This is a genomic window from Geodermatophilus aquaeductus (assembly GCF_900182545.1).
Classification (GTDB): Bacteria; Actinomycetota; Actinomycetes; order Mycobacteriales; family Geodermatophilaceae; genus Geodermatophilus; species Geodermatophilus aquaeductus.
The window spans coordinates 1-115,343 of record NZ_FXTJ01000008.1; the positions used below are offsets into that span (position 1 = coordinate 1).

104 protein-coding genes (1 of these 104 running past the window's edge) are annotated in these 115,343 nt (G+C 74.7%); 70 read left to right on the plus strand and 34 right to left on the minus strand.

The features are described from left to right. The first annotated feature begins 225 nt into the window (after positions 1–225). The 21 genes from FN207_RS18190 to FN207_RS18290 all read left to right on the plus strand — a co-directional run bounded on the left by FN207_RS18190 (position 226) and on the right by FN207_RS18290 (position 19,409). Positions 226–486 (plus strand): hypothetical protein, encoded by a 261-nt coding sequence (locus FN207_RS18190; protein ID WP_142459879.1) that lies wholly within the window; start codon positions 226–228, stop codon positions 484–486. A 63-nt stretch (positions 487–549) separates the two neighbouring features. After that, the gene (locus FN207_RS18195) at positions 550–858 is read left to right on the plus strand and encodes a DUF6191 domain-containing protein (protein ID WP_142459880.1); all 309 of its coding nucleotides are present in this window, start codon (positions 550–552) and stop codon (positions 856–858) included. Beyond that, entirely contained in the window at positions 855–1,307 is a 453-nt protein-coding gene (locus FN207_RS18200) for a helix-turn-helix domain-containing protein (RefSeq protein WP_142459881.1), read from the plus strand. The genes FN207_RS18195 and FN207_RS18200 overlap by 4 nt, the downstream gene beginning before the upstream one ends. A 10-nt stretch (positions 1,308–1,317) precedes the next feature. Then, entirely contained in the window at positions 1,318–1,740 is a 423-nt protein-coding gene (locus FN207_RS18205) for a VOC family protein (RefSeq protein WP_142459882.1), read from the plus strand. Between the two features lie 110 nt (positions 1,741–1,850). Then, positions 1,851–2,831, plus strand: a complete 981-nt coding sequence (locus FN207_RS18210) for a Bug family tripartite tricarboxylate transporter substrate binding protein (RefSeq protein ID WP_142459883.1) — start codon at positions 1,851–1,853, stop codon at positions 2,829–2,831. 2 nt (positions 2,832–2,833) lie between these two features. Next, positions 2,834–3,412 carry a tripartite tricarboxylate transporter TctB family protein gene (locus FN207_RS18215; RefSeq protein ID WP_221888275.1) on the plus strand — a complete coding sequence of 193 codons (579 nt, stop codon included), beginning with the start codon at positions 2,834–2,836 and terminating at the stop codon, positions 3,410–3,412. Continuing rightward, positions 3,412–4,980 (plus strand): tripartite tricarboxylate transporter permease, encoded by a 1,569-nt coding sequence (locus tag FN207_RS18220; protein ID WP_142459885.1) that lies wholly within the window; start codon positions 3,412–3,414, stop codon positions 4,978–4,980. The genes FN207_RS18215 and FN207_RS18220 overlap by 1 nt, the downstream gene beginning before the upstream one ends. Beyond that, positions 4,977–5,390 (plus strand): universal stress protein, encoded by a 414-nt coding sequence (locus FN207_RS18225; RefSeq protein WP_246066162.1) that lies wholly within the window; start codon positions 4,977–4,979, stop codon positions 5,388–5,390. Before FN207_RS18220 ends, FN207_RS18225 begins: the two co-directional genes overlap by 4 nt. Positions 5,391–5,478: 88 nt before the next feature. Beyond that, positions 5,479–5,760 carry a hypothetical protein gene (locus FN207_RS18230; protein WP_110907310.1) on the plus strand — a complete coding sequence of 94 codons (282 nt, stop codon included), beginning with the start codon at positions 5,479–5,481 and terminating at the stop codon, positions 5,758–5,760. Between the two features lie 78 nt (positions 5,761–5,838). Further along, complete coding sequence (locus FN207_RS18235; RefSeq protein WP_142459886.1) at positions 5,839–6,747, plus strand: alpha/beta fold hydrolase; 909 nt, start codon at positions 5,839–5,841, stop codon at positions 6,745–6,747. Positions 6,748–6,803: 56 nt separating this feature from the next. Then, complete coding sequence (gene uvrC / locus FN207_RS18240; protein ID WP_142459887.1) at positions 6,804–8,819, plus strand: excinuclease ABC subunit UvrC; 2,016 nt, start codon at positions 6,804–6,806, stop codon at positions 8,817–8,819. After that, on the plus strand, positions 8,816–9,799 hold the full coding sequence (gene rapZ / locus FN207_RS18245) for an RNase adapter RapZ (RefSeq protein ID WP_142459888.1): 984 nt from the start codon (positions 8,816–8,818) through the stop codon (positions 9,797–9,799). Before uvrC ends, rapZ begins: the two co-directional genes overlap by 4 nt. A 41-nt stretch (positions 9,800–9,840) precedes the next feature. Continuing rightward, positions 9,841–10,773: a gluconeogenesis factor YvcK family protein gene (locus FN207_RS18250; protein ID WP_246066163.1), complete on the plus strand. Its 933-nt coding sequence runs from the start codon at positions 9,841–9,843 to the stop codon at positions 10,771–10,773. 112 nt (positions 10,774–10,885) lie between these two features. After that, the gene (gene whiA / locus FN207_RS18255) at positions 10,886–11,860 is read left to right on the plus strand and encodes a DNA-binding protein WhiA (RefSeq protein ID WP_425283686.1); all 975 of its coding nucleotides are present in this window, start codon (positions 10,886–10,888) and stop codon (positions 11,858–11,860) included. Positions 11,861–12,038: 178 nt separating this feature from the next. Beyond that, positions 12,039–13,712 (plus strand): histidine kinase N-terminal 7TM domain-containing diguanylate cyclase, encoded by a 1,674-nt coding sequence (locus FN207_RS18260; RefSeq protein ID WP_142459890.1) that lies wholly within the window; start codon positions 12,039–12,041, stop codon positions 13,710–13,712. 112 nt (positions 13,713–13,824) lie between these two features. Then, positions 13,825–14,832 carry a type I glyceraldehyde-3-phosphate dehydrogenase gene (gene gap, locus FN207_RS18265; protein ID WP_142459891.1) on the plus strand — a complete coding sequence of 336 codons (1,008 nt, stop codon included), beginning with the start codon at positions 13,825–13,827 and terminating at the stop codon, positions 14,830–14,832. Beyond that, positions 14,832–16,025, plus strand: a complete 1,194-nt coding sequence (locus FN207_RS18270; protein ID WP_142459892.1) for a phosphoglycerate kinase — start codon at positions 14,832–14,834, stop codon at positions 16,023–16,025. The genes gap and FN207_RS18270 overlap by 1 nt, the downstream gene beginning before the upstream one ends. Before the next feature lie 10 nt (positions 16,026–16,035). Then, the gene (gene tpiA / locus FN207_RS18275) at positions 16,036–16,848 is read left to right on the plus strand and encodes a triose-phosphate isomerase (protein WP_142459893.1); all 813 of its coding nucleotides are present in this window, start codon (positions 16,036–16,038) and stop codon (positions 16,846–16,848) included. Positions 16,849–16,876: 28 nt separating this feature from the next. Continuing rightward, positions 16,877–18,685, plus strand: coding sequence for an ABC transporter substrate-binding protein (locus FN207_RS18280; RefSeq protein WP_246066164.1), 1,809 nt, complete (start codon positions 16,877–16,879; stop codon positions 18,683–18,685). A gap of 35 nt (positions 18,686–18,720) precedes the next feature. Next, the gene (gene secG, locus FN207_RS18285; protein WP_110907318.1) at positions 18,721–18,954 is read left to right on the plus strand and encodes a preprotein translocase subunit SecG; all 234 of its coding nucleotides are present in this window, start codon (positions 18,721–18,723) and stop codon (positions 18,952–18,954) included. Positions 18,955–19,067: 113 nt separating this feature from the next. Then, positions 19,068–19,409: an RNA polymerase-binding protein RbpA gene (locus FN207_RS18290; RefSeq protein WP_142459894.1), complete on the plus strand. Its 342-nt coding sequence runs from the start codon at positions 19,068–19,070 to the stop codon at positions 19,407–19,409. A 62-nt stretch (positions 19,410–19,471) separates the two neighbouring features. Here FN207_RS18290 and pgl read toward each other — a convergent pair whose 3' ends face one another. From pgl to tkt, 5 genes are all read right to left on the minus strand, one after another. After that, positions 19,472–20,287 (minus strand): 6-phosphogluconolactonase, encoded by an 816-nt coding sequence (pgl, locus tag FN207_RS18295; RefSeq protein ID WP_142459895.1) that lies wholly within the window; start codon positions 20,285–20,287, stop codon positions 19,472–19,474. Further along, the gene (locus FN207_RS18300; RefSeq protein ID WP_142459896.1) at positions 20,284–21,465 is read right to left on the minus strand and encodes a glucose-6-phosphate dehydrogenase assembly protein OpcA; all 1,182 of its coding nucleotides are present in this window, start codon (positions 21,463–21,465) and stop codon (positions 20,284–20,286) included. Before FN207_RS18300 ends, pgl begins: the two co-directional genes overlap by 4 nt. A 31-nt stretch (positions 21,466–21,496) precedes the next feature. Next, a complete protein-coding gene (gene zwf / locus FN207_RS18305; RefSeq protein ID WP_142459897.1) occupies positions 21,497–23,014 on the minus strand; it encodes a glucose-6-phosphate dehydrogenase in 1,518 nt (505 codons plus the stop codon). A 115-nt stretch (positions 23,015–23,129) separates the two neighbouring features. Then, positions 23,130–24,233, minus strand: a complete 1,104-nt coding sequence (gene tal, locus FN207_RS18310) for a transaldolase (RefSeq protein WP_142459898.1) — start codon at positions 24,231–24,233, stop codon at positions 23,130–23,132. Positions 24,234–24,266: 33 nt separating this feature from the next. Beyond that, entirely contained in the window at positions 24,267–26,492 is a 2,226-nt protein-coding gene (gene tkt, locus FN207_RS18315) for a transketolase (RefSeq protein ID WP_142459899.1), read from the minus strand. Between the two features lie 344 nt (positions 26,493–26,836). Between tkt and FN207_RS18320 the strand changes: the two genes are divergently transcribed. Together FN207_RS18320 and FN207_RS18325 are read left to right on the plus strand one after the other, a co-directional pair. Next, positions 26,837–27,751 carry a heme o synthase gene (locus FN207_RS18320; protein WP_142460072.1) on the plus strand — a complete coding sequence of 305 codons (915 nt, stop codon included), beginning with the start codon at positions 26,837–26,839 and terminating at the stop codon, positions 27,749–27,751. A 431-nt stretch (positions 27,752–28,182) separates the two neighbouring features. Beyond that, the gene (locus tag FN207_RS18325) at positions 28,183–29,184 is read left to right on the plus strand and encodes a ScyD/ScyE family protein (RefSeq protein WP_142459900.1); all 1,002 of its coding nucleotides are present in this window, start codon (positions 28,183–28,185) and stop codon (positions 29,182–29,184) included. Between the two features lie 101 nt (positions 29,185–29,285). On the opposite strand, the gene FN207_RS18330 is transcribed toward FN207_RS18325, so the two are convergent. After that, positions 29,286–30,227 (minus strand): COX15/CtaA family protein, encoded by a 942-nt coding sequence (locus FN207_RS18330; protein ID WP_246066167.1) that lies wholly within the window; start codon positions 30,225–30,227, stop codon positions 29,286–29,288. Positions 30,228–30,443: 216 nt separating this feature from the next. Here FN207_RS18330 and FN207_RS18335 point away from each other — a divergent pair, with 216 nt between their 5' ends. The 10 genes from FN207_RS18335 (at position 30,444) to FN207_RS18380 (ending at position 40,691) form a co-directional block, all read left to right on the plus strand. Beyond that, positions 30,444–32,978: an ATP-dependent Clp protease ATP-binding subunit gene (locus FN207_RS18335; RefSeq protein WP_142459901.1), complete on the plus strand. Its 2,535-nt coding sequence runs from the start codon at positions 30,444–30,446 to the stop codon at positions 32,976–32,978. Positions 32,979–33,086: 108 nt separating this feature from the next. Beyond that, positions 33,087–33,908, plus strand: a complete 822-nt coding sequence (locus FN207_RS18340; RefSeq protein ID WP_185938416.1) for a helix-turn-helix transcriptional regulator — start codon at positions 33,087–33,089, stop codon at positions 33,906–33,908. Further along, a complete protein-coding gene (gene sufB / locus FN207_RS18345) occupies positions 33,905–35,347 on the plus strand; it encodes a Fe-S cluster assembly protein SufB (protein ID WP_142459903.1) in 1,443 nt (480 codons plus the stop codon). The genes FN207_RS18340 and sufB overlap by 4 nt, the downstream gene beginning before the upstream one ends. Next, the gene (gene sufD / locus FN207_RS18350) at positions 35,347–36,681 is read left to right on the plus strand and encodes a Fe-S cluster assembly protein SufD (protein ID WP_142459904.1); all 1,335 of its coding nucleotides are present in this window, start codon (positions 35,347–35,349) and stop codon (positions 36,679–36,681) included. The genes sufB and sufD overlap by 1 nt, the downstream gene beginning before the upstream one ends. Positions 36,682–36,684: 3 nt before the next feature. Then, a complete protein-coding gene (locus FN207_RS18355) occupies positions 36,685–37,038 on the plus strand; it encodes a non-heme iron oxygenase ferredoxin subunit (protein ID WP_142459905.1) in 354 nt (117 codons plus the stop codon). Positions 37,039–37,053: 15 nt separating this feature from the next. Beyond that, positions 37,054–37,839, plus strand: coding sequence for a Fe-S cluster assembly ATPase SufC (gene sufC / locus FN207_RS18360; protein WP_110907330.1), 786 nt, complete (start codon positions 37,054–37,056; stop codon positions 37,837–37,839). After that, on the plus strand, positions 37,836–39,161 hold the full coding sequence (locus tag FN207_RS18365) for a cysteine desulfurase (RefSeq protein ID WP_142459906.1): 1,326 nt from the start codon (positions 37,836–37,838) through the stop codon (positions 39,159–39,161). The genes sufC and FN207_RS18365 overlap by 4 nt, the downstream gene beginning before the upstream one ends. Beyond that, on the plus strand, positions 39,161–39,628 hold the full coding sequence (gene sufU, locus FN207_RS18370) for a Fe-S cluster assembly sulfur transfer protein SufU (protein ID WP_110907332.1): 468 nt from the start codon (positions 39,161–39,163) through the stop codon (positions 39,626–39,628). Before FN207_RS18365 ends, sufU begins: the two co-directional genes overlap by 1 nt. Beyond that, positions 39,625–39,999, plus strand: a complete 375-nt coding sequence (locus tag FN207_RS18375; RefSeq protein WP_142459907.1) for a metal-sulfur cluster assembly factor — start codon at positions 39,625–39,627, stop codon at positions 39,997–39,999. The genes sufU and FN207_RS18375 overlap by 4 nt, the downstream gene beginning before the upstream one ends. A gap of 128 nt (positions 40,000–40,127) precedes the next feature. Next, a complete protein-coding gene (locus tag FN207_RS18380; RefSeq protein WP_221888276.1) occupies positions 40,128–40,691 on the plus strand; it encodes a GNAT family N-acetyltransferase in 564 nt (187 codons plus the stop codon). Positions 40,692–40,709: 18 nt separating this feature from the next. On the opposite strand, the gene FN207_RS18385 is transcribed toward FN207_RS18380, so the two are convergent. Together FN207_RS18385 and FN207_RS18390 are read right to left on the minus strand one after the other, a co-directional pair. Next, positions 40,710–42,551 carry an SCO7613 C-terminal domain-containing membrane protein gene (locus FN207_RS18385; RefSeq protein ID WP_142459908.1) on the minus strand — a complete coding sequence of 614 codons (1,842 nt, stop codon included), beginning with the start codon at positions 42,549–42,551 and terminating at the stop codon, positions 40,710–40,712. Between the two features lie 44 nt (positions 42,552–42,595). After that, positions 42,596–44,704 (minus strand): SCO7613 C-terminal domain-containing membrane protein, encoded by a 2,109-nt coding sequence (locus tag FN207_RS18390; RefSeq protein WP_142459909.1) that lies wholly within the window; start codon positions 44,702–44,704, stop codon positions 42,596–42,598. Between the two features lie 131 nt (positions 44,705–44,835). Here FN207_RS18390 and FN207_RS18395 point away from each other — a divergent pair, with 131 nt between their 5' ends. From FN207_RS18395 to FN207_RS18420, 6 genes are all read left to right on the plus strand, one after another. Next, positions 44,836–46,437 (plus strand): ABC-F family ATP-binding cassette domain-containing protein, encoded by a 1,602-nt coding sequence (locus FN207_RS18395; protein WP_142459910.1) that lies wholly within the window; start codon positions 44,836–44,838, stop codon positions 46,435–46,437. 407 nt (positions 46,438–46,844) lie between these two features. Further along, entirely contained in the window at positions 46,845–47,072 is a 228-nt protein-coding gene (locus FN207_RS18400; protein WP_093578674.1) for a helix-turn-helix domain-containing protein, read from the plus strand. Further along, a complete protein-coding gene (locus tag FN207_RS18405; RefSeq protein ID WP_142459911.1) occupies positions 47,069–47,842 on the plus strand; it encodes an enoyl-CoA hydratase/isomerase family protein in 774 nt (257 codons plus the stop codon). The genes FN207_RS18400 and FN207_RS18405 overlap by 4 nt, the downstream gene beginning before the upstream one ends. Positions 47,843–47,934: 92 nt before the next feature. After that, on the plus strand, positions 47,935–49,827 hold the full coding sequence (locus tag FN207_RS18410; RefSeq protein ID WP_142459912.1) for an ABC transporter ATP-binding protein: 1,893 nt from the start codon (positions 47,935–47,937) through the stop codon (positions 49,825–49,827). 43 nt (positions 49,828–49,870) lie between these two features. Further along, on the plus strand, positions 49,871–50,338 hold the full coding sequence (locus tag FN207_RS18415) for an SgcJ/EcaC family oxidoreductase (protein ID WP_142459913.1): 468 nt from the start codon (positions 49,871–49,873) through the stop codon (positions 50,336–50,338). Next, entirely contained in the window at positions 50,335–51,153 is an 819-nt protein-coding gene (locus FN207_RS18420; protein ID WP_142459914.1) for a sulfurtransferase, read from the plus strand. The genes FN207_RS18415 and FN207_RS18420 overlap by 4 nt, the downstream gene beginning before the upstream one ends. 2 nt (positions 51,154–51,155) lie before the next feature. On the opposite strand, the gene FN207_RS18425 is transcribed toward FN207_RS18420, so the two are convergent. Beyond that, the gene (locus FN207_RS18425; protein WP_142459915.1) at positions 51,156–51,755 is read right to left on the minus strand and encodes a TetR/AcrR family transcriptional regulator; all 600 of its coding nucleotides are present in this window, start codon (positions 51,753–51,755) and stop codon (positions 51,156–51,158) included. Positions 51,756–51,851: 96 nt separating this feature from the next. Here FN207_RS18425 and FN207_RS18430 point away from each other — a divergent pair, with 96 nt between their 5' ends. Next, the gene (locus tag FN207_RS18430) at positions 51,852–53,351 is read left to right on the plus strand and encodes a DHA2 family efflux MFS transporter permease subunit (RefSeq protein ID WP_221888277.1); all 1,500 of its coding nucleotides are present in this window, start codon (positions 51,852–51,854) and stop codon (positions 53,349–53,351) included. 48 nt (positions 53,352–53,399) lie between these two features. On the opposite strand, the gene FN207_RS18435 is transcribed toward FN207_RS18430, so the two are convergent. The 3 genes from FN207_RS18435 to FN207_RS18445 are packed head-to-tail and all read right to left on the minus strand — an operon-like array spanning position 53,400 to position 57,699. Next, the gene (locus FN207_RS18435) at positions 53,400–54,095 is read right to left on the minus strand and encodes a sirohydrochlorin chelatase (RefSeq protein WP_142459916.1); all 696 of its coding nucleotides are present in this window, start codon (positions 54,093–54,095) and stop codon (positions 53,400–53,402) included. Then, complete coding sequence (locus FN207_RS18440; RefSeq protein WP_142459917.1) at positions 54,092–54,847, minus strand: SDR family oxidoreductase; 756 nt, start codon at positions 54,845–54,847, stop codon at positions 54,092–54,094. Before FN207_RS18440 ends, FN207_RS18435 begins: the two co-directional genes overlap by 4 nt. Further along, positions 54,847–57,699, minus strand: coding sequence for an aconitate hydratase (locus tag FN207_RS18445; protein ID WP_221888278.1), 2,853 nt, complete (start codon positions 57,697–57,699; stop codon positions 54,847–54,849). The genes FN207_RS18440 and FN207_RS18445 overlap by 1 nt, the downstream gene beginning before the upstream one ends. A gap of 231 nt (positions 57,700–57,930) precedes the next feature. Here FN207_RS18445 and FN207_RS18450 point away from each other — a divergent pair, with 231 nt between their 5' ends. The 8 genes from FN207_RS18450 to FN207_RS18485 all read left to right on the plus strand — a co-directional run bounded on the left by FN207_RS18450 (position 57,931) and on the right by FN207_RS18485 (position 66,315). Further along, entirely contained in the window at positions 57,931–58,689 is a 759-nt protein-coding gene (locus FN207_RS18450) for an SIR2 family NAD-dependent protein deacylase (protein ID WP_142459918.1), read from the plus strand. Then, on the plus strand, positions 58,686–59,012 hold the full coding sequence (locus FN207_RS18455; RefSeq protein WP_142459919.1) for a hypothetical protein: 327 nt from the start codon (positions 58,686–58,688) through the stop codon (positions 59,010–59,012). Before FN207_RS18450 ends, FN207_RS18455 begins: the two co-directional genes overlap by 4 nt. Continuing rightward, the gene (locus FN207_RS18460; protein WP_142459920.1) at positions 59,009–59,437 is read left to right on the plus strand and encodes a DUF1772 domain-containing protein; all 429 of its coding nucleotides are present in this window, start codon (positions 59,009–59,011) and stop codon (positions 59,435–59,437) included. The genes FN207_RS18455 and FN207_RS18460 overlap by 4 nt, the downstream gene beginning before the upstream one ends. A gap of 64 nt (positions 59,438–59,501) precedes the next feature. Next, on the plus strand, positions 59,502–61,040 hold the full coding sequence (locus FN207_RS18465; protein ID WP_142459921.1) for an AMP-binding protein: 1,539 nt from the start codon (positions 59,502–59,504) through the stop codon (positions 61,038–61,040). A gap of 145 nt (positions 61,041–61,185) precedes the next feature. Then, complete coding sequence (locus FN207_RS18470; RefSeq protein ID WP_246066168.1) at positions 61,186–62,577, plus strand: C40 family peptidase; 1,392 nt, start codon at positions 61,186–61,188, stop codon at positions 62,575–62,577. Positions 62,578–62,889: 312 nt separating this feature from the next. Continuing rightward, complete coding sequence (locus FN207_RS18475; protein ID WP_246066169.1) at positions 62,890–64,272, plus strand: AAA family ATPase; 1,383 nt, start codon at positions 62,890–62,892, stop codon at positions 64,270–64,272. Further along, positions 64,269–65,324 carry a DUF58 domain-containing protein gene (locus FN207_RS18480; RefSeq protein WP_246066170.1) on the plus strand — a complete coding sequence of 352 codons (1,056 nt, stop codon included), beginning with the start codon at positions 64,269–64,271 and terminating at the stop codon, positions 65,322–65,324. Before FN207_RS18475 ends, FN207_RS18480 begins: the two co-directional genes overlap by 4 nt. Before the next feature lie 31 nt (positions 65,325–65,355). Then, on the plus strand, positions 65,356–66,315 hold the full coding sequence (locus FN207_RS18485; RefSeq protein WP_142459922.1) for a VWA domain-containing protein: 960 nt from the start codon (positions 65,356–65,358) through the stop codon (positions 66,313–66,315). A 98-nt stretch (positions 66,316–66,413) separates the two neighbouring features. Here the strand turns inward: FN207_RS18485 and FN207_RS18490 are convergent, their stop codons facing one another. The 3 genes from FN207_RS18490 to FN207_RS18500 all read right to left on the minus strand — a co-directional run bounded on the left by FN207_RS18490 (position 66,414) and on the right by FN207_RS18500 (position 69,702). Beyond that, positions 66,414–67,895, minus strand: coding sequence for a glycosyltransferase family 2 protein (locus FN207_RS18490; RefSeq protein ID WP_142459923.1), 1,482 nt, complete (start codon positions 67,893–67,895; stop codon positions 66,414–66,416). After that, positions 67,892–68,545, minus strand: coding sequence for a hypothetical protein (locus FN207_RS18495; protein ID WP_142459924.1), 654 nt, complete (start codon positions 68,543–68,545; stop codon positions 67,892–67,894). The genes FN207_RS18490 and FN207_RS18495 overlap by 4 nt, the downstream gene beginning before the upstream one ends. Before the next feature lie 185 nt (positions 68,546–68,730). Continuing rightward, a complete protein-coding gene (locus FN207_RS18500; protein ID WP_142459925.1) occupies positions 68,731–69,702 on the minus strand; it encodes a quinone oxidoreductase family protein in 972 nt (323 codons plus the stop codon). Positions 69,703–69,817: 115 nt separating this feature from the next. Here FN207_RS18500 and FN207_RS18505 point away from each other — a divergent pair, with 115 nt between their 5' ends. Continuing rightward, a complete protein-coding gene (locus FN207_RS18505) occupies positions 69,818–70,957 on the plus strand; it encodes a TRAFAC clade GTPase domain-containing protein (RefSeq protein ID WP_142459926.1) in 1,140 nt (379 codons plus the stop codon). After that, the gene (locus FN207_RS18510) at positions 70,954–71,316 is read left to right on the plus strand and encodes a hypothetical protein (protein WP_142459927.1); all 363 of its coding nucleotides are present in this window, start codon (positions 70,954–70,956) and stop codon (positions 71,314–71,316) included. The genes FN207_RS18505 and FN207_RS18510 overlap by 4 nt, the downstream gene beginning before the upstream one ends. 51 nt (positions 71,317–71,367) lie before the next feature. On the opposite strand, the gene FN207_RS18515 is transcribed toward FN207_RS18510, so the two are convergent. The 5 genes from FN207_RS18515 to FN207_RS18535 all read right to left on the minus strand — a co-directional run bounded on the left by FN207_RS18515 (position 71,368) and on the right by FN207_RS18535 (position 75,919). Beyond that, positions 71,368–71,523 (minus strand): Zn-dependent oxidoreductase, encoded by a 156-nt coding sequence (locus FN207_RS18515; protein ID WP_142459928.1) that lies wholly within the window; start codon positions 71,521–71,523, stop codon positions 71,368–71,370. A 74-nt stretch (positions 71,524–71,597) separates the two neighbouring features. Continuing rightward, the gene (locus FN207_RS18520) at positions 71,598–73,217 is read right to left on the minus strand and encodes an acyl-CoA synthetase (protein ID WP_142459929.1); all 1,620 of its coding nucleotides are present in this window, start codon (positions 73,215–73,217) and stop codon (positions 71,598–71,600) included. 214 nt (positions 73,218–73,431) lie between these two features. Beyond that, positions 73,432–74,235 (minus strand): type 1 glutamine amidotransferase domain-containing protein, encoded by an 804-nt coding sequence (locus FN207_RS18525; protein ID WP_142459930.1) that lies wholly within the window; start codon positions 74,233–74,235, stop codon positions 73,432–73,434. 260 nt (positions 74,236–74,495) lie between these two features. Next, a complete protein-coding gene (gene msrA / locus FN207_RS18530; protein ID WP_110907357.1) occupies positions 74,496–75,011 on the minus strand; it encodes a peptide-methionine (S)-S-oxide reductase MsrA in 516 nt (171 codons plus the stop codon). An 83-nt stretch (positions 75,012–75,094) separates the two neighbouring features. After that, positions 75,095–75,919 (minus strand): alpha/beta fold hydrolase, encoded by an 825-nt coding sequence (locus FN207_RS18535; RefSeq protein ID WP_142459931.1) that lies wholly within the window; start codon positions 75,917–75,919, stop codon positions 75,095–75,097. Positions 75,920–76,285: 366 nt separating this feature from the next. Between FN207_RS18535 and FN207_RS18540 the strand changes: the two genes are divergently transcribed. Next, positions 76,286–76,558, plus strand: a complete 273-nt coding sequence (locus FN207_RS18540) for a hypothetical protein (protein WP_142459932.1) — start codon at positions 76,286–76,288, stop codon at positions 76,556–76,558. 106 nt (positions 76,559–76,664) lie between these two features. Here the strand turns inward: FN207_RS18540 and FN207_RS18545 are convergent, their stop codons facing one another. Further along, a complete protein-coding gene (locus FN207_RS18545; RefSeq protein WP_142459933.1) occupies positions 76,665–78,482 on the minus strand; it encodes a glycoside hydrolase family 15 protein in 1,818 nt (605 codons plus the stop codon). Positions 78,483–78,659: 177 nt separating this feature from the next. Between FN207_RS18545 and FN207_RS18550 the strand changes: the two genes are divergently transcribed. The 4 genes from FN207_RS18550 (at position 78,660) to FN207_RS18565 (ending at position 88,337) form a co-directional block, all read left to right on the plus strand. Then, positions 78,660–79,826: an MFS transporter gene (locus tag FN207_RS18550; protein WP_142459934.1), complete on the plus strand. Its 1,167-nt coding sequence runs from the start codon at positions 78,660–78,662 to the stop codon at positions 79,824–79,826. A 147-nt stretch (positions 79,827–79,973) separates the two neighbouring features. Further along, positions 79,974–80,789 carry a 3-oxoacyl-ACP reductase FabG gene (gene fabG, locus FN207_RS18555; protein ID WP_246066171.1) on the plus strand — a complete coding sequence of 272 codons (816 nt, stop codon included), beginning with the start codon at positions 79,974–79,976 and terminating at the stop codon, positions 80,787–80,789. 56 nt (positions 80,790–80,845) lie between these two features. Next, positions 80,846–86,356: an ATP-binding protein gene (locus FN207_RS18560; protein WP_142459936.1), complete on the plus strand. Its 5,511-nt coding sequence runs from the start codon at positions 80,846–80,848 to the stop codon at positions 86,354–86,356. A gap of 58 nt (positions 86,357–86,414) precedes the next feature. After that, positions 86,415–88,337 (plus strand): 3-oxoacyl-ACP synthase III family protein, encoded by a 1,923-nt coding sequence (locus FN207_RS18565; protein WP_246066172.1) that lies wholly within the window; start codon positions 86,415–86,417, stop codon positions 88,335–88,337. Positions 88,338–88,356: 19 nt separating this feature from the next. Here the strand turns inward: FN207_RS18565 and FN207_RS18570 are convergent, their stop codons facing one another. After that, positions 88,357–90,099, minus strand: coding sequence for a PHA/PHB synthase family protein (locus FN207_RS18570; protein WP_246066173.1), 1,743 nt, complete (start codon positions 90,097–90,099; stop codon positions 88,357–88,359). A gap of 111 nt (positions 90,100–90,210) precedes the next feature. Further along, entirely contained in the window at positions 90,211–91,701 is a 1,491-nt protein-coding gene (gene zwf / locus FN207_RS18575; protein WP_142459937.1) for a glucose-6-phosphate dehydrogenase, read from the minus strand. A gap of 64 nt (positions 91,702–91,765) precedes the next feature. Between zwf (FN207_RS18575) and FN207_RS18580 the strand changes: the two genes are divergently transcribed. Continuing rightward, positions 91,766–92,176, plus strand: a complete 411-nt coding sequence (locus FN207_RS18580) for an ester cyclase (protein ID WP_185938418.1) — start codon at positions 91,766–91,768, stop codon at positions 92,174–92,176. A gap of 94 nt (positions 92,177–92,270) precedes the next feature. Further along, entirely contained in the window at positions 92,271–92,846 is a 576-nt protein-coding gene (locus FN207_RS18585; RefSeq protein ID WP_142459939.1) for a dihydrofolate reductase family protein, read from the plus strand. On the opposite strand, the gene FN207_RS18590 is transcribed toward FN207_RS18585, so the two are convergent. The 4 genes from FN207_RS18590 to FN207_RS18605 are packed head-to-tail and all read right to left on the minus strand — an operon-like array spanning position 92,825 to position 96,578. Then, a complete protein-coding gene (locus FN207_RS18590; RefSeq protein ID WP_142459940.1) occupies positions 92,825–94,078 on the minus strand; it encodes an MFS transporter in 1,254 nt (417 codons plus the stop codon). The two genes, FN207_RS18585 and FN207_RS18590, sit on opposite strands and share 22 nt — an antisense overlap. Further along, positions 94,075–95,115 (minus strand): NAD(P)-dependent alcohol dehydrogenase, encoded by a 1,041-nt coding sequence (locus tag FN207_RS18595; RefSeq protein WP_142459941.1) that lies wholly within the window; start codon positions 95,113–95,115, stop codon positions 94,075–94,077. The genes FN207_RS18590 and FN207_RS18595 overlap by 4 nt, the downstream gene beginning before the upstream one ends. A gap of 19 nt (positions 95,116–95,134) precedes the next feature. Then, positions 95,135–95,545 (minus strand): (R)-mandelonitrile lyase, encoded by a 411-nt coding sequence (locus FN207_RS18600; protein ID WP_142459942.1) that lies wholly within the window; start codon positions 95,543–95,545, stop codon positions 95,135–95,137. Positions 95,546–95,555: 10 nt separating this feature from the next. Then, positions 95,556–96,578, minus strand: coding sequence for a zinc-dependent alcohol dehydrogenase family protein (locus FN207_RS18605; RefSeq protein ID WP_142459943.1), 1,023 nt, complete (start codon positions 96,576–96,578; stop codon positions 95,556–95,558). A 103-nt stretch (positions 96,579–96,681) separates the two neighbouring features. Between FN207_RS18605 and FN207_RS18610 the strand changes: the two genes are divergently transcribed. After that, positions 96,682–97,587: a helix-turn-helix transcriptional regulator gene (locus FN207_RS18610; protein WP_221888279.1), complete on the plus strand. Its 906-nt coding sequence runs from the start codon at positions 96,682–96,684 to the stop codon at positions 97,585–97,587. 39 nt (positions 97,588–97,626) lie between these two features. On the opposite strand, the gene FN207_RS18615 is transcribed toward FN207_RS18610, so the two are convergent. From FN207_RS18615 to FN207_RS18625, 3 genes are all read right to left on the minus strand, one after another. Beyond that, entirely contained in the window at positions 97,627–98,544 is a 918-nt protein-coding gene (locus FN207_RS18615) for a hypothetical protein (protein ID WP_142459945.1), read from the minus strand. A gap of 71 nt (positions 98,545–98,615) precedes the next feature. Then, on the minus strand, positions 98,616–99,692 hold the full coding sequence (locus tag FN207_RS18620) for a DUF2332 domain-containing protein (protein WP_185938419.1): 1,077 nt from the start codon (positions 99,690–99,692) through the stop codon (positions 98,616–98,618). A gap of 65 nt (positions 99,693–99,757) precedes the next feature. Continuing rightward, on the minus strand, positions 99,758–100,153 hold the full coding sequence (locus tag FN207_RS18625; protein WP_142459947.1) for a DUF4326 domain-containing protein: 396 nt from the start codon (positions 100,151–100,153) through the stop codon (positions 99,758–99,760). 167 nt (positions 100,154–100,320) lie between these two features. On the opposite strand from FN207_RS18625, the gene FN207_RS18630 reads away from it, so the two are divergent. Genes FN207_RS18630 through FN207_RS18645 form a run of 4 tightly spaced genes read left to right on the plus strand, consistent with a single transcriptional unit; the run spans position 100,321 to position 103,600 of the window. Further along, positions 100,321–101,466, plus strand: coding sequence for a 3-deoxy-7-phosphoheptulonate synthase (locus tag FN207_RS18630; protein WP_246066174.1), 1,146 nt, complete (start codon positions 100,321–100,323; stop codon positions 101,464–101,466). A 42-nt stretch (positions 101,467–101,508) separates the two neighbouring features. After that, positions 101,509–102,126 (plus strand): TetR/AcrR family transcriptional regulator, encoded by a 618-nt coding sequence (locus FN207_RS18635; RefSeq protein WP_246066175.1) that lies wholly within the window; start codon positions 101,509–101,511, stop codon positions 102,124–102,126. Further along, positions 102,123–102,332 (plus strand): ferredoxin, encoded by a 210-nt coding sequence (locus FN207_RS18640; RefSeq protein WP_142459949.1) that lies wholly within the window; start codon positions 102,123–102,125, stop codon positions 102,330–102,332. The genes FN207_RS18635 and FN207_RS18640 overlap by 4 nt, the downstream gene beginning before the upstream one ends. Continuing rightward, the gene (locus FN207_RS18645; RefSeq protein ID WP_142459950.1) at positions 102,329–103,600 is read left to right on the plus strand and encodes a cytochrome P450; all 1,272 of its coding nucleotides are present in this window, start codon (positions 102,329–102,331) and stop codon (positions 103,598–103,600) included. The genes FN207_RS18640 and FN207_RS18645 overlap by 4 nt, the downstream gene beginning before the upstream one ends. Before the next feature lie 39 nt (positions 103,601–103,639). Here FN207_RS18645 and FN207_RS18650 read toward each other — a convergent pair whose 3' ends face one another. Further along, on the minus strand, positions 103,640–104,515 hold the full coding sequence (locus FN207_RS18650) for an alpha/beta fold hydrolase (RefSeq protein WP_142459951.1): 876 nt from the start codon (positions 104,513–104,515) through the stop codon (positions 103,640–103,642). A 34-nt stretch (positions 104,516–104,549) separates the two neighbouring features. Here FN207_RS18650 and FN207_RS18655 point away from each other — a divergent pair, with 34 nt between their 5' ends. Continuing rightward, complete coding sequence (locus tag FN207_RS18655) at positions 104,550–106,460, plus strand: AfsR/SARP family transcriptional regulator (RefSeq protein ID WP_142459952.1); 1,911 nt, start codon at positions 104,550–104,552, stop codon at positions 106,458–106,460. 3 nt (positions 106,461–106,463) lie between these two features. On the opposite strand, the gene FN207_RS18660 is transcribed toward FN207_RS18655, so the two are convergent. Further along, the gene (locus FN207_RS18660) at positions 106,464–106,667 is read right to left on the minus strand and encodes a zinc-ribbon domain-containing protein (protein ID WP_142459953.1); all 204 of its coding nucleotides are present in this window, start codon (positions 106,665–106,667) and stop codon (positions 106,464–106,466) included. 87 nt (positions 106,668–106,754) lie between these two features. Between FN207_RS18660 and FN207_RS18665 the strand changes: the two genes are divergently transcribed. The 5 genes from FN207_RS18665 to FN207_RS18685 are packed head-to-tail and all read left to right on the plus strand — an operon-like array spanning position 106,755 to position 111,363. Beyond that, positions 106,755–107,735: a patatin-like phospholipase family protein gene (locus tag FN207_RS18665; protein ID WP_142459954.1), complete on the plus strand. Its 981-nt coding sequence runs from the start codon at positions 106,755–106,757 to the stop codon at positions 107,733–107,735. A 60-nt stretch (positions 107,736–107,795) separates the two neighbouring features. After that, positions 107,796–108,500 (plus strand): 3-oxoacyl-[acyl-carrier-protein] reductase, encoded by a 705-nt coding sequence (gene fabG, locus FN207_RS18670; protein ID WP_142459955.1) that lies wholly within the window; start codon positions 107,796–107,798, stop codon positions 108,498–108,500. After that, positions 108,500–109,273, plus strand: a complete 774-nt coding sequence (gene fabI / locus FN207_RS18675) for an enoyl-ACP reductase FabI (RefSeq protein ID WP_142459956.1) — start codon at positions 108,500–108,502, stop codon at positions 109,271–109,273. The genes fabG (FN207_RS18670) and fabI overlap by 1 nt, the downstream gene beginning before the upstream one ends. 53 nt (positions 109,274–109,326) lie before the next feature. Then, positions 109,327–110,472 carry a ferrochelatase gene (locus FN207_RS18680; protein ID WP_142459957.1) on the plus strand — a complete coding sequence of 382 codons (1,146 nt, stop codon included), beginning with the start codon at positions 109,327–109,329 and terminating at the stop codon, positions 110,470–110,472. Positions 110,473–110,511: 39 nt separating this feature from the next. Continuing rightward, positions 110,512–111,363, plus strand: a complete 852-nt coding sequence (locus tag FN207_RS18685; protein ID WP_142459958.1) for a class I SAM-dependent methyltransferase — start codon at positions 110,512–110,514, stop codon at positions 111,361–111,363. On the opposite strand, the gene FN207_RS18690 is transcribed toward FN207_RS18685, so the two are convergent. Beyond that, positions 111,360–112,004, minus strand: coding sequence for a hemerythrin domain-containing protein (locus FN207_RS18690; RefSeq protein ID WP_142459959.1), 645 nt, complete (start codon positions 112,002–112,004; stop codon positions 111,360–111,362). The genes FN207_RS18685 and FN207_RS18690 overlap by 4 nt on opposite strands. Positions 112,005–112,201: 197 nt before the next feature. Here FN207_RS18690 and FN207_RS18695 point away from each other — a divergent pair, with 197 nt between their 5' ends. Continuing rightward, positions 112,202–114,235 (plus strand): S8 family serine peptidase, encoded by a 2,034-nt coding sequence (locus FN207_RS18695; protein ID WP_142459960.1) that lies wholly within the window; start codon positions 112,202–112,204, stop codon positions 114,233–114,235. Between the two features lie 10 nt (positions 114,236–114,245). Here FN207_RS18695 and FN207_RS18700 read toward each other — a convergent pair whose 3' ends face one another. Further along, entirely contained in the window at positions 114,246–114,983 is a 738-nt protein-coding gene (locus FN207_RS18700; protein WP_142459961.1) for a hypothetical protein, read from the minus strand. A 56-nt stretch (positions 114,984–115,039) separates the two neighbouring features. Here FN207_RS18700 and FN207_RS18705 point away from each other — a divergent pair, with 56 nt between their 5' ends. Next, positions 115,040–115,343 carry the 5' portion of an NfeD family protein gene (locus tag FN207_RS18705; protein WP_142459962.1) on the plus strand. The gene runs 137 nt beyond the window's last position, so the window shows 304 of its 441 coding nt (coding positions 1–304); it begins with the start codon at positions 115,040–115,042; the stop codon falls past the right edge of the window.

The window sequence follows — 115,343 nt, forward strand, 5'->3', positions numbered from 1 at the left end:
CCCGGCGGGCCGTCTGACGGGAGATCTCCCGGTCGGCGGCCTGGACCTCGCCCAGCGGCCCGGACGACAACCCGACCGGCGGCACCGGGGCCGGAGCGGTCAACACGTCGTCCACGCAGTCGATCATACGTTCGAGTGCAACGTCGCACAAGCCGGTGACCTGCGAGAACAGGGACGGAGAGGGGCCGCTGATTGAGCAACAGTGATCCAGGGCACGCCCTCGACGTGACCCCGGACCGAACAGCCGGCGCGGTCGGCACCCTGCTCCTCTCCGGCCGGCCGCGCTCCTGCTGGCCCCGCCGCATGCACCCGGACGCGATCGCCGACGCCCTGCACGCCGTCGAGGCGCACCGCAACCCCGACGAGCTCACCGGCGAGCCGGAGGTGGCGCTGTGCGGCGTCATCGTCGCCGTCTCCGACGAGCCGTGGCCGGAGACGGACACCGGCGGCCTGTGCCCGAGGTGCCGCGACCTCACGGCGGCCTGAGGTCCCGCCGCACCCGTGCGGGCAGTACGCGATGCGATGCTGCACCCGGCGGGAGGAGGGTGCATGGGACCGGGGACGCTGGTCGCGCTGACGATCCCGGGGCTGGCGGTGCTGCTCGTCGGGCTGGCGCTGGTCGAGCGGGTGGCCTCCGGGCTGCGGCGGAGGAGCCCGTTGCACCGGCGGAGGCGCTACGCGGTGTCGGCCGCGGGAACCGACGTCCTGTCCGGCGCGCTCGAGCCCGGTCGGGTGGTCGACGCCGACGAGCGCAGCGTGAGCGAGGTCCTCCGCGAGGACGAGACCGACGGCGCGCCGCCACACAGCCGGGTGGACCTCGACGCCGGCGTCGCCCACCTGGTCCTGCCGCAGCGGTGAGCCGGGCCAGCGAGGACTCCAACCGCCGGATGCTGCGGGCCCGCGACGAGATGGACCGCTCCTACGCCGAGCCGCTCGACGTGCCGGCGCTGGCGCGCGTCGCCCACGTGTCCGAGGCGCACTTCATCCGCACCTTCCGCGCCACCTTCGGTGAGACGCCGCACCGGTACCTGCAGCGCCGCCGGGTGGAGAGGGCGATGTTCCTGCTGCGCAGCACCGACCGCACGGTCACCGACATCTGCATGGCCGTCGGGTTCTCCAGCCTCGGCACGTTCAGCCGGGTGTTCGCCGACGTCGTGGGGGAGCCGCCGAGCGTCTACCGGCGGCGCGGCCCGCTCGCGCCGGTGCCGAGCTGCTTCGGGATGCGCTGGCTGCGCCCCAGCGAGAAGGCGCGCCCCAGCGAGAGGTCAGCAGTTCCGGAGAAGCCCGGCGACCCCGCCCGCTCCTAGCGTTCTCCCCATGTTGACCTCCATCTCGATCACCTCCCTCTACGTGCTGGACCAGGACCAGGCGCTGGACTTCTACGTCGGCAAGCTGGGCTTCGAGGTCCAGACCGACCAGCAGTTCGGGCCGATGCGCTTCCTGACCGTCGCCCTCCCGTCCGACCCCGGCCACGCGGTGCTGCTGGAGCGGCCCGCGCCGCCGTCGGTGGGCCCGGAGGTCGCCGACCAGGTGCGCGAGCTCGTCACCAAGGGCGCCGGCGGTGGGCACCTGTTCCTCACCACCGACGACGCGCACAAGGCGCACGCGGAGCTCAAGGAGAAGGGCGTCGACCTGCCCGAGGAGCCGGTCGTTCAGCCCTACGGCATCGACTTCGGCCTCCGGGACCCGTTCGGCAACTCCGTGCGCATCGCCCAGATGACCCCGTCACCCACGTCCTGACCGCCCCGAGCGGCCGGACGGCGGTGTCGTCGTCCGGCCGTGGTTGGCCCCCGGTGCGGTGCGGGTCTAGCGTCCGGTGTGACGGTCGTCACGGCCGAGGGGAGCCGCAGGTGCCACTCAGCCGGAGGTCCTTCCTCGCCGGGGCGCTGGCCACGACCGCCGGCGTGCTGGCCGGGTGTGCCGGCACGGTGGTGCAGGCCGGCGACCTCTCGCGGCTGCGGCTCATGGCCCCGGCCAGCCCCGGCGGCGGCTGGGACACCACCGCCCGCGTCTTCCAGCGGGTCGTGCAGACCAGCGGCCTGGCCCGCAACGTGCAGGTCTTCAACGTCGAGGGCGCCGGCGGCACGATCGGCCTGGGCCAGCTCGCCCGGGAGACCGACGACGCGCTGCTGATGATGATGGGCCTGGTCATGGTGGGCGCCGTCGACACCAACGACTCCGCCACCCGCCTGGCCGACGTCACCCCGATCGCCCGGCTCATCGGCGAGACCGAGCTCATCGTGGCCCCGGCCGACGCGCCGTACTCCGACATCGCGGGTTTCGTCGAGGCCTGGGCGGCCGACCCGGCGGGCACCCCGATCGCCGGCGGCTCGGCCGGGGGCACCGACCAGATCCTGGCCGGGCTGCTCGCCCAGGCCGCGGGCATCGACCCCGGGCAGGTCAACTACATCGCCTACTCCGGCGGCGGCGAGTCGCTCGCGGCCCTGCTCGGCAACCAGGTCGCCGCCGGCATCTCGGGCACCGCCGACTACGGCGAGCAGGTCCGCACCGGCGACCTGGTGGGCCTGGCCGTGTCCACGGCGGAGCGCTCCGACCAGGTGCCCGACGTGCCGACGCTGGTCGAGTCCGGGTTCGACGTCGAGGTCGACAACTGGCGTGGGCTCATGGCCCGCCCGGGCATGTCCGACCAGGCGCGCGAGGACCTCACCGCGCTCGTCGTCGACGTCCACGACAGCGACGAGTGGGCCGAGGCGCTGGAGACGAACGGCTGGAGCGACCTGCTGCTGGCCGGCGAGGAGTACGGCGAGTTCCTCGTCGAGGAGGAGCAGCGGGTGCTGGCGATCCTGCGCGAGATCGGCCTGGTGCAGTGAGCGTGTCGCCCGACCCGGACGTCTCCACCCGGGACGCCACCGGGGCACACGCCTCGGCCGGCGGACGCCCGCCCGCGCCGCCGCGCACCGGCGTCAGCCGCGGCGAGCTGGCGATGACCGTGCTGCTCGGCGTCCTCGGCGTCTACCTGCTCCTCGACGCCGCCAACATCGCCATCCCGGGCTCGTCGAACACCATCGGCCCGCGCTTCTTCCCCTACCTCATCGGCGGCGTCGTGCTGGCCACCGCGCTGGCGCTGGGCTTCCGCGTGCTGCGGGGCGACCGCGGGCCCGCCGACGAGAGCGAGGACGTCGACCCCGACGCCCCGACGTCGTGGGTCGCCGTCGGGACCATCGCGGCCGCGTTCCTCGGGCAGGCGCTGCTCATCAACGTCGTCGGCTGGCCGCTGGCGGTCACGCTGATGTTCGCGGTGGTCGCCTGGTCCCTCGGCGCCCGCGGCGTGGTGCGGCCGCTCCTGGCCGGCGGCGTGCTGGCGGTCGTCGTGTGGATCGTCTTCGTCAAGGGCCTCGGCGTCGCCCTGCCCGGCGGCGTCCTCCTCGAGCTCGCCACGAGCTGGTTCTGATGGGCGCCCTGTCCGACCTCCTCGGCGGGTTCGCCGACGCGCTCACCCCGGTCAACCTGCTCTTCGCGCTGCTCGGCGTCGTCCTCGGGACCGCCGTCGGCGTGCTGCCGGGCATCGGCCCGGCCATGACCGTCGCGCTGCTGCTGCCGGTCACCTACACGCTCGAGCCGACGACGGCGTTCATCATGTTCGCCGGCATCTACTACGGCGGCATGTACGGCGGGTCGACGACGTCGATCCTGCTCAACACCCCCGGCGAGTCCAGCTCGATCATGACCGCGCTCGAGGGCAACCTGATGGCCAAGTCCGGCCGCGGGGCCGCGGCGCTGGCCACCGCGGCGATCGGCTCCTTCGTCGCCGGCACCATCGCCACCCTCCTCCTCGCGCTGGTCGCTCCGGTCGTCGTCGACCTGGCGATCGGCATCACGCCCGCCGACTACTTCGCCCTCGCCGTCCTGGCGTTCGTCGCGGTCGCCACCGTGCTGGGCGCCTCGCCGCTGCGCGGGCTGGCCTCCCTCGGGGTGGGCCTCTACCTCGGGCTGGTCGGCACCGACGTGCTCACCGGGCAGGAGCGGTTCACCGTCGGCGTCCCGCAGCTCTCCGACGGCATCGACGTCGTCGTGGTCGCCGTCGGGCTGTTCGCCGTGGGGGAGACGCTCTACGTCGCGTCCCGGCTGCGCCGCGGGCCCGTCGAGGTGATGGCGGCGTCCGGGTCGTACCTGACCCGCGCCGACCTGCGCCGGTCCTGGAAGCCCTGGCTGCGCGGCACCGCGCTCGGCTTCCCGCTCGGCGCGCTGCCGGCCGGCGGCGCGGAGATCCCGACGTTCCTGTCCTACGCGGCCGAGCGGAAGCTGACCAAGCACCCGGAGGAGTTCGGCCGGGGCGCCATCGAGGGCGTCGCCGGGCCGGAGGCGGCCAACAACGCGGCCGCCGCGGGCGTGCTCGTCCCGCTGCTCACGCTGGGCCTGCCCACCTCGGCCACCGCGGCGATCATCCTGGCCGCCTTCCAGGGCTACGGCATCCAGCCCGGCCCGACGCTGCTGTCCACCGAGTCGTCCCTGGTCTGGACGCTGATCGCCTCGCTGCTCATCGGCAACTTCATGCTGCTGGTGCTGAACCTGCCCCTGGCCGGGGTGTGGGTGAAGCTGCTGCGCATCCCGCGGCCCTACCTGTACGCGGGCATCCTGCTGTTCGCCTCGCTCGGCTGCTACGCCGTCAACGCCGACCCGCTCGACCTGGTCCTGCTGCTCGTCATCGGCCTGCTCGGCTTCGCGATGCGCCGCTACGGCTGGCCGGTGGCCCCGGCGGTCATCGGCCTCATCCTGGGCCCGGTGGCCGAGACCAACCTGCGGCGCGCGCTGGCCATCAGCAGCGGCGACCTCGGCGTGCTGGTCGACACCTGGTTCAGCCGCATCGTGCTCGCGCTGGCCGTCCTCGCACTGGTGCTGCCGGTGGTGCTCCGGGCGGTGCGGGGACGGCGGGCGACGCCGGAGGAACTGCAGGCAGGGGAGGGGTTGCGGCACCGGGAGACCGTCGGCGCCCCGCCCGCGGACGAGGAGGAACGGTGAGCCGGCAGCCGGTGGTCGTCGTCGGGCACGTGCCCACACCGCGCGGGCGGGCCGCCCTCGAGCACGGCGTGGAGGAGGCGCACCGCCGCGGCGCCCGGCTGGTGGTGGTCAACAGCAGCCGCGGCGACGCGCTGGTCGACGAGGAGTACCTGCAGGGCGACCCGCTGCGTCGGCTCCAGGACGAGCTGACCGTGTCCGGGCTGCCCTTCGAGCTGCGCCGCCCGATCGGCCGCGACGTCGCCGAGGAGCTCGCCGATGCCGTCTCCGAGACCGGCGCCGACCTGCTCGTCATCGGCCTGCGCCGGCGCTCCGCCGTGGGGAAGCTGCTCATGGGCAGCGCCGCCCAGCGGATCCTGCTGACCGTCGAGTGCCCGATCCTCACGGTGAAGGGCCCGCCCCGCCCCACTTGAGTCCGGGGCGTCACTGCGCTTATCGTCTCTGTGACGGACGTCACGCTCCCGGTTCGGCGTGGCGGGGTCCTCGATGGAGGAGACGCCCATGAGCGCGCTCACGCCCGACTGCGATCCCGACCTGTCCAACTGCGGATCACCGGTGACCGGCCCGCGGATCCGGTCGACCGTGGTCCTGGCCGCGCTCGTGACGGTGGCCGCCCTCACCGTCACCGGTGAGCTCGCCGTGCCCGGGGCCGTGGCGTTCCTCGCCGGCGGCGTCGGGCTGGTCGCGGCGCTCGTGCTCGGCGCGCGCACCGTCCGCCTGGGCCAGCGCGCCGTCGCCGCGGTGCACCTGCCCGCGCTGCACCGCTCGCACCCCGTGGGCTGAGCCCAGGGCCCGCGCTGCGGCGGGCTGGGCGGGACGGCAGGCTGACCTCCGACGACGACGTCCGAGGAGGCCAGCCCCATGACCGACCCCAGCTTCACGACCGCTGCCGACGGTGCCCGCCTGGCCGAGCGCCGCTGGGCGCCCGACGGCGAGGTGCGCGCGACGATCCAGCTGGTGCACGGGCTCTCGGAGCACGCCGGCCGCTACGGGCGCCTCGCCGCGGCCCTCACCGCCCGCGGGTTCGCCGTCGCCGCCCTCGACCAGCGCGGGCACGGGCTGACCGCGGAGTCCACCGGCGGCGGCCGCTTCGGCGACGGCGCCACGAGCGCGCACGTCCTCGACGACGTCCGCGACCTCGGGCAGCGCCTGGCCGACGAGCACCCCGGCGTCCCGCGGTTCCTGCTCGGCCACTCGCTGGGCTCGGCGGTGGCACTGGCCTCGGCCGAGCGCGACGGCGCCGGCCTCGCCGGGCTGGTGCTCTCCGGGCCGATCGGCGTCGCCCCGCACATGGCCGACGCCGTGCCGCAGCTGGAGGCCGCGGTCGCCGCCGGGGCGGGCGACCAGCCGATGGACGCCCTCAGCACCTTCAACACCGCCTTCGAGCCCGCCCGCACCCCGCACGACTGGCTCTCCCGCGACGAGGCCGAGGTCGACGCCTACGTCGCCGACCCGCTGTGCGGCGACGACGTCCCGCCCACGTACGGCTACGGCGCCGGGATGTTCGCCCTGGTCGCCGGCTGCGCGACGCCGGAGGCCGTGGCGGACCTGCCCGGCGGGCTGCCGGTGCTGCTGCTGTCCGGGCAGCGCGACCCGGTGGGCGGCGAGGACGCCGCGCAGGTGACGGCGCTCGCGGACCTCATGCGCGCCCGCGGCCTCGAGGTGGAGCAGCACGTGTACCCCGACGCCCGGCACGAGGTCTTCAACGAGACCAACCGCGACGAGGTGACCGCCGACCTGCTGTCGTGGCTGGAGGCACGCCTGCCCTGAATGACAGCAGTGGAGTTCCCCGGCAGATCGTCGGCGGTCCCACCTACTGTGGAGGGGTGCCCGACCCGTCCACGTACCGCCCGGCGGTCGGGAGCATCCCCGAGAGCCCGGGCGTCTACAAGTTCCGCGACCCCAACGGCCGGGTCGTCTACGTCGGCAAGGCCAAGAGCCTGCGCCAGCGGCTGAACAGCTACTTCGCCGACGTCGCCGGCCTGCACCCGCGCACCCGCCAGATGGTGACGACGGCGGCGAGCGTCGAGTGGACCGTCGTCGGCACCGAGGTCGAGGCCCTCCAGCTCGAGTACAACTGGATCAAGGAGTTCGACCCGCGGTTCAACGTCCGCTACCGCGACGACAAGAGCTACCCGAGCCTGGCGGTGACCCTCAACGAGGAGTACCCGCGGCTGCAGGTGATGCGCGGGCCGAAGAAGAAGGGCGTCCGCTACTTCGGCCCCTACGCCCACGCCTGGGCCATCCGCGAGACGCTCGACACGCTCACCCGCGTCTTCCCCGCCCGCACCTGCTCCAACGGCGTCTTCAAGCGCGCCGGGCAGATCGGCCGGCCCTGCCTGCTCGGCTACATCGGCAAGTGCGCCGCGCCGTGCGTCGGCCGGGTCAGCGCCGAGGAGCACCGGGCGATCGTCGACGACTTCTGCGACTTCATGGCCGGCCGCACCGACCTCATGGTCAGGCGGCTGGAGCGGGAGATGGCCGAGGCCGCCGAGGCGATGGAGTACGAGAAGGCCGCGCGGCTGCGCGACGACCTCGGGGCGCTCAAGCGGGCCATGGAGAAGCAGGCCGTCGTCCTCGGCGACGGCACCGACGCCGACGTCGTCGCCTTCGCCCAGGACGAGCTGGAGGCCGCCGTCCAGGTCTTCCACGTGCGCGGCGGCCGGGTCCGCGGCCAGCGCGGCTGGATCATCGACAAGGTCGAGGAGGTCACCACCGGCGAGCTGGTGGAGCAGTTCCTCCTGCAGGTCTACGGCGGCGTCGACGAGGCCACCGGCGCCACCGAGGCCGGCGAGGCGGTGCCCCGGGAGGTGCTCGTCCCCGAGCTCCCCGACGACGCCGACGTCTACGAGGAGCTGCTCAGCGAGCTGCGCGGCTCCCGGGTGTCGCTGCGCGTCCCGCAGCGCGGCGACAAGCGCAGCCTCATGGAGACCGTCGAGCGCAACGCCAAGGAGTCCTTCGCCCGGCACCGGGTCAAGCGCTCCAGCGACCTCACCGCGCGCTCGCTGGCGCTGTCGGAGCTGCAGGAGGCCCTCGAGCTGCCCGAGGCGCCGCTGCGCATCGAGTGCATCGACATCAGCCACGTACAGCAGACCAACGTCGTCGCCTCGATGGTCGTGTTCGAGGACGGCCTGGCGAAGAAGTCGGACTACCGGCGCTTCTCGGTGCACGAGGGCACCGACGACACCGCGGCCATGGCCGAGGTGGTCCGCCGCCGCTTCGCCCGCCACCTCAAGGAGGAGGCCGACCGGCGCGACGAGCAGGGCATCGCGGCCGAGGAGGGCCGGCCGCGCCGGTTCGCCTACCCGCCGAACCTGCTGGTCGTCGACGGCGGCGCCCCGCAGGTGGCCGCGGCGGCGCGCTCGCTGGACGAGCTCGGCGTCGTCGACGTCGCCGTCTGCGGGCTGGCCAAGCGCATGGAGGAGGTGTGGCTGCCGGGGGAGAGCGACCCGGTGATCCTGCCGCGCACCTCCGAGGCGCTGTACCTGCTGCAGCGGGTGCGCGACGAGGCGCACCGGTTCGCGATCACCTACCACCGGCAGAAGCGGTCGGTCAGCATGCTGGTCTCCCTGTTGGACGACGTCCCCGGTCTCGGGGAGACGCGGCGGAAGGCGCTGATGAAGCAGTTCGGGTCCCTCAAGCGGCTGCGGGCGGCCTCGGTCGAGGAGCTCATGGCCGTCCCCGGCATCGGCCGGCGGACCGCCGAGGCGGTGCTCGCAGCCGTCGCCGAGCCGGCGGCGGAGACGGCGGAGTCCACGACGGCCCCCAGCGGACCGGCCGAGCGGGGCACGCCCCGCGCCGCGGCCGGGGACACCGCCGAGGTCGGCCGGGTCGCCTCGTGAGCGAGGAGCAGCTGACCGGGGAGGGCACCGCCGCACCGACCGGGGAGACCGCCGCGCTCGAGGGCCAGGCGGGGCCGCAGGCCGACGTCCCGGCCGGGCTCGACGCCGCGAGCACCGAGACGCCGCCGGTCGAGGTCGTCGTCGTCACGGGCCTGTCCGGCGCGGGCAAGAACACCGCCGGGCGGGTGCTGGAGGACCTCGGCTGGTACGTCGTCGACAACCTGCCGCCGGCGCTGCTCACGCCGATGGTCGAGCTCGGCGCCCGCGGCGACGTCCGCCGGTTCGCCGCCGTCGTCGACGTCCGCAGCCGCGCGTTCACCAGCGACCTGCAGGAGGCCATCCGGGTGCTCGCCGAGGCCGGGCACAAGCCGCGGGTGGTCTTCGTGCACGCCCGCGACGAGGTGCTCGTGCGGCGCTACGAGTCCAACCGACGCGAGCACCCGCTGCAGGGCTCCGGCCGCATCCTCGACGGCATCACCGCCGAGCGGGCGCTGCTCACCGGCATCGCCGGCGAGGCCGACCTGTGGGTCGACACCAGCGACCTCAACGTGCACCAGCTGCGCGCGACCCTGGAGAACGCCTTCGCGCGGGAGGGCCGCACCCCGCCGCTGACGGCGACCGTGCTGAGCTTCGGCTTCAAGTACGGCTTGCCCCTGGACGCCGACCTCGTCGTCGACGCCCGGTTCCTGCCCAACCCGCACTGGCTGCCCGAGCTGCGCCCGCACACCGGGCAGGACCCCGACGTGCGCGACTACGTGCTGGGGCAGGAGGCCGCGCAGCCGTTCCTCGACCGCTACACCGAGGTGCTGCGGCTGCTGATCCCCGGCTACCGGCGCGAGGGCAAGCGCTACCTGACGCTCGCGGTCGGCTGCACCGGCGGCAAGCACCGCAGCGTCGCCATCGCCGAGGAGTTCGCCCGCCGGCTGGCCGCCGAGGGCATCGACACGGTCGCCCGCCACCGCGACCTGGGCCGCGAGTAGTGGGCGGCACGCCGGCACCCGGGGCGGGGACTCCGCCGCGGGTGGTCGCCCTCGGCGGCGGGCACGGCCTGGCCGCCGCGCTGGCCGCCTGGCGGCAGCTCACGTCCGAGCTGACCGCCGTCGTCACCGTCGCCGACGACGGTGGCTCCTCCGGGCGCATCCGCCGGGAGATGCCGGTGCTGCCGCCCGGCGACCTCCGGATGGCGCTGGCCGCGCTCGCCGGCGAGGACCCCGGCCGGCAGGAGATGGCGCGGCTGCTGCAGCACCGGCTCGGGGGAACGGGCGTCCTGGCCGGGCACCCGGTCGGCAACCTCGTCCTCACCGGGCTCGTGGAGCTGCACGGCGGCGACACCGTCCGCGCCCTCGACGCCGTCTGCGGGCTCGTCGGCGCCTGCGGCCGCGTGCTCCCGATGGCCGACGTGCCGCTGGACCTCGTCGCCCGCGTGGAGACCGTCGACCCCGACGACCCCGCCCGCACCCGCACCATCCGCGGGCAGGTCGCGATCGCCTCCACCCCGGGGCGGGTCCGCGACATCCTCGTCTCGCCGCCCGACCCGCCCGTGCACCCCGACGTGCTGGCCGCGATCGCCGCCGCCGACGTCGTCTCGCTCGGCCCGGGGTCCTGGTACACCTCCGTGCTGCCGCACCTGCTGGTGCCGCGGCTGCGCGCCGCGCTGGCCGCCACGAGCGCCCGCGTCGTCGTCGTGCTCAACCTGGAGCCGCAGCCGGGGGAGACGGACGGGTTCTCCCCGGAGGAGCACCTGCGGGTGCTGCAGGCGCACCTGGACGGAGTGGCGCTGCACACCGTGGTCGCGGATGCGGAATCGGTGGTTGACCGCTGTGGTCTCCTGTCAGCGGTGCGCGAGTGCGGCGCCGAGCTGGTCCTGGCTCCGGTCGCCGCGCCCGACGGCTCACCACGCCACGACCCCGCGCGGCTCTCCGCCGCGCTGGCGACGGTGGTCGGGGCGCGGTGAGGGGGAACGGTCCCAACCGGCGCACCGGCAACGGTGGTGCGCGGACGGTACGAGGGGGAGAGGTGACGCCGAGGATGGCGCCGCAGCAGAGCAGGGGGTGGTCGTCGTGGCGATGACCGCCATGGTCAAGGACGAGCTGTCCCGGGTGGAGTGCACGCGGACCTCCGAGCGGAAGGCCGAGGTCACCGCGCTGCTGCGCTTCTCCGGGGGCCTGCACATCGTGGGCGGCCGGGTCGTGATCGAGGCCGAGCTGGACACCGGCTCGGTCGCGCGCCGGCTGCGCCGGGACATCAGCGAGGTCTACGGCTACACCAGCGGGGTCAGCGTGCTCGCCGGCGGCAACATCCGCCGCGGCGTGCGCTACCTGGTCCGCATCGCCAAGCACGGCGAGGGCCTGGCCCGGCAGACCGGGCTGGTCGACCAGCGCGGCCGCCCGGTGCGCGGCTTGCCGCCGTCGGTGGTCTCCGGCAGCATCAACGACGCCGAGGCCGCCTGGCGGGGCGCCTTCCTCGCGCACGGCTCGCTCACCGAGCCCGGCCGGTCCTCCTCGCTGGAGGTGACCTGCCCCGGCCCCGAGGCGGCCATGGCGCTGGTCGGCGCGGCGCGCCGGCTCGGCATCGCCGCCAAGGCGCGCGAGGTCCGCGGCGCCGACCGCGTGGTCGTCCGCGACGGCGACGCGATCAGCGCGCTGCTCACCCGGATGGGCGCCCACGACGCGGTCCTGGCCTGGGAGGAGCGGCGCATGCGCCGCGAGGTCCGGGCCACGGCCAACCGGCTGGCCAACTTCGACGACGCCAACCTGCGCCGCTCGGCCCGCGCCGCGGTGGCGGCCAGCGCCCGGGTGGAGCGGGCGCTGGAGATCCTCGCCGGCGACGCCCCCGAGCACCTGCTGGTCGCCGGCCGGCTGCGCCTCGAGCACGGCCAGGCGTCGCTGGAGGAGCTCGGGCAGCGCGCCGACCCGCCGATGACGAAGGACGCCGTCGCCGGCCGCATACGGCGTCTCCTGGCGATGGCCGACAAGCGCGCCAAGGACCTCGGCATCCCCGACACCGAGTCCGTCGTCACCGACGACATGCTCGCCCAGTAGCGGCACCACACGAGAGGCCCCGCACCGGTACCGGTGCGGGGCCTCTCGGCTGTCCGGGGTCCTGCGTGTCCGGGTGTCTCACCCCGACGGGTCACCCGGCTCCAGAACGGACGCCGCCGGGCCGAATCTCCCGGCAGCGGCGGGCGAGCAGAGCGCGCCGGGATCTCGAGGAGCCGGGATGACGCCACTGCTGTGGGCGGTGGTCTTCGCCTGCGCGGGGCTGGTGGCGGTCTGCACCGGCGTCCTGGCCTGGCGACGGCGGCACCGCACACCCGCGGCCACCGCGCTCGCGGCCACGATGTCCGGCGTCGCCACCTGGTCGACGGCCGACGCGGTCGTCTACGCGGCCGGCAGCGAGCCGGTGCAGCGCGCCTACGTGCCGCTGCTCATGGCCGCCGTGGGACTGGTCGTGGTGGGCACCTGGGTGCTCGCCCGCACCGTCGCCGACCCCTCGTGGCGGATGACGCCCGTCGCCGCGGCCCTCCTGGCGATCGAACCGGTCCTGCTGGTCGTCACCGGCACCCTCCCGGCCACGCGCGACCTGGTGATCACGGACATGATGTCCGGCGCGGCCGGCGCCGAGTCGCGGGTGACCTTCGGACCGCTGTTCCTGGCCCACACCGCCTACTCGTACGCGCTGATCGGCGTGGCCTACGCGTTCCTGGTCCGCCGCTGGTTCCGTGCCGCCGGCGTCTTCCGCCGCCAGATCGGCATCCTGCTCGGCTCAGCCTGCCTGTCCACGGTGGGCAACGTGCTGTCCGTGAGCTCGCAGCTCGACGGGCACGGCACCGACCTGACGCCTCTGTTCTTCCTGCTCACCGGGCTCGTCGACTGCTGGGCGATCTTCCGCGGCGGCCTGCTCCGGCTGGTCCCGGTCGCCCGGGAACAGGTCGTCGACACCGTGCCCGACGCCGTGCTCGTCGTCGACCCCGACGGCGTCCTCATCGACGGCAACCCCGCCGCCACCCGGATGCTGCGGCGGCTGCGCCCCGAACTCGACGGCGACCTGGTCGGCCGTCCCCTCGCCGAGGTCGCCGGCGCCCGGGCGCTCGCGGTCCTCGGCACCACCGAGTACCGGGACGGCCACCGCGTCGCCGAGGTCCGGCCCGGCGTCTGGCTCGACGTGCGGGACTCCGCCGTCTCCGACCCGCGCGGCCGGGCGCTGGGGCGGATCCTCGTGGTCCGCGACGTCAGCGAGCAGCAGGAGCGCCAGGTCGCCGTCGAGCGGCTCAATCAGCAGCTGGCCGAGCAGGTCGAGGTCATCGAGCGGCTGCGCGCCGTCCTCGCCGAGGAGGCCGTCCGCGACCCGCTGACCGGGCTGCACAACCGCCGCCACCTCGACCGGGCACTGGAGGCCGACCTGGCCCGCCGCCCGCGCACCGGGCAGCTGTCGCTGCTCGTCGTCGACGTCGACCACTTCAAGGCCGTCAACGACCGCTTCGGCCACGCCGCCGGCGACCGCGTGCTCACCGCCGTCGCCGGCACCCTGACCGGCGCCGTCCGCGACGGCGACACCGCCGCGCGCCTCGGCGGCGAGGAGTTCGTGCTCGTCCTGCCCGGCGCCGGGCGCGAGCAGGCGCTGGACCGCGGGGAGCAGGTCCGCCGCGAGGTCGCCGCCGCCCGGCACGCCCTCGACGGCGAGACCGTCACCGTCACCGTCAGCGTCGGCGTCGCGGTCTGCCCGGCCGACGGCACCTCGGCCGCCGCGCTGCTCGAGGCCGCCGACCGCGCCCTGTACACGGCCAAGGCCACCGGCCGCGATCGCGTGGTCGCCGCCGAGCCGACTCCGCGCCCGGCCGTCCCCGCGCCGGCGACGCCGGGCGACCTGCAGGAGCTCGTCCCGGGGGTCTGACCTTCCCCCGGGACGCCCGTGGCCGCGGCCGATAGGGTCGTCGCCGATCGAGGCCGCGCGCCGCGCGGCCGACGGGGCGACGGGCGTCGCCGGGACACATGGAGGTCAGCTCGTGACCGTACGCGTGGGCATCAACGGGTTCGGCCGCATCGGCCGCAACTTCTGGCGGGCCGCCGCGGCCAGCGGCAAGGACATCGAGATCGTGGCGGTCAACGACCTGACCAGCCCCGAGGTCCTGGCCCACCTGCTCAAGTACGACAGCATCCTGGGCGTGCTCGGCGAGGACGTCGCCGCCTCCGACGGCGGCATCGACATCGCCGGGAAGACGATGAAGGTCCTGTCCGAGCGCGACCCGGCCGCGCTGCCGTGGGGCGACCTCGGCGTCGACGTCGTCGTGGAGTCCACCGGCTTCTTCACGAAGGCCGACGACGCCCGCAAGCACGTGGACAAGGGCGGCGCCAAGAAGGTCGTCATCTCCGCGCCGGCCACCGGCGACGACCTCACCATCGTCATGGGCGTCAACCACGACAAGTACGACGGCTCGCAGACGATCATCAGCAACGCGTCCTGCACCACGAACTGCCTGGCCCCGCTGGCCAAGGTGCTCAACGACGCCTTCGGCATCGAGCGCGGCTTGATGACGACGATCCACGCCTACACCGCCGACCAGAACCTGCAGGACGGCCCGCACAAGGACCTGCGCCGCGCCCGCGCCGCCGCGCTCAACATCGTCCCGACCTCGACCGGTGCCGCGAAGGCGATCGGCCTGGTGCTGCCGGAGCTGCAGGGCAAGCTCGACGGCTACGCCATGCGCGTCCCGGTCCCCACCGGCTCGGCCACCGACCTCACCGTCCAGCTGACCCGCGAGGCCTCGGCCGAGGACGTCGACGCCGCCTACCGCGCGGCCGCCGAGTCCGGCCCGCTGGCCGGGATCCTCACCTACACCTCGGCGCCGATCGTCTCCTCCGACATCGTCACCGACCCGGCCTCGTGCATCTACGACGCGAAGCTGACCAAGGTCTTCGGCCCGATGGTCAAGGTGCTCGGCTGGTACGACAACGAGTGGGGCTACTCCAACCGGCTGGTCGACTCCGTCGAGCTCGTCGGCGCCTCCCTCTGATGCGGTCCCTCGACGACCTGCTCGCCGAGGGGGTGTCGGGCCGGCGCGTGCTCCTGCGCGCCGACCTGAACGTCCCCCTCGACAAGCAGACCCGGGCGATCACCGACGACGGCCGGATCCGCGCCAGCCTGCCCACGCTGCAGGCGCTGCGCGAGGCCGGCGCCCGCGTCGTCGTCGCGGCGCACCTGGGCCGGCCCAAGGGCGCGCCCGACCCGCAGTACTCGCTGGCGCCGGTCGCCGCGCGGCTCGGCGAGCTGCTCGGCGTCGAGGTCCCGCTGGCCTCCGACGTCGCCGGGAACGACGCCCGCGCGCGGGCGTCGTCACTGCCCGACGGCGGGGTCCTGCTGCTGGAGAACGTCCGCTTCGAGGCCGCCGAGACGTCCAAGGACGACGCCGAGCGCGGAGAACTCGCCGACCGGCTGGCCGCGCTCGCCGACGTCTTCGTCGACGACGCGTTCGGCGCCGTGCACCGCAGGCACGCCTCGGTCTACGACGTCGCCGAACGGCTGCCGCACGTGGCCGGCCGGCTCGTGGCCACCGAGCTCGACGTCCTCACCCGGCTGACCCGCGACCCCGACCGTCCCTACGTCGTGGTGCTCGGCGGGTCGAAGGTCAGCGACAAGCTCGCCGTCATCGAGGCGCTGCTGCCCAAGGTCGACCGGCTGCTGGTCGGCGGGGGCATGTGCTTCACCTTCCTGGCCGCGCAGGGCCACGGCGTCGGGACGTCGCTGCTGGAGGCCGACCAGGTCGACACCTGCCGCCGGCTGCTGGCCGAGGCGGGGGAGCGGATCGTGCTGCCGCTCGACGTCGTCTGCGCGCCGGAGTTCAGCGCCGACACCGAGACCACCGTCGTCCCCGTCGACCAGATCCCCGACGGCCAGATGGGTCTCGACGTCGGCCCGCGCACGGTCGAGGCGTTCGGCGGCGAGCTGGCCGGTGCGCGCACGGTGTTCTGGAACGGCCCGATGGGCGTCTTCGAGCTGGCTCCCTTCCAGGCCGGCACCCGCGGCGTGGCCGAGGCCGTGGCCGCCGTCGACGGGCTGTCGGTGGTCGGCGGGGGCGACTCGGCCGCCGCGGTCCGCCAGCTCGGCCTCGACGAGGCCGCCTACGGGCACATCAGCACCGGCGGCGGCGCGTCGCTGGAGTACCTCGAGGGCCGGGAGCTGCCCGGCCTCGCGGTGCTGGCGGACTGAGGAGGCAGCGATGGCACGCACCCAGCCGCGCGCTCCGCGCACCGGCCGCCGGCCGCTGATCGCGGGCAACTGGAAGATGCACATGACGCACCTGGAGGCCATCGGCCTGGTGCAGAAGCTCGTCTTCAGCCTCACCGAGAAGGACCTCGACGAGGCCGAGGTCGTCGTCCTGCCGCCGTTCACCGCGCTGCGCAGCGTGCAGACGCTGGTGACCGGCGACAAGCTGCCCGTCGGCTACGGCGCGCAGGACCTGTCGGCGCACGACTCCGGTGCCTACACCGGTGAGGTCAGCGGCGCGATGCTCGCTGCTCTGGCCTGCGGTTTCGTCGTCGTCGGCCACTCCGAGCGGCGCGCGCTGCACGGCGAGGACGACGCCACGGTCGCGGCGAAGGTGCAGGCGGCCCTGCGCCACGGCCTCACGCCGATCCTGTGCGTCGGCGAGGGCCTCGACGTCCGCCGCGCGGGGAACCACGTCGCGCACTGCACCGACCAGCTCGACGCCGCGCTCGCGGGGCTGTCGGCCGAGCAGGTCGCCGGCATCATGCTCGCCTACGAGCCGGTCTGGGCGATCGGCACCGGCGAGGTGGCCACCCCCGAGGACGCCCAGGAGGTGTGCGGCGCACTCCGGTCGCGCCTCGACGGGCGTTTCGGACCGGAGACGGCCGGGGTGGTCCGTATCCTCTACGGCGGGTCGGTGAAGGCCGCCAGCACGGCCGGGATCCTGGCCGGGCCGGACGTCGACGGCGCACTCGTCGGGGGCGCGAGCCTCGACGCCGACGAGTTCGCGCAGATCTGTCGGATCGCCGCGGGGGGCACCAGCTAGCCGCCCGCGGCCGAACGGGGGTGGGTGGGTGGGCAGCACGCTGCAGCGACCCACCCGCTCCCGCTCCTCGCGCCTCCCCGCGTGGGTGACGGGCGCGCCGGGGCGCGTCCTCGGGCTCGTCCTCGTGGTCCTGCTCGTCGTCGCCGTGGCGGTCAGCTGCAGCGGCGGGGGCGACGGCGACTCGGGCGTCCCGGTGCTCGGCGACGGCCCCGACGCCGGCGTCGAGGGTGTCCGCGCCCCCTCCGACGAGGCCGGCGGCACGCTGCGCGTGGTGACCAGCGAGGTCGACAGCCTCGACCCGCAGCGGTCCTACCAGCCCGGCGTCTGGAACCTCATGCGGCTCTACACCCGCACCCTGGTCACCTACGCCAGCGAGCCCGGGCGCACCGGCGAGCTCGTGCCCGATCTCGCCACCGACACCGGCACCACCCCCGACAACGGGCTGACGTGGACGTTCACCCTCAAGGAGGGTGCGCTGTTCGAGGGCGGGGCGCCGATCACCTCCCGCGACGTCAAGTACGGCATCGAGCGGTCCTTCGCCTCCGACGTCGTCGTCGGCGGGCCCACCTACGTCGTGGACCTGCTCGACGACCCCGACAACCCCTACGCCGGGCCCTACCAGGACGAGGACCCGAACGAGCTGGGGCTGGCGGCGATCGAGACGCCCGACGACCGCACGATCACCTTCCGCCTGCGGTCGGCGCAGCCGGACTTCCCCTACGTGCTGGCGCTGCCCTCGAGCAGCCCGGTGCCCGCTGCCCACGACACCGGCGCCGCCTACGGCAGCGACCCGGTGTCCTCCGGCCCGTACGCGATCACCACGGTCGACGCCGCCACCGGCATCGTGCTCGACCGCAACCCGCAGTGGGACCAGGCGACCGACGAGGTCCGCACGGCGCTGCCCGACCGGATCGTCGTGCGCACCGGCCTGTCCAACCTCGAGCGCGACCAGGCGCTGCTGGCCGGGTCGGCCGACGTCGACATCTCCGGCACCGGACTGCACGCGGCGACGGAGTCCCGGCTCGCCGAGGGCGCCGGCGGGGACGTGCCGCTGGCCGACCGGGTCGACGACCTCACCACCGGCGCCGTGCGGCTGCTCGCGCTGCCCACCGACGTCGCGCCGATGACCAGCCCCGACTGCCGCGCCGCGGTGGCCGCCGCCATCGACCGCCGCGCCGTCCAGGAGACCGTGGGCGGTCCCGACGACGCCGTCCGGACCTCGCAGCTGTGGCCGCGGTCGCTGGACGGCGGGCCCGAGGACCCCGACCCCGGTCCCGACCCCGACGCCGCCCGGGCCGCGCTGGAGGCCTGCGGGCAGCCGGAGGGCTTCAGCACCGTGCTGGCCGTCCCCGACGCGGCGGCCAGCGTCGCCGTCGCGGAGGAGGTCCGCGACCAGCTCGCCGAGGTCGGGATCACCGTGGAGGTGCGACCGCTGCCGGCGGCCACCTTCTACGCCACCGACGTCGGCAGCCCGGACAACGTCGCCCGCAACGGCTTCGGCATCGTCCTGGCCACCTGGACCGCCGACTTCCCGACGCCGGGCTCGTTCCTCGTGCCGCTGGTGGACGGGCGCTCGATCAGCCTGGTCGGCAACACCGACTACGCGCGGCTGGGCGACCCGGCGATCTCCGCGCTGGTCGACACCGCCCGGGCGGCCGCCGACCCGGAGACCGCGCGCAGCGCCTGGCGGGACGTCGCGACGGCGGCCGGCGCCACCGGTGCCTACGTGCCGCTGGTGGAGACGCGCGTGCAGCTCCTGGCCGGGCAGCGGCTGCACAACGGGCTGGTCATGGAGCCCTACGCCGGCCACGACCTGGCCACCGCGGGCGTGCGCTGACCGGGACGTCCCGGCGCTCCGGTTAGGCTGGGCCCGTGTTCGAACTCGTCCTCAACGTGCTGCTGGTCCTCACCAGCGTGATGCTGGTGGTGCTGATCCTGCTGCACCGTGGCAAGGGCGGCGGCCTGTCCTCGATGTTCGGCGGCGCGGTCTCCTCGCAGCTGTCCGGGTCCTCCGTCGTCGAGAAGAACCTCAACCGGCTCACGGTGATCGTCGGCTTCGTCTGGGCGGTGTGCATCGTGACCCTGGGGATCCTGCTCAAGGTCTGACCCCCGCTTCCCGCAGGTCGGCGCGAAAACGTGATCGAGGGAACACCTCCCAGGCCATAGACTGCCCGGGCGGTGCGTCCTGCACCGCCAGGTCCGTCCACAAGGGGGCGCTCGTGGCTGGTGGCAACGCGATCCGGGGTACCCGGGTCGGCGCGGGTCCGATGGGAGAGGCCGAGCGCGGAGAAGCAGCGCCGCGGCACCGTGTCGGGTACTGGTGCAGCTCGGGGCACGAGACGCGGGTGGCCTTCGCCGCCGACGCGGAGGTCCCCGAGTCCTGGGACTGCCCGCGCTGCGGACTCCCGGCCGGGCAGGACGCGCAGGCCCCCCCGCCGGCCCCGCGGACCGAGCCCTACAAGACCCACCTCGCCTACGTGCGGGAGCGGCGCAGCGACGCCGACGGCGACGCGCTCCTCGAGGAGGCACTCGCCAAGCTCCGCGCACGCCGCGGCGCCTAGGACCCCCAGCTGACGGCCCCGGTGGCGGAGCGGTGCTCCGCCACCGGGGTTCCGACGTGCCCTCAGTCGGCTCCGGGCAGCCGGCTCGCCGCCGCGGCGTCGAGCAGCCAGCGGGTGGCGCGGCGGCCGCGGGCGCCGGCGGCCGGGATCTCGGTGCGGTCGGCACCGCCCAGTGCGCGGGCCACGGCCTCCGCCTTGCCCGCGCCCGACACCAGCAGCCAGACCTCCTCGGCGGCGGTGATCGCCGCGAAGCCGAGACTCACCCGCGTGGGCGGCGGCTTCGGGCAGTCGCGCACTGCGATCACCGTCCGCTCGTCGGTCGCGGCCGGCGAGTCCGGGAAGATCGAGGCCACGTGGCCCTCCGGGCCCATCCCCAGCAGCAGGACGTCGAGGCGGGGGAGCGGACCGTCGCCGGCGGCGTCGGACAGCGTGCCCGCGTACCAGTCCGCGGCCTCCTCCGGGGTGTCGAAGCCGGCGTCCGCGGCCGGGATCGCGTGCACCCGCCCCGGCGGGATCCCGACGCGGTCCAGCAGCGCCTCGCGGGCGCCCTTCTCGTTGCGCTCGTCGTCGTCGGCGGGCACGAAGCGCTCGTCGCCCCACCACACGTCCACGGCCGTCCAGTCGACGTCCTGGCCGGGCGCCGGCTCCTCGGCCAGCCCCGCGACGTGCCGCAGCACCGCCGTGCCGATGCCGCCGCCGGTGAGCACCACCGACGCCGTCCCGTGCACCGCCTGGGCGGCGGCCAGCCGGGCGACGAGCGCGGAGCCCACCGCCCGCGCCAGTAGGTCGGCGTCGGGCTCCACCACGACCTGCAGACCGGGGACGGCGACCGCCTCCGGCAGTGCCGCGACGATGCGGTCCCCGGGCGGCAGCGTCACCGGACCGCCTCGGACTCGGAGTCGGGCTCAGCGTCGGACGCGGACTCCGGCGCCGTCGGGTCGGGGGTGTCGTGCTCGCCGTGCTCGGCCACCTCGTCGGTGCCCTCGGAGTCCGGCGGCACCGTCGGGGCCTCGCCGTGCGGGCTGCCGGCGCCGACGTCGTCCGCGGCCCGCGCCGCACCCTTGGGCTCGGCCGGGTCGACCCAGACGTGCGCGCGCACCGGGGCACGGCCGACCAGGCCGCTGAGCCCGGTCGTGGCCTCCAGCGCCTCGGCGTAGGGCTCGTCGGGGTCCAGCCGGCGCAGCTCCTCGCCGAGCAGGTCGCCGAGCGGGCGGTCCGGCAGCGCCATGGTGGCGTCGGCCCGGTAGGGCTGGCTGATCACCGCGCCGCCACGGCGGTCGGCGTGCACCCGGACCTCCTCGTCCTGGTCCAGGGTCAGCAGCACCGAGTCGATGCCGGTGACGCCGGGGTGCCGGGTGGCCTGCACGACCTCGCTCGGGCTGCCGGTACGCGAGGCGATCCAGCCACTGAGCAGTTGCGCGGTGGCCGCGCCGGGGTCGCCCTCGATGCGCGCGCCGAGCACCCGGACGGCGTCGCCCCGGCGACCGGAGACGGAGTCCAGCGCGGAGGTGAGCGTGGCCCGCCAGCCGGTGGCGCGGGTCCAGGCGAGGTCGGTGTCGCCAGGGGCGTAGTCCTGGGCACGGGTGCGCAGCGCGACCATCTGGTCGGCCGCGGAGGTGCTGTCGGTGATCCGCCGGTCGGCGATGACGGCCAGCGCGTCGGTGGTGAGCTGCCGCGGCGGCTCGGTGTGCCACCAGGTGACCACCGGGGCGTCGGCGGCCAGCAGAGGGAGGACGACCGACTCGGCGTGCAGCGCCAGCCGCCCGTACATGCGCATCATGACCGCCTCGCCGGGGCCGAGCCGCCCGCCGATGGACACCTCGGCGTCCAGCCGGGGCACCGGTGCCTCGATCTGCCGACGGACGACGACGAGGATCCGGCAGGGGTGCTGCTCGGCGGCGACCGTCGCCGCCTCCTCGGCCTCGGCGACCCGGCCCTCGTCGGCGACGACGACCAGGGTGAGCGCGACGCCGGAGAGCACCGCCCCGCCGGTGCGCCGCTGGGCGGCGAGCTCCTTGACCACCGCAGAACCGGTGGTGTCCCACAGCGTCGTCACGGGGTCTCCTCTGCTCGGGTGGGCCGGCCGTTCACGGACGCCGCCACCGGCGCCCCTCGGCGGCCAGCATCTCGTCGGCGGCGCGCGGGCCCCACTCGCCGGCCCGGTACGGGTGCGGCGTGCTGCCGGACCAGAACTCCTCCAGCGGGTCGATGACCGCCCAGGACGCCTCGACCTCGGCGTTGCGCGGGAACAGCGTCGCGTCGCCCAGGAGGACGTCGAGCAGCAGTCGCTCGTAGGCCTCGGGGCTGGCCTCGGTGAATTGCTCGCCGTAGAGGAAGTCCATGGACACGTCCCGGACCTCCATGACGCTGCCGGGCACCTTCGACCCGAACTTGAGGGTGACCCCCTCGTCGGGCTGCACGCGCACGACCAGCTGGTTGTTGCCCAGCTCCTCGGTGTCGGTGTCGGCGAAGGGCAGGTGCGGCGCCCGCTTGAACACCAGCGCGATCTCGGTGACCCGGCGGGGCAGTCGCTTGCCGGTGCGCAGGTAGAACGGGACGCCGGCCCACCGCCGGGTCTCCACGCCGAGCCGGACGGCGGCGAAGGTCTCGGTGTCGGAGCCGGGGTCGACGCCCTCCTCCTGCCGGTAGCCCTTCGCGCGCTGGCCGGCCAGCCAGCCCTGCTCGTACTGCCCGCGGACGGCGAAGCGGCCCAGGTCCTCCGGCAGCGACACCGCGCGCAGCACCTTGAGCTTCTCGGTGCGGATCTCGTCGGCCGAGAACTCGACCGGCTCCTCCATCGCGGTGAGTGCCAGCAGCTGGAGCAGGTGGTTCTGCAGCACGTCGCGGGCCGCGCCGGTCTTCTCGTAGAAGCCCGCCCGCCCGCCGATGCCGACGTCCTCGGCCATGGTGATCTGCACCGAGTCGACGTGGTGGCCGTTCCACACCGGCTCGAACAGCTCGTTGGCGAACCGCAGCGCCATCAGGTTCTGGACGGTCTCCTTGCCCAGGTAGTGGTCGATGCGGAAGACGTCCTCGGCGCTGAACACCGAGTCGACCAGCTCGTTGAGCTCCCGGCTGGAGGCCAGATCGGTGCCGAAGGGCTTCTCGACGACGACCCGCCGCCACCGGTCGGGCGTGCTCTCGGCCATGCCGGTGCGCTGCATCTGCTTGAGCACGACCGGGAACATCGCCGGCGGGATCGACAGGTAGAACGCCGCATTGCCGCCGATGCCGTGGCTGCTCTCGAGGTCCGACAGCGCGTTGGCGAGCTCGTCGAAGGCGTTGTCGTCGTCGAAGGAGCCCTGGACGAACCGGACGTTGCTCGCCAGCCGCTCCCACACCTCCTCCCGCCACGGGGTGCGGGCGGCGTTGCGGGCCGCGTCCCGGGCCAGCTCGGCGAAGTCCTGGTCACCCCAGTCCCGCCGGGCGAAGCCCAGCAGCGCGAAGTTGGTCGGCAACAGCCCCCGGTTGGCCAGGTCGTAGACCGCCGGGAGCAGCTTCTTGCGGGCCAGGTCGCCGGTGATGCCGAAGACGACCAGGGCGCACGGCTCCGGGACCCGCGGCAACCGCCGGTCCCGGGGGTCGCGCAGGGGATTGGGGATCACAGGCCCTCCTCGTGGGGCCGGAGAGCGGACGCTCAGCCGAGGGAGTCGGGCACCCGGCCGGTGCCGGCGGACCGGTCGGCCGGGTGCGGGTGGAGCAGCGGGGTGGACTCCGGCGTCAGGCCTTGTCCTGGAGTTCGCCCTTGACCGAGTCGGTCAGCTCGTCCCACGAGTCGACGAACTTCTTGACGCCCTCGTCCTCGAGCACGCGGAAGACGTCGTCGAGGTCGACCCCGGCGTCGGCGATGGCCTTCATCGTGGCGGCGGCCTCGTCGTAGGTCTTCTGCACCGGGGTGCCGGGGGTGCCGTGGTCGGCGTAGGCCTTCAGGGTCTTCTCCGGCATCGTGTTGACGGTGCCGGGGGCGATCAGCTCGCTGACGTAGAGGGTGTCGGGGTAGGACGGGTCCTTGACGCCGGTCGAGGCCCACAGCGGCCGCTGGGGGTGGGCGCCCTTGGCCTCGAGCGCCTTCCAGCGGTCGGAGGAGAAGACCTCCTCGTAGGCCTGGTAGGCCAGCTGGGCGTTGGCCAGGGCGGCCTTGCCCTTGAGCTGGTCCGCGCCGACCTTCTCCAGCCGCTTGTCGATCTCGGTGTCCACGCGGGACACGAAGAACGAGGCGACCGAGGCGATCTGGGACAGGTCGGCGTCGGCGTCCTCGGCCACGCGCTGCTCCAGGCCGGAGAGGTAGGCGTCCATGACGGCGCGGTACCGCTCGAGGCTGAAGATCAGGGTGACGTTGACGCTGATCCCGCGGGCGATCGACGTCGTGATCGCCGGCAGGCCCGCCTCGGTGGCCGGGATCTTGATGAAGAGGTTCGGCCGGTCGACCAGCCACCACAGGTGGGCGGCCTCGGCGGCGGTCGCGTCGGTGTCGTGGGCCAGGCCCGGCGCCACCTCCAGCGACACGCGGCCGTCACCCGGCTGCCGCTCGGCGACCGGCGCGAGCAGGTCGCACGCGTCGCGCACGTCGGACGCGGTGATCGTCCGCAGCGCCTCCTCCACGCTCACCTTCCGCACCGCGAGGGCGTGCAGCTGGTCGTCGTAGGACTCCGACCCGCTGATCGCCGCGGCGAAGATCGTCGGGTTGGTGGTGACGCCGACGACCGAGTACTCGTCGACCAGCGACTGCAGGTTGCCGCTGCGGATGCGGTCGCGCGACAGGTCGTCGAGCCAGACGGCGACGCCCGCTCGCGACAGCTCGGCCAGCTTCTCGTTCTGTGCCATGGTTCTGCCTTCCGTTCGGACTGGGCCGGGGCCTCAGCGGTCGCCGGTCGGGTGGGGGAGGCCGCCGGTCGCCGCGACCGGGCCGGCCGGGACGGCAGTGCCGGAGCGGGCGGCCTCGAGGGACTCGCGGGCGGCGACGACGACGGCCTCGTCGGTGAGGCCGAACTCCTCGTACAGCACGGAGTACGCCGCGCTCGCGCCGTAGTGGGTCAGCCCGACGATGCGCCCGGCGTCGCCCACGAACTCGCGCCAGCCCATCGGCACGCCGGCCTCGACGCTGACGCGCGCGCGGACCGTGGGCGGCAGGACCTCGTCCTTGTAGGCCTGGTCCTGCTCGGCGAACCACTCGACGCAGGGCACCGAGACCACGCGGGCCGGGACGCCGTCGGCCTCGAGCCGCTCGCGGGCGGCCACGGCGATCTGCACCTCCGAGCCGGTGCCCAGCAGGATCACCTCGGGCTGCCCGTTCGAGGCGTCGGCCAGGACGTAGGCGCCGCGCGCGGTGCCCTCCGCCGAGCCCATCGCCGAGCGGTCGAACACCGGCAGGTTCTGCCGCGAGAGCAACAGGCCCGCCGGGCGGTCGTTGTGCTCGAGGATCGTCCGCCAGGCGACGGTCACCTCGTTGGCGTCGGCCGGGCGGACGACGTCGAGACCGGGGATGGCCCGCAGCGCGGCGAGGTGCTCGATCGGCTGGTGGGTGGGGCCGTCCTCACCCAGGCCGATCGAGTCGTGGGTCCACACGTAGGTGACCGGCAGCTGCATGAGCGCGGCCAGGCGCACGGCGCCGCGCATGTAGTCGGAGAACGTGAGGAACGTGCCGCCGTAGACGCGGGTGCCGCCGTGCAGCGCGATGCCGTTCATGACCGCGCCCATGGCGTGCTCGCGGACGCCGAAGTGCAGGGTGCGGCCGTAGGGCCCGCCGCTCCACATCTTCGTCTGGCGGTCGGCCGGCAGGAACGACGGCTCGCCCTCGACGGCGGTGTTGTTGCTCTCCGCGAGGTCGGCCGACCCGCCCCACAGCTCCGGCAGCGCCGGGTAGAGCGCGGCGAGCACCTTGCCCGAGGCCTTGCGGGTGGCCACGCCCTTGGGGTCGGCGTCGAAGGTCGGCAGGCCGTCGGCCCAGCCCTCGGGCAGCCGACGCTCGCGCATGCGGGCGAGCAGCGCGGCGCGCTCGGGCTGGTCGGACTCCCACGCGGAGAAGCGCTCCTGCCACTCCGCGTGGTCCTTCGCGCCCTTCTCCACCACCGAGCGGGCGTGGGCGATGACCTCGTCGTCGACCTCGAAGCTCTTCTCCGGGTCGAGGCCGAGGACCTCCTTGGTGGCGCGCACCTCGTCCTCGCCGAGCGCGGAGCCGTGGGCGGCGCCGGTGTTCTGCTTGTTCGGCGCGGGCCAGCCGATGATGGTCCGCAGCACGATGATCGAGGGGCGGCCGGTCTCGGCCTTGGCGGCGGCGAACGCGGCGTCGACGGCGGCCAGGTCCTCGCCGTCGTCGACGTGCTGCACGTGCCAGCCGTAGGCCTCGTAGCGCTTGCCGACGTCCTCGGTGAAGGCGACGTTCGTGTCGTCCTCGATGGAGATCCTGTTGTCGTCGTAGACGAGGACGAGGTTGCCCAGCTGCTGCGTGCCGGCCAGCGAGGAGGCCTCGCCGCTGACGCCCTCCTCCAGGTCGCCGTCGGAGGCGAAGGCCCAGATGGTGTGGTCGAAGAGGCTCTCGCCCTCGGGGGCGTCGGGGTCGAGCAGGCCGCGCTCGCGGCGGGCGGCCATGGCCATGCCGACGGCGTTGCCGACGCCCTGGCCGAGCGGGCCGGTCGTCGTCTCCACGCCGGGCGTGTGGTTGACCTCGGGGTGGCCCGGGGTCCTCGAGCCCCAGGTGCGCAGCGCCTGCAGGTCCTCGAGCTCCAGCCCGTAGCCGGAGAGGTAGAGCTGCACGTACAGCGTCAGGCTCGAGTGGCCCATGGACAGCACGAAGCGGTCGCGGGCCACCCAGTTCGGGTCCGTGGGGTCGTGCCGCAGCCACTTGTGGAACAGCAGGTACGCCGTCGGGGCCATGCTCATGGCCGTGCCGGGGTGGCCGTTGCCGACCTTCTGGACGGCGTCCATGGCCAGCACGCGGGCGGTGTCGATGGCCCGCCGGTCGAGGTCGCCGAAGCCGTCGGGCAGCGTCGGGTTCGGCTGGCGCGGCGAGCCGGTGGGCGAGTCGCTGGCGGCCTCGGCGGGGGCCTCGGACTCCGTGCTCTTCGTGTCGTTGGCCTGGGTCATGTCGGGCGGAACTCCTCGAGGTCGGCCGTGCGCGGCGCCGTCCGGGGGACCGGTGTCCCGTGCTCCCGGGCGGACGGGGGAGGTGCGGTGCGGTGGTGCGGCGGCGCAGTGGGTGCGGCTGCGTCCGGAGTCCCCATCGACCCGTGACCTCCGTCGTCGGCGACGGCCCTACCCGCAGTTCCCGCGGCGTCAACGTGATCAGACCCTAGTCATCCGGAGCGGTCGCCCGCGTGGCCGCGGGCTACAGTGGGGCCGTTGCATCCCCGGTTCGAAGGGACCCCCGTGCTGTCTCCGTGCCCGGTGGCTCCCTGCCGCGCGTGGACGCCCGCAGCCGAGGCGCTCCGGTGACGGCGCTCACCGAGCGGCCGGCCGTCTCCGCCCGCCGGCTGTCCGGCGTGGTGGGCGCCTACGTCGCGCTGACCAAGCCGAAGCTGGTCGAGCTGCTGCTGGTGACGACGCTGCCGGCGATGATGATGGCCGCCGACGGGTGGCCCTCCTGGCAGCTCGTGGGCGCCACGATGGTCGGCGGGATGTTCGCCGCCGGTGCGGCCAACACCTTCAACTGCTGGTACGACCGGGACATCGACCGGCTGATGTCGCGCACGCGCAACCGGCCGATCCCCGCCGGGGTGGTGTCCCCGCGGGCGGCGCTGGTCTTCGGGCTGGTCCTCACCGCGGCGTCGCTGGCGCTGCTGTGGGTGGCCACCACGCCGCTCGCCACGGCGCTGGCCGCGGTCGCGATCATCGCCTACTCCGTCGTCTACACGATGGTGCTCAAGCGGCGGACCCGGCACAACACGGTCTTCGGGGCGTTCCCCGGTGCGGCGCCGGTACTCATCGGGTGGGCGGCGGTGACCGGCTCGCTGGACTGGCCGGCACTGGCCTTCTTCGCCGTCGTCTTCTGCTGGCAGATGCCGCACTTCTGGGCGCTGGCCAGCCGCTACCGCGAGGACTACGCCCGCGCCGGCGTCCCCATGCTGTCCGTGGTGGCCGGCCCGGAGAGCGTCGGCCGGCAGTCCGTCGCGTGGGCGTGGGCCACGCTGGGGGCCACGCTGCTCATGGGGTCGGTCACCTCCGTCCTGAACTGGGCCTTCGCCATCGGCGGCGGGCTCCTCGGCGCCTGGTACGTGGCCGAGTCCCACCAGTGGCTGGCCCGCATCCGCAACGGCGTGCCCGACCGGCCCATGAAGCTCTTCTCGGTGTCGATCACGCACATGACGCTGCTGTCGATCGCCATCGCCATCGACGTCCTGGTCTGACCCTCCCGCTCCGCCGCGAGCCCGGACCCTCGTGGGTCCGGGCTCGCCGGCTTCTCCGGGGTACGGGCGCGTGCCGGGTGTCGACCTGTGGTCGTCTCGGGGCCCGGTGAGGGCGGCGCAGGTCGACGAGGTGCGCCGAGATGCGGCTGGACGTCGTTCCAGCCGCGGGGATGACCGCACCGGCGCGCATCTCGATGCGCCGAGAGGGACGGCTGCGGGGCGCCCCGGCGTCAGCGGGCGGCGGGCGTCTGTGCGCAGGTCCACCGTGACGGCCGGTGGCGCCGTGCCGGGATCCCTGGACGCGGCACGGAGAGGGACCCTGACCGGTCCGGCGGGGGAGTAGACCGGCCGTCCGGTCCGTGGCGGCCGGGCGGCGCCCTGCCGTCCCGGACGCGAGCGGCGGGGGACCGCGTCGAGGGAGGGGGAGGACCATGGGGACCACCGCACGGACGTCCTGCGCCGTCACCGCCGCACTGCTGCTCGCGCTGGCCACACCCGGCGCCGCCGGTGCTGCGCCACCGGCCGCCGGAGCTGAGCCGGAGCTCCTGGTCAAGGGGCTGGACGGCGGTTCGGGCAGCACGGTGGGGCCCGACGGTGCGCTGTACGTGCCCGAACCCGTCTCGGGTGAGGTCTCCCGGATCGACCCGAGGACCGGAGCGACGACGGTCGTCGCCTCGTGCCTGCCTCCGCAGGTGCTGGTGGGAGAGGCCGGCGGCGCCATGGACGTCGCCTTCCTCGGCTCGACGATGTACGCCCTCACCTCGTTGGTCAGCGCGGACGTCGGTGGCAGCGCCGTCACCGGCATCTTCCGTGTCGAGGACGACACCTGCGAGGTCGTCGCAGACATCGGCGCGTGGACGCTCGAGAACCCGCCGCCCCCGGACTTCGACTTCGTCGTGCCCACCGGTGTGCCGTACGCGATGGAGGCGTATCGGGGCGGGTTCCTCGTCACCGACGGGCACGCCAACCGTGTGCTGCAGGTCAGCCTGGACGGCCGGGTCCGCACGGTGCTGCAGTTCGGCAACGTCGTCCCGCTCGGGCTCGAGCTGGTGGGCCGCACGGTGTACCTCGCGCTGGCCGGCCCCGTCCCCCACCTGCCGGAGGACGGCCGGGTGCTGTCGTTCCGCGTGCGGTCGGCCGATCCCGAGCTCGTCGCCTCGGGCGGACGGTTGCTGGTCGACGTGGAGGTCGGCCGGCGCGCGCTGTACGCGCTCGCCCAGGGTGACTTCCCCGAGGGTGCACCGGAGGGGTCACCGGCCCTGCCGGACACCGGTCAGCTGCTGGTGGCGGACCGGGACGGCGGCTTCGACGTGGTCGCCGACGAACTGGACCGCCCGACGTCGATGGAGCTCGTCGACGGGAGCGCCTACGTGGTCACCTACGACGGCGAGGTCTGGCGGATCAGGGACCTGCCCGGCGGCCGGCACCGCTGACCCGGCCGGGCGCCGCCGGTCGGACCTGGCGGCGGGCTGGGAGCAGGTGGCTGCGTGCCGCGGAGGGCCGGGTCGGGCCACACGGCGGCCGGCGCCGCGGGTCAGCGGGTGGCGGGGACCGAGGTGGCGGGGGCGTCGAGGGGCTGCTCCGTGGCGGGACCGCGGACCGACCACACCAGCCGCGCGGTGGCCACGGTGATGAGCACCGCGCCGAGCATGTGCAGCAGCACCAGCACGACCGGCAGGTGCGTGAAGTACTGCACGAAGCCGATCACGCCCTGCAGCAGCTGGACGACGAGCAGGTCGCGGGCGGCCCGGCGCACCCGGCCGGGGGCGTCGGTGGCGTAGAGCGCCACGAGCAGCGCGACGGTCAGCCCGACGAGCAGGAAGACGACGTCGGCGTGCAGCTGGCTGACCGTCTCGGGGTCGAAGCCCATGCGGCCGCCGGAGGGCTGCCCGCTCTCGTCGAGGTCGCCGCTGTGCGGTCCGCTGCCGGTGACGATCGTGCCGAGGACGAGCACCACCGCGGTCACCGCGGCGATCCCGCCGGTCAGCAGCGCGAGCGGGCGGCGCACCAGCGGCTGGCCGACGCCGGGCTCGCGCGAGCGCAGCCACAGCACGGTGGAGACGGCGACCAGGACGGTCGAGACGAGGAAGTGGACGGCGACGGTCCACGGGTTCAGCCCGGTGAGCACGGTGACGCCGCCGATCGCGGCCTGCACCGGCACGCCGAGGAACGTCAGCACCGCCAGGGGCCGCAGGTCGCGCCGCGCCGATCGCCAGACCGCCACGAGGACGGCGATGGCCACCGCGGTGAGCACGAAGGTGAGCAGCCGGTTGCCGAACTCGATGAGGCCGTGGCCGGCCATCTCCGGCGTCGTCACGAAGCTGTCCTCGGTGCACCGCGGCCAGGTGGGGCAGCCCAGGCCCGATCCGGTCAGCCGGACGACGCCGCCGGTGACCACGATCGCGCCGTTGGCGACGACGTTGGCCAGCGCCAGGCGCGTGATGACGGCGGGGGAGAACACGGGCAGGACCGGCACGTCCCGATGCTAGCCGCGGCGGGGGCCCTCCCCGGTTCGCTCAGGGCGGATCACAGCGCGGAAGGAGCCGCCCCCGGGACGCGCTGTAGGGACCGCAGGCGGCCGACGCGCCGACCTGGTGTCGGGGAGGACTCCCGGGTACCGGAGCACCAGCGGGTGCCCTCCGGGAGACGACCGGAGCCCACCCGACGCACCCGACTTCCCTGGACGTGAGGAATGACCAGCCCCTTCTTCCCGGGCTCCTACGGGAGCCCGTTCGACGACTTCTTCGCCCGCTACCTGGGCGGCGAGCAGCGCGTGCCGCGGCAGCGCGTGGACATCACCCAGTTCCTGAGCCAGCAGGCCCGGGAGCTGGTCAACACCGCGGCCCGGCAGGCCGTCGGCAGCGGCAGCGCCGACCTCGACACCGAGCACCTGCTCTGGGCCATGACCGGCGACGAGTCGACCCGCAGCTTCCTGTCCCGCACCGGGCTCGACCCCGACCGGCTGCGCTCCGCGCTCGAGGAGCAGATGCGCCGCGGCGAGCCGCTGGACGAGGCGCCGTCGCTGACCCCCGCCGCCAAGCGGGCGCTGCTCGACGCCCACCGGGTCTCGCGTGCCCTCGGCTCCACCTACATCGGCCCCGAGCACCTGCTGTTCGCGCTCGCGCTCAACCCCGACTCGCCCGGCGGCCGGATCCTGCGGGAGCAGGGCGTCACCCCCGAGACGCTGCAGCAGGCGGCGGCCGGCGGCGGCGCGCCCGGCGGTGGCCGTCCCGGCGGCGCGGGCCAGCAGTCGACCACCCCCACCCTCGACGAGTTCGGCCGCGACCTGACCGAGATGGCCCGCAACGGCCAGATCGACCCGGTGATCGGCCGGGAGTCCGAGATCGAGCAGACCGTCGAGGTCCTCTCCCGGCGCCGCAAGAACAACCCGGTGCTCATCGGCGAGGCCGGCGTCGGCAAGACCGCGATCGTGGAGGGCATCGCCGCGCAGATCGTGGAGGGCGACGTGCCGGAGACGCTGCGCGGGCGGCGCCTCATCGAGCTCGACCTGACCGGCCTGGTCGCCGGGACGCGCTACCGCGGGGACTTCGAGGAGCGGCTGACCAAGGTGATGGACGAGATCCGGGAGCACTCCGATGAGGTGATCGTGTTCATCGACGAGCTGCACACCGTCGTCGGCGCGGGTGCCTCGGAGGGCTCGGGCGGGGCGGGCAACATGCTCAAGCCGGCGCTGGCCCGCGGCGAGCTGCACGTCATCGGCGCCACCACGCTGGAGGAGTACCGGCGCAACATCGAGAAGGACGCCGCGCTGGAGCGCCGGTTCCAGCCGATCCTGGTGGCCGAGCCCAGCGTGGAGGACACCGTGCAGATCCTGTGCGGGCTGCGCGACCGCTACGAGGCCCACCACCAGGTGCGCTTCACCGACGACGCCGTCCGCGCCGCGGTGGAGCTGTCGGATCGCTACATCACCGACCGGCACCTGCCGGACAAGGCGATCGACCTGATCGACCAGGCCGGGGCGCGGGTGCGCCGGCGGGTGAAGACCCCGCCGATGGACCTGCGCGGGCTGGAGCAGGAGGTCGAGCGGCTGCAGCGGGAGAAGGACCAGGCCGTGGCCGCCGAGCAGTACGAGCGCGCCTCGGAGCTGCGCGACCAGCTCGCCACCGCACAGCAGCGGCTGGAGGAGGCCCGCGGCGGCGGTGCCCAGCCGGGCGTGCCGGAGGTCGGCGTGGAGGACATCGCCGAGGTGGTCTCCCGGGCCACCGGCATCCCGGTCAGCCAGCTCACCCAGGAGGAGATGCAGCGGCTGCTGCAGTTGGAGGAGCGCCTGCACGAGCGGGTGGTCGGCCAGGACGACGCCGTCCGCGTGGTGTCCGAGGCCGTCCGCCGGTCCCGCGTGGGCCTGGGTGACCCCGACCGGCCGATCGGCAGCTTCCTGTTCCTCGGCCCCACCGGGGTGGGCAAGACCGAGCTGGCCCGCGCGCTGGCCGAGGCGCTGTTCGGCGACTCCGACCGGATGATCCGGCTGGACATGAGCGAGTTCCAGGAGCGGCACACCGTCAGCCGGCTGGTCGGCTCCCCGCCCGGCTACGTCGGCTACGAGGACGCCGGGCAGCTCACCGAGGCGGTGCGCCGCCGGCCCTACTCGGTGGTGCTGCTCGACGAGATCGAGAAGGCCCACCCCGACGTGTTCAACACGCTGCTGCAGGTGCTCGACGACGGCCGGCTCACCGACTCCCAGGGCCGCACCGTGGACTTCCGCAACACCGTGATCATCATGACCAGCAACCTGGGCTCGGAGCTGATCCAGGGCCGCAACACCCCGCTCGGCTTCGGCACCGGCGACGGCGCCGCGGCCGACGCCGGCCTGCGCGACCGGCTCATGCGGCGGCTGCGCGAGTCGTTCCGGCCCGAGTTCCTCAACCGGATCGACGAGATCGTCGTGTTCCAGCAGCTGGAGAGCGAGCAGCTGCAGCAGATCACCCGGCTGCTGCTCGACGAGACCCGCCGGCGGCTCGCGGCGCAGGACATCGCCGTGACCTTCACCGACGACGCCGTCGCCTGGATCGCCGAGCGCGGGTTCGAGCCGCAGTTCGGCGCCCGCCCGCTGCGCCGGGCGATCCAGCGGGAGGTCGACAACCCGCTGGCCAGGCTGCTGCTCGACGGCCGCGTCGGGGCCGGCCGGCACGTCGTCGTCGACGTCCGGGACGGCGCGCTCGACCTCAGGGTCGACGACGCCGCGGAGGCGCTGGCCGGACAGGCCTGACCTCTCCCCGTGATCCCCGTCACCCGGCCCCTGACCTGCGCGGTCAGGGGCCGGGTGACTTAGGGCGACCTTGCTTGCAGGCCTCCCGAAATAGGTCACAATCGTGTTGTGGAAAGCAGCGCGGGACAGGCGGGGACGGTGCGGGCCGACGACGTCCGCACCCGTGACCGCGTGACCGCGCTGCTGCTCGAGCACGGCCCGCAGACCGCCAGCGAGCTCGCCGGCCGGCTGGGCGTCAGCCCCGCCGCCGTCCGCCGCCACCTCGACGCCCTCGAGGCGCAGGGGCGGGTGGAGGAGCGCACCACCGCGGGCGCGCAGCGGGGGAGGGGCCGGCCCGCCCGGCACTTCCACCTCACCGACGCCGGCCGCTCCGGCTTCGCCCACGCCTACGACGACCTGGCGCTCACCGCGCTGCGCTATGTCGCGGCCTCCGGCGGTCCCGACGCCGTGCGCGCCGTCGCCCGGGCGCAGCTGGCCGGCCTCGAGCGGCGGGCGTCGGACGCGGTCGCCCGCACCAGCGGCGCCCCCGTCGAGCGGGCCCGGGCACTGGCCGAGGCGCTCACGGCCGAGGGCTACGCTGCCTCGGCCTCCGCGATCGCCAGCGGCGGGCAGCTCTGCCAGCACCACTGCCCCGTCGCGCACGTGGCGGCGGAGTTCCCGCAGCTGTGCGAGGCCGAGACGGCGGTGATCGGCCGGCTGGTGGGTACCCACGTCCAGCGGCTGGCGACGATCGCCCACGGCGACGGCGTCTGCACCACCCACATCCCGGGGCCGGCGCAGGCCGCCGACCGCGTCCGGGACCACATGCGCGCGGGGAACAGAACACCCTCCGCAGGCCCTGTACCAGGTGAGCGAGCAGCGCGGGTCCCGCGCACCGCACCGTCCACCAGCACCACCCCCACGAACGACCGGGAGAGGACGCCCGCATGACCAGCACCCAGCAGCCGGTGACCGGCACGCCGCTGACGCAGGACGAGCAGATCGACCAGCTCGGCCGCTACCAGTACGGCTGGGCCGACGCCGACGTGGCCGGGTCCTCCGCCCGCCGCGGTCTGTCCGAGGACGTCGTCCGCGACATCTCGGCGCGCAAGGACGAGCCCGAGTGGATGCTCGAGCGCCGCCTCAAGGCGCTCAAGCTCTTCGACCGCAAGCCCATGCCCGACTGGGGCTCGGACCTCTCCGGCATCGACTTCCAGAACATCAAGTACTTCGTGCGCTCCACCGAGGCCCAGGCCGCCTCGTGGGAGGACCTGCCCGACGACATCAAGAACACCTACGACAGGCTCGGCATCCCGGAGGCGGAGAAGCAGCGCCTGGTCGCCGGTGTCGCCGCGCAGTACGAGTCCGAGGTCGTCTACCACCAGATCCAGAAGGAGCTGGAGGACCAGGGCGTCGTCTTCCTCGACACCGACACCGCGCTCAAGGAGCACCCGGACCTGTTCCGCGAGTACTTCGGCTCGGTCATCCCCGCCGGCGACAACAAGTTCGCCGCGCTGAACACCTCGGTGTGGTCGGGTGGCTCGTTCATCTACGTGCCGAAGGGCGTGCACGTCGACATCCCGCTGCAGGCCTACTTCCGGATCAACACCGAGAACATGGGCCAGTTCGAGCGGACGCTCATCATCGTCGACGAGGGCGCCTACGTGCACTACGTCGAGGGCTGCACCGCGCCGATCTACAAGTCGGACTCGCTGCACTCCGCGGTCGTCGAGATCATCGTCAAGAAGAACGCGCGCTGCCGGTACACGACCATCCAGAACTGGTCGAACAACGTCTACAACCTGGTCACCAAGCGGGCGATCGCCCACGAGGGCGCGACCATGGAGTGGATCGACGGCAACCTCGGCTCCAAGGTCACCATGAAGTACCCGGCGGTCTGGATGACCGGGGAGCACGCCAAGGGCGAGGTCCTGTCCATCGCCTTCGCGGGCGAGGGCCAGCACCAGGACGCCGGCGCCAAGATGGTGCACGCCGCGCCGCACACCTCCTCGACCATCGTGTCGAAGTCGGTCGCCCGTGGCGGTGGCCGCACGTCCTACCGCGGCCTCGTGCAGATCGACGAGGGCGCGCACGGCTCGAAGTCGACGGTCAAGTGCGACGCGCTGCTCGTCGACGCGATCAGCCGGTCGGACACCTACCCCTACGTCGACGTCCGCGAGGACGACGTCGCCATGGGGCACGAGGCGACCGTCTCCCGCGTCAGCGAGGACCAGCTCTTCTACCTGATGAGCCGCGGCCTGTCCGAGGACGAGGCCATGGCCATGGTGGTCCGCGGGTTCGTCGAGCCGATCGCGCGCGAGCTGCCCATGGAGTACGCCCTCGAGCTCAACCGGCTCATCGAGCTGCAGATGGAAGGTGCCGTCGGCTGATGTCGGCAGAGAACGCCCCCAGCACCACCGGCCTCACCACCGAGTCGGCGACGCTCGCCGGCGAGCTGTTCGCCGACGGCGTCGGCGCGCAGGCGGGCCCGCCCACCACCCCGGCCGCCGGTACCGGCACGGCCGGGGAGGTCGGCCCGGGCGCCCACTCGCACGGCGGGCCGGCGCCGACCGGCTCGCCGGCCGAGCGGTTCACCTCGACCGACCCGGACGCCTTCGGCGTGCCCACCGGCCGCGAGGAGACCTGGCGCTTCACCCCGATGCGCCGGATCCGCCCGCTGCTCGACGGCGCAGCACCTTCGGGGACGGGGTCGGATGCCCACCTGACGTGGACGACCGACCTGCCCGAGGGCGCCGAGCTCGTCTCCGTCGACGCCGACGACCCGCTGCTCAAGGGCCTGCCCGAGCCGGTCGACCGGCTGGCCGCCCTCGCGCGGCAGCGCAGCGGCGGCGCCGCCGTCGTCCGGGTGGCGCCCGAGGCCCGGCTCGACCGCCCGGTCACGCTCGGCCTGGCCGGCACCGGCTCGGACGACGTCGTGTGGGGTCAGCTCGTCGTCGAGGTCGGGCGGTTCGCCGAGGCGACCGTCGTCCTCGACCACAGCGGCCTGGCCCGCTACGCCGGCGGCGTCACCGTGCTGATCGGTGACGGCGCGCAGGTGACCGTCGTGTCCGTCCAGGACTGGGCGCCCGGCGCGGTGCACGGCGGGCAGTTCGACGCCGTCGTCGGCCGCGACGCGAGCTACAAGCAGGTCGTGGTCACCCTCGGCGGCGACCTCGTCCGGCTGGTCAGCAACGTCCAGTACTCCGGCCCCGGCGGGTCGGCGGAGCTCTTCGGCGTCTACTTCTCCGACGAGACGCAGCACCAGGAGCACCGCCTCTGGGTCGACCACGCGGTGCCCAACTGCTCCAGCAACGTGCTCTACAAGGGCGCGCTGCAGGGCGAGGGCGCGCGCACGGTGTGGATCGGCGACGTCCGGATCCGCCCCGAGGCCACCGGGACCGACACCTACGAGCTCAACCGCAACCTGGTGCTCACCGACGGCGCCCGCGCCGACTCGGTGCCCAACCTGGAGATCGAGACCGGCGAGATCGTCGGCGCCGGCCACGCCAGCGCCACCGGCCGGTTCGACGACGAGCAGCTGTTCTACCTCTGCTCGCGCGGCATCGACGCCGAGACCGCCCGCCGCCTGGTCGTGCGCGGCTTCTTCGCCGACGTCGTCCAGCGCATCGGCATCGACGCGCTGCAGGACCGGCTGATGCGCACCATCGAGACGCGGCTGGGCGCGCTGCCGGGCCTCGACGAACAGCCGGTCGAGGTGGCCTGACCCATGGCCTTCGAGCGGGTCTGCGGCCTGTCGGAGGTCCCGGAGAACGGGGCCCTGCGGGTCGAGCTGTCCGACGTCGACATCGCCGTCGTCCGCTACGAGGGCGAGCTGTACGCCCTCCAGGACCTCTGCTCCCACGCCGAGGTCCCCCTGTCGGAGGGCGACGTCGAGACCTTCGACGGCGCCCCCACCATCGAGTGCTGGCTGCACGGGTCGTGCTTCGACCTGCGCACCGGCGAGCCCACCAACCTGCCGGCCACCGAGCCGGTCGACGTCTACCCCGTGCGACTGGAGGGGGAGGACGTGCTGGTCGACACCGAGAGCACCGGCCGCCTCCCGCTGGCGTCGGGCAACTGAGGAGCGAGAAGAGAAGTGTCGGTTCTGGAGATCCGCGACCTGCACGTCACGGTCGGCGAGGGCGACGACGCCAAGGAGATCCTCAAGGGCGTCGACCTGACCGTCCGGTCGGGTGAGACGCACGCGATCATGGGTCCCAACGGGTCGGGCAAGTCGACCCTGGCCTACTCGATCGCCGGGCACCCGAAGTACACGATCACCGGCGGCACGGTGACCCTCGACGGCGAGGACGTCCTCGCGATGACCGTCGACGAGCGCGCCCGCGCCGGCCTGTTCCTCGCCATGCAGTACCCGGTCGAGGTCCCCGGCGTCTCGGTGTCGAACTTCCTGCGCACCGCCGCCACCGCCGTCAAGGGCGAGGCGCCGAAGCTGCGCACGTGGGTCAAGGACGTCCGCGAGGAGATGACCGCGCTCGAGATGGACCCGGCGTTCGCCGAGCGCAACGTCAACGAGGGCTTCTCCGGCGGTGAGAAGAAGCGCCACGAGATCCTGCAGATGCGGCTGCTCAAGCCGAAGGTCGCGATCCTCGACGAGACCGACTCCGGCCTCGACGTCGACGCGCTGCGGGTCGTCTCCGAGGGCGTCAACCGCAGCCGCGCGGAGCTCACCGGCGACGACGCCATCGGCGTCCTGCTGATCACGCACTACACGCGGATCCTGCGCTACATCCAGCCCGACTTCGTGCACGTCTTCGTCAACGGCCGCGTGGTCGACGAGGGCGGCAAGGAGCTGGCCGACAAGCTCGAGGCCGAGGGCTACGCCGCGTACGTGAAGGACTCGAAGGAGACCGCGAAGGCATGACCCAGACCGCCTCGCGTCCCACGGGGACGCGGATCCCGCTGCCCCTGGACGTCGAGGCGATCCGGGCGGACTTCCCGATCCTGACGCGCACCGTGCGCGACGGGAAGCGGCTGGTCTACCTCGACTCCGGCGCCACCTCGCAGAAACCGCGCAGCGTCCTCGACGCCGAGCGCGACTTCTACGAGAACCACAACGCCGCCCCGCACCGCGGCGCCCACCAGCTCGCCGAGGAGGCCACCGGCCTCTACGAGGCGGCCCGGGCGCGGGTCGCCGGGTTCATCGGCGGCGCCGTCGAGGAGGTGGTGTTCACCCGCAACACCACCGACGCGATCAACACCGTCGCCTACGCGCTGTCCAACGCCGCCACGGCGAAGGAGCCGTCCTTCCGCCGGTACGCCGTCGGCCAGGGCGACGAGATCGTCGTGACCGAGATGGAGCACCACGCCAACCTGGTGCCCTGGCAGCAGCTGTGCGAGCGCACCGGGGCCACGCTGCGCTGGCTGGGCCTCACCGACGACGGCCGGCTGGACCTCTCCGACCTCGGCACCGTGGTCAACGAGCGCACCAAGCTGGTCGCGGTCACCCAGCAGTCGAACATCCTCGGCACGATCAACCCGCTGGGGCCGATCGTCGCCCGGGCCCGTGAGGTCGGCGCCTTGGTGCTGGTCGACGGCGCGCAGTCGGTGCCCCACCAGCCGGTCGACGTCGCCACCCTGGGCGCGGACTTCCTGGTGTTCTCCGGGCACAAGATGCTCGGGCCCACCGGCGTCGGCGTGCTGTGGGGCCGCTACGAGGTGCTCGACGCGCTGCCGCCGTTCCTCACCGGCGGCTCGATGATCGAGGTCGTGCGGATGGAGGGCAGCACCTTCATGCCGCCGCCGCAGCGCTTCGAGGCCGGCGTCCCGATGACCGCGCAGGTGGTCGGGCTCGGCGCCGCCGTCGAGTACCTGCAGGCCCTCGGCATGGACAGGGTGCAGGCGCACGAGGAGGCCCTCACCGGCTACGCCCTCGAGCAGCTGCAGGCGATCCCGGGCGTCACCGTCATCGGCCCGCCCGACACCGTCGCGCGCGGGGGAGCGGTGTCGTTCACCGTCGACGGCATCCACCCGCACGACGTCGGCCAGGTCCTCGACGACCTCGGCATCGCCGTGCGCGTGGGGCACCACTGCGCCTGGCCGGTGGTCCGGCGCTACGGCGTCCCGGCCACCACCCGGGCCACGTTCTACGTGCACACCGGCTACGACGACGTCGACGCGCTGGTGGAAGGTGTGCGGGCCGCGCAGCGTTTCTTCGGAGTGACGCCGGAGGAGGCAACCGCCTGATGCAGCTCGAGTCGATGTACCAGGACATCATCCTGGACCACTACCGCAACCCCCACGGCCGCGGCCTGCGCGACCCGTACGAGGCCGAGGTGCACCACGTCAACCCGACGTGCGGCGACGAGGTGACCCTGCGGGTGCACCTGGACGGCGACACGATCGCCGACGTCTCCTACGAGGGGATGGGCTGCTCGATCAGCCAGGCGTCGGTGTCGGCGATGTACGACCTCGTCATCGGGAAGTCGGTGACCGACGCGCTGGGCACCGGCGAGCACTTCGTGACGCTGATGCAGAGCAAGGGCGACGCCGCGGTGGCCGAGAAGCTCGAGGACGAGCTCGAGGACGCCGTCGCGTTCGCCGGGGTGTCGAAGTACCCCGCCCGGATCAAGTGCGCGCTGATGAGCTGGATGGCCCTCAAGGACGCCTCCGCCCGCGCCCTGGCAGCTGCTCCCACTGGAGGACAGGCATGAGCGAGACCACCGACCACGAGACCCCCGCCGAGCTGCCGGCCTACAAGTCGGCGCTGCTCGAGGACGTCGAGGAGGCCATGCGCGACGTCGTCGACCCCGAGCTGGGCGTCAACGTCGTCGACCTCGGCCTCGTCTACGGCATCGACGTCGACGACGACAACGTCGCGGTGCTCGACATGACGCTGACCTCCGCGGCGTGCCCGCTCACCGACGTCATCGAGGACCAGGCGCGCCAGGCCCTGACCGGCGGCCCCGGCCCCGGCCTGGTCGACGACATCCGGATCAACTGGGTCTGGATGCCGCCGTGGGGCCCGGACAAGATCACCGACGACGGGCGCGAGCAGCTGCGCGCGCTCGGCTTCCGGGTCTGAGAAAGGACCCGGCTGCCCCCCACGGCACGCTCCGCGCGCCGCGGGACCCCGCAGCCGCGCCGTTCCATCCCCTCACGGGCCTCCTCGACCGACTGGCCGCCGGGGACGACCCGCCGGCGGACTGCAGCGTGACCGTGCTGCCCGCGCCCTCCGGGGCGCGGGCAGTCGTCGTCGGGGGCAGTGCCTGGCACGTGGTGGCGGCCGACGTGGACCCCGCCTGGGTGGCCGCGCAGGTGGCGCCCGACCCGCTGGCGCTGCCGCTCGGGGCGCGCTTGCTCACCGCGCTCGCCGACCGGATCGGCGTGGAGCCCGGGGTGGTCGACGTCGTCCTCGTCGCCCCGCCGGTGGCCGCCGGTCCCGGTCTCGACCTGGTCCGGGCCGAGGTGGACCACCCGCGGGTCGCCCGGGCGCTGCTGCACCGCACCGACGTCCGGATCTGGACGACGCCGGACGGCTGCGGACTGCTGACCCTCGGCCGCGGCGTCGCGGGCCGCTGGGAGGTCAGCGTCGAGGTCGACCCGGCCGCCCGCGGACGGGGCCTGGGCACCGCGCTGGTCGCGGCCGCGCGGTCGCTGGTGCCCGATGGCGTGCCGCTGTGGGCGCAGGTGGCCCCGGCCAACACCGCCTCGCTGCGCGCCTTCCTCGGCGCGGGCTACCGGCCCGTGGGCGCCGAGTCGCTGTTCGGCGCCTGACGCCCCTCCGGCCGCACCTCAGCGCATCTCGGCCAGGCGTTCCCCGAACCCGGCGACCGGCCGCAGCTCCCGGCGGGCGCCCAGCACCAGCAGGCCGGTCCCGACGACGAGCGCGGCGACCAGCGGCAGCGGCAGCGCCTCGACCACCAGCCCGGCGGTGAGCACGACCGCCGTGGCCGCGCCGGTGAGCAGCGCCGCCCGGACCGCCGTGCGCGCGCCCAGGGCCATGGCCGCGGCCGCGGCGAGCAGCACGAGCACCGGGCGCAGCGCACCGGGCAGCAGCACCGCGGCCACCGTCGACGGCACCGCGGCGACGACCAGCCCCGGGCCCCACGCCGGCCAGGACGGCCCGTCGAGCAGCCGCGGTCCGGCCGCGACCAGCAGCGCGGCGGCGGCCGGCAGGCTCCACGCCTCGACCACCGTCGTCCCGGCCAGCGCGGCCATCGTCCACCCGGCCGCGCCGAGCTCCGCTCCGCCGGTCCGCCAGGCGGCCGCCTCCTCGGGGGAGTCGTCCCGCCGCCCGGCGAGCACCGCGCCCCAGCCGCACGACAGCGCGCCCTGGACCGCCAGGTGCAGCGCCAGCTGGGCCCACGCGGCGTCGATCGCGAGGACGGCGAGGGCGGCGCCGGCGCAGACCGCACCGACCGTGCCGCTGGGGCCGCGCAGGTCGGCCGCCATCCCGGGCCGGGCGGCCAGCGTGAGGGCGAACAGCCCGGTCAGGACCGCGGCGGCCGCGCCGGGGGAGAGCAGGCCCGCGGGGACCGACAGCAGCGCCGCCGCGGCGAGACAGCCGCCCGCCGCGGGCACGGCGTCGGGCCGCTCGTCGGGCCGCACCGCGGCCACCCCGGCCGCGGGCAGGGCCGTGAGCACCAGCAGGAGCACCAGCGCCGGCCAGCGCGTGGCGGCGACCAGCTGCGCGACGGCCAGCACCACGAGAGTGATCCCGGCGGCCGAGGCGGCCGGGAGCAACAGGCCCCGCCGCCAGCCGGTCAGGACGGCCGCGGCGGTGCTCGCGAGCAGCACGCCGAGCCAGCCGGCGAGGGGCAGGGAGACCGGATCGCCGGTGGACAGCGCCGCACCGACTGCACCCCCGGCCACCGTCCCGGCGAGCACGGGCACCAGCCGCGGCGGCCCGAGCAGGGAGTCGACCGCGGGGTCCAGCCGCACCGGCAGCAGCGCCGCGGCGGCGGCGACGGTCAGCCCGGCCGACAGCCAGCGGGCCGGGCCGTCGGCGGTGGCGGCGGCGGTCAGCAGTCCCCCGACGACGCCCGCGACGAGCCACGGCACGGTGGTGAGCAGCGCGATGCGGGCCAGAGTGCGGCGCGTGACGAGGACGGTCCCCAGCCCGGTCAGCGCGACGGTGAGCAGCAGGGCGGTGCGCGGCACCCCGTCGGGCACCAGGGCCAGCGACCGCAGCGCGGCGACCTGCAGCGCCCCCCATGCCGCCAGCGGCCAGCTCAGCGGGGCGGGCAGGAGGACCCGGAGGCTGACCAGGATCCCGGCCAGCACCAGCGCCGGCAGTGGACCGGTCCCGAGCGGAGCGTCCCCGACGGCCACGCAGGTCAGCGCGAGGGCGGCCGCGGCCGCCGCGCACGCCTCCTCGGTGTCGTGCAACCGCGCCCGCGCCGCCCACGCCGACGCGCACCCGGCGACCAGGGCCGCCAGCAGGACGCCGATCCGGGCGGCGTCACCGGCCAGCGAGGGCCCGGCCAGCGCCACGGCGACCAGCAGCACGACGCCGACGGTCAGCAGCACCTGCGGCGGCCGGATCCGCGCGTCCAACGAGCGCAGGGCAGCGGGCTCCGGAGCGGGGACCGGCGGGCCGGCGTAGGGGAGCGGGGGCACCGGCGCGCTCGTCATCGCCGTCCCCCCTCACCCGCCCGTCGGGCCCACGCTAGGGGCGGTCAGCGCATCTGCGCGACCCAGGCGACGGCCTCCCGCGCCTGCTGGCGCCGGCGCTCGTAGGTGGCGCCGACGACGAGCAGCAGCAGGCCTGCGGTGGCCAGCGTGACCCAGCGCGGGACCAGCGGCGCGTAGGGCGCCAGCCGACCCAGCACGACCACCACCAGCGCGCCCGCACCGACGACGAAGGGCGCCTGCCGGTGGGTCAGCGTGCCGGCCACGGTGAGCGCCGCGGCCGCCGCGACCACGACCACCAGGCGCGCCGCCGTCGGCTCGGCGACCACGACGACGGCCGACGGCAGCAGCGCGACCGCCAGCCCGGGCCCCTCCGCGGCCCACGACGCGGCGCCCGCCCGCAGCGCCGGGACGGCCAGCAGCAGCAACCCCGCGGCGGCCGGGAGCGTGTAGACCTCCGGCGTGCGGATGTCGGCACCGGCCGCGGCGATCCACCCGGCCAGCACGAGGTCGGCCACTGCGAGGACCGCCACCGGCCGTCGTCGCGCGACCAGGGCGTAGCAGCCGGCGGCCGCGCCGACGACGGCGAGGTCGATGGCCATCTGGCCCCACGCGCCGGCGTCCGCGGCGACCCCGCCGGCGACGAGCCCGGCGAGCGTGCCGGGGACCGCCGCGGCGAGCTCCTCCGGCGTCCCGGCGCGCAGCGCGGCCACCGCGAAGGCCGTCGCGCCGGTGAGCGCGAGCAGCAGCGCGGCGGGCACCGGGTCGAGCAGCCCGCCCTCCAGCGCCACCAGCACCGCCAGCCCGGGCGCGCACAGCGCCGCGGCGGTGGCGGCGGGACGCACCGGCGGGCGCAGCACCGCGGCGAGGACGGCAGGGACGGCCGCGGCGAGGACCAGCAGCGCCAGCGGCGCCTCCCGGTCGGTGAGGTCGAGGACGGTGCCGCCCGCGCCGGCCAGGACGGCCCCCGCGGCCAGCACCGCGAACAGCGCAGGCCCGGCCACCCGCGGCGAGGCCGCCACGGTCAGCAGCACCAGTCCCAGCCCGGCCGCCGCCACCGTCCCGGCGACGCCGAGACCGGTCATCGCCCCGGCCAGGGCCAGGGCGACGACGCCGGCCACGGCGGCCGAGGCGGCGCGGCGTTCCGGCAGGCGGGGCGCCAGCCGCGGCTCGCGCAGGAGCACCGCCGCGCCGGCTGCGGCCGCGGCCAGGACGACGGTCGATCCCCAGCTGTCGACCGCGCCGCCGGTCCAGGCCAGCACCGCGCCGAGCAGCGCACCCGCCGCTCCTGCCAGGCCGCCGAGCACGAGGGCCACCGGGTGCAGGAGCCGGCGCAGCACCAGCAGTGCGAGGACGTCGAGCAGCGCGGTGCCGAGCAGCACGGCGACACCGGCGACGCCGTCGGCGAGGCCGGCGGGCAGCAGCAGCCAGCCGGCGGGCTGGGCGGCGAGCAGCGTGACCAGCGGCCAGGTGACCGTGCTGCGGGTGAGCCGCCCCAGCCCGACCGCGGCGCCAGCGGTGACCGCGCACGACAGGCCCGCCCACAGCCGGCCGGGGACGGCGTCGGCGCCCCACAGGCCGAGCGCGTGCGCGGCGGCGAGGTCGATGGCCAGCAGCGCGGCCCCGGCCGAGGCGAGCGCCTCCTCGGTGGCCCGCAGGCCCCGGCGGGCGCTCCACGCGGAGGTGGCGCAGGCCGCGGCGGTGACCGTGGCCATGACGGCGGCCTGGAACGTCACGCCCAGCCGGGTCCACGCGACCGCCACGAAGGCCACGGCCGCGGCGACGACGAGCAGGGCACCCAGGCCGAGGAGCACCTGCTGGGGGCTGAGCCGTCGGCGCGGGGGAGCCGCCGGCCGGGGCGCCGGGGGCGGAGCGGGGGGCAGCCCCCACGTCGGCGCCGGCGGGGGGCCCGGCACGGGCGGCGGGGCGGGGGCGGAGACCGGGGCCGGGACGGCGGCACCCCGGGCCGCGGTGCGCAGCGTGGCCACCAGGGCGTCGCGCTCGCGGGCGAACTCGTCGATCGTCGCCCCCATCCGGGCCACCACCGTGGCCGCCTGCGCCACGGCGGGCAGGCCGCAGGTGACGCAGGACGCGGGCGCCGGCGCGGCCGGCGTCCCGCAGACGGGGCAGGGCAGACCCCAGGTCGGCGTGCTCATGGGCGGGATCGTGACCTGCGGGGGCCGGTAGGGGAACCGGTCTCGTCCGGACTGGGGACGCAGCGGGCTGCTGTGGACGTCACCCGGCAATCCGCTCGGGTTCCGGCCGTGGAGCGCCTATCCTGGGATCAGTGATCACGACGACCGGCCTCGAGCTGCGCGCCGGCGCCCGCATCCTCCTCAGCGACGTCAGCCTGCGCGTGCAGCCGGGCGACCGCATCGGTCTGGTCGGGCGCAACGGCGCCGGCAAGACCACCACGCTCACCACGCTCGCCGGTGAGCGCCTGCCGCACGCCGGCAAGGTGGACGTGACCGGCGAGATCGGCTACCTCCCGCAGGACCCGCGCAGCGGCGACCTCGACGTCTCCGCCAGCGACCGCGTGCTCTCCGGCCGCGGCCTCGACGTCCTCAGGGCCCAGCTGGTCAAGGCGCAGGTGGCGATGGCCGAGCCGGCCGACGACGCCGAGCGCGACCGCGCCGTGCGCCGCTACGGGCGGCTGGAGGACCAGTTCGCCGCGCTCGGCGGGTACGCCGCGGAGAGCGACGCCGCCCGCATCTGCACCGCCCTCGGCCTGCCCGACCGCGTCATGGGCCAGCCGCTGCGGACGCTGTCGGGCGGCCAGCGGCGCCGCGTCGAGCTCGCCCGCATCCTCTTCTCCGACGCCGAGACGCTGCTGCTCGACGAGCCCACCAACCACCTCGACGCCGACTCGATCACCTGGCTCAAGGGCTTCCTCGCCTCGCACAAGGGCGGCCTGGTGGTCATCAGCCACGACGTCGAGCTGCTCGACGCCGTTGTGAACAAGGTGTGGCACCTCGACGCCAACCGCGCCGTCGTCGACGTCTACAACCTCGGCTGGAAGCCCTACCTCCAGCAGCGGGAGACCGACGAGCGCCGCCGCCGGCAGGAGCGGGCCAACACCGAGCGCAAGATCGACGCGCTCACCTCCCAGGCCGACAAGATGCGCGCCAAGGCCACCAAGGCGAAGGCCGCGCAGAGCATGGACAAGCGCGCCGCGCGGCTGGCCGCCGGCCTCGAGGACGTGCGCGTGCAGGACCGGGTCGCCAAGCTGCGGTTCCCCACGCCGGCGCCGTGCGGGCGCACGCCGCTCACCGCCGAGGGCCTGTCGAAGAGCTACGGCTCGCTCGAGGTGTTCACCGACGTCGATCTCGCCGTCGACAAGGGCGCGCGGGTCGTCGTCCTGGGGCTCAACGGCGCCGGGAAGACGACGCTGCTGCGGATGCTCGCCGGCACCGAGATCCCCGACACCGGCGAGGTGCTGCCGGGCCACGGGCTGCGGATCGGCTACTACGCGCAGGAGCACGAGACGCTCGACCACGACCGCTCGCTGCTGGAGAACATGCGCGCCGCCGCGCCGCAGAGCACCGACACCGAGCTGCGGCGGATCCTCGGCGCCTTCCTCTTCTCCGGCGACGCCGCCGACCAGCGCGCCGGCACCCTGTCCGGCGGTGAGAAGACCCGGCTGGCGATGGCCACGCTCGTGGTCTCCGGCGCCAACGTGCTGCTGCTCGACGAGCCGACCAACAACCTGGACCCGGCCAGCCGCGAGCAGGTCCTCGACGCGCTGCGCACCTACGCCGGCGCGATCGTGCTGGTCACCCACGACGAGGGCGCCGTCCGCGCGCTCGACCCGGACAAGGTGATCCTGCTGCCCGACGGCACCGAGGACGCGTGGAGCGAGGACCTCGCCGACCTCGTCGAGCTGGCGTAGTCACTGCGGTCCTCCGGACCGCACCGCGGCCACGTGCCGTTCCCCCGGCTGCGTGGAGCCCTGCCACGCCGTTCCGGTCGGGAGCCTGCGGCCCCGGCGACCGGTCCGTCGTCCTTCGCAGGGCGCCTCGCGCCGGGAGCGCGGCCACGTGCCGTCCGCCGGCTGCGTGGAGCCCTGCCACGCCGTTCCGGTCGGGAGCCTGCGGCCCCGGCGACCGGTCCGCCGTCCTTCGCAGGGCGGCTCGCGTGCCGTCACCTGCCACTTTCGCTCTCGCGTGGCCGGGTCGCGCGGGCTGGGTGATCATCGACGCGGGAGGCCGTCGTCACGGGGACGGCGGCACCACGCGAGCCAGCACCCGACGGGCCGGCGACCCTCGCCGGCGCCGAGGGCTGCGACGGAGGGGAGTCATGGCCGACTCGAGCACCGACCTCGGCAAGGGCAAGCGGATCACCGGAGGGGACCGCACGTCCCTCGCCGATGAGCTGAAGAAGCGCTACGACGGCGGGGAGAGCATCCGGTCGCTCGCCACCTCGACCAACCGCTCCTACGGGTTCGTGCACCGGCTCCTGTCGGAGTCCGGTGCCACGCTCCGCAGTCGTGGTGGAGCCAACCGGAACAGCAAGAAGAGCGCATGACGGCGGTCGACACCGACGGCTGGGTCCGCACCAGCCGCGAGGGCGCCGTCCTGACCGTCACGCTCGACCGTCCCGACCAGCTCAACGCCCAGACGCCGGCCACCTGGGCGGCGCTGAAGGCGGTCGGCGACTCGCTCGACGACGGCGTCCGCGTGGTCGTGGTGCGGGGGGAGGGGCGCTCCTTCTCCGCGGGCCTGGACCGCAGCCTGTTCAGCGGCGACCCCGCGACGGCGGGCGGCCTCGGCCAGCTGGGGTCGATGCCGGCGGAACTCGCCCAGGAGCGCATCCGCGAGTACCAGGCCGGGTTCCGCTGGCTGCGCTCGCCGGGCATCGTCTCGGTGGCCGCGGTGCAGGGCCACGCCATCGGCGCCGGTGCGCAGCTGGCGCTGGCCTGCGACCTGCGGGTGATGACCGAGAACGCGTCCCTGCGGCTGCCGGAGGCGACGCTCGGGCTCGTCCCCGACCTCACCGGCACGAGCACCCTCGCGGAGCTGGTCGGCTACGGGCGGGCGATGGAGGTCTGCGTGACCGGCCGGCCGGTGACCGCGGCGGAGGCCCTGACCTGGGGCGTGGCCAACGCCGTCGTCCCGGCCGGGGAGCTCGACGCGGCGGTGGCCACGCTGGTCGCCGCGCTCACGGCGCCACCGGTGGGTGCGGTCCGCGAGACGGCGGCGCTGGTCCGCTCCGCGGTCCGGAACACGCCGGAGGCGCAGGACGCCGCCGAGCGGGCCGCCCAGGCCCGCCGGCTGGCCGAGCTGGCGGGGCGCTGACGGTCCCGGCCGACCCCCGATCCGGAACAGGCGGGGACCGGCGGCTGTTGGTGCTGCCGCCGGTCCCCGTCTCCGGCTGAGGAGGTCACCGCATGAGCAGTCCCATGACCTCCATGGCGGCGATGCGCTCGTTCCGCCGCGACCCGTCGGTCACCTCCCGTGAACTGCCCAAGGGCACGGTGCGCCGGATCCTCGGCATCGCCCGTCCCTACCGGCGCGAGCTCACCGGCTTCCTGCTGCTGGTGGTGGCGTCCTCGGTCATCGGCGTCATCACGCCGCTGCTGGCCGGCGACATCATCAACCGGATCGCCCGCCTCGACGGCACCGCCGGCGGCATCGTCCGGATCGCGCTGATCATCGCCGGCCTCGCCGTCGTCGACGCGGGCATCTCGGTGGCCACCCGCTGGTACTCCGCGCGCATCGGCGAGGGCGTCATCTACGACCTGCGCGCCCGCGTGTTCGAGCACGTCCAGCGGATGCCGGTCGCCTTCTTCACCCGCACGCAGACCGGGGCGCTGGTCAGCCGCCTGAACAACGACGTCGTCGGCGCGCAGCAGGCGTTCACCTCGACCCTGTCCGGGGTCGTCTCCAACGTCATCGGCCTGGTGCTCACCGCCGGCGTCATGTTCTCGCTCTCGTGGCAGATCACCCTGCTCTCGCTGGTGATGGTGCCGCTGTTCGTACTGCCCGCCCGCCGGATCGGCAAGCGGCTGCAGGAGATCACCCGCGAGTCCTACGGCCTCAACGCGTCGATGAACGCGACGATGACCGAGCGGTTCAACGTCGCCGGCGCGCTGCTGGTCAAGCTGTTCGGCCGCCCCGACGCCGAGGCCGAGAGCTTCCGCGGGCGCGCGGCGCGGGTGCGCGACATCGGCGTCCTGTCGGCCATGTACGGCCGCACCTTCTTCACCGCCCTCACGCTGGTGGCGGCGCTGGCCACCGCGCTGGTCTACGGCCTGGGCGGCTGGCTGGCCTTCGACGGGTCGCTGTCACCCGGCGACGTCGTCGCGCTGGCCCTGCTGCTGTCGCGGCTCTACGGGCCGCTGACGGCGCTGTCCAACGTCCGGGTCGACGTCATGAGCGCCATGGTCAGCTTCGACCGGGTCTTCGAGGTGCTCGACCTGCCGCCGATGATCGCCGAGGCGCCCGACGCGGTGCCGCTGCCGGCCGACGACCGGTCCATCGAGTTCGACGCCGTGAGCTTCAGCTACCCGGCGGCCGCGGACGTCTCGCTCGCCTCGCTGGAGGACGTGTCGCTGCCCGAGCACGGCGGGCCGACGGCGGTGCTGCACGACGTGTCGTTCCGCGTCGAGCAGGGCCACCTCGTCGCGCTCGTCGGCCACTCCGGCGCCGGCAAGTCGACGATCGTGAACCTCGTGCCGCGGCTCTACGACGTGACCTCGGGGGCCGTGCGGATCGGCGGCGTCGACGTCCGGAAGGCGACGTTCGCCTCGCTGCGCGACACGATCGGCGTCGTCAGCCAGGACGCGCACCTGTTCCACGACACCATCCGCGCCAACCTGCTCTACGCCCGCCCCGAGGCCACGGAGGAGCAGCTGTGGGCGGCGCTGACCGGCGCGCGGATCGCGGCCCTGATCGCCTCGCTGCCCGACGGCCTCGACACCGTGGTCGGCGACCGCGGCTACCGGCTCTCCGGCGGCGAGAAGCAGCGGCTGGCCATCGCCCGGGTGCTGCTCAAGGCTCCGGGCATCGTCATCCTCGACGAGGCGACCGCGCACCTCGACAGCGAGTCGGAGGTGGCCGTGCAGCACGCGCTGGACACCGCGCTCGCCGGGCGGACGTCGCTGGTGATCGCGCACCGGCTGTCGACGATCCGCAGCGCCGACCAGATCCTCGTGGTCGACGACGGTCGCATCGTGGAGTCGGGCACTCACGAGGAGTTGCTGGCGCTCGGACGCCGTTACGCCGACCTCTACCGGACCCAGTTCGCCGACGGCGAGCGTCGGACGGTCGGCGCGGCGTAGCAACTAGCGTTCCTCCTGCCCCAGCAGCACCAGGAGGAGCTCCGTGACGTCCGCGCACCCGTACGACGCCCAGATCCGCGCCCTCTACGCCGCCTTCGTCGACGGCTGGAACCGGCGCAGCGGCGCGGCGGTGGCCGCGGTGTTCGCCGACGACGGCGACATGGTCGGCTACGACGGGACGACGGTGAGCGGCCGGCTCTCGATCGCCTCGGACCTGCGGCGGGTGTTCGGCAGCCACCCGACGGCGACCTACGTGGCCGTGGTCCGGTCCGTGCGGGCGATCAGCGACGGCGTGGCCGTGCTGCACGCGCACGCCGGGATGATCCCGCCCGGGGAGGACGACATCGACCCGGGGCTGCACAGCATCCACACGCTCGTCGCCGTCGACGAGGGCGGCGGGCGCTGGAAGACCACGCTGTTCCAGGCGACGCCGGCCGCGTGGCTGGGCCGCCGCGACGCCCGCGACGCGCTCACCAACGAGCTGCGCGGGCTGCTGACCGCCCCGCGGTGAGCGTGCTCATCGCGGCGGCCGAGCTCCTGCGCGGGCCGCGGCCGGTGCTGCTCGACGTCCGCTGGGCGCTCGGCGACCCGCACGGGCGCGAGCGGTACCTGGCCGGGCACCTGCCGGGTGCGGTGTTCGCCGACCTGGAGTCCGAGCTCGCCGCGCCGCCGTCGCCCGCCGAGGGCCGGCACCCGCTGCCGCCGGTGGAGGCGCTGCAGGCCGCGGCGCGGCGGTGGGGGGTCCGGGCCGGGGACGCGGTGGTCGCCTATGACGCCACCGGCGGGCTGGCCGCCGCGCGGGCGTGGTGGCTGCTGCGCTGGGGCGGGCTGGCCGACGTCCGGCTGCTCGACGGCGGGCTGGACGCCTGGGTCGCCGCGGGCGGAGAGCTCGAGACCGGCGACGTCGTCCCGGAGCCCGGCGACGTCGTGCTGACCGGCGGCGCGATGCCCACGCTCACCGCCGACGAGGCCGCGGCGCTGCCCGCGCGCGGCGGCGTGCTGCTCGACGCGCGGGCCGCCGAGCGCTACCGCGGCGAGGTGGAGCCGGTCGATCCGCGCGCCGGCCACGTGCCCGGTGCGGTCAGCGCGCCGACGACGGAGAACCTCACCGCGGACGGGACGTTCCGCGGCGACCTGGCGGACCGCTTCGCCGCGCTCGGCGTGCGCCCGGGGACGGCGGTGGGCGTCTACTGCGGCTCCGGCGTCACGGCCGCGCACGAGGTGGCCGCGCTGGCGCAGGCCGGGATCGACGCGGCGCTGTGGCCGGGGTCGTGGTCGCAGTGGTCGGCCGACCCGTCCCGCCCGGTGGCCACCGGCGCCGGCTGAACTCAGCCGGCCGGGCGCTCCGGCGCGTCGAGGAGCGCGCACAGGGCGGGCTCGAGCAGCCGCTCGACGTCGGCACGGGACGCCGTGGCCACGGCCGGGATCTGCAGCAGGTAGCGGGACAGGCCCAGCCCCATGATGCAGGCGGCCATGAGGCCCGCCCGCAGCTCGGCATCCTCGCCGCCGATCGTCTCGGCCACGCCGGAGGCGACCGAGCACATCACGTCGTCGCGCAGCGTGCGGTTGGCCTCGGGATGGGTCAGGCAGTTGCGCATCAGGGCGGCCGCGCCCTCCCGGCCCCCGGGGCCCTCGAAGGTCTCGAACAGGTCGGCGATGGCGGCGGCCGGCACCTGCGAGCGCGGGGCGTCGAGGACCGACACGTGCTCGCGGGACCACCGCGTCGCCGCGGCGAAGAGGTTGTCCTTGCTGCCGAAGTACTGCATGACCAGCGCGGGGTCGACCCCGGCCGAGGCCGCCACCGCCCGGATCGTGGCCCGCTCGAAGCCCGTCTCGGCGAACAGGGCGCGGGCGGCCTCGAGGATCGCCGCCTCGGTCCGGCGACGGCGCTCGTCGCGGGAGACGTGTTCGGTACCGGCTGCGGTCACGGGTTCACTCTACAGGCGTTGACCCGTCCAGGATGTCGCTCTACGGTCGTTGAGTCGTCGCTCTACGAACGTTGAGCCATCTCCCGAGGAGTCCTCGTGACCGCCACCGCCTCGCCCCCCGGGCCAGGTCCCCTCACGCACGCGGACGGGCGGGAGGTCCGCAAGGGCCTCGCCCTGGCCGTGCTCGCGATCAGCCAGCTCATGGTCGTGCTCGACGTGGCGATCGTGAACGTCGCACTGCCCGACATCGCGGTGTCCCTGGGCGTCACGAGCCAGGCCGACCTGTCCTGGATCGTCACCGGCTACACCCTCACCTTCGGCGGGTTCCTGCTGCTCGGCGGCAAGCTGGCCGACCGGCTCGGCCGCCGCCGGGTCTTCGTCATCGGCGCCACCCTCTTCGCCGTCGCCTCGCTGCTCGGCGGGCTGGCCGGCGACCTCGGGCTGCTCGTCGGGGCGCGGCTGGTGCAGGGCCTCGCGGGCGCGCTCATGGCGCCGTCCGCGCTGTCCCTGCTCACCGTGGTCTTCGAGGAGGGCCGGGAACGTAACCGGGCCCTGGGCATCTGGGCCGCCATCTCGGCCGGCGGCGCCGCCATCGGCCTCATCCTGGGCGGGATCCTGACCGAGTACGCCAGCTGGCGCTGGGTCCTGTTCGTCAACGTCCCCGTGGCCGTGCTCGCCGTCGTCGGGGCGCTGCGCGTGGTCCCGGAGAGCCGCGACGCCCGGGCCCGCGGCTTCGACGTCCCCGGCGCCCTGCTGGTCACCGGCGGCCTCGTCGCGCTCGTCTACGCCCTCGTGAAGGGCAACGACCTCGGCTGGACCTCCGCGCGGACGCTCGGGATGCTGGCCCTCGCCGCGGTGCTGCTGGGTGCGTTCGTCGTCGTGCAGCGGCGGGCGGCCGATCCGCTCGTCGACTTCCGGCTCTTCCGGTCGCGCTCGGTGCTCGGGGCCGACCTCGGGGCGCTGTTCGTCGGCGCCGGGATCTTCGCGGTCTTCTTCTTCCTCGTGCTGTGGATGCAGCAGGTCAACGGCTACTCGCCGCTGCAGGCGGGGTTCGCGTTCCTCCCGATGACCGTCGCCATCGTCGTCGGTGCCGCCATCGCCTCCCAGCTGCTGGGGCGGGTCGGCCCCCGTCCGCTGCTCGTCGGCGGCCCGGCGCTGGCCGCCGCGGGCATGCTCGTCCTGGGCCTGCGGCTGGACCCCACCGCCTCCTACCTGACCGTCATCCTGCCGTCGCTGGTGACGGTCGCCCTGGGCATGGGGCTGACGTTCGTGGCGCTGACCAGCGCGGCCGTGGCCGGGGTCCCGCAGGAGGACGCCGGCGTGGCCAGCGCGCTGCTCAACGCCGGGCAGCAGGTCGGCGGGGCGCTGGGCCTGGCCATCCTGGCGGCGGTGAGCACGGCGCGCACCGAGGCCGTCGCCCCCGCGGGTCCGCCCACGTCGCCGGGCTTCGTGGCCGCGGTGGTCGAGGGCTGGGGTCTCGGCTTCGTCGTCGCGGCGGGGTTCCTCGCCGCGGCCGGCATCGTCGGCGCGGCCCTCGTGCGGACGTCGAGGGCGCAGGCCGCCGAGGCGCTCCCCGCGACCGCCGGCGCCGTCTAGGAGCCGCCCCGGCGGACAGGGGCCCGCCTCCCGTGCGCGGGAGGCGGGTCAGCCGAGGGCGGCGTCGTAGCGGTCGAGCAGGACGGCGGCGATCCGCTCGTCGGGCAGCAGGGGAGCGGTGACGACGTCGGCGCCGGCCTCGGCCAGCTTGCCGTGGAAGTGCCCCGGCGCCAGCAGGTAGGACGCGACCACCACCCGCTCGGCGCCGCCCCGACGGGCCGCGGCGACGGCGTCGGCTACCGGCGGCTGCGCGGCCGAGCCGTAGCCGGTGGTCACCGGCCCGGCCCAGGAGCGCTGCAGCAGGTCGGCGGTGTCCTCGACGTCGGCCACCGAGCGCGGGTCCGACGACCCCGCGGCGGCCAGGACGACGGCGGTGAGCGGGTCGCGCGGGTCGGCGCCGGCCTCGACCAGCCGGTCGGACAGCACCGCCGCCAGCCGCGGGTCGGGCCCCAGCGGGCGGGCGGCGAGCGCGGAGTCGTGCGCGGCCACGGCGCCGGCGATGTCGACGTGCACGTGGTAGCCGCCGGACAGCAGCAGCGGGACCACGACGGCCGGCTGCCCGTCGGCGGCGAGCCCCGCGACGACGTCGACCACCGTGGGCGGCTGCACGTCGACGAAGGCCGCCGTGGTCACCAGGCCCGGGCGAAGCCGGCGCGCGGCCAGCGCGAGCTCGGCGACCAGTCGCCGGCCGGTGGGGTTGCGCGTGCCGTGGGCGCAGGCGACCAGGACCGGAGGGGCGCTCACGGGGTGCGCAGGATCCCGCCGTCGACGGCGACCATCGTGCCGGTGACGTAGGACGCGGCGGGGGAGAGCAGGAAGGCCGCGACCCGGCCGAACTCGTCGGGCTCCCCGACGCGGCGCAGCGGGATGCCGGCCTCGGTGCGCGAGCGCGCCTTCGCGGGGTCGCCGGAGGCGGCCTCGATCTCGGTGATCCGGTCGGTGGCGATCGTGCCGGGCATCAGCCCGACCACCCGGATCCCGCGCGGGCCGAGCTCGTCGGCCAGTGCCTTGAGGGTCATGGCCAGGCCCGGGCGCAGCGCGTTGGAGATGGCCAGGTGCCCGATCGGCTGGCGCACCGACGTCGACAGCACCATGCCGATCGCCGCGCCGTCGGACAGGTGCGGCTCCAGGGCCCGCAGCAGCCGCAGCGGGCCGAGCAGCACGCTGTCGACGGCGGCCCGCCAGTCCTCCTCCGCCGTCTTGAGCACCGTGCCCGGCGCCGGCCCGCCGACGGAGACGAGCACGCCGTCGACCCGGCCGAGCCGCTCGAGCGCCGTCGTGACGAGGGTGTCGGCGGCGGCGGGGTCGGCGAGGTCGGCCACCACCCCGGACGCGCCCTCGCCCAGCCCGGCGACCGCGCGGTCGACCGAGCCGGGCGAGCGGGAGCTGACGAGGACGCGCGCCCCGTCGGCGACGAGGGCCCGGGCGGTCGCGAGACCCAGCCCCCGGCTCGCGCCGGTGAGCAGGTAGCCGCGACCGCCCAGGCCCAGATCCATCAGGCGGCCGTGCCGCGCAGCGACCGCAGGACGTACTGCATGATCCCGCCGTTGCGGTAGTAGTTCGCCTCACCGGGGGTGTCGATCCGCACGCGGGCGTCGAACTCGGTCGTCCGACCGTCCGATGCCTGGGCCTTGACCTTCACCGTGCGCGGGGTCTCGCCGTCGTTCAGCGCGGTGATCCCGGTGATCGTGAACTCCTCGTCGCCGGTCAGGCCGAGCGACTCGCGGTCCTGGCCCTCGGGGAACTGCAGCGGCAGCACGCCCATGCCGATGAGGTTGGAGCGGTGGATCCGCTCGTAGCTCTCGGCGATGACCGCCTTGACGCCCAGCAGCGCCGTCCCCTTGGCCGCCCAGTCGCGCGACGAGCCCGAGCCGTACTCCTTGCCGGCCAGCACGACCAGCGGGATGCCGGCCTCCTGGTAGGCCACGGAGGCGTCGTAGATCGTCGTCGTCTCGCCGGTCAGGTGGTTCTTGGTGACGCCGCCCTCGGTGCCGGGCACCAGCTGGTTGCGCAGCCGGATGTTGGCGAAGGTGCCGCGGATCATGACCTCGTGGTTCCCGCGGCGCGAGCCGTAGGAGTTGAAGTCGCGCCGGTCGACGCCGTGCTCGCGCAGGTACTTCCCGGCCGGGCTGTCGGCCTTGATCGACCCGGCGGGCGAGATGTGGTCGGTGGTCACCGAGTCCCCGAGCACCGCCAGCGTGCGGGCGCCGGTGATGTCGGTGACCGGGGCCGGCTCGGCCGGCATGCCCTCGAAGTACGGGGGCTTGCGGACGTAGGTGCTCTCCGGGGCCCACGAGAACGTGTCACCGGTGGGCGTGGGCAGGTTCTGCCACTGCTCGGTGCCGGCGAAGACGTCCTCGTAGCTGCGGCCGAACTGCTCCGCCGAGACGGCCTGGTCGATGGTCCGCTGGACCTCCTGCGGCGAGGGCCAGATGTCGCGCAGGAAGACGTCGTTGCCGTCGGGGTCCTGGCCGAGCGGGTCGTTGTTGAGGTCGACGTCCATCGACCCGGCCAGCGCGTAGGCGATGACCAGCGGCGGGCTGGCCAGGTAGTTCATCTTGACGTCGGGGTTGATCCGGCCCTCGAAGTTGCGGTTGCCCGACAGCACCGAGACGACGGCGAGGTCGGCCTCGTTCACGGCCTGGCTGACCGGCTCGGGGAGCGGGCCGGAGTTGCCGATGCACGTGGTGCAGCCGTAGCCGACCAGGTAGAAGCCGAGCTTCTCCAGGTAGGGCGTGAGCTCGGCCTTCTCGTAGTAGTCCGTGACGACCTTCGACCCGGGGGCCAGCGTCGTCTTCACCCACGGCTTGGTCGTCAGACCGCGCTCGACGGCCTTCTTGGCCAGCAGCGCGGCGCCGATCATCACCTGCGGGTTGGAGGTGTTGGTGCAGGAGGTGATCGCCGCGATCACGACGTGACCGTGGTCGACGAAGGTCTCCGTGCCGTCCTCCATGACCACCCGGGTGGGCTTGGACGCGCGGTCGCCGTCCACCGGGCCGTGGGAGGCGCCGTGCGGCTTGCCGGAGTCGCCGTTGCCGTGCGCGAAGGGGCTGGCCGGGTCGGAGGCCGGGAAGGTCTCCTCGACCGCCTCGTCGACGCTGGAGCCGGCGTCGCGCGGGGCGTCGTCGTCGTCCTTCTGCATCTCGTCGATCGGGGCGTAGGTCGGCAGGGCCTCGCGGAACGACGCCTTGGCGTCGGTGATGGCGACGCGGTCCTGCGGCCGCTTCGGGCCGGCGATCGAGGGGACGACGGTGGAGAGGTCCAGCTCCAGGTACTCGGAGAAGGCCGGCTCCCGCGAGGGGTCGTGCCAGAGGCCCTGCTCCTTGGCGTAGGCCTCGACCAGCGCCACCTGCTCCGCCGACCGGCCGGTCAGCTCGAGGTAGGTGATCGTCTCCTCGTCGATGGGGAACATCGCCGCGGTGGAGCCGAACTCCGGGCTCATGTTGCCGATCGTGGCCCGGTTGGCCAGCGGGACGGCGGACACGCCTGCGCCGTAGAACTCGACGAACTTCCCGACGACGCCGTGCTGGCGCAGCATCTCGGTGATCGTCAGGACCAGGTCGGTGGCGGTGGCGCCCTCGGGGAGCTCGCCGGTCAGCTTGAAGCCGACCACGCGCGGGATGAGCATCGACACCGGCTGGCCGAGCATCGCGGCCTCGGCCTCGATGCCGCCGACGCCCCAGCCGAGCACGCCCAGGCCGTTGACCATCGTGGTGTGACTGTCGGTGCCCACGCAGGTGTCGGGGTAGGCGACGACGCGGTCGCCCTCCTGGCGCGGGAAGACCACGCGGGCCAGGTGCTCGATGTTGACCTGGTGCACGATGCCCATGCCCGGGGGGACGACCTTGAAGTCGTTGAAGGCCCCCTGGCCCCAGCGCAGGAACTGGTAGCGCTCGCCGTTGCGCTCGTACTCGATCTCGACGTTGCGCTCGAAGCTCTCCGGGGTGCCGAAGACGTCGGCGATGACGGAGTGGTCGATGACCAGCTCGGCCGGGGCGAGCGGGTTGATCTTGTTCGGGTCGCCGCCGAGCTCCGCCATGGCCTCGCGCATGGTGGCGAGGTCGACGATGCAGGGGACCCCGGTGAAGTCCTGCATGACCACGCGGGCCGGGGTGAACTGGATCTCCTGGTCCGGCTCGGCCGACGGGTCCCAGTTCGCGATCGCCCGGATGTGGTCGGCGGTGATGTCCGCGCCGTCCTCGGTGCGCAGCAGGTTCTCGAGCAGGACCTTCAGGCTGAAGGGGAGCTTGTCAGAGCCCTCGACCGCGTCGAGCCGGTAGATGTCGTAGTCGGTGCCGTCGACGCTGAGCGTCGACCGGGCTCCGAAGCTGTCCTTGCTGGCTGCCACTGCTTGCGCCTCACCCTCGAGTGTCCATCGGGCTTGAATGCCACCCCCCATCATCCCAGCCCCGGACGGGGAGGTCCTGGTGAGGCGACCCTTCCCTCACCCGGTGAGGTCGCTCTCACCGCCGACCACACCGTGCACCTCCGCGGAAGTGCACCGTGCATCTCCGCGGAAGTGCACCGTGCATCTCCGCGGACGTGCCCGCCCTCGGGCGGCGTGCCTACGGTGGAGCGCGTGACCGGTGCCGTTCCAGACCCGCTCCCGGGCTGGCTCACCGGCGCCCGGCGGGTCACCGTCCTCAGCGGCGCCGGCGTCTCCACCGACAGCGGCATTCCCGACTACCGCGGCCCGAACGGCGTGTGGACCCGCGACCCCGACGCCGAGAAGCTCGTGACCCTGTCCTACTACGTGGCCGACCCCGCGATCCGGCGGAAGGCGTGGCGGATGCGCGCCGGGATGCGGGCCGGTGACGTGCACCCCAACGCCGGGCACCGCGCCCTGGCCGACCTGGAGGCGCAGGGCCGGCTGCTGGCGCTGCTGACCCAGAACGTCGACGGGCTGCACCAGGCCGCGGGGTCGGCGCCGGAGCGCGTCCTCGAGCTGCACGGCACCGTGCACGCCGTCGAGTGCCTGTCCTGCGGCGACCGGACGCCGATGGACAGCGCCCTGGCCCGCCTCGACGCCGGCGCGGACGACCCGGCGTGCCTGGTGTGCGGCGGCATCCTCAAGTCGGCCACGGTGAGCTTCGGCCAGGCGCTGGACGAGCGGGTCCTCGCCGCGGCGGCGGAGGCGGCCGCCGACTGCGACGTCTTCCTCGCCGTCGGCACCTCGCTGGTCGTGTACCCGGTGGCCGGACTGGTCGAGATCGCCGCCGCGCACAGCGCCCGCGTGGTCATCGTCAACGCCGAGCCCACCCCGTACGACGGGCTGGCCGACCTCGTCGTCCGGGAGCCGATCTCCGAGGCGCTGCCGCGGTTGCTGGGGACGGCGTGAGCCGCGCCGACCTGGAGGCCCGCTACCGCGCGCTGGTCCTGCACGAGCTGCCGGAACGGGCCCGCGCCGGCCGCTGGGTGGTCACGAACGACCACTGCTTCGGCCGGATCGTGCTCGACCACGCCGTCGGCGGGCGCTGGTACGACGTCCTCGACCGCCGGCGCTCCCCGGCCTTCGCCCAGCTGTCCGACGAGCAGCTGGCCGGCGCGGTCGCCCTCGCCGAGCGGGTGCTGGCCGAGGGCGACCCGCTGCTGCGCGAGCTGGACGCGCGGAGCCTCGCCTGGCGTGGCAAGCCGCCTAAGCCGTCGACGACACGGACGTGACGCTTCTCGTCGTCCACCTGCTGCTGACGGCGGCCTACGCCGGCTTCCAGTGGACGGTGCGGGCCGTCGTCTACCCGCAGTTCGCCCTGGTGCCGGCCGCGGCGTTCCCCGCCTACGAGCGGGCGCACCAGCGGCGGATCACCCCGGTGGTCGGCCCGCTGTTCGCCGGGCAGGGCGTCACCATGCTGTGGCTGCTGGCGGCCCGGCCCGACGGGGTCCCGCTGGCGCCGGTGGTCGCGGGCGCGGTGTGCCTGGCCGTCGTCCTCGGCGCCACCGGCCTGCTGGCCGTGCCGCTGCACCGGCGGCTGGGGGAGGGGTTCGACGCCCGCACGTTCGCCCGGCTGCTGCGGGTGGACACCGTCCGCGCGCTGGCAGCGAGCGCCGGGACGGTCGCGGCCGCGTGGCTGGTGCTCGCCAGCGGCTAGCGTGACCCCGACCACGTCGAGCGGCTGACCGGGGCGCCGGCAGCCCTGCCACCGGGAGCCCGGCATGCGCGTGCCCTTGACCACCCGCGACTTCCTCGACCGCGCCGAGCTGGTCTACGCCGACCGGGTCGGCATCGTCGACGAGCCCGCCCAGCCGGCGCCGTCGCTCGGCGACGTGACCTACCGCGACGTGGCCCGCCGCGGCCGCGCGCTGCAGGCGGGGCTCGACGCGCTCGGGGTGGGGGAGGGCGAGCGGATCGCCATCGTCAGCCACAACGCCGCCCGGCTGCTGGAGGTGCTGCTCGCCGTCCCGTCGTCGGGGCGGGTGGCGGTGCCGGTCAACTTCCGGCTCAACCCGGAGGAGGTCTCCTACATCGTCGGGCACTGCGGCGCGCGGGTGCTGCTGGTCGACCCGGAGCTGGAGACCTCGCTCAAGGGCGTGCAGGCCGAGCACCGGTTCTCCACCGGCGAGGAGTACGAGCAGCTGCTCGCCTTCGACGCCGAGCCGCGGGCGTGGAGCGAGCCCGACGAGGACGCCACCGCCACGATCAACTACACCAGCGGGACGACGGCGCGGCCCAAGGGCGTGCAGATGACCCACCGCAACCTCTGGGTCAACGCGGTCACCTTCGGCATGCACATGCAGGTCAGCGACCGCGACGTCTACCTGCACACGCTGCCGATGTTCCACTGCAACGGCTGGGGCCTGCCGTACACGATGGCCGGGGTCGGTGCCCGCCAGGTGGTGCTGCGCAAGGTCGACGGCGCGGAGATCCTGCGCCGCGTCGAGCAGCACGGCGTCACGATGATGTCCGGGGCGCCGGCGGTCTGGAACGCCGTCCTCGAGGCCGCCGCCGACTGGGACGGCGAGGTCCCCGGCCGCGACCGGGTGCGGATCGTCGTCGCCGGGGCGCCGCCGCCCTCGCGCACCATCGCCCGCGTCGAGTCCGAGCTCGGCTGGGAGTTCAACCAGATCTACGGCCTCACCGAGACCGCGCCGCTGCTGACGATCAACCGCCCGCGCGCCGAGTACGACGACCTCGACCCGGAGGAGCGCGCCAAGCGGCTCTCCCGCGCCGGCGTCCCGGCGCTGGGCACCCGCATCGCGGTGAGCGAGAGCGGCGAGGTGCTCGCGCAGGGCAACACCGTGCTGGCCGGCTACTGGGAGAACCCCGACGCCTCGGCCGAGGCCCTCGAGGGCGGCTGGTTCCACACCGGCGACGGCGGCAGCCTCGACGACGGCGGCTACCTGACCATCTCCGACCGCAAGAAGGACGTGATCATCACCGGCGGCGAGAACGTCTCCTCGATCGAGGTCGAGGACGCCGTGTTCAGCCACCCCGCCGTCGCCGAGGTCGCCGTCATCGGCATCCCCGACGACAAGTGGGGCGAGCTGGTGACCGCCCTCGTGGTGCTCACCGAGGGTGAGACCGCCACCGAGGAGGAGATCATCGCCCACTGCCGGTCGCGGCTGGCCGGCTACAAGGCACCCAAGCGGGTCGAGTTCCGCGACGAGCTGGCCCGCACCGCCACCGGCAAGATCCAGAAGTTCAAGCTGCGCGAGTCCTTCTGGTCCGGCACCGGCGGCCGCCAGGTGAACTGACGCCTCCCCCCTCGGGGTGAGGCGGGCCCCGCCACCCCTCCGCGGGTCACCCGGACCGGTCGACAACCGGTCCGGGTGGCGCTCGCACGGGCGCCCGGAGAGCACGCCCCGGCCTCGACGCCGGCGCACCGGGAGGGGTCGGCACGTGGGTACGGGTACGCGCACGCGACATCACTGGGCGGTCCGCGCCGCCGGCACGGCGATCGCCGGGCTGGTGGTCCTCGGGATCACCCCGGGCACCGCCTCGGCCGCCCCCAGCGACGCCGAGATCGCCGCGGCCGAGGCCGCCCGTGACGCGGCCGCCGCCCAGGTGGGCGTGCTCAGCGCCCAGCTGGCCGAGGCCGAGGCCTCCGCCGCGGCGGCGCACCAGGGCGCGCAGATCGCCCTGCAGGACTACGAGGAGACCCAGGCCGCCTACGAGGCCGCGCAGGCCGCCGCCGACGCCGCCGTCGCCGCCGCCGCGCAGGCCGAGGCCGACGTCGCCGTGGGCGTCGAGCAGGTCGCCGGCTACGCGCGCACCACCTACATCCAGGGCAGCACCGCGCCCGGCGCCACGGCGCTGCTGTCCGCGGACGGCCCGGCCCAGCTGATCGAGCGCGCCGCGCTGCTCGAGGCCGCCGGCACCCACCGCGTCGACGTCGTCCACGAGCTCACCGCGCTGCAGGTGCAGGCCGAGCAGGCCGAGGAGCAGGCGCAGGCCGCCTCCGCCGAGGCCGAGGTCCTGCAGGAGCAGTCCGCCGTCGCGCTGGCCGACGCCCAGGCCCAGGAGACCTCCGCCCGCGCCCAGACCGCCGCCCTCGCCGAGCAGCGCGACGCCGTCGCCGAGCAGGCCGAGGCCGCCGGCCAGCAGGTCGCCGGCATGCAGGCCGAGCAGGACGCCGCCGAGGAAGCCGCCGCGCAGGCCGCCGCCGCCCAGGCCGCGGCGGCCGCGCGCGCCGCCGCCAGCCGGCCGGCCGCGCCCGCCCCGTCGACCGCCGCCGCGCCCTCGCGCAGCACCTCGGCGCCCAGCCCGTCCCCGTCGTCGTCGTCCTCGTCGTCCTCGGGCGGCTCGACGTCGTCGACCGGCGGGTCCTCCGGCAACCCGACCCCGCCGCCGACCACCACGGCCGGCGCGCCGTCGGCCTCGGCGGTGCAGACCGCCATCGACGCGGCGCTCTCGCAGCGCGGCCTGCCCTACAGCTGGGGCGGCGGCGGGGCCAACGGCCCCGGCTACGGCATCCCGCCGGACACCCGCGTCTTCGGCTTCGACTGCTCGGGGCTGATGGAGTACGCCTACGCCCGCGCCGGCATCCGGATCGGCGGCACCAGCCGCGACCAGTGGTACCTCAACCGCGGCAAGACCGTCGCGCGGGCCGACCTCCGCCCCGGCGACCTGGTCTTCTGGGGCTCGGGCAGCTCGTACCTGTCGATCTACCACGTCGCGCTGTACCTTGGCGACGGCAAGGTGGTGCAGGCGCCGCAGAGCGGGGACGTCGTCCGGGTGTCGACCATGTGGTTCGGCAGCGACTACTTCGGTGCCGTGCGCCCGACCGCGTAGCGGTAGCGGGGGAGAGTTGGGGCGTCGGGCAGCCACGGGGGGAGCTGCCCGACGCACCGACCACGCTAGCAGTCACGCCCGCGCTGGTGCAGGGGTTGCTCGCCCGGGCGTGCCGCGGGTGGAGCGCACTCCGGCGCGTCGCCCGGCGCGTCGCGGCCCGGACGGCGCAGCGGGCCTCCGGCGTGCCCGCGCGCACGAGGAACGGACTGCCAGCTCCGTGTAGGACACTGGCGGACGGGACGGGCGAGGAGCCCCGTCGCCGGCCTCCCGTGTCGCTGCCGGAGGCCGAGGACCGGCACGACAGGGAGCCCTGTGACCACCGCCGCCAGCACCCCGCTCGAGAAGCCCGCCGGCGCCAGCGCCGTGGGCGCCGGCGCACCGGTCCCGCCCTCGGTGGACGCCGCGCGGCTGGAACGCGCACTGTTCGAGATCAAGCGGGTCATCGTCGGCCAGGACCGGCTGGTGGAGCGGATGCTGGTCGCCCTGCTCGCCCGCGGCCACGTGCTGCTCGAGGGCGTGCCGGGCGTCGCGAAGACCCTCGCGGTCGAGACGCTGGCCCGGGTCGTGGGCGGCAAGTTCGCCCGCCTGCAGTTCACCCCCGACCTCGTGCCCGCCGACATCCTCGGCACCCGCATCTACAAGGCCGGGCAGGACGCCTTCGACACCGAGCTCGGCCCGGTGTTCGCCAACTTCGTCCTCACCGACGAGATCAACCGCGCGCCGGCCAAGGTCCAGTCGGCGCTGCTGGAGGTCATGGCCGAGCGGCAGGTCTCCATCGGCGGCGTCACCCACCCGCTGCCCGACCCGTTCCTCGTGCTCGCCACGCAGAACCCGATCGAGTCCGAGGGCGTCTACCCGCTGCCCGAGGCCCAGCGCGACCGCTTCCTCATGAAGGTGCTCGTGGACTACCCGAGCCCGGAGGAGGAGCGCGAGATCATCTACCGGATGGGCGCCAACCCGCCGGTGGCCGAGACCATCCTCGGGCCCGACGACCTGCGCCGCATGCAGCGCACCGCCTCGCAGGTGTTCGTGCACCACGCGCTGGTCGACTACGTGGTGCGGCTCGTCGTCGCCACCCGGCAGCCGCGCGAGCACGGCATGGACGACGTCGCCTCGTGGGTGTCCTACGGCGCGAGCCCCCGCGCCTCGCTCGGCCTCATCTCGGCCGGGCGCGCGCTGGCGCTGGTCCGCGGCCGCGACTACGTGCTGCCGCAGGACGTCCTCGACGTCACCACCGACGTGCTCCGGCACCGCCTGGTGCTCTCCTACGACGCCCTGGCCGACGGCGTGCCCGCCGACCACGTGGTCAAGCGGATCCTGCAGACCGTGCCGCTGCCGCAGGTCACGCCGCGCCAGCGCTCCGGCGGCTTCGGCCCGGCCGCGCCCGGCGGCCCGCAGGTCCCGCCGCCGGGGGCGCCGCAGTTCGGCCCGCCGCAGGGCGCTCCGCAGGGTCCCTACGGCCCCGGCTTCCCGCCCGTGCCGCAGCCGCAGGCCGGCCGGCCGGGCAACGGCCAGGTCCCCAACGGTCAGATCCCCCAGGGCCAGATCCCCCAGGGCCAGATCCCCCAGGGCCAGATCCCCCAGGGGCAGGTGCCGAACGGCCAGGCGCCGCAGGGTCAGGCTCCGCAGGGTCCGGTCCCGGGCCAGCCGCAGCCCGGCGGCAACGGGCACGGCCCGGGGAACCCGCAGGCGTGAGACTCCGGCGCGGCCGGGCGCGGGCGGGGGAGGACCCCGCCCCGCCCGCGGACGAGCCGACCCCGGCTCCCACCCCGACGCTCGCCCCTCCGGCCGGCACGGCGCCGGCAGCGGTGCCGGCCGAGGACCCCGACGGCGCGCCGCCGCACTTCGGCGAGGGGCCGGCCGACGTCCTGCTGCAGCGGCTCGAGCTCACCGTCCGCCGACGGCTCGACGGGCTGCTGCAGGGCGACCACCTCGGCCTGGTGCCGGGCTCGGGCAGCGAGGCCGGGGACTCACGGACCTACCACCCCGGCGACGACGTCCGCCGCATGGACTGGCCGGTGACCGCGCGCACCCAGGTGCCGCACGTCCGCGAGACGATCGCCGACCGCGAGCTGGAGACCTGGGCGGTGGTCGACCTGTCGGCCAGCCTCGACTTCGGCACCGGCCTGTGCGACAAGCGCGACCTCGCGATCGCCGGGCTGGCCGCGGTCAGCCACCTCACCGTGCGCGGCGGCAACCGCCTCGGCGCCGTCGTCACCACCGGCGAGCGGATCGACCGCTACCCGGCGCAGGCCGGGCGGCTGGCCGCCGACCGGCTGCTGCGGGCCGTCGTCGCCACCCCGCGTGCCGCCACCGGGCGCCGCGGCGACCTGGCCGCCGCCCTGGAGACGCTGCGCCGCCCGCCGCGCCGCCGCGGGCTGGTCGTCGTCGTGTCCGACTTCCTCGGCGACCTCGACTGGGAGCGGCCGCTGCGCGGCCTGGGCACCCGGCACGAGCTGCTGGGCATCGAGGTGGTCGACCCGCGGGAGCTGGAGCTGCCCGACGTCGGCCCGCTGACCGTCGTCGACCCGGAGTCCGGGCAGACCCTCGAGGTGCCCACCGGCGACCCCCGCTTCCGCGCCCGCTTCGCCGAGGCCGCGGCCGAGCAGCGGCGGGCGATCGCCGCCGGGCTGCGCCGCGCCGGGGCCGGGCACCTGCAGCTGCGCACCGACCGTGACTGGGTGATGGACGTCGTGCGCTTCGTCGCCGACCGCCGGCGCGCCGGCAGCGGCGGGGCGTCCCGGTGAGCACCCCCCGCAGTACGAGAGAGGCCCGCCCGTGAGTTTCCAGTCACCGCTGTGGCTGATCGCGATCGTCCCCGTCGTCGCGCTGGCGGTGCTCTACGTGGTCCGCCAGCTGCGCCGCCGGGTGTACGCGGCGCGGTTCTCCCAGACCGGGCTGGCGCAGAGCCTGCTGCCCAAGCGGGCCGGCTGGGTGCGGCACCTGGCGTTCGGCCTGACGCTGGCCGCCCTGCTGGGGCTGGTGCTGTCGCTGGCCCAGCCGAGCACCGAGGTGCGGGTGCCGCGGGAGACCGCGACCGTCGTCCTGGCACTCGACGTCTCGCTGTCGATGCAGGCCGAGGACATCGAGCCCAGCCGGTTCGAGGCGATGAAGGACGCCGCCAGCGACTTCGTCGACATCCTCCCGGAGCGGATCAACCTGGGGCTGGTGTCGTTCTCGGGCACCGCCTCGACGCTGGTGGCCCCGACCACCGACCGCGAGCAGGTGCGCGGCGCGATCCAGAACCTCGAGTTGTCGGAGGCGACGGCGATCGGCGAGGCGATCTTCACCTCGCTGACCACCATCTCCACGTTCCAGTCCACGCTCGACGTCGGCGAGGACGAGGCGCTGCCGCCGGCGCGGATCCTGCTGCTCTCCGACGGCTACAACACCGTCGGCCGGGAGAACACGCAGGCGATCGCCGCGGCGCAGGCGGCGCAGGTGCCGGTGTCGACCATCGCGTTCGGCACCGACTACGGCTCGATCGAGATCGGCGGCGAGGTGACGCCGGTGCCGATCGACCGCGACGCGCTGCGGGCGATCGCCGACGAGACCGGCGGCCAGTACAACGAGGCCCGCACCCGCGCCGAGCTCGAGGCCGTCTACGACGACCTGGGCAGCCAGATCGGCTACACGACCGAGCCGCAGGACGTCTCGTACTGGTTCGTGCGGGTGGCCACGCTGCTGCTCGCGCTGGGCCTCGGGCTCGCCGCCTGGCGGCTGCAGCGCCTGTTCTGAGCGACCGGGCGGGGCCGACGTGCGGCGTGATCACCTCGGCTCCAGCAGCGTCTCCCGCACGGGGAGGCACCGCTGGAGCCGAGGTGGTCGTGGCCCCGTCAGACCGTGAAGCCTCGCTGGCGGCGCACCAGCTTCTTCAGCATGAAGATCGTCTGGAGCACGGTCAGCAGGTAGAGCACGGGCCAGCCGATCGACAGGATGGCCGACTGGACGCCGATGCTCTGCTGGCTCCAGGCGAAGATCAGGACGAGGAAGGTCGCCGCCGCGCACACCGCGGGCATCACGTAGGCCGAACCCCGGCCGCGCTCGGCTGCGGCCTGAGCCGCCCAGTTGTCCTTCTCCACCCGGGCGAAGAACTGCACCCACGCGGTCACGAAGTGGCCCATCCGGACCCACATGTAGAGCTCGGCCGGGGCCACCAGCACCGCGTAGAAGATGTCCACCGCGCTCTTGTCGTGCATGGACAGCGCGATCCGCAGGTTGAGCAGCGTGGCCACCGCGGGCGGGATGAGCCAGATCGGGTTGAACACGAACGCGTCGATCGACAGCGCCGCGGCCAGCAGCAGCAGGAAGCCCATGCGGGCGCCGATGTTGAAGACCATCGAGATGTTCTCGTACCAGCGCAGCCGCAGGTTCGGGTGCAGCGGCTGGCCCTTGCTGTCGCCGCGCTGGCCGGGCCACAGCAGGTCGATGCCGCCGAAGTTCCACTTCACCTGCTGGCCGTGCAGCGCCCGGAGCGTGGTCATGGGGCCGACGAAGGCCCGCGCCCGCGCGCTGATCTTCGTGCTGAAGCCCGCGTCCTTGATCTGCAGGGAGAGCTTGGAGTCCTCGACCTCCGAGTCGCGCACCCACGGCGCGGACTGGTGGTGGCGGTACATGACCGACTCCAGTGCGCGGACGCTGAACAGGCTGCACTGGCCGCCGAGGACGGCCATGTTCCGCCCGCGGACCAGGTTGTCCATGTTGAAGCCTGCGAACTGGGCGCGCTGGCCGGCGACGAGGAACCTCGCCATGGCGCCGTGCACCTTCGACTTGTCGAAGGTGTAGATCGCCGAGAGCCCGCCGATGCGGGGGTCGGTGACCATCTCCTTCTCCAGCCACTCGACGCAGCGCCGGTCGAGGGTGGTGTCACCGTCGACGCCCAGGATGTAGTCGTGGCCGCGGCTGACGAAGTAGCCGTAGTTGAGCGCGCCGACCTTCTTGTCCGGGTTCTCGCCGATGTCGTGGACGTGCACGACGGTGCGGTAGGTCTCGCCCTTGACGACGCGGGTGTGCTCGCCGACGAACTGGCCGGCGATCTCCGGGGTGTCGTCGTCGGTGTTGTTGATGACCACGTGGACGACGTCCGGCGGGCGGGTCTGCGACAGCAGCGAGACGAGGACGTCGGCGATCGTCGACTCCTCGTTGTAGGCCGGGATGACGCAGCTGATGGTGGCGTGCCGCTGCTGCTCGTGCGCCTCCGTGCCGCCGAACTCGGCCGGCACGAGCGAGCTGATGTCGGGGACCTGCTGGCCACCGCGGGCCAGCAGGTGCGTGCGGTCGGTCGAGCGCCGGTTGCCGTGGACGACGAGCTGGGTCACGAGGGGTCCTCCTGCAGGAGCGGCAGCTCGAGGGCGTCGAGCACGGTCTGGCGGAAGTAGCGCTCGGAGCCGGGCTCGGTCTCGACGAGCAGGTCGAACTGCACCGAGACGGTGAGCGAGGTCGCCGTGGACGCCGTCCCCGGCAGGCTCAGCGCGGTGGTGTAGCTGAACGGCGGCATGAGCGCGAACTCGCCGCGGTCCTCGGCGGCGAGGGTGCGGCTCTGGCCGTCGTCGGTGGTGGCCGCGAAGCGGGTGACCAGCACCTCGGTGTCGGCGTCGCCGCCCTCGACGTGCGTGGCGAGCTGGATCGTCTTGTCCTCGGTGGCGGTCCAGGTGGTCGCCTCGTCGGCCGTCCAGTAGTCGATGACGACGGTGCGGTCGCCGGCCGGGAGCGTGCGCGTGAGCGATCCGGCGTCGAGGTCGCCGGTCGGGCGGGCCGGCGCGGTCGGCGTCGCCGCGGCGGCTGTCTCGTCGGCGGCTGTCTCGTCGGCGGCTCCGGCCGCCGGAACGGCGGTCTCCTCGGCAGCGGCGTCGGCGGTGATGCCCGGGCTCATGCTGACGTCGGGCCACTCACAGCCGGTCAGGCCGGCGAGCAGCGCCGCGCCGACCGCGAACGCGGCCGCACGGGATCGGGGTGTGGGTCGCGGCACGGTGCCCCCAGGGAGCGATCGGGTGATCGCCGGGGACCGGGCGCCGTTGCACACCCCCAGCAGTGGTCGTCGACGACGCTAGGAGCGGGGCCGGGGGGAGTGACAGAGGTCGTGACCCCTCCGGGGGAGCGGTGCCACCGCCCGGAGGGGCGCCCCCTCCGGGCGGTGACCGTGCGTGAGACCGGTCAGCGCGTGGGGTCGAGGACCAGCTTGCCGCTGGTGCGGCGGGACAGGATGTCCTGGTGGGCCTCGCGGACGGCGGTCAGCGGGTAGCGGCCGCCGCCGACCGGCTTGAGCGCGCCCTCGGCGACGAGCGGGAGCAGCTCGGTCATGGCGTCGTCCATCATCGACGGGCGGCTCATGCAGTGGGCCAGCCAGAAGCCGATGACGGCACGGCTGGTGCCCATCAGCGCCGGCGCCTGCACCGGCTTCGGCGGCCGCCGGCCGGCCATGCCGTAGGCCACCAGCCGACCGAAGGGCGCCAGCGCGGAGAACGACCCGTCGAAGACGTTGCCGCCGGTCATCTCCAGGACGATGTCGACGCGCTTGCCGCCGTTGGCCTCGCGCAGCGCGGCGGCGAACGTCTTGGGGTCGTCGTCGGCGAGGGCGGGGTCGACGGAGGCGTCGGCGCCGAGCTCCTCGGTCAGCGCCCGCTTCTCGGGGCTGGAGGCGGTGGCGATGACCCGCCCGGCGCCCCAGCGCTTGGCGAGCTGGACGGCCAGCGAGCCGACCCCGCCGGCGCCGGCGATGACGACGACGGACTCGCCGGCGGCCAGGTGCGCGCTGGTGCGCAGCAGGTGCCAGGCGGTGGCGCCCTGCAGGACGACGGCGAGGGCCTGCTCGTCGGTGACGGCGTCGGGCACCGGCCAGGTCAGCCGCGGGTTGGCGGCCACCTTCTCTGCGTAGCCGCCGCCCTCGACCAGGCCGACCACGCGCTCGCCGCCGCCGACCGGGCGGCCGACGAACTCCGCGCCCGGGATCAGCGGCAGCTGCTGCGGCGCGAGGTAGCTGTCCTCGGTCTGGTGGGTGTCGGCGAAGTTGACCCCTGCGGCACTCACCTCGTAGAGCTGCTGGCCGTCGCCGGGGACGGGGTCGGGGAGGTCGACGACGTCGAGGACCTCGGGGCCGCCGAAGCGGGTGATCTGCACGGCACGCATGTCTCGACACTATGGCCCGGTCGACGAGCGCACGCGTCGCGTTGGTGGGCTCGCTCAGACACGCGGTGTCCCCTGAGCGCCGGTACTCGCCCGTTCTGGTCTTTACGCTCCGCGCATGGACGTGAGCAGAGCCCTGGAGCAGCACATCGCAGTGTTCGGCGAAGGCGGGAGCGGCAAGACGGTTCTGCTCTCTTCGTTCTACGGAGCGACGCAGGAACCCCAGTACCGGAAGCAGAGCCTCGTCCATGTCGTGGCGGACAACATCGGCCAAGGCGCTCGGCTGCACCGCAATTACCTCGGCATGAAGAACTCAGCGCAGTTGCCCTCGGCAACCCGATTCGCCGGGACGTCCTACTCCTTCTCGATCAAGCTGAAGGACAACTCCAGCACCAAGGACAAGCCGTTCGACGCCCTGCGCCTCGTCTGGCACGACTACCCCGGGGAGTGGTTCGAGCACGACGTGAGCGGGCCGGAGGAGGAACAACGCCGCGTCGACACGTTCAGGTCCCTGCTGGGCTCGGATGTGGCGCTCCTGCTGGTGGACGCCCAGCGGTTGCTGGACAACGCCGGGCAGGAGGAGCGGTACCTGAAGTCGCTGTTCGCCAACTTCCTGAACGGCTTGCTGTCGCTCAAGGACGACCTGCTCGAAGACGGGAAACCCCTCGTCGAGTTCCCACGCATCTGGGTGCTGGGGCTGTCGAAGTCCGATCTGCTGCCAGACCTGGACGTGTTCGCGTTCCGGGATCTGCTCATCGAGAAGGCAGCCGACGACCTGGACGCACTGCGCCAGGTGCTGGCTGGGCTGGTGGAGGCCGGGGACGCGCTGTCCGTCGGTGAGGACTTCGTGCTGCTCTCATCAGCGAAGTTCGGCGCGGACCGGATCGAGGTCAGCGAGCGCATCGGTGTCGACATGATCCTTCCCTTGGCCGCCATGCTGCCCTTCGAGCGCCACGTCCACTGGGCCCAGACCAAGGAGCTGCAGGGAAAGGTGGTCGAGATGCTGCTGCGTGGCGCTGAGCCTCTGGCCACCGTGTTGGTGGGGACCAGGAGCAAGTTCCTCGGCGTCGTGGGGCAGCTGCTCAACATCGTCGGACCCAGCATGGCCGAAGCGGCCGGACTGAACGGGGACAAGCTCAGGGAGGTCAACACTGATGCCTTGGCAAAGAAGGATCACCTGCGCGCCACGTTGACGCGCTTCGGGATGGATCTGGACAGGGGCGAAGAGGAGCGGGTCCTGCTCCGGAGCCTCCGGTGAGCCTCATCTGGGCGACGCGCGGCCGGAACTGGGGTTTCCGGTTCCTCAGGAACGACACCTCCGGGGATCCGCTCGTGTTCTACGACACCGCCTTCTCGGGTGTCGAGGACGCGCCGGAGACCTGTCGCCGCGTGGGCGGAGCAGGGTCGCAGCCCGAGATGGTGGCATTGCGCTTCCCGGACCCGGAGGGTCGACGAGACCGGGCCGGAAGGGTGATCCCGCACGACTTCGTCGTCTTCGATGCTCTGGTCGGCGACGTCGACTCGGTGGAAGTTGGGCGGCAGCGGATATGGCCCCTGGTCGCCGACGAATTCGCCCGGCTCTGGGAGCTGCCTGCGCCACCCTCCGTGAGCCGATGACGCAGCCCAGGGTGTGACGGACTGGCGCAAGTGCCCTCGCTCGCAGTCAGGTCATCTGCCGGACAACCCGTGGTGGGTGTCGGCGAAGTTGACTCCTGCGGCGCTCACCTCGTAGAGCTGCTGGCCGTCGCCGGGGACGGGGTCGGGGAGGTCGACGACGTCGAGGACCTCGGGGCCGCCGAAGCGGGTGATCTGCACGGCACGCATGGGCCGAGGCTAGGGCAGGGGTGGACGCGCGCCACGCACGCTCCGGAGGCCTTCCTCGTCGAGATCGGTTCCCGTCATCCCTCTCCCGCCCGGGCATCCTCCTGCGCCAACGCGGCGTGCTCGTCGCGGAGCTGCCGCTTGAGGATCTTGCCGCTCGGGTTCTTCGGCAGGCCGCCGGCGAGGACGACGTACTTGGGGCGCTTGTACGGGGCGAGTCGTTCCCGAGCGTGCGTCTGGACGTCGTCGCTGGTCAACGTTGCCCCTGGCTTCGGGACGACGACCGCGGTGACGGCCTCCACCCAGTAGGGGTGCGTGATCCCGAAGACCGCCACCTCGGCGACGCCGTCGAGTTCGTAGATGGCCTCCTCGACCTCCCGGCTGGCGACGTTCTCCCCGCCGGTCTTGATCATGTCCTTCTTGCGGTCGACGACCGAGAGGTAGCCGTCCGCGGTCATGACACCGAGGTCGCCGGAGTGGAACCAGCCGCCTCGGAAGGCCTCGGCCGTCTTCTCCTCGTCGGCGTAGTACCCCAGCGCCGCATGCGGGCTGCGGTGCACGATCTCCCCGATCTCGCCGGGGGCGACGGGACGTCCCTCGTCGTCGACGAGCTGGGTCTCGACGTCGAGCGCGGCCCGACCGGCCGACCCCGCCCGCTGCACCTGCTCGTGAGGACGCAGGATCGTGGCCAGCGGGGCCATCTCCGTCTGACCGTAGAAGTTCCACAGCTGGACGTCCGGGAGCCGGCGCTGCAGCTCGCGCAGCACCTCGACCGGCATCGGCGAGGCGCCGTAGTACCCCTTGCGCAGACTGGACAGGTCCGTCGTGTCGAAGTCCGGGTGGCGCAGCAGGGAGATCCACACCGTCGGCGGGCAGAAGAGCTTGGTGACGCCCTCCCGCGCGATGGTCGCGAGCAGGGTGGCCGGATCGGGTCCGGGCAGGATGACGCTGGTCGCGCCGAGGTAGACGTCGACGGAGAAGAAGCAGTCCAGTTGCGCGCAGTGGTACATCGGCAGCGCGTGGACTTCGATGTCATCGCTGCTCATCCCACCGTCGACGATGCAGCTGACGTACTGGGTGATCAGCGATCGGCTGGAGAGCATCACGCCCTTGGGGCGGGACTCGGTCCCCGACGTGTACATGAGCCGGAGGGGGTCGTCGTCCGCGACGAGGACGTCCGGCACCGAGGGGTCGCCCTCGCGCCACCAGTCGTCGACGTCCTCCCAGCCCGCGGCGGGGGACGCGCCGGAGAGTGCGATCCAGCCTCTGGTGCCGTCGTCGATCCCGGCTGCGGCCAGGGCCTTCTCTGCGGTGGGGGCCAGGGCGTCCTCGCTGACGATCCCGCGGGCCCCTGAGTGCCGGAGGACGTACGCGATCTCGTCGGGCCCCAGCATGAAGTTGACCGGCACGAGGACGATGCCGAGCTTGGCGGTGGCGAACGCGAGCACGGCGAACTGCCAGCAGTTGTGCGACAGCAGCGCCAGCCGGTCGCCCTTCTCCAGTCCGCGCGCGGAGAGGGCGTGGGCGCACCGGTTCACAGCGGCGTCGAACTCGGCGTAGGTGATCCGCAGGTCGCCGGCGACCACCGCCAGCTTGTCCGGGTAGCGGCGGGCGCTGCGGTGCAGCAGGTCGCCGATCGCGTGCTGCCGGGCCCGAGCGATCGACATGCCGGTGCCGTGGCTGAACGTCGCTTCCATGTCGGGGACCTCTTCTCGGCGGGGCGCCCACGGCGCCCAGGGGCGTTCCCGGGGGGAGCAGCCGGTGGGCAGCTCGCCTGCAGGATGCTGCCGCAAGCCGTGGCGGTCCGCGACGAGCCCGGCGACGACGGAGCCGAGGCCCCAGATGAGGCTCAGGACAGGGACTGGTGGGTGTCGACGACGTCGAGGACCTCGCTACCGGCGGCTCATCGACCTACGAGACGGCCTTCAGGCCCCCGCCGCGGAAGAGGCGGCGCCCCCGGGCTCCGGCACGATCGGCCGCCCGGGTCCCCGAGCTCTGCGCAGCCGGGCTCCGCAGGGCGCGCTGGGCGCCAGCGGCCAGGCCGATGCCCACCGCGGCGACGGCTGACGGCTTCGGCGACCACCGCAGCGCGGAGATGGCCCAGCCGACCGGTGCGTCGGGCTGCCGATCGGACGTCCGACGCGGTGCCGACGTCGCCGGCTCCGGCGACGTCTCCGCGAACGTGTCGAGCATCCCGCGGACGAAGGCGGCCATGTCCTGGGGCCCCCTGCTCGTGGTGAGGTTCCCGTCCCGGACGAGGTCCTCGTCGAGCCAGGTCGCACCCGCGTTCACCAGGTCGTCGCGGATCCCGGGCCAGGAGGTCAGGGTCCGTCCGTCCAACAGTCCCGCCGAGGCGAGTACCCACGGTCCGTGACAGAGGGTCGCGATGGGCTTGCCACGGTCGGCGAACCCGCGGACGAACTCCCGTGCCGGGGCGGACTGCCGGAGCAGGTCGGGGTTGATGAACCCACCGGGCACCAGCAGGCCGTCGTAGTCGGCGGGAGCGGCGTCGTCGATCGTCCTGTCCACGCGGACCCGGCTGGCCGGCATGTGCAGGTTCACCCCGCGGATCCGTCCGCGCCGCAGGGAGACGACGTCGACCTCGGCGCCGGCCGCCTTCAGGGCCCGCAGCGGAACGACCAGCTCGACCTTCTCGAAGCCGTCGGCCGCGAGGACGGCGATCCTGCGGCCCTTGAGTCGGCGTCTGGTGGGCATGTCGTCCCCCTGTCGCTCGATGGCGCAGCGGCGCCGGAGCTCTCCCTGGCAGCGGGACCCTCGGTCAGCGCGCCGCAGGGCTGCTCGTACTGGCCGGCTGCTCGGCGTGAGCGGCGTACCCACACCCGACGACGGGACACGTCCCTGGGCGCTCCCTCGTGGGAGGCGTGCCGGTGACGGGGGGCGCCTCGAGGTGGACGGGACGACGGTGCCGGCAGGGCGGTCACGCGCCGGCCCCGGGGCCGGCGCGTGACCTCCCGTCATCGGGCGGTCTGCGCCTCCCGGCGCGGGAGCACCCAGTCCGGCCGCACGTAGTGGCAGGTGTAGCCGAACGGGATCTTCTGCAGGTAGTCCTGGTGCTCCTCCTCCGCCTCCCAGAAGGGGCCGGCCGGCTGCACCTCGGTGACGACCTTGCCGGGCCACAGACCCGAGGCGTCGACGTCGGCGATCGTGTCCAGAGCGACGCGCCGCTGCTCCTCGCTCGTGTAGAAGATCGCCGAGCGGTAGCTGCGGCCGACGTCGTTGCCCTGCCGGTCCTTCGTCGACGGGTCGTGGATCTGGAAGAAGAACTCCAGGAGCTCTCGGAACGAGATCACGTCGGGGTCGAAGACGATCTCGACCGCCTCGGCGTGGTCCCCGTGGTTGCGGTAGGTGGCGTTCGGGGTGTCGCCGCCGGAGTACCCGACGCGGCTGGAGAGCACCCCCGGGCGCTTGCGCAGCAGGTCCTGCGCGCCCCAGAAGCAGCCGCCGGCGAGGATCGCGGTCTCAGTGGTCATCGTGGGCCTCTCTGTGTGTCGAGCGTGAGGCTGAACACCGCCACCCGCGCAGGCCTTCCCACCGGCTCCGCGCAGGGGCCGGGTCAGGAGCGGATGAACTCCAGCAGGTCGGCGTTGATGGTCTCGGCCTCCGTCGTCGGCATGCCGTGGGGGAAGCCGGCGTAGGTCTTCAGGGTCCCGTTCTGCAGGAGCTCCGCCGACCTCGGCCCGGAGTTCGCGTACGGCACGACCTGGTCGTCGTCGCCGTGCATCACCAGGACCGGCACCGTGATCTTCCGCAGGTCCTCGGTGAAGTCGGTCTGGGAGAAGGCGACGACGCCGTCGTAGTGGGCCTTCGCGCCGCCCATCATCCCCTGCCGCCACCAGTTGGCGATGATCGCCTCGGAGGGCTCGGCACCCGGCCGGTTGAACCCGTAGAACGGCCCCGACGGCAGGTCGCGGTAGAACCGCGTCCGGTTGGTCGCGACCTGGGTCTGGATGTCGTCGAACACGCTCCTGGGCACGCCGCCGGGGTTGGCGTCGGTCTGCACCATGAGCGGCGGCACCGCGCTGATGAGCACGGCCTTGGCGACGCGGTCCTCACCGTGCCGGCCGAGGTAGTGGGCGACCTCGCCCCCGCCGGTCGAGTGGCCGACGTGCACGGCGTCGTGCAGGTCGAGGTGCGCCGTCAGCGCGGCCAGGTCGTCGGCGTAGTGGTCCATGTCGTGCCCGTCGCCGGTCTGGGTCGAGCGTCCGTGCCCCCGCCGGTCGTGCGCGATGACCCGGTAGCCCTGGGCCAGGAAGAACATCATCTGGGCGTCCCAGTCGTCGGCCGACAGCGGCCAGCCGTGGCTGAAGACGATCGGCTGACCGGTGCCCCAGTCCTTGTAGAAGATCTCGGTGCCGTCGTCGGTCGTGATGGTGCCCATGGAGTGCCTCCGTCGGTCTCGCGATGGCGGTGCGTCGGCTGCGACAGCGCCCCCATCCCAGCCGGAGCGGGTGGTCGGCGGGCGGCTGCGGGCGGACGGTCGGGTGAACTCGGGGGAGTGGTCCCCGGCCCGGCCGACACAGACTCGTGCGCCCACCCACGGGAGCACAACCCCCGGAGTCGGCCGCCGAACGACCCGGGACGCGGTCGTCCCTGGCGCCGGTCGTCTCCCGGGAGGACGATCGGGGTGCGGGGGGACGTGTCCACGAGGGAGACCGTGCCCATGTCAGGTCCAGGGCCGAAGCCGGCACAGGAACCGCGCACGCAGGCAGAGCGTCCTCGGCGGGTACCCGCCGACCCGCCGCAGATGTCGGTCGCGGAGAAGCTCGCGTGCGAGTGGGAGGCACGTCACGACGTCGCCGCCCGCCGGCGGATCGCCGACGTCGCGCCCGTCCAGCACTACCTGACCCACACGCGCTGCGAGGACGGCAGGAACGCCGCGGCCGGCGCCGGTCACCGGACGGCGCGGGGGGAGCACCCGGCCGCGAGCACCGCAGCGGTCCCGCCGGGCCTGCGGGGGTGGCTGCGCTGGGGCGAGGACGGCGGTCCGGACCACCTGGTCATCCCGCGCAACTGCTGACCGGACGGGGCGGTGAGGTCGTCCGGGCGTGCCGCCGGCGGCACCGTCACGGGCTGCACCGTCACGGGCTGCACCGTCACGGGCTGCACCGTCACGGGCGGCACCGTCACGGGCGGGGGCAGTCGAGTCCCTCCTGCTGCCGCTCCTCGGTGCCGCTGGTGGTCGCGCGGGAGAGGGTCCGCGCGGTGTCGATGAGCGGCACGTGGCTGAAGGCCTGCGGGAAGTTGCCGACCAGACGGTGCGCCTTCGGGTCGTACTCCTCGGAGAGCAGGCCGACGTCGTTGCGCAGGGCCAGCAGCCGCTCGAAGACCTCCCGCGCCTCGTCGTGCCGGCCCTGCAGGGCGTAGTTGTCGGCGAGCCAGAAGGTGCAGGCGAGGAAGGCGCCCTCGCCCGCCGGCAGGCCGTCGATGCTCTCGCCGGGCACCTGCGTGTACCGCTGCACGAACTCGTCCTGGAGCAGTTCCCGTTCCACCGCGGCCACGGTGCCGCGGACCCGCGGGTCGTCCGCGGGCAGGAACCCCACCAGCGGCACCATCAGCAGCGCGGCGTCCAGCTCGCGGGACCCGTAGTACTGGGTGAACGTGCGGCGGTCGGCGTCGTAGCCGCGGGTGAGGATGTCCCGGCGGACGTCCTCCCGCAGCGCCCGCCAGCGGGCCGCCGGCCCGGGCAGCCCGAACCGCTCGACGGCCTTGACCGCGCGGTCCGCCGCGACCCAGGCCATGAGTTTGGAGTGGGTGAACTGGTGCGGGCCGCCGCGGACCTCCCAGATCCCCTCGTCCGGATCACGCCAGTGGGACTCGACGAAGCCCATCAGCTCCGCCTGCAGCGCCCAGGACGGGTCGTGCGCCTTCAGCCCGGCGAGCCGGGCCTGGTGCAGGGCGTCCATGACCTCGCCGTAGACGTCGAGCTGGAACTGGTCGGCGGCGGCGTTGCCGATCCGGACGGGGTTGCCCTCGTATCGGGGGAGCCAGTCGGCGGTGGACTCCTCGAGCCGACGCTCACCGGCCACCCCGTACATGATCTGCATCTGGGCCGGATCGCCGGCGATGGCGCGGAGCAGCCACGTGCGCCAGGCGGCTGCCTCCTCGTCGAACCCCGAGTAGAGCAGCGCCTGCAGGGTGATGGTGGCGTCGCGCAGCCAGCAGAAGCGGTAGTCCCAGTTCCGCACGCCGCCGAGCTGCTCGGGCAGCGAGGTGGTGACCGCGGCGACGATGCCCCCGGTCGGCGCGTAGGTCAGCACCTTGAGGGTGAGCAGCGACCGCACCACGGCCTCCCGCCATCCCCCGTCGTACCGGCACCGGGACATCCACCTCTGCCAGTACTCCTCGGTGCCGGTGAGTTCCGCCTGCGGGTCCAACGGCCGCGGCGCGGGGAGGTGCGAGGCCCGCCAGGTGAGGACGAAGGGGGCGACGTCACCCGGCCCGACGCTGAAGTCGGCGGAGACGGCGCCGTCGCGGTGCTCGGTGGCCACCGGGGTGCGCAGCCAGGCGGCGTCCGGTCCGGCGACGGCCACCAGGTCGCCGTCCTCCCGGTACACCCAGGGCACGACGTGGCCGTAGTCGAAGCGACCGCGCAGCTCCATGCGCATCCGCACCCGGCCGCGGAGCCCCTCCACGATGCGGACCAGGTCGGGTGCCTCGTCGCGCGGCGGCATGAAGTCGATCAGCCGCACGCTGCCGTCGTCGGTGTCGAACTCGGTCTCCAGGACGACGGTGTCGCCGCGGTAGCGCCGCCGGACCGCCCGCACGTCCTCCCGGGGGGCGACCAGCCAGCGGCCGTGCTCCTCGGTGCCCAGGAGGGAGGCGAACACGGCGCCCGAGTCGAAGCGGGGGAAGCACAGCCAGTCGACCGACCCGTCCCTGCCGACCAGCGCGGCGCTCTGCGTGTCACCGATGACGGCGTAGTCCTCGATCGGCAGCGCCATCCCGTCCTCCCGACCGTCAGCCTGCGGCCTGCAGGTCGATGACCACCGTGACCTCCCCGGGCCGCCGGGGCGCATCCCCGGCCCCCCCGGGTCGACCCCACGGTCCACCTCCCGAGCCGGGTCGGACAACAACCGGTGACGCGGTGCCCGGGGAGCGGCCTCGTAAGGTCCTCCGGCATGCGGCCCGCGGCGTCGGTCGACTCGGCGAGGAGCTGGGGCGTCGTCGCCGCGGCGTTCGCGGGGATGTTCGCCTCGTTCGGGATCGCCTACTCCTTCGGGGCCTTCCTCGAGCCGATGGCGGAGGAGTTCGGCGCCGGCCGCGGCGCGACGTCGGCCTTCTTCGCCCTGACCTCGCTCACCTACTTCGGCCTCGGCGCCCTGAGCGGCGTCGCGGTGGACCGCTACGGCCCGCGGCGGGTGCTGCTCGTCGGTGCCGTCGCGCTCGGGGCCGGGCTGGCCGCCACCTCGCAGGCCGGCGAGCTGTGGATCGGGCTGGTCACCTACGGCCTGGGTGTCGGCATCGGCGTGGCCTGCGCCTACGTCCCGATGGTGGCGGTCGTCGGCGGGTGGTTCGAGCGACGGCGCACGCTCGCGATCGGGGTGGCGGTGACCGGGATCGGCCTGGGCACACTCATCGTCGCGCCGCTGGCCGCCGCGCTGATCGAGGAGTTCGGGTGGCGGGACACCCACCTCCTGCTCGGGGCGGCCGGGGCGGCGGTGCTGGGGGTCTGCGCGCTGGTCGTCCGCAGCCCGCCGGTGCGGCCGGGACCGGCGGCGCTGACGCTGGGCGAGGCGGTGCGCAACCGTGACTACCGGCGGCTGTACCTGGCGTCGGGGCTGCTGTCCGTCGCGCTGTTCGTGCCGTTCGTGCACCTGCCCGGGTTCGCCGAGGAGGCCGGGGCCGACCGGGTCGCGGCCGCGGCGCTGGTCGGGGTGATCGGGGCCGCGAGCACCGCCGGCCGGCTGGTGCTCGGGGTCGTCGCGGCGCGGACGGGTGCGCTGCGCGCCTTCCGCTGGTGCTTCCTCACGATGGGCGCGAGCTTCGCCCTGTGGGCCCTCGACGGCGGGTACGGCGTGCTCGTCGTCTTCGCCGTCGTGCTGGGGATCGGCTACGGCGGCTTCGTCGCCCTCGGGCCGGCCGTCGTCGCCGAGCGGTTCGGCACCACCCGGCTCGGCGGGCTGCTGGGGCTGCTCTACACCAGCGCCGGCATCGGCTCGGCGGTCGGCGCTCCGCTCGCCGGCGCGGCGGTCGACGCCACCGGCTCCTACGTCCCGGCCATCGCCGGGTGCCTCGTCCTCGGGCTGGCCGGCTATCTGACGGTGCTCACCGTCGGGCGCCGGTGAGCACCGCGCGCGCCGTCCCGGTTTGCACGGCCGCCCCGACCGCAGGATGCTTCCCCGTACCCGATGCCGGAGCAGGCGGCGTCATGGGATGGACACCGACTCCCGTCCTCGGGTGAGGCGCTCGCGCCCCTCTCCCGAGGAGGACCCGTGACAGCTACCCAGACGAGCACGGTCAGGTCCGGCGACAAGCTGCTCGGCCGGGTCGCCTTCGTGACCGGCGGGACCCGGGGGATCGGTGCGGCGATCTGCCGCAGCCTCGCCTCCCAGGGCGCCGAGGTCGCGGCCGGCTTCAGCGGCAACCAGGAGGCGGCCGACGCCTTCTGCGCGGACGTCAACACGACGTACCCCGACAGCCACGCCACGGTGCACCGCGGTGACATCGGGTCCGCCGACGACTGCCGCCGCACCGTCGGCGAGGTGATCGAGGGGCACGGCCGGCTCGACATCCTCGTCAACAACGCGGGCATCACCGCCGACAAGACCGTGCTCAAGATGGTCGACGAGGACTGGCGGCGCGTCCTGGACGTCAACCTGTCCGGCGCCTTCTACCTCTCCCAGGCCGCGCTCCGGCACATGGTCGAGCGGGGCAGCGGGCGCATCGTCATGGTGTCCTCGGTGATCGGCGAGACCGGCGGCATCGGGCAGGTCAACTACGCCTCCGCCAAGTCCGGGCTGTTCGGTCTGACCAAGACCCTCGCCCGCGAGGCCGCCATGCAGGTCCAGCGGTCCGGCAACACCGACGGGATCGGGATCACCGTCAACGCCGTGACCCCGGGATACGTGGCCACCGAGATGCTGGCCACCGTGCCGGCCAAGGTGCTCGACGGTCTGCGGGCCAAGATCCCCCTCGGGCGGCTCGGTGAGCCGGAGGAGATCGGGCGCGTCGTCCACTTCCTCGCCGCCGACGCGTCGTCCTACATCACGGGCCAGGTCTGGGGGGTCAACGGCGGCCTGGACATGTAGGCGCCGCCCGTCCGCCCCCGCCGACGACGGGGGACCACCGACAGGAGGGTGCCGGCGTGTTCGACCGCATCGCCGTGATCAACCGGGGTGAGCCGGCCATGCGGCTGACCCGCGCCGTCCGGGAGCTCGACGCCGAGCACGGCTCGCGGACCCGGGTCATCGCCTTGCACACGGAGGCCGAGCGACGGGCGACGTTCGTCCGCGCCGCCGACGAGGCCGTGCTGCTGCGCGAGACCGGTGCCGGCAACCCCTACCTCGACCACGACGAGCTGGCGCGGGCCCTGCGCGCGAGCCGGGCCGACGCCGCGTGGGTCGGCTGGGGCTTCGTGGCCGAGGACCCGGCGTTCGCCGAGCTGTGCGCCTCCCTCGGTGTCGTCTTCGTCGGTCCGCCGCCGGAGGCCATGCGGCTGCTGGGCGCCAAGATCGAGGCGAAGGTGCTCGCCGAGCAGGCCGGCGTCCCGGTCGCGCCGTGGAGCGGCGGCCCGGTGGCGGGCCTGGAGGACGGACGCCGACACGCGGCGGCCATCGGCTACCCGCTCATCGTCAAGGCCAGGAGCGGGGGCGGCGGTCGGGGCATCCGCGTCGTCCGGTCCGAGGCCGAGTTGGAGGAGGCGCTCACCCGCACGCAGGCCGAGGCGCAGCGCACCTTCGGCGACCCCGTCGTCTTCATGGAGCGGCTGGTCGAGGGCGGCCGGCACGTCGAGGTGCAGGTCGTCGCCGACCGGCACGGCACCGTGTGGGCACCCGGGGTCCGTGACTGCTCGGTGCAGCGGCGCAACCAGAAGGTCCTGGAGGAGTCCAGCTCACCGGCCCTGAGCCCGGAGCAGGAGCGCTCGCTGCGCGAGTCGTCCATCGCGCTGGTCACGGCGGCCGGCTACGTCGGGGCGGGCACCGTCGAGTTCCTCTACCAGCCCGACGAGCAGCTGTTCACCTTCCTCGAGGTGAACACGCGCCTGCAGGTGGAGCACCCGGTCACCGAGGAGACCACCGGCCTGGACATCGTGAAGCTGCAGCTGCACGTGGCGGCCGGCGGCCGGCTCGAGGGCGAGCCCCCCGCGCCGTACGGCCACGCGATCGAGGCCCGCCTGAACGCGGAGGACGCCGAGCAGGGCTTCGCGCCCGCCCCCGGCCGGGTCGAGCTCATGCGGCTGCCGACCGGCCCGGGTGTCCGGGTGGACACCGGGATCGGTGTCGGTGACGTCATCCCGCCGCTCTACGACTCGATGATCGCCAAGGTGATCGCCTGGGGACGGGACCGCCCCGAGGCGCTCGCCCGGCTGCGCTGCGCCCTGCGGGACACCACGGTGGTGCTGCGCGGCGGCACGACGACCAAGTCCTTCCTGCTCGACCTCCTGGACCGGCCGGAGGTGGTGGCCGGCACCGTCGACACCGGCTGGCTGGACCGCACCGGGATCGGGAGCAGGGCCGAGACGGCGGGCAACGCCTGGGTGGCGCTGGTCCGCGTGGCGATCGCCGTCGCGGACGCGGAGGAGGCGCTCGAGCGGGCGGCCTTCCTGGCCTCCGCACGCGGGGGGCGGCCGCGCGCCCCGCACGAGGTCGGGCGCTCGGTGGAGCTGGGGCACCGGGGTCAGGCCTACCGCCTGACCGTGGCGAAGGTCGGGCCCGACCGGTACCGGGTCACGCTCGACGACCGGTACGCCGACGTCGACGTGGACCGGCTCAACGCCCTGGAGAGCCGGCTGACCGTGGGGGAGGAGCGGTTCTCCGTCGTCGCCGTCCCGGCTCCCGGGTCCTCCCTCGTGGAGGTCGACGGCGTCACGCACCGCGTCGCCACCGACGTCGGGGGAGTGGTGCGCGCCCCGGCCCCGGCGGTCGTCGTGGCGATGCGGGCGTCCGTCGGGCAGGAGGTCGAGGCCGGCCAGACGCTGCTGGTGCTGGAGAGCATGAAGATGGAGACGGCGGTGCGGGCGCCGTTCGCCGGCCGGGTGCGCGAGGTGCGGGTCGCGGCCAACGCGCAGGTCGACGCCGGCGCACCGCTGCTCACCGTCGACCAGGCCGGCGGGGAGGTGGACGAGGCCTCCGGCGAGCGGGTCCGGCTGCCCGGCGGCCCGGTGGACGCCACCTGGGAGCCGAGGGACCGGGCTCTCTCGCTGCTCGCGGCGCTGCAGGCGCTGATCACCGGCTACGACATCGGGAGGCGCCACGCCACCGAGCTCGTGGAGGAGTACGGCCGCGCCCGCTCGGCGCTGCCGCAGGACGACCCGGAGCTGCTGCGCGCCGAGCTCACGGTGCTCACCACGTTCGCGGACCTCAGCGAGCTGTCCCGCAACCGCCCGGCCAGCGCCGACGAGGAGGCCGACCAGCAGGTCCACAGCCCGCGCGAGTACTTCCACGCCTACCTGCACTCGCTCGACGCCGAGCGGGAGGCCCTGCCCGACGGCTTCCGCGGGCGGCTGCGCCGGGCGCTGGCCCACCACGGCATCGCGGAGGACCTCGAACCCGGCCCCGACCTGGAGGACGCGGTCTACCGGGTCTTCCTGGCCCAGCAGCGCACCGGCGACCAGCTGCCCGCCGTCCTGGCGCTGCTGGACCGCTGGCTGACCACCGCCCTGCCGACGTCGGACGAGGCGCGGTCGGAGGTGGCGGAGGTCCTCGACCGGCTCGTCGTCGCGACGCAGCTGCGCTACCCGTCGGTGGGCGACCTCGCCCGCGCCGTCCGGTACCGCCACTTCGAGGAACCGGTGGTCCTGCAGGCCCGGCAGGAGGTCCTCGACGAGGCGACGCGGCTGCTGGCCGAGCTCGACGACGCCGCCGCGCGCGGCGACACCGGGGACCAGGTGGCCCGGATCGAGGCGCTGGTCGCCAGCCCCGAGCCGTTGATCCGGCTGCTGGCCGGCCGCTTCGGCCGTCCTCCGAGCCGGCCGGACCCCATCGTCGAGGTCCTCACCCGCCGTTACTACCGCAGCCGCAGCCTGCAGGACGTCCGGCCCGCCCTGCTCGGCGGCTCCTCCGCCCTGACCGCCGACTACGACCTGCGGGGCACCCGGCTGCACCTGCTCGCCCTGATGGTGCCGGCGTCGGGGCTCTCCGCCGCCCTGGCGGAGGTGCGGCGGCTGGCGGCCGACGTGGCCGACCCGCGCACCCTGCTCGTCGACCTCTACCTCTCCTGGCCGGACCGGCCCACCGACCCCGACGAGACGGCGGCGCGGCTGCAGGAGGCGCTCGCCGACCTGGCGACGGTCCCCTCGGTCCGCCGGGTGACAGTCACCGTCACCACCCCGGACGGCGACGTCGACGCGGTGACCTTCCGCCCCTCCCCGGACGGTCCGGCCGAGGACCGCCTCATCCGCGGCCTGCACCCGATGACCGCGCAGCGGCTCGACCTGTGGCGGTTCCGGGAGTTCGAGGCCCGGCGCCTGCCGTCGGCCGAGGACACGTACCTGCTGCACGTCGTCGCGAGGGAGAACCCGAACGACGAGCGCCTCATCGCCATGGCCGAGGTGCGCGACCTGACGCCGCTGCGCGACGAGGCCGGTGAGATCGTCGGCATCCCGACCGTCGAGCGGGTCCTCACCACCTGCCTCGACGCCCTCCGGCGGGGTCAGTCGCAGCGGCGCTCGCGGCGGCCCCTGGAGCACAACCGGATCCACCTGTACGCCTGGCCGTCGATCGAGGTGCCGCTGTCGGAGGTGGCGACCTTCGCCCGGATGGCCGCGCCGCTGACCGTCGGCTCCGGCGTCGACCAGGTCGTGCTGCTGGCGCGGCTGCAGGACGAGGCGGGCGGTCCGCCGCGCGACGTGGCCCTGCGCTTCTCCTACCGGCCCGGGACGGGCGTGCGGATGCGGGTGACCGACCGGCCCACCGAGCCCCTGCGGCCGCTGGACGACTACACGGAGAAGGTCCTGAGCTCGCGGGCCCGGGGCGCGGTCTACCCGTACGAGCTCGCCCCGCTGCTGGCCGGTCCCGACGGCACGTTCGTGGAGCACGACCTCGACGAGCACGGCCGGCTGGTCCCCGTCGGGCGGCCCCCCGGGCGCAACACGGCCGGGATCATCGCCGGCGTCGTCAGCACGCCCACGAAGCGCTACCCGGAGGGCGTGACCCGGGTGGTCCTCTTCGGCGACCCGACCAAGGCCCTGGGCACGGTGGCCGAGCCGGAGTGCGCGCGCGTCGTCGCCGCCCTCGACCTCGCCGAGGAGCGCGGCATCCCGGTCGAGTGGTTCGCGCTGTCCTCCGGAGCCCGCATCTCCATGGACAGCGGCACCGAGAACATGGACTGGGTCTCCCGCGCGCTGCGCCGGATCATCACGTTCACCCAGGCCGGCGGCGAGGTCAACGTCGTCGTCGCCGGGATCAACGTCGGCGCGCAGCCGTACTGGAACGCCGAGGCCACGATGCTCATGCACACGAAGGGCATCCTGGTGATGACGCCGGACAGCGCGATGGTGCTCACCGGCAAGCACTCGCTGGACTACTCCGGCGGGGTGTCGGCCGAGGACAACTTCGGGATCGGCGGCTACGACCGGGTGATGGGCCCCAACGGGCAGGCGCAGTACTGGGCGCCGGACCTCACCGCCGCCTGCGAGCTGCTGTTCCAGCACTACGAGCACGCCTACGTCGCACCCGGCGAGCGCTGGGCTCGGCCCGCCGAGACCGACGACCCGCGCGAGCGCGACGTGCGGTCCTTCCCGCACGAGCACCCCTCCAGCGACTTCACCACGGTCGGCGACGTGTTCTCGGCGACGGCGAACCCCGAGCGGAAGAAGCCGTTCGACATCCGGACGCTCATGCGCGCGGTCACCGACCAGGACCACCCGGTGCTGGAGCGGTGGGCCGGCATGGCCGACGCCGACACCTCGGTCGTCCTCGACGCGCACCTGGGGGGCCACCCGGTCGAGGTCATCGGGATCGAGTCCCGGCCGATCCCGCGGCGCGGCAGCCGCCCGGCCGACGGCCCGGACCAGTGGACCGCCGGCACGCTGTTCCCGCAGTCGTCGAAGAAGACCGCGCGGGCGATCAACGCCGCCAGCGGCAACCGGCCCCTGGTCGTGCTGGCCAACCTCTCCGGCTTCGACGGCTCACCGGAGTCGCTGCGCAAGCTGCAGCTGGAGTACGGCGCCGAGATCGGCCGCGCGATCACCAACTTCGACGGCCCCATCGTGTTCTGCGTCGTCTCGAGGTACCACGGCGGGGCCTTCGTCGTCTTCTCCGGCGTGCTGAACGAGAACATGCAGGTCCTGGCCGTCGAGGGGTCCTACGCGTCGGTCCTGGGCGGGGCGCCCGCCGCCGCCGTCGTCTTCACCCGGGAGGTCGACCGGCGCACCTCCGCCGACCCCCGGGTCCAGGAGCTCGAGGCCGCCGTCAGAGCGGCCGACGGCGTGGACCAGGCCCACCTGCGCGTCGAGCTCGCGACCCTGCGGGCCGGCGTCCGGTCGGAGAAGTTGGGCGAGGTGGCCGCCGAGTTCGAGGCGATCCACGACATCGGCCGGGCGCGCGAGGTCGGCTCCGTGCACGACATCGTCCCCGCCGCTGAGCTGCGGCCGCGGCTCATCGCCGCCGTCGAGCGGGGGATGGAGCGCGCGGGCCGGACCCGCGCCCGCGGGTAGCAGACCCTCAGAGAGGACCACCGTGAACGCCTTCGTCCTGAACCGACACGGTTCCCTGGTGTTCCCGTCCAGCGTCATGCCGCAGCTGGACTTCTCGACGATGGAGTCGCTCGACCAGCTCGACACCGTCATCCGTCGCGACTTCGAGACCAAGGCCCCCAGCGGCAGCGACATCCTGGACCGGATCCGGACGGAGGGCTACGACAGCCGGTACGCCCTGATGCGCGACCTGGCGCTCAACCTGTTCTGGACCAACCGCTTCTCGATCACCATGTACGACAAGCGGCCGACCCGGTGGGCGGACGTGCCGCGGACCCGGTCCGACGTCTTCCTGCCGGTCCTGCAGCCGTGGGAGGACGGCGAGACCAAGGTCGCCGCCGTCGAGTCGGCCTACCCGACGCTGCCTCCCCGGTGGGACGCCGACGTCGAGGACGGGATCTTCGGCGTCCTGTTCGACGTCTTCGGCCACCGCAAGCACCACGCGACCACGCTGCCGGCCGTCAAGCCGACCGTCGCGGAGTTCCTGCAGGACCCGGGCAACCTCACCTTCCGGCTGCCCGCCTACGACCCCGACTTCCCGGTGTACGACTACGACGACGTGCTCGACTGCCGGGAGGACGTGCCCGAGCTCGAGGCGCTGCACCGCTGGGCGATGGTCCTGCACAACCAGTACCCGTGGGACCGGGCCGCGGTGGAGCTCGCCCGCGCCGACCAGCTCGCCGACGACGACTACGTCGTCGCGTTCCACCCGCGGGACCGGGAGGTCCGCGACTTCCTCCGCCGCCTCGGCGCCGGCGCCACGGGCCGGCCGCGCCCGGTGCCCCGGGAGTCGCGGCAGCCGGTGCGGCCGTTCCCCGCGGTGGACGTCCGCCGGCAGTTCACCGTCATGCCGCGCCTGGAGTGCCTGGTGGCCGTCCACGGCGACCAGGTCTGCACCAACGACGACGTGGTGCGCAACTCCGCCTACAACTGGTCGCCGATGAGCGCCGACGAGATCCGGGAGAAGACCGGCGTCGAGGAGCGCCGCTACACCTCGCTCAGCCTGGAGGAGCTCGCCCTCCAGGCGGCCGAGGCGGCCCTGGCGAAGGCGGGGCGCGGGCCGGAGGAGATCGGCGGCGTCCTGGTGTGCACCTGCACCAGCTCGCGGCTGATCCCGTCGCTGGCCACCTACCTGTGCGGCCAGCTGGGCATCTACCAGACCCACGCCGCCTACGACCTCGTCGCGGCCTGCGCCGGCATGCCCTACGGCCTGGCCGAGGCCGCCCGGCTGCTGCAGGAGGTGGAGCGACCGGTCCTGGTGGTGTGTGCCGAGAAGTTCTCCGACAAGATCGGCAACGTCCGGCCCTCGCGCATGCTGTTCGCCGACGGCGCGGCCGCCATGGTCGTGGGACCGGCCGCCGACGGGCAGGCCCCCGACTTCGACTACCTGCAGACCTACGCCAGCGGGCCGGCGAGCGAGGTCAACTCGATCATCTGGCCGAACCCGGAGTTCGACAACAACATCACGGTGTTCGGCCCGCAGGTGAAGGCGCTCGCCGGCCGGTACCTCACCCAGATGATCGAGGAGATCGGCGCCCTGCCCGCCCCCGACGGCGCGGCGGGGTCGTTGCTGGACAGCATCGACCTGATCGTCCCCCACCAGGCGAACAAGACGATGGTGCTGCAGCTCGCCGAGCGGGCCGGGCTCGGCGCCGACCGCCTGTACTTCAACATCGAGAGGACCGGCAACGCCTCGTCGGCGAGCATCCCGCTGGCGATCCACGACGCGGTCCGCGACGGGGTGATCACCGAGCCGGTGCGCGTGTTCGCGCCCGGCTTCGGGGCCGGGGCCGTGGCCGGCTACGCGGTGATGCGGGTCGACCCCGCCGTGGTCCAGGTCCAGGGCGCCGCCGCCCCGGGCGCCGCTCCGGAGGAGCCGGCGTCCACCGCCGCGACCGAGCGCGGGCCGGCGTCCGAGGAGATGCGCGAGGCGTTCACCTGACGCCGGCCCGCCCCCGGCCTCAGCCCGGCCGGCGGTCCAGGACGTAGGAACCCGGGGCCGGCTCCAGGGGCGGGTGCGCCGCGCTGCCCCGTGCCGTCGGCGCCGGCACCTCGTCGCCGGAGCGCTCGAGCAGCCACTCCGCCCACGGCTCCCACCAGCTGCCGGTGTGCCGCTCGGCGGAGGCGCGCCAGGCCTCGGGATCCGGGCCCGGCTCCCCGCCGGTCCAGTAGTGCGCCTTCGGGTTGCCCGGCGGGTTGACCAGGCTCTGGATGTGCCCGCTGTGGCTGAGCACGAAGGTGCTCGGCCCGGACAGCAGCTGCGTCGTCCGGTAGCAGCCGGCCCAGGGGGTGAGGTGGTCGGTGAGGGCGCCGGTGACGAAGGTCGGCAGGGTGATCCGGCTCAGGTGGACCGGGGTGCCGAGCACGCGCATCGCTCCCGGCCGGACCAGGGCGTTGGTCCCGAAGATCTCCAGGAACTGCTCGTGCAGCCGCGCGGGCAGGTTGGTGCCGTCGGCGTTCCAGGCGAGGATGTCGAACGCCGGCGGGTCCTCGCCCATCAGCCACTGGTTGACCAGGTAGTTGAAGACCAGGTCGTCGGGGCGCATCCAGCTGAACACCGACCCCATCTCGCGGGCGCTGATGACCCCGCGCCGGCGCGAGTTCCGGCGGGCGAGCTCCATCAGGCGGGGGCCGGAGAAGGCGCCGAGCGGCGCCCGGCTGGAGAAGTCGAGCAGCGTCACCGCGTAGCCGGCGGCGGTCACCCGGTCGTCGCCGGTCGCGGCGAGGTGGTTGAGCGCCGTCGTCATGAGCTGCCCGCCGGCGCACAGGCCGAGCATCGTGACGTCGGGGGAGCCGGTGATCTCGGTCGCGACGTCGATCGAGTCGACGACGCGCTGCGCGTAGGTGTCCAGGCCCCACTCGGCCTGCTCCGCGGTGGGGTTGCGCCAGCTGATCATGAAGACCTGCAGGCCCCGGCTCACCGCGTACTCGACCAGGCTGCGTCCCGGCCGCAGGTCCAGGAAGTAGAAGCGGCCGATGGGGGGCGGCACGATGACCAGCGGGCGCTGCCGGACGCGCGGCGTCGTCGGCGCGTACTGGATGATCTCGACGACCTCGTCGCGGTGGACGACGGCGCCCGGTGAGATCCCCAGGTCCTTCCCGACGGTGAACGCGCCGCGGTCGGTCTGGGTGGGCAGGCCGCCGTTGTGCCGCAGGTCGTCGAGCATGTGCCCGAGTCCGCGCAGGACGCTGCGGCCGCCGGTGTCGAAGGCCCGCTTCAGCGCGGCCGGGTTGCCGAGCAGCGTGTTGGTCGGCGCCAGGGCGCTGGTGACCGCGTTCAGCGCGAACCGCGCCTGCTCGACCTCGCGCCAGTCGGCTCCGCGGGCCTCGTAGGCGTCGACGAGGCCGTCCAGCGACCGGGTCACCGCCAGGTAGGACTGGGCCAGCCGGCGGTACCCGGGATGGGTCGACCAGGCCGGATCGGCGAAGCGCCTGTCCCGGGGGGAGGGGGCGATCTCGTCGGTGCCGCGGAGGATGCGCACCGAGTCCCGTCCGAGCCGGGTGGCCTCCCGGGCGAGGGGCACCGGCTGGGCGAGCGTGGCGAGCACCGCCCGGGCGATGCCGCGCGAGGTGGGCACACCGACCGGTTCGCCGCTCTCCACCGAGGCCAGCGCCTCGGACTCCGACCGCGGCACCGGCGGCTCCGGAGCGGTCCGCCCCCTGGCGGAGCCGGTGTCGTGTGGTGCCGGCCTGGTGGTCGTCACGGCGGCCTCCTCTGTGACGTAGGTCACTCGATGCCCCGACGGTAGCCGGTCCGGCGGCGCTCGCGGACGGCCCGGAGGCTGCCGTCTGCGACACCCCGCCGCTCCTCCCGGTCAGCCCGAGTGGCGCCAGCTCCGGCCGTCGCGGGCGACGAGCGAGTCGGCCTCCGGCGGTCCCCAGGTGGCCGCCTGGTACAGCGGGATGGGCCGCGCGTCGTCGGCCCAGTACCGCATCACCGGGTCGACGATGCGCCAGGACCGGCCGACCTCGTCGGCGCGGATGAACAGGGTGGGGTCGCCGATGAGGGCGTCGAGGATGACCCGCTCGTAGGCGTCGGGGGACTGCTCGTCGAAGCTCTCGTAGGAGAAGTCCATGGACGCCTTCTGCACGCGGAAGGCGTGGCCGGGCACCTTGGCGCCGAAGCGCAGACTCAGGCCCTCGTCGGGCTGCACGCGCACGATCAGGGCGTCGGGCTCCAGCCCCTGGCCCCTCCCGGGGAACAGCGGGAGCTGCGGAGGGCGGCGGAACTCCATGGCCACCTCGGTGAGCCGCGCCGGCAGCCGCTTGCCGGTGCGCACGTAGACCGGCACGCCGGTCCACCGCCAGTTCTGGACCTCCAGCCGCATCGCCACGAAGGTCTCGGTCGCGCTCAGGGGATCGACCCCGGGCTCGTCGCGGTAGCCGGGCATCAGGTCCTCGCGCGTGCCGCCGCGGGTGTACTGGCCGCGCACCGCGTTCGCCGCGATCTCCGCCTCGTCGTCCAGCGGCTGGATCGCGCGCAGCAGCTTCACCTTCTCGTCGCGGATCGCCTCCGGGTGGAAGGAGGTGGGCGGCTCCATGAGGAAGAGGGAGAGGACCTGCAGGACGTGGTTCTGGACGATGTCGCGCATGGCGCCGGTGGTCTCGTAGAACCCGCCCCGGTCGCCGACGCCGAGGGTCTCGGCGACGGTGATCTGCACGTTGTCCACCCAGGTGCGGTTCCAGATGGGCTCGAAGATCGAGTTGGCGAACCGCAGCGCGAGCAGGTTCTGCACGGTCTCCTTGGCGAGGTAGTGGTCGATCCGGAAGATCTGCTCCTCGACGAACGCCGAGGACAGCTCCGCGTAGAGCTCCCGGGCGCTGGTCTCGTCCCAGCCGAACGGCTTCTCCACCACCGCGCGGACGAAGCCCTCGCCGGCGGGCACGGACAGCCCCGCCTTGCCCAGGCTCATCGCGATCGGCCCGAACAGGCGGGGCGGCGTCGCCAGGTAGTAGACCCGGCTGCCCGCGGTCCCGTGCCGGGCGTCGCACTCGGCCAGCACCTCGGCCAGGCGCTGGTAGGTGGCCGGGTCGTCGTAGCCGCCGTGGACGTAGCGGGCCGCTTGCGTGAGCTCGGTCCAGCGCGGGTGGTCCTCCCCGGACACGCTGCGCCGGCACAGGTCCCCGAACTCGGCGTCGGTCATGGGGGTGCGGGCGACGCCGACCAGCGCGACCTCGGGCGGCAGGGCCCCGTAGCCGGCCAGCCGCTCGAGCGCCGGCAGCAGTTTGCGCGCGGTGAGGTCACCGGAGGCGCCGAAGATCACCAGGACGCACGGCGGGGAGCGGCGGTCGGCATCGACGTTCATGCGCTGCGAGCATGCCCGGATCGCACGAGTACCGACAGGTCCCGGCCGGGTGTTCGATGAGGCGATGACGCCCGCGGAGACGGTGATGGCCTTCCACCGGGCCGCGGAGCGCCGGGACGGGTCGGCCTTCCATCTCGTCTCCGAGGACCTCGTCCAGCACGCCGCGGGGCCGCAGGGCCGCGAGGGCCTGCGCCGGACCACCGCGACGCTCGACCACGACCTGGACCGCCCGACGGCGGAGATCCACCGCGTCGTGGCCGAGGACGACCTCGTCGTCGTGCACCTCACGCTGCACGGGCGGCACGTGGCCTCGACGATGCCGCTGCTCGCCGGGCTCCCCCCGACCGGCAACGCCGTCGCGTGGGACTTCGTCCACATCTGGCGGGTCGCGGACGGGTCGATCGCCGAGCACTGGGCTTGTCGCGACGACGTCGGCCTGCTCGCGCAGGTCGGCGGCTGGCCGCGGTCCGGCTGATCGGCGGACCCGCGCGCCGGCCCCGGCGCCGATGAGTCCCCGCCGCGGTCCCGGTCCCCCTTCCACGAAGCCGACCGCTCCCGGGGAGACCGACATGACCGCGACCTACACGTTCGACGTCTTCGTCAGCCTGGACGGCTACGGCGCCGCGACCGGGAACTGGACCGGCTACTGGGGCAAGCAGGGCCCCGAGCTGCTCGACCACCGCCTCGCCCTGTTCGGCGAGCGGCAGCGGATGGTCTTCGGCGCCACCACCTACCGGGCCTTCGTGGGGATGCTGGCCGCGAGCACCGAGGAGTCCGAGGTGCGCGACCCGTGGGTCACCCGGATGACCACCATGCCCGCGACCGTCGTGTCCACGACGCTGGAGGAACCCCTCGACTGGCCGGACGCCACCCTCGTGCGGGGGAACGCCGTCGACGCCGTCGCCCGGCTCAAGGAGGAGTCGGACGTGCCGCTGCGCTCGCACGGCAGCCTGTCGATGAACCGGGCGCTCATGGCCGCCGGCCTGGTCGACCGTCTGCAGGTGACGGTCTTCCCCGTGATCACCGGCCGGACGGGGGCGGACCCCGTCTTCGCCGGTGCGGCCGACTTCGACCTGGAGCTGCTCGAGAGCCGGACGCTCGACGGCCGCGTCCAGGAGCTCGTCTACCGGCCGACCCTCCACTGAGGCCCGCGTCGACCGGTGCCGCGGCGCCGCCGGACGAGGGCGACGGCGGGGACGAGGGTCAGCGCCGAGAGGACCGTGCCGACGGCGGCCGGGCCGGCCGCCCCGAGGGCGGAACCGAGGGTGTGTCCGGCGGTCCACGAGCCGGCCGCGGTGCCGAGGTTGTAGGCCGCGACCGACATCGCCACCCCGAGGGTCGGTGCCACGCCGGCGAACCGGACGGCCAGCGCCGACAGCACCGGGTTGGCGCTGAGGCCCACGAGGCCGAGCAGCGCGACGAGCACCACCGTGGGCACCGCCAGCGGGGACAGCAGCGTGATCGCCAGCAGCACGACGGCCGTCACGGCGGGGACGGCGATCGTCGTCGCGTGCGGGTGGACGTCGCCGAGCCGCCCGCCCACGACGGTGCCGACCAGGGAGCCGACACCGAAGCCGACGAGCACCAGCGGCACCAGCGCGGCGGCAAGCCCGGCCCGGTCGGTCAGCAGCGGCGAGACGTAGGAGTACGCCGAGAGCACGCCGCCGGTCGTGGTCGCGCAGGCGGCCAGCACCAGCCACAGCCGTCCCGAGCGCAGCGCGCCCAGCTCCGAGCGCAGGGACACCGCCTGCTGAGCGGGGGCGTCCCGCGGCACCTGCCGGGCGACGAGCGCGACGGCGGCGACCGCGAGCACGGCGAGCGCCCAGAACGGGCCGCGCCAGCCGGTCAGCTGCCCGGCGAACGCGCCCAGCGGCACCCCGAGGACGTTGGCCAGCATGCCGCCGGCGCCCACCAGGCCCAGCGCGCGGGCCCCGGCTCCGGGACCGGCGGCGCGGGTGGCCACCACCGAGGCCACCGACCAGAACGCCCCGGCCGCCCAGGCGGTGACGAAGCGGGCGCCGAGCAGCAGCGGGAAGCTCGAGCCGAGGGCGACGACGACGTGCCCGGCCGCGAACACGACCAGGGCGAGCATCAGCGTCGTCCGCTGCGGCATCCGCCGGGTCAGCACCGCCATCGCCGGCGAGCCGACGATCATCCCGGCGGCGAAGACCGTGATGAGCAGCCCGGCCTGCGCCACGGTCACCCGCAGGTCGCCGGCGATCTCCGGCAGCAGGCCGGCCACCACGAACTCGGTGGTGAGCATGAGGAAGGTGCCGGCGGCGAGGACGTACACGACCAGCGGGAGCGGCCCCCGCGCGGCCGGGCCGGCGGGCGGTGCCGCCGGCCCGGCGCGGTGCGTCAGCTGGTCCGAGGTCACAGCAGGGTCGAGGCGTCGATGACGAACCGGTAGCGGACGTCGGAGGCGAGCACGCGCTCGTAGGCCTCGTTGACCCGGTCGGCGGGGATGACCTCGACCTCGGCGCCGATGCCGTGGGCGGCGCAGAAGTCGAGCATCTCCTGGGTCTCGGCGATGCCGCCGATCATCGAGCCGGCGTAGGAGCGGCGGCCGCCGATCAGCGACATCGCGTTCAGGCTCAGCGGCTCGGCGGGCGCGCCGACGTTGACCAGCGTGCCGTCGACGGCCAGCAGGGAGAGGTACGCGTCGACGTCGATCGTCGCGCTGACGGTGTTGACGATCAGGTCGAACCGGCCGGCCAGCGCGGAGAACGTGCCCGGGTCGCCGGTGGCGAAGTAGGCGTCGGCGCCGAGCCGGAGCCCGTCCTCCTGCTTCTTCAGCGACTGCGACAGCACGGTCACCTCCGCACCCATGGCGTGCGCGAGCTGGACGGCCATGTGGCCCAGGCCGCCGAGGCCGACGACGGCGACCCGGCGGCCCGGCCCGGCGCCCCAGCGGCGCAGCGGGGACCACGTGGTGATGCCGGCGCACAGCAGCGGCGCGGCCGCGGCGGGGTCGATGCCGTCGGGCACGCGCAGGACGTAGCCGGCGTCGACCACGACGTGCGTGGAGTAGCCGCCCTGGGTGGTGGTGCCGTCCCGGTCGGTGCCGGCGTACGTGGGGACCATGCCGTCGAGGCAGTACTGCTCGTCGCCGTTGCGGCAGTTGGCGCACTCGCCGCACGAGTTCACCATGCAGCCGACGCCGACCCGGTCGCCGACGCGGTGGGTGCCGACGTCGGCACCCACCGCGGTGACGACGCCGACGATCTCGTGGCCGGGGACGACGGGAAAGGGCTGGGGACCCCAGTCGCCGTTGACGGTGTGGATGTCGGAGTGGCAGATGCCGGCGTACTCGATCTCGATGAGCACGTCGGAGGGGCCGACGTCGCGGCGCTCGATGGTGGTGGGGGCCAGGGGCTCGCCGGCGGCGGGGGCGGCGTAGGCGGGGACGCGCATGGGGGAGGACTCCTCGGGATCAGCGGGGGGAGGGGGAGGCGGCGTACTCGTCGTCGGTGACGGGGGTCAGCCAGTGGACGACGTCGTGCTCGGCGTCGCCCTCGTTGATGGCCAGGTGGACCATGAGCCGGTCGGGCGCGGCGCCGTGCCAGTGCTCCTCGCCGGCCTCGAACAGGACGCGGTCGCCGGGGCGGATGACCTCGACCGGCCCGCCGCGGCGCTGGCACAGGCCCACGCCCTCGGTGACGAAGACGGTCTGGCCCAGCGGGTGGCGGTGCCAGTGGGTGCGCGCGCCGGGCGTGAAGTGCACCCGGTTGGCGGTGACCCGCGACGGGGCGGGCGCGGCGGCGACGGCGTCGATGTACACGTCGCCGGTGAACCACTCGGCGGGACCCGTGACGGTCGCGATCGAGCTGCGGGTGATCTGCACGGGACCCTCCTCAGGGACGCAGCAGCGTCTTGATCGCGCGCCGCTCGTCCATGGCGCGGTAGCCCTCGGCGGCCTGCTCGAGCGGCAGCTCCAGGTCGAAGACGCGGCCGGGGTCGATGGCCCGGGTCGTGATCAGCTCGATGAGCTCGGGCAGGAACCGGCGGACCGGCGCGGGGCCGCCGTGCAGGTGGACGCCGGAGAAGAACAGCTCGTCGCCGGGCAGGGCGACGTCGTGGGCGACGCCGACGTAGCCGACGTGCCCGCCGGGGCGGGTGGCCCGGATGGCCTGCATCATCGACTCCTGGGTGCCGACGGCCTCGATGACCGAGTGCGCGCCCAGCCCGCCGGTGAGCTCCTCGAGCTCGGCCACGCCCTCGTCGCCGCGGGTGGTCACGACGTCGGTGGCGCCGAACTCGCGGGCCAGGGCCTGGCGGTCGGCGTGCCGGCTGAAGACGACGATCCGCTCGGCGCCGAGCTGCCTCGCGGCGAGCACGCCGAGCAGGCCGACGGCGCCGTCGCCGACGACGGCGACCGTCCTCCCCGGGCCGGCCTCGGCGGCGACGGCGGCGAACCAGCCGGTGCCGAGCACGTCGGAGGCGGCCAGCAGGCCCGGGACGAGGTCGTCGGACGGCGTGTCGGGGGTGGCGACGAGCGTGCCGTCGGCCAGCGGGACGCGGGCGTACTCGGCCTGCGTGCCGATCGCGCCCATGGGCTCGGCGTGCACGCAGCGGGACTGGTAGCCGGCGCGGCAGATCTCGCAGGTGTTGTCCGAGGCGAAGAACGACCCGACGACGAACTGGCCGGGCTGCAGCATCGTCACCGCGCTGCCGACCTCCTCGACGACGCCCACGTACTCGTGGCCCATCGGGGTCGGGCCGGCCACCGCCTCGATGCCTCGATAGGGCCACAGGTCGGAGCCGCACACGCAGGTGGCGGCCAGCCGGATGACGGCGTCGGTGGGCTGCTCGATCGTCGGGTCGGGACGCTGCTCGACGCGGACGTCGCCGGGGGCGTGGAGGACGGCTGCTCGCATGGGTTCCACGGAACGCCCCCGGGCCCGCGCGTGGGAGGGCGGATCTGTGGGGGGTAGGAGCTCGACCCCCCTCCGGCGGCGCGGCGACGTAGCGTCGACGGGCGTGGACAACCGCGCCGACATCCGCGACTTCCTCACCAGCCGGCGGGCCCGGATCACGCCCGAGCGGGCGGGGCTGCTCCCGGGCGGTGGCCGGCGGCGGGTGCCCGGTCTGCGCCGCGAGGAGGTCGCGGTCCTCGCCGGGGTGAGCACCGACTGGTACACCCGCCTGGAGAAGGGCCACATCGCCGGCGTCTCCGAGGACGTCCTGGAGGCCGTCGCCCGCGCGCTGCAGCTGGACGAGGCCGAGCGGACCCACCTGTTCAACCTGGCCCGCGCCGCCGCCCGGCCGGCCCGCACCCCGCAGCGCCGCAGCCGGGCCCAGCTCCCGCCGCGCGTGCAGTGGATGCTGGACTCGATGACGGCGTCGGCCGCGTTCGTCGCCAACGGCCGGCTCGACATCCTGGCGACCAACCCCCTCGGGCGGGCACTGCACTCCCCGCTCTTCGCCGGCCCGCGGCGGCCGGCGAACTTCGCCCGCTTCCAGTTCCTCGACCCGGCGGCGCACGACTTCTACGAGGACTGGGCGGGCGCGGCCAACGTCACCGTCGCCCTGCTGCGCGCCGAGGCCGGCCGCCGTCCGCACGACGCGCACCTGCGCGAGCTCGTCGGGGAGCTGTCCACGGTCAGCGAGGAGTTCCGGACCCGCTGGGCCGCGCACGACGTCCGCATCCACCACCACGGCGTCAAGCAGTTCCGCCACCCCGCCGTCGGCGGGCTCGAGCTCAACTACTGCACGCTCGAGCTGCCCGCCGAGGACAGCGCGGACCTGCGCCTGACCATCTACACCGCCGTCCCCGGGTCACCGTCGGAGGACGGCCTCAAGCTGCTGGCCAGCTGGGCGGCGTCGGCGGGGGAGGAGCAGGCAGGGGAGCAGCAGGCGGGGGGCCGGACGGGCGACCGCGTCTGACCGTCCGCGTCCGGCCGTCCACGGCCGACCGCCTGCGGCTCACCCGACGGGCAGCGCGGCGAGCCGGGCGGCCAGCTCGGCGTTGCGGCGCAGGAACGGTGCCCACCCGGCCGGCGCGCGGGTGCCGGCCGAGGTCCGGGTGCAGGACTCCTGCTCCCAGCCGTGCAGCCGGCCGGTGCGGAAGCGCAGCCGCACGAGGACGTCGCCGGTCCAGCCGGTGACGTCCTCGTCGCTCCTCCCCGCGGGCGCGGTGACCCGCTGCGGCGCCGTCACCCACTCGACGGCCTCGATCTCCTCCTGGATCCGGGCGGCGGCCTCGTAGGCCTGCACCGCCGCGGCGGCGTCCCGCCGGGCGGCCAGCGCCGTCAGCGCGCCGGCGACCGCCCGGGGCTCGCGGTCGAGCACCGCGGTCACCGCGGCGGCGAGCTCGGCGACGGGGGCGTCCTGCGCGCCGCGCAGCCGCGCCAGCTCCCGCTCGCCGGCGCTGCGGGCCGGCCCGGCGCGGCCGAGCGGGTACACCCGGTCCAGTCCGGAGACCGCCAGCCGCGCCCGGCGGCTGCCGAGGTAGGGGCCGAAGACGCGGACGCCGGGCGCCGGCCGCTGCACGGGCACGACGCCGAGGGCCGGGGCCTCCGGGGAGGGGTCGAGCCGGATGCCGACGGGGACCTCCAGGCCGCCGGCGATCCGGTTCCACGGCGGGAGCGAGCGCTCCAGCAGGTTGCGCTCGGCCCACGCGGCCTCGTGCGCGGAGTCGCAGACCAGCGCCTCGATCCGGGCGACCCGGACCACCATCCGCCGCAGGTGGCGACGGTCGCGCAGGTCGCCCCAGTAGGAGCCGACCCGGCGGCGCAGGTCCCCGGCGCGGCCGACGTAGAGCACGCGGCCGGCGCCGTCCCGGAAGCGGTACACGCCCGGGGCGGTCGGGAGCGCGGCGACGGCGTCCGGTCGGGCGGGCACGCGCCCATGGTGCGCACGCCGCCTCCCGGGGCGGCGGCGCCGCGCCCCACCTGCCCCGGGCGTCCCACCCGTCACTGGGCGAGGGCGTCAGGCGCCAGCCAGGCGAGCAGGCGCCCCCGCGACCAGCAGCGGCCCACGGCCTCGACCGACAGCGAGCCGTGCCGGAGCACCGCCAGCCCCACGATGCTGTGGCCCGACGCGGGGCGGTCGCCCATCGTCGGGACCGCCGGGGCCACCCCGACCCCCTCCGCCGACACCCACGCCACCGGCCGGTCCGTCGCCGCCGCGTCCAGGCGCTGCAGGAAGCGCAGCCGGTCCTCCGGCCGCAGGGACGACAGCGCCCACGCCGTCGTGACGACGGGCAGGGCGCCGGCGGGCACCCGCGCGAGGGCGTCGGGGAGCACGTCGACGGCGTCGCCCCGCAGCAGCAGCGGGCGTACCGACGCGGTCAGCGCGATCTCCGCGTCGAGCCGCGCGCGTTCCTCCGGCCGGTCCGGCGGCAGGCAGGCGCGCAGCCACCGGGCGTCGTCCGCGTCGGTGACGTCGAGCGGGTCGGCGTCGACGCCGATGCGGGCGACGACCTCGGGTACCGCCCGCGCCGGGACGGGCCGGTCTCCCACGGTCGCGCACGAGTGCTGCACGGGGGAGGACGGGTCGCCCAGCGGCGGTCCGTCGCCGTGGGCGATGCCGACGCGGTCGACGACCAGCCCCATCCCGGCGGGGCTGCCGACGTCCACCAGGCCGACCGCGTCCGCGCCCACCCGGCGCGCCGCCTCGGCGATCGCCGGGTACAGCACGGCGCAGGGCCCGGTCCCGTCGAGGCGCGGCCGCCGGCGCCCGGCGATCTCCGCGACCGCGTCCGACATGCCGACGAGGGTGTCGACCGCCGCGCCGGCGGCGGCGTCGCCGTCCGCCGCGGCGGAGGCCGCCGCGAGGGCCGGGGCGCGTCCGGCGAGGGCGAGGTCGTGCAGCGCGGCCAGCACCGACGCGGGGGACCGCCGGCGCGCCGGCACCGCCTCGAGGGCGCGCAGCGCCGCGTCGGAGTCCCCGAGGGCGGCGGCGACACGGCGGTACAGCGGCGAGGTCCCGGCGTCCTCCGCGAACCGCCGGTACACCTCGGCGAGGGAACGGCTCCGCCCCCCGGTCACGGCACCTCCCGCGTCGGCCCTCGCATCCCGGCGGTCGGGACGCCCCACTCTGGCAGGCGAGGGCCCTACCGCAGGGCGGGCGCCCGGTTGGCCAGCTCGAGGAGCACGTCGGCGTGGCACGGCTCGTCGACCGGGCACCAGCACGCCAGGTCCCGGCCGGCGAGCAGCCGGCGGGCCTGCTCGGCGTGGGCGCTCATGGCCCACCGGCGGTACCACGCGACGGCGGTCGCCCGGTCGGGGCAGCGGACCACGCGGACCCCGTCGTCGTGGACGCCGGGCTCGCGGTGGGTGGGGAGGGGCCAGCCCGTGCCGTCGTCGTCGTCACAGCCGGCCGGCCACATGTAGGTCCCGCCCACCCGGAACGGGTTGCCCCAGCGCGACGGCCGGGCGACGACGACGGTGCCCGGCGGCTTGCGCCAGCCGCGTGCCCGGGAGAGCTGCACGCGCCGCGGGGTCCTCATGCGCCGATGCTGCTCCCGGGGTGTGACAGGACCGGCCCGGCGCCCCCGGCACACTGGGCGGGCCGGGCCGACGCCCGGCGCGCACCGAGGAGGCCCCCATCCCCACCGACCAGATCCTGGACGAGGCGGCGCGGGTCGCCGACCTGCTGCTCGAGGTCCAGACGCGGGTGAACGCCCAGATCGACGACACGCTCTCGGACCTGCTGCCCGGCGTCCGGCAGCAGCTCGGGCTCGCGCCGGATGGCGACGCCGACCTGTCCGGCCTGGTCAACGCCCGGATCACCGGCCTGAGCGTCGTCGTCACCCCGGCGTCGGTGGCCACCGTGGTGCCGCTGTCGGAGGCGTCGGCCGCCACCACCGGGGCCGCCCGCCGCGCCGTCACCCGCATCCTCACCGGCGACGACGACCGCCTCGCCGTCATCGCCGGCCCCTGCTCGATCCACGACCCGGCCGCCGCGCTCGAGTACGCCGCCTTCCTCGCCCGGATGCGGGAGCGGCACGGCGGCGACCTCGAGATCCTCATGCGCACCTACACCGAGAAGCCGCGCACCGAGGTCGACTGGAAGGGCTTCGCCTACGACCCGTTCCTCGACGGGTCGAGCCGGATCAGCGTCGGCCTGGTGGCCACCCGCATGCTCATGGCCCGCATCACCGACCTCGGCGTCCCGGTGGCGGCCGAGCCGCTGAACGCGCTCACCCCGCAGTACGTCAACGGCCTGGTCACCTACAACGGCGTCGGCGCCCGCAACGTCACCGACCAGACCGCGCGCGAGCGGGTGTCGGGCTTCTCGTCGGTCGTCGGCTTCAAGAACTCGCCCGAGGGCAGCATCGACGCCGCGATCTCGGCCGTGCTCACCGCGCGGGCGCCGCACGAGTTCCTCGGCGTCGACGCCCACGGGGTGTCCGCGCAGCTGTCGACCACCGGCAACGACACCGCGCACGTCATCCTCCGTGGGGACAAGGACGGCCCCAACTACTCGGCCGCGCACGTCGCGGAGACGAAGCGGAGGCTCGCGGCCCGCGGGCTGCCCGAGGTGGTCGTCGTCGACGCCTCGCACGGCAACAGCCTCAAGGACCACCGCCGTCAGCCCGGCGTCGTGCGGGACCTGGCCGGTCAGGTCGCCGGCGGGGAGCAGGCGATCCGCGGGGTGATGATCGAGAGCAACCTCGTGGCCGGCCGGCAGGACCTCGACCAGCGGCACCCCGAGCGGCTGGAGTACGGCGTGAGCGTCACCGACTCCTGCGTCGACCCCGCCACCACCGAGGAGATGCTGGCGGAGCTCGCCGGTGCGGTGCGCGCGCGCCGCGGCTGAGGCCCTTGACGGCGGGAATTGAACCGCTGTTCGATTCGTGACGTGGGTCGCACTCCGGGCGCGACCGCGGCGGGTACGCGCGAGCGGCTGCTGCGGGCGGCCGCCGACGTCTTCGCCCGCCGGGGCTACGAGGGCACGCGCGTGTCCGACCTGGCCGAGGCCGCCGGCCTGAGCAACGGCGCTCTCTACGCGCACTTCGGCTCGCGCGCGACCCTGCTCGCCGACGCCCTGCGCGTGCACGGCCGGCGGCTGCTCGCCGACCTCGCCGCCGCCGATCCGGACCGCTCGGTCGCCGACCTGCTGCGCGCCAGCGGTCGCACGCTGCGCCGCAGGCGGGACGCCGACGGCGAGCTGCTGGTCGAGGCGCTGGTCGCCGCGCGCCGCGACGACGACGTCGTCCCGCTGGTCCGCGCCCACGTGCACGAGCGCGCCGCGTGGCTGGCCGACCTGGTCCGCCGCGGTCAGCGCGACGGCGAGATCGACGCCGCGCTGTCGCCGCACGCCGTCGCGCACCTGTGCCTGTCGCTCGCCGTCGGCACCGCCCTCGTCGGCCCCGACATCGACCCGGTCGACGACGCGGAGTGGACGGCGCTGGTCGCCCGCCTCGTCGCCGGTCTCGCGCCCGTCCGCACCACCGACGCCCTGGGGAGCCGCTCGTGAGGATCTCGATCGACCCGTCGCTGTGCCAGGGGCACGGCCGCTGCTACGACCTCGCGCCGGACCTCTTCGGCGCCGACGACGAGGGCTACTCCGTCCTCGTGCACGCCGACGGGCTGGTGCCCGACGGCCTCGAGGACGACGCCCGGCTCGCCGCCGACAACTGCCCCGAGGCGGCCGTGCTCGTGCTCGAGGAGGCGGCGCGGTGAGCGTCGACGACCGCTCCTTCTCCGACGCGCAGACGCTCCGCTCGGACCCGGCGCTCGGCACGTTCAGTGAGGTGCGCACCGGGCCGGTCACCGACTGGGCCACCGACTTCTCGCACACCGACGAGGAGTGGGCGCAGGGCGCCATCGGGATCTGGGACGACCTGCGGCAGCGCTGCCCGGTCGCGCACACCGAGCGCTTCGGCGGGGCGTGGCTGCCCACCCGCTACGAGGACGTCGCCGCGGTCGCCTACGACACCGAGCACTTCTCCTCGCGGGCGATCATCGCGGGTAACTTCCGGCCGCCGCGGGACCTCGCGCCGGTCGGCGGCACCCCGCCGATCTCCTCGGACCCGCCGTTCCACCACGACGCCCGCAAGCTCCTGCTCCCGGCGTTCACCAAGAACGCGGTGGGCCGGCAGGAGGAGAGCACCCGCGCGTTCTGCTCCTCGCTGATCGACGGGTTCGCCGGCCGGGACGTCGTCGACGCCGCCGCCGACTACGCCCAGCACATCCCGGTGCGGGTGATCGCCGACATGCTCGGCTTCCCGCCCGAGGACGGGCCGCAGTTCGCCCGCTTCGTGGAGAACGCGCTCGAGGGCATCGACCTGCCGCCCGAGGAGCGCCTGGCGCGCAGCAGCCACCTGTTCGAGTACCTGCTGGCCCAGATCCGCGATCACCTCGAGCACCCGCGGGAGGACCTGACCAGCTACCTGCTCGACGCCGAGCTCTACGGCCGCAAGCTCGAGCCCGCGCACGTCGCGGGCACGATGGCGCTGCTGCTCATCGCCGGCATCGACACCACCTGGAGCGCGATCGGCGCCTCGCTGTGGCACCTCGCGGGCCATCCGGAGGACCGGCGCCGGCTGCTGGCCGAGCCGGGGCTGCGGCCGACGGCGGTCGAGGAGTTCCTGCGCGCCTACGCCCCGGTGACCATGGCCCGGTTGGTGAAGGAGGACCTCACGTGGCGGGGCGTGGAGATGAGGGCCGAGGACTGGGTGCTGCTGTCCTTCCCGGCGGCCAACCGCGACCCCGCGCAGTTCGAGCGGGCCGACGAGGTGCTCATCGACCGGCAGGTCAACCGGCACGCCGCCTTCGGCCTGGGCATCCACCGCTGCGTCGGCTCGCACCTGGCGCGGATGGAGCTGCGGGTGGCGCTCGACGTCTGGCTGGACCGCGTCCCGGAGTTCACCCTCGCCGACCCCGCCGCGGTGCGGTGGTCGACCGGCCAGATCCGCGGCCCGCGCGCCCTGCCGCTGCGCCTCGGCTGAGCACCGACGGGCCCGGCGCACCGCCGGGCCCGTCGCCTCTCAGCGGGACAGGAGCGACCGCAGCGCGTCGACGACGACGTCGGGGCGCTCCTCGGCCATGAAGTGCCCGGCGTCGACGGTGCGGTGGTCGAGGTCGGCGGCCCACGCCTTCCACAGCCGGGCCGCGTCGAAGCCGAGGGCGGCGCCCCAGTCCTGCTGCAGGACGGTGACCGGCATCGTCAGCCGCCGGCCGGCCGCGCGGTCGGCGGTGTCGTGCTCGGCGTCGACGCCGGCGCTGGCCCGGTAGTCGGCGACGATCGAGGGCACCCGCTCCCGGGAGGCCCGCAGGTACTCGGCGCGCACGTCGGCGGGGAAGAGGTCCGCGCCGCCCCAGGCGTCCAGGAACGACCCGAAGAACGCGTCGGCGGTCGCGCCGATCATCGCCTCGGGCAGCCCCGGCGGCTGGGCCATGAGGTACAGGTGCCAGGCCACCGCAGCCGATCTGCCGTGCAGGATGTCCCAGGAGTCGAGCGTGGGCAGCACGTCCAGCGAGCAGAGGGAGGTGACGACGTCGGGGGAGTCCAGGCCGGCGCGGATCGCCACCAGGGCACCGCGGTCGTGGCCGGCCAGCGCGAACCGGTCGTGGCCGAGCGCCCGGGCCGCCGCGACGACGTCGGCGGCCATCGTGCGCTTGCTGTAGGTGTCCGGGCCGGTCGCGGCGGGGGCGTCGCTGGCGCCGTAGCCGCGCAGGTCGGGGCAGATGACGGTGCGATCGGCGGCCAGCTGCGGCGCCACGAGCCGCCACATGAGCGAGGTCTGCGGGAAGCCGTGCAGCAGGACGAGGGCGGGGCCGCTGCCGCCCACCGCGGCGGACAGCTGCACGCCGTCCACGCCGGGGAGCCGGACGCGGTCGAAGCCGGGGATGTCGGGGGTCATGGCGATCACCCTCGCCGCGGCCGATGAGCGATCGATGAGCGTCACGTTCGGGGTGCTCGGCCCGGTGACCGCGGAGGACGGCGCCGGGCGGGCGCTGCCGCTGGGCGGCCCGCGGCACCGCGAGCTGCTCGCCCGGCTGCTCGTGGCCCGCGGCCGCGTCGTCCCGCTGCCGGTCCTGGTCGACGACCTGTGGGACGTCCCGGCCGACGGCGCCGTCGCCGCCGTCCGCACCTTCGTCGCCGCGCTGCGCCGGGCGCTGGAACCGGACCGGCCGCCGCGCACGGCCGCGCGGCTGCTGGTCACCGAGGGCTCCGGGTACGCGCTGCGCCCCGGCCCGGACGACGTCGACGCGTGGCGGGCGGAGCGCGTGCTGGCCGGTCCCGCCGACCTGGTCACGCTGGAGGAGGTGCTCGCCGCCTGGCGCGGACCGGCGCTGGCCGACGTCGGCGATCGGCCGTGGGCGGCTCCGGACCGGGCGCGCTGGGCCGAGCTGCACGACACCGCGGTGGAGCGCGCGGCCGCGGCGCTGCTCGACCTCGGCCGCCCCGACGACGCCGTCCCGCGGCTGGACGCCCACGTCACCGGGCACCCGTGGCGCGAGGAGGGCTGGCGGCTGCTCGCGCTGGCGCTCTACCGCAGCGGGCGGGCGCCGGACGCGCTGGCGGTGCTGCGGCGGGCGCGCGGCCGGCTGGCCGGCGAGCTCGGGCTGGACCCGGGCGAGCGGCTGGTCGCGCTGGAGGCGCAGGTGCTGCGCCGCGACCCCGCCCTCGACCGCCGCCCGCCGCAGGGTGCCGAGGCGGTGTGGGCGCGGGCCGCGGGGAGCTGGGAGCGCACGGTGGGCGCGCGGGCCCGGCTCGAGTCGTCGGTGACCCTGCTCGGCGCGCTGGCCGTCAGTGGCGCCGCCGGGCTCACCGCCGCCCGCGAGCAGCGCCTGGCCACCGTCGCCGCGGCCGAGGAGCTGGGCGACCCGCTGCTCACCGCCCGCGTCGTGGGCAGCTTCGACGTCCCCTCGGTGTGGACCCGCTCCGACGACCCGGAGGGCTCCGCCGCGCTGGTGGCGGCCGCCGAGCGGGCGCTGGACCGGCTGCCGGCGGACGCGGCCGTCCCGCTGCGCGCCCGGCTGCTCACCACGGTCGCGGTCGAGTCGCGCGGGCTGCCCGGACCCCGCGGCCCGGCCGCCGCGCGGGCGGCCGAGGAGCTGGCCCGCGGGAGCGGCGACCCCGCCCTGCTCGCCTCCGCGCTCGGCGCCGTCTACCTGCACACCTGCGACCGCGCCGGGCTGGCCGCGCGGCGCGACGCCGTCGGCGCCGAGCTGGTGGCGCTGGCCGGCCGGGCCGGGCTGGACACGCACCTGGTGCTCGGCCACCTCGTGCGGCTGCAGGCCCGCACGGCGCTGGGCGACCTCGCCGGCGCCGCGGAGCACGCCGACGTCCTCGACGCGCTCGCCGTCCGCGCCGAGCGGCCGCTGGCGACGGTGTTCACCACCGCCTGGCGGGCGCTGCACCGCGTGCTGGCGGGCGCGCCCGGCGCCGAGGACGTGCTGACCGCGGCGCTGCGGCCGTTCGGCGACGCCGGCATGCCCGGCGTCGCCGAGGGCCTGCTGCCGCTGGCGCTCACCTGCCTCCGCGTGGGCCGCGGCGAGCCCGCCGGCCCGGTCGGCGACCCCGGCCCCTACACGCCATGGGTCCGGCCGCACCGGCTGCTCGCGCAGGACCGGGCCGGCGAGGCCGCCGCCGCGCTGCGGGACCTGCCCGACCCGCCGCCCGGGCTGCTGCTGGAGGCGCTGTGGGTGCTCGCCGGCCGGGCCGCGGTCGCGGTCGGCGACCGCGGGCTGGCGCGGCGGGCGGCCGACGCCCTGCGGCCCGCGGCGGGGGAGATCGCCGGCGCCGGCAGCGGACTGCTCACCGCCGGGCCGGTCGACGCGACGCTGGCGCTCCTGGCCTGAGCCTCACACCTCGACGGCGGTGCCGCAGACGCCGCAGACCTCCAGCCGGCGCCGTCCCCACCGGGCGAGCGGCACGAAGAAGACCGTGAACTGGCGGAACTGCCGGATGCGCGCCCACTGCGTGGTGTTGCCGCACCGCGGGCAGGTGCGGACCTCCCCGGGTCCCAGGTGCTTCTGCTTGGTGCCGAACCCGAAGAGGAGGAACATCCCGGGAGCCTAGGGGCCGGTATGTCCAGGCGCCGGGAGTCCAGGGGCGGGGCGGCCGGGGCGGATCCCGCGTGACACCCTCGTCCCGTGGCGCGGGTGGGGCTGGTGCTGGGCGGGGGCGGGGTCGTCGGGCAGGCGTACCACGCCGGTGTCCTGGCGGTGCTGCAGCACGACACGGGCTTCGACGCCCGGACCGCCGACGTCGTCGTCGGCACCTCCGCGGGGTCGATCACCGGCACCCTGCTGCGGGCCGGCGTGTCCCCGGAGGACCTGGCGGCGTGGACGGTCAAGGCGCCGCTGTCCGGCGAGGGCGACGTCCTGGCGACGCTGGCCGCCACCGACGTCCCCGAGCTCGCGCCCTTCCGCCCGCTCGACGTGTTCCGCCGCCCGATGCGGCTGCCCGGGCCGCCGCTGGTCGCCCGCGCGCTGGCCCGGCCGTGGCGGTTCCGCCCGCTGGCCGCCGGCATGACGCTGCTGGCCCCCGGCCGGCACGACATCGTGTCCCAGCTGGGCGCCCTCCGCGAGGTGGAGGGGCCCACCTGGCCCGAGCGCGACCTGTGGATCACCGCGGTCCGCCGTAGCGACGGGCGCCGGGTGGTCTTCGGCCGGCCCGGTGCGCCGCCGGCGCCGGTCCACCTGGCCGTCGCCGCCTCGTGCGCGGTGCCCGGCTACTTCGCGCCGGTCCGCATCGGCCGGCACAGCTACGTCGACGGCGGCGTGCACTCCGCCACCAACGCCGCCATCCTGCGCAGCGCCGGGGTCGGCCTCGCCGTCGTCGTCGCGCCGATGAGCGGGTCGCCGGGCTGGCGCCAGGACCTCACCGCGGCCATGCGCCGCTTCGCGCAGCGGCACCTGGACCGGGAGGTCCGCGCGCTGCGGGCGGCCGGCATCCGGACCGTCACCTTCACCCCGGGCGCCGCCGAGCAGGAGGTCATGGGCGCGGACATGATGTCGCGCGACCGCGTCGAGGAGGTCCTGCAGCAGTCGTTCCTGCAGGCCGGTGCGCACGCCGCCACCCCCGAGGTGGCCGCGGTGCTGCGGGAGGCGGCCGACCGTGGCCGGGTGTGACCCGCGCCCAGCGACTAGGTTCCTGTAGCGACAACGTCGCCGGTGGCCAGGGGGTCGAGCGTGGGCAGGTCGGTGCTGGTGACCGGCGGGAACCGGGGGATCGGGCTGGCCATCGCCCGCGCCTTCGCCGAGCAGGGCGACTCCGTGGCGGTGACGCACCGCGGCAGCGGCGCCCCCGAGGGGCTCTTCGGCGTGCAGTGCGACGTCACCGACGCCGAGGCCGTCGACCGCGCGTTCACCGAGGTCGAGGAGCACCAGGGCCCGGTCGAGGTGCTGGTCAGCAACGCCGGCATCACCCGCGACGGGCTGCTCATGCGGATGAAGGAGGACGACTTCACCAGCGTCCTCGACGCCAACCTCACCGCCGCCTACCGGGTCGCCAAGCGCGCGACGCCGAAGATGGTCCGGGCGCGCAAGGGGCGCATGGTGTTCGTCAGCTCGGTCGTCGGGCTGCTCGGCTCGGCCGGCCAGACCAACTACGCGGCGAGCAAGGCCGGCCTGGTCGGGCTGGCCCGCTCGATCGCCCGCGAGCTCGGCAGCCGCAACGTCACCGCGAACGTCGTCGCGCCGGGGTTCGTGCGCACCGACATGACCGCGGAGCTGCCCGAGAAGCGGCAGCAGGAGATCCTCGGGCAGGTGCCGGTGGGCCGGTACGCCGAGGCAGACGAGATCGCCGCCGTCGTCCGCTTCCTGGCGAGCGACGCGGCCGGCTACGTCACCGGGGCGGTCGTCCCGGTCGACGGCGGACTGGGGATGGGGCACTGATGAGCGGCATTCTCGAGGGCAAGAAGGTCCTCGTCACCGGCGTGCTGACCGAGGCGTCGATCGCCTTCGCCACCGCGCGGATCGCCCAGGAGCAGGGCGCCACCGTCGTCCTGTCCAACTTCGGGCGGGCGCTGTCGCTGTGCCAGCGGATCGCCAAGCGGCTGCCGCAGGAGGCGCCGGTCGTCGAGCTCGACGTGACGAACACCGAGCACCTGGCCACGCTGGCCGACCGGCTGCGCGAGCACGTCGGCGACTCCCTCGACGGCGTCGTCCACTCCATCGGCTTCGCGCCGCAGGAGGCCATGGGGGAGGGCTTCCCCGAGGTCGCCTGGGAGCACGCGGCGACGGCGTTCCAGGTGTCGTCCTGGTCCTACGCCTCGCTCGCCCAGGCCTGCCGGCCGCTGCTGGCCAACCCGTCCTCGGTCGTCGGGCTCACCTTCGACGCCTCCGTCGCCTGGCCGGTCTACGGCTGGATGGGCGCGGCCAAGGCGGCGCTGGAGTCGGTCAGCCGGTACGTGGCCCGCGAGCTGGGGCCCGAGGGCGTGCGGTCCAACATCGTCGCCGCCGGTCCGCTGCGCAGCATGGCCATGAAGTCCATCCCGGGCAGCGCCCAGTTCGAGGAGGCCTGGGAGGGCCGCGCCCCGCTGGGCTGGTCGGTCACCGACACCGACCCCGCCGGCAAGGCCGTCGTCGCGCTGCTGTCGGACTGGTTCCCGGCCACCACCGGCGAGATCGTGCACGTCGACGGGGGCTTCCACGCCGTCGGTGTGTAGAGCCGTCGGCGTGTGAGCGCATCCGTCCTGCCACCATCCCGGGAAGAGAGTCCGTGCCCCGCGCCACCGTCGACCTGAACCCCGGCCAGCGTCCCGACGAGGACCCGTCGCTGGCCGTCCGCAACAACGGGGGGACGCCGCCGGCCGCGGCCCCCGCCCCGGCCGGCCGCCGCGAGGCGCTGCTGGTGCTCTCCTTCGGTGGCCCCCGCGGCCACGACGACGTCATGCCGTTCCTCGAGAACGTCACCCGCGGCCGCGGCGTCCCGCGCGAGCGGCTGCTCGACGTCGCCGAGCACTACCACCACTTCGGCGGCGTGAGCCCGATCAACGAGCAGAACGAGGCCCTGGTCGCCGCGATCGGGGCCGACCTCGCCGCGCACGGGATCGACCTGCCGGTCTACTGGGGCAACCGCAACTGGGACCCCTACATCGAGGACGTCTGGCAGCAGATGACCGACGACGGCATCGAGCACGCCTACGTGCTGGCCACCTCCGCCTACGCCTCCTACTCCGGCTGCCGGCAGTACCACGAGGACGTCGCGCGGGCGCGGATCGCCACCGGGGGCGGCCCGACGGCGGAGAAGCTGCCGCACTACTTCGACACCCCCGGCTTCGTGCGGGCCAACGCCGACGCCCTCGCCACCGCGCTCGCCCGGCTGCCCGAGGAGCACCGCGCCACCGCCCGCCTGGTGGCGACGGCGCACTCCATCCCCGACGCCATGGCCGCCGTCGCCGGGCCCGACGGGCACGCCTACGAGACCGAGCTCATGGCCGCCGCGCGCGCCGTCGTCGACGCCGTCGAGCCCGGGCGGGAGTTCGACCTGGTGTGGCAGAGCCGCAGCGGCCCGCCGTCGGTGCCGTGGCTGGAGCCCGACGTCAACGACCACCTGCGCGCGCTGCACGAGAACGGCGAGCAGGCGGTCGTCGTCTTCCCGGTCGGGTTCGTCAGCGACCACCTCGAGGTCATCTGGGACCTCGACAACGAGGCCGAGGAGACCGCCGGCGAGCTCGGCCTGGTCTTCGTCCGCGCCGGGACGGCGGGCACCCACCCGTCGTTCGTGGCGATGGTGCGCGAGCTGCTCCAGGAGCGGCGTTCGGGCGCCGAGCCGCGCCTGGGCACGAACTGCCCGGCCGCGTGTTGCTTCGTGGCGCGGCCGGCGGCCCGCCCGTCCGTTGACGGAGCCGCCGCCCGGGAGTAGACCGTCGGGCCATCGGGGGCCGGACGAGGACGGTGCACCGTGGCCCCTGCCGTGGAGGTCGACCCGGGCAACGCCGGGCAGCTCGGGTCCTGGGACGGCGCGCAGGGCGCGTTCTGGGCCGCGCAGGCCGACCGCTTCGACCGCTCGGTCGCCCGCTACGACGCCCCGTTCCTCGCCGCGGCCGACCTGCGCCCCGACGACCGGGTCCTCGACGTCGGCTGCGGCACGGGCCGGACGACGCGCGACGCCGCCCGGGTCGCCGTCCGCGGGTCGGCCCTCGGCGTGGACCTGTCCGCGGCGATGCTCGAGGTCGCCCGGCGGCGCTCGGCCGAGGAGGGCCTGGCCCACGTCCGCTTCGAGCAGGCCGACGCCCAGGTCGCGCCGTTCCCTGCGGAGGGGTTCGACGTCGCCGTCAGCCGCACCGGTGCCATGTTCTTCGCCGACCCGGTGGCCGCGCTGGCCAACGTCGGCCGGGCCCTGGTGCCGGGCGGGCGGCTGGTGCTGCTCGTCTGGCAGGGGCTCGAGGCGAACGAGTGGATGACGGAGATCCTGGGGGCCCTGGCCGCCGGACGCCCGCTGCCCACCCCGCCGCCCGGGGCGCCCGGCCCGTTCTCCCTCGCCGACCCGGTGCGCATCCGGCAGGTGCTCACCGCCGCGGGTCACCGTCAGGTGGAGGTCGAGGGTCTGGCCGAGGCGGAGTGGTGGGGCGCCGACCCCGACGACGCGCTGGCCTTCGTGCTCGGGCTCGCCGGCTGGCTGCTCGACGGGCTCGACGACGACGCCCGGGCCGGTGCCGTGGCCGACCTGCGGCGGCGGATCGAGGCGCACGCCGGCCCGGGCGGGGTCGAGTTCGGCTCCGCCGCCTGGCTGGTCACCGCCCGCCGCGGCTAGCTGCGCACCCGCTCGTGCCACACCGGCGCGACCTCGCGGGTGTAGCGGCGGCCGAAGACGCGGGAGAGCACCGCGGTGACCGGCGCCGGCACGGTGGCCCGCAGCGCCGCGCGGTCGTCCTCGCTGATCCCGTCGGTGAGCCAGGCGAAGAACGAGCCGGCATCGCCGGGGGAGCGGTGCCGCAGCTTGCCGGTCACCGCCTTCCACTCGGCGCTGCCCTCGTGCCCCCGCAGCAGCGGCTCGAGCGCGTCCTCCTCGTGGTCGAGGTGCCGGCCCACCACCTCCCGGGTGCGCTCGACGCTGGTCCGGGCGGCCGCGGCGTCGGCGGCCGAGCCGGTCCGGGCGAGCGTGGCGAGACCGGTGGCGGTGTCGGCGAGCGCGGCCGACATCGCGGCGTGCTCGTCCTCCATCTCGGCGAGCAGGTCCCGGCCGACGCCGGTGCCCTCGAGGAAGGGCCACACGTACGCGTCCTCGCCCTCGTGGTGGTGGGTGAGCTCGCGGTGGAGGTTGGCGAAGGCCTGCTCGAGCTCCCGGCCCCGTTCCCGGTCGCCGTCGCGCCAGGGGTGGAGGGCGGCGGACAGGCGGGCGAGGTCGCGGCGGACGGCGTTGTGGATCAGGCCGTTCATGGTCGGCGCTGTCATGCCGGGGGACGGTAGCCGCGGCGGTCCCCCCGCGGGAGGCCCGGCAGCACCGTCACCGCAGGACCGCCGTCGTCCGGGCTCCTTGACAGCCGACGGGGACCTGAGGACCGTCAGCGGCGGTTCGACTCGGCGACCGATCCGTCGGCGGGACGACGACCCGCCGGCCCGTCGCGGCAGGCGGAGACGGCAGGCGAGTCATGAACCGCTTCTCCACGGAACTGGCACGAGGCCCCGGCGCAGCGGTCACGCTGGACCCGGCGCGGGTCCTGCTGTCCTTCTCCGAACCGCAGGACCGCGGCCGGCTGCAGGAGGGCCTGCGGTCGCTGGACCTCGAGCTCGAACCCGACCGGGACGGCGGACCCGGGGCCGACGCCCCACCGGTGGAGGCGATCAACCACTCCGACACGAGGTTCTGGGTGCGCAGCCTGCGCGGTGAGATCGACGACCGGCGGCTCGAGGACGTCACCGCGGCGCTCGGAGCGCGGCTGGAGTGGATCGGCCCGGTGTACCGCGCGGCCGACGCCCCGGGGCGCGCCGGCCTGTACTGCCCGCTGCCGGACTCCCTGGTCCTGCGCGGCGGCGAGCGAGGTGCGGACCTCCGGGGCGTCGAGGAACGCTTCCCGATCCGCCAGACCGACGCCGACCGGCGGTTCGCCGACTTGGTGGGGCCCGACGGCTACCGGCGGTACGTCGTCGACGTGTCCGTGACCGACTCCCACCGGCTGCGGACCGTGCTCCTGACCGAGCTCGGGGACGAGGTCGACGAGGTGCTGCACGAGAACATGCCCATGGTGCTGCCCTACACCGGGCGCCTGTCGGAGCCGCTGTCCGGCGAGCAGTGGAACCTGGACCGGATCGCCGCGTCCGCGCCCGTGGACGGCGTCCTCAGCGGCTGGGACTACACGCTCGGCAGCAGTGACGTCGTCATCTGCGTCATCGACTGTGGCGTCGACCTGACCCATCCCGACCTGCGGGTGCTCCCCGGCCTGTCCAGCGGGTGGGGTGCGGGCGGCGGCGGGGTGGTCGTCGATCACTTCGACCCGGGCCACGGGACGATGTGTGCCGGCGTGGCGGCGGCCAGGGCGAAGAACTTCACCGGCCTGGCCGGGGTCGCGGGAGCCTGTCCCATACTCCCGGTGGCCTTCCGGGACGCCACCGATTGGGAGCTCTACCGAGGTCTGTACTTCGCGGTGGACGCGGGCGCCCGCGTGGTCAGCATGAGCTTCGTCAACTTCGGGACCTGGGACCACACCCTCGTCGGTCGCGCCATCCAGCACGCCTACGCGCACGACGTCGTCCTGTGCGCGGCGACCGGGAACACCGACGGAGAGGGTCTGGGCTATCCGGCCACCGACCCGCGGGTCATCGCGTGCGGCGGCTCGACCCACACCCCGCTGGGGGAGGACGAGGTCGAGGACCGCGCCACGCACGTGGACTGGGGAGGATCCACCTTCGGCCCTGGGATCTCCGTGGTCGCCCCGTCGGTCCACGTCCCGACGACCGTCCCCCACGGAACGGGCACCGCACTCGGTGTGTACGGGACCGACTACGCACCCGCGTTCCGGGGGACCTCCGCGGCCACCCCGCACGTGGCCGGACTCGCCGCCCTCGTCCTCAGCCTCCGGCCGAACCTGTCCGCCCACGACGTCCGGGTCGTCATCGAGTCCACGGCGGACAAGATCGGAGCCACCGCGTTCCAGCCGAACCACCCGAACGGGACGTGGAACGCACAGGTCGGCTACGGGCGGATCAACGTCCTCCGGGCCCTGCAGGCGGCCCTGCGCCGGCGGGGGCCGATCGACCTGGTCCGCGACCGCGTGCACCTGGTGGCACTGGCCAAGGCCCTGCGGACGCACGAGGAGGAGCTCGACAGGCTCGACGAGGCCGGCGAGAGCGCGGACTCCCCGCTGCGCCGGGCCCACGAGGTCCTGCTCCGGCTGGGCCGCGACCGCGGCGTCCTCGCGCTGGTCGGCGAGGCCATCGGCGATCCGGCTCTGGTGCAGAAGCTGCGGGACGACCAGGCGGGCGTCCTGCGGGACCACGAGGTCGTCCTCCCGCCCGGGGCGGTCGGCTCCGTGGTCGACCGGCCGGCCGGCGGGGACGGGACCGGAGCGCGGCAGGCGCTCGTGGTCGAGTTCGCGGTCGCCGGCCTCCGGTGCACCGCGGAGTGGGACCCGGAGCTGGGGTTCTCCGCCCGGCTCGAGCCGGGCCGGGCGGCCACCGGGAGCTGACCGGCCGGACCTAGCGCGGGACGGCGTTGCAGGCGGCGGCGGTCGCCTCGCGGACGGCGGTGGCCAGCGGGCGCAGCGCCTCGTCGCGCGCGGCGGCCTGGGAGTGGGTGACCGCGCCGCCGGGGGCGTCGGTGAGCGCGAGGTCGAGGACGCGCGCCAGCCGCTGGGCCCGGGCCAGCACCGACAGCGCCAGCGGGTCGGTGTCCGGCGGCATGCCGGGCGCGCGGGCAGCGCCGAGCCCGGCCAGCAGCGCCGGCACCTCGGGGTTCCAGCGGGCGAGGTCGAGGGCGGCCAGCGTGCGCGCGGCGTCGCCGACGGCGAGGTCCAGCGCGCCCGACACCCGGCGCAGCGAGTCCTCGACCGGCGGCGGCGCGGGCGGCAGGCCGGTGAGGTCCACCGCCGTCCACGCCGTCACCTCGGGGCCGAGGTCCTCGGGCACCAGCGCGACGGCGTCGCCCACCGCGGCCTGCCCCGCCTCCAGCGCCAGCGCGGCCAGGCCGGGCGCGCGCGGCAGCCCGCGGACGTCGCCCGGCACCGGCAGCACCAGCCGCAGCCGTCGCTCGCCCAGGCCGCGCAGCGCGGTCAGCGCCCAGCCGAGGGGGACGGCGTCGGAGGTGCCGGGCAGGCCGGTCACGCGGTGCGCGCGGTCGTCGGTCAGGGCGTCGAGCGCGGCGTCGTAGGAGGTGCGGCCGGACAGCCACGCGGAGGCCCAGACGGCGAACCGGCCGGCGGGGAGGTCGTGGAGCACCCAGCGAGGCTACGTCGGGCCCCCGCTGCGGCGTCGCGGTCTGGGAGACTGGGGGCATGGCAGCGTGGGTGATCTGGCTCGTCGCCTCCGGGCTGTTCGTCGCCGGGGAGCTCGCCAGCCTCGACCTGGTGCTGCTCATGTTCGCCGGCGGGGCGCTGGGCGGGGCGGCCGTGGCGCTCCTGGGCGGCTCGTTCGCCTTCCAGGTGGTGGCCTTCATCGCCGTCTCGGTGTTCCTGGTGGCCAGCGTCCGGCCCGCGGCGAAGGCGCACCTGGAGAACCGGACGCCGCGGCACGTCGACGGCGTGCAGGCGCTCATCGGCCGCACCGCCATGGTGACCCGCGAGGTCGGCCGGTCCGGTG

Bases quoted from the DNA above. Each gene is read 5' to 3' on its own strand.
- FN207_RS18385 (WP_142459908.1), bottom strand. From the start codon at position 42,551: ATGACGAGCGCGCCGGTGCCCCCGCTCCCCTACGCCGGCCCGCCGGTC.
- whiA (WP_425283686.1), top strand. From the start codon at position 10,886: ATGACCGCCATGGTCAAGGACGAGCTGTCCCGGGTGGAGTGCACGCGG.
- FN207_RS18650 (WP_142459951.1), bottom strand. From the start codon at position 104,515: ATGACCCCCGACATCCCCGGCTTCGACCGCGTCCGGCTCCCCGGCGTG.
- FN207_RS18535 (WP_142459931.1), bottom strand. From the start codon at position 75,919: ATGGGCACCATCACGACCGACGACGGCACCGAGATCTTCTACAAGGAC.
- FN207_RS18520 (WP_142459929.1), bottom strand. From the start codon at position 73,217: ATGGAAGCGACGTTCAGCCACGGCACCGGCATGTCGATCGCTCGGGCC.
- tal (WP_142459898.1), bottom strand. From the start codon at position 24,233: ATGGCACAGAACGAGAAGCTGGCCGAGCTGTCGCGAGCGGGCGTCGCC.
- sufB (WP_142459903.1), top strand. From the start codon at position 33,905: ATGACCAGCACCCAGCAGCCGGTGACCGGCACGCCGCTGACGCAGGAC.
- FN207_RS18405 (WP_142459911.1), top strand. From the start codon at position 47,069: ATGACGGCGGTCGACACCGACGGCTGGGTCCGCACCAGCCGCGAGGGC.
- sufD (WP_142459904.1), top strand. From the start codon at position 35,347: ATGTCGGCAGAGAACGCCCCCAGCACCACCGGCCTCACCACCGAGTCG.
- FN207_RS18515 (WP_142459928.1), bottom strand. From the start codon at position 71,523: ATGCGTGCCGTGCAGATCACCCGCTTCGGCGGCCCCGAGGTCCTCGAC.
- FN207_RS18540 (WP_142459932.1), top strand. From the start codon at position 76,286: ATGTCGGTCGCGGAGAAGCTCGCGTGCGAGTGGGAGGCACGTCACGAC.
- tpiA (WP_142459893.1), top strand. From the start codon at position 16,036: ATGGCACGCACCCAGCCGCGCGCTCCGCGCACCGGCCGCCGGCCGCTG.
- FN207_RS18375 (WP_142459907.1), top strand. From the start codon at position 39,625: ATGAGCGAGACCACCGACCACGAGACCCCCGCCGAGCTGCCGGCCTAC.
- zwf (WP_142459937.1), bottom strand. From the start codon at position 91,701: ATGAACGTCGATGCCGACCGCCGCTCCCCGCCGTGCGTCCTGGTGATC.
- FN207_RS18465 (WP_142459921.1), top strand. From the start codon at position 59,502: ATGCGCGTGCCCTTGACCACCCGCGACTTCCTCGACCGCGCCGAGCTG.
- FN207_RS18235 (WP_142459886.1), top strand. From the start codon at position 5,839: ATGACCGACCCCAGCTTCACGACCGCTGCCGACGGTGCCCGCCTGGCC.
- FN207_RS18400 (WP_093578674.1), top strand. From the start codon at position 46,845: ATGGCCGACTCGAGCACCGACCTCGGCAAGGGCAAGCGGATCACCGGA.
- FN207_RS18325 (WP_142459900.1), top strand. From the start codon at position 28,183: ATGGGGACCACCGCACGGACGTCCTGCGCCGTCACCGCCGCACTGCTG.
- FN207_RS18195 (WP_142459880.1), top strand. From the start codon at position 550: ATGGGACCGGGGACGCTGGTCGCGCTGACGATCCCGGGGCTGGCGGTG.
- FN207_RS18595 (WP_142459941.1), bottom strand. From the start codon at position 95,115: ATGCGCGTCCCCGCCTACGCCGCCCCCGCCGCCGGCGAGCCCCTGGCC.
- FN207_RS18355 (WP_142459905.1), top strand. From the start codon at position 36,685: ATGGCCTTCGAGCGGGTCTGCGGCCTGTCGGAGGTCCCGGAGAACGGG.
- sufU (WP_110907332.1), top strand. From the start codon at position 39,161: ATGCAGCTCGAGTCGATGTACCAGGACATCATCCTGGACCACTACCGC.
- FN207_RS18410 (WP_142459912.1), top strand. From the start codon at position 47,935: ATGAGCAGTCCCATGACCTCCATGGCGGCGATGCGCTCGTTCCGCCGC.
- FN207_RS18500 (WP_142459925.1), bottom strand. From the start codon at position 69,702: ATGCGTGCCGTGCAGATCACCCGCTTCGGCGGCCCCGAGGTCCTCGAC.
- FN207_RS18505 (WP_142459926.1), top strand. From the start codon at position 69,818: ATGGACGTGAGCAGAGCCCTGGAGCAGCACATCGCAGTGTTCGGCGAA.
- FN207_RS18605 (WP_142459943.1), bottom strand. From the start codon at position 96,578: ATGCGAGCAGCCGTCCTCCACGCCCCCGGCGACGTCCGCGTCGAGCAG.
- tkt (WP_142459899.1), bottom strand. From the start codon at position 26,492: ATGACCCAGGCCAACGACACGAAGAGCACGGAGTCCGAGGCCCCCGCC.
- FN207_RS18390 (WP_142459909.1), bottom strand. From the start codon at position 44,704: ATGAGCACGCCGACCTGGGGTCTGCCCTGCCCCGTCTGCGGGACGCCG.
- msrA (WP_110907357.1), bottom strand. From the start codon at position 75,011: ATGACCACTGAGACCGCGATCCTCGCCGGCGGCTGCTTCTGGGGCGCG.
- FN207_RS18270 (WP_142459892.1), top strand. From the start codon at position 14,832: ATGCGGTCCCTCGACGACCTGCTCGCCGAGGGGGTGTCGGGCCGGCGC.
- FN207_RS18440 (WP_142459917.1), bottom strand. From the start codon at position 54,847: ATGGATCTGGGCCTGGGCGGTCGCGGCTACCTGCTCACCGGCGCGAGC.
- FN207_RS18260 (WP_142459890.1), top strand. From the start codon at position 12,039: ATGACGCCACTGCTGTGGGCGGTGGTCTTCGCCTGCGCGGGGCTGGTG.
- FN207_RS18580 (WP_185938418.1), top strand. From the start codon at position 91,766: ATGACGCCCGCGGAGACGGTGATGGCCTTCCACCGGGCCGCGGAGCGC.
- FN207_RS18220 (WP_142459885.1), top strand. From the start codon at position 3,412: ATGGGCGCCCTGTCCGACCTCCTCGGCGGGTTCGCCGACGCGCTCACC.
- fabI (WP_142459956.1), top strand. From the start codon at position 108,500: ATGAGCGGCATTCTCGAGGGCAAGAAGGTCCTCGTCACCGGCGTGCTG.
- FN207_RS18690 (WP_142459959.1), bottom strand. From the start codon at position 112,004: ATGACAGCGCCGACCATGAACGGCCTGATCCACAACGCCGTCCGCCGC.
- FN207_RS18335 (WP_142459901.1), top strand. From the start codon at position 30,444: ATGACCAGCCCCTTCTTCCCGGGCTCCTACGGGAGCCCGTTCGACGAC.
- FN207_RS18655 (WP_142459952.1), top strand. From the start codon at position 104,550: ATGAGCGTCACGTTCGGGGTGCTCGGCCCGGTGACCGCGGAGGACGGC.
- FN207_RS18205 (WP_142459882.1), top strand. From the start codon at position 1,318: ATGTTGACCTCCATCTCGATCACCTCCCTCTACGTGCTGGACCAGGAC.
- FN207_RS18660 (WP_142459953.1), bottom strand. From the start codon at position 106,667: ATGTTCCTCCTCTTCGGGTTCGGCACCAAGCAGAAGCACCTGGGACCC.
- FN207_RS18550 (WP_142459934.1), top strand. From the start codon at position 78,660: ATGCGGCCCGCGGCGTCGGTCGACTCGGCGAGGAGCTGGGGCGTCGTC.
- FN207_RS18365 (WP_142459906.1), top strand. From the start codon at position 37,836: ATGACCCAGACCGCCTCGCGTCCCACGGGGACGCGGATCCCGCTGCCC.
- FN207_RS18545 (WP_142459933.1), bottom strand. From the start codon at position 78,482: ATGGCGCTGCCGATCGAGGACTACGCCGTCATCGGTGACACGCAGAGC.
- FN207_RS18695 (WP_142459960.1), top strand. From the start codon at position 112,202: ATGAACCGCTTCTCCACGGAACTGGCACGAGGCCCCGGCGCAGCGGTC.
- FN207_RS18230 (WP_110907310.1), top strand. From the start codon at position 5,479: ATGAGCGCGCTCACGCCCGACTGCGATCCCGACCTGTCCAACTGCGGA.
- FN207_RS18525 (WP_142459930.1), bottom strand. From the start codon at position 74,235: ATGCCCACCAGACGCCGACTCAAGGGCCGCAGGATCGCCGTCCTCGCG.
- FN207_RS18625 (WP_142459947.1), bottom strand. From the start codon at position 100,153: ATGAGGACCCCGCGGCGCGTGCAGCTCTCCCGGGCACGCGGCTGGCGC.
- FN207_RS18585 (WP_142459939.1), top strand. From the start codon at position 92,271: ATGACCGCGACCTACACGTTCGACGTCTTCGTCAGCCTGGACGGCTAC.